This window comes from Burkholderia aenigmatica (genome assembly GCF_048627025.1).
Lineage (GTDB): Bacteria > Pseudomonadota > Gammaproteobacteria > Burkholderiales > Burkholderiaceae > Burkholderia > Burkholderia aenigmatica.
Map to the genome: position 1 here is coordinate 3496174 of NZ_CP184468.1, position 115343 is coordinate 3611516.

97 protein-coding genes, 2 tRNA genes and 1 pseudogene (1 of these 100 running past the window's edge) are annotated in these 115343 nt (G+C 67.1%); 49 read left to right on the forward strand and 51 right to left on the reverse strand.

Features of this window, described 5'->3' with window-relative positions; all coding sequences use genetic code 11:
- From ACN8ZM_RS16375 to ACN8ZM_RS16405, 7 genes are all read left to right on the forward strand, one after another.
- On the forward strand, positions 1-719 hold the 3' portion of the coding sequence (locus ACN8ZM_RS16375; RefSeq protein ID WP_011353499.1) for an endonuclease/exonuclease/phosphatase family protein. 97 nt of this gene lie to the left of the window's left edge; 719 of the gene's 816 nt are visible here — the last part of the coding sequence; its start codon lies beyond the left edge, outside the window; it ends in the stop codon at positions 717-719.
- A 113-nt stretch (positions 720-832) separates the two neighbouring features.
- Positions 833-1480: a LysE family translocator gene (locus tag ACN8ZM_RS16380; protein ID WP_043184672.1), complete on the forward strand. Its 648-nt coding sequence runs from the start codon at positions 833-835 to the stop codon at positions 1478-1480.
- Between the two features lie 234 nt (positions 1481-1714).
- Positions 1715-2485 carry a ferredoxin--NADP reductase gene (locus ACN8ZM_RS16385; RefSeq protein WP_043184673.1) on the forward strand — a complete coding sequence of 257 codons (771 nt, stop codon included), beginning with the start codon at positions 1715-1717 and terminating at the stop codon, positions 2483-2485.
- Between the two features lie 415 nt (positions 2486-2900).
- Positions 2901-3716, forward strand: coding sequence for a quorum system sensor histidine kinase RqpS (rqpS, locus tag ACN8ZM_RS16390; protein ID WP_420210302.1), 816 nt, complete (start codon positions 2901-2903; stop codon positions 3714-3716).
- Positions 3717-3723: 7 nt separating this feature from the next.
- Positions 3724-4380, forward strand: coding sequence for a response regulator transcription factor RqpR (gene rqpR, locus ACN8ZM_RS16395; RefSeq protein ID WP_420210303.1), 657 nt, complete (start codon positions 3724-3726; stop codon positions 4378-4380).
- Between the two features lie 230 nt (positions 4381-4610).
- Positions 4611-6017, forward strand: a complete 1407-nt coding sequence (locus tag ACN8ZM_RS16400) for an amino acid permease (RefSeq protein WP_089451416.1) — start codon at positions 4611-4613, stop codon at positions 6015-6017.
- 268 nt (positions 6018-6285) lie between these two features.
- Positions 6286-7311 (forward strand): XdhC family protein, encoded by a 1026-nt coding sequence (locus ACN8ZM_RS16405; RefSeq protein ID WP_043184677.1) that lies wholly within the window; start codon positions 6286-6288, stop codon positions 7309-7311.
- 112 nt (positions 7312-7423) lie between these two features.
- Here the strand turns inward: ACN8ZM_RS16405 and ACN8ZM_RS16410 are convergent, their stop codons facing one another.
- The 6 genes from ACN8ZM_RS16410 to fliE all read right to left on the reverse strand — a co-directional run bounded on the left by ACN8ZM_RS16410 (position 7424) and on the right by fliE (position 11826).
- Positions 7424-8158, reverse strand: coding sequence for a PepSY-associated TM helix domain-containing protein (locus ACN8ZM_RS16410; protein WP_420210304.1), 735 nt, complete (start codon positions 8156-8158; stop codon positions 7424-7426).
- A gap of 268 nt (positions 8159-8426) precedes the next feature.
- Positions 8427-8744, reverse strand: a complete 318-nt coding sequence (locus ACN8ZM_RS16415; RefSeq protein WP_301769699.1) for an EscU/YscU/HrcU family type III secretion system export apparatus switch protein — start codon at positions 8742-8744, stop codon at positions 8427-8429.
- Positions 8741-10102 (reverse strand): flagellar hook-length control protein FliK, encoded by a 1362-nt coding sequence (locus tag ACN8ZM_RS16420; RefSeq protein WP_420210305.1) that lies wholly within the window; start codon positions 10100-10102, stop codon positions 8741-8743. The genes ACN8ZM_RS16415 and ACN8ZM_RS16420 overlap by 4 nt, the downstream gene beginning before the upstream one ends.
- 410 nt (positions 10103-10512) lie before the next feature.
- Entirely contained in the window at positions 10513-10845 is a 333-nt protein-coding gene (locus ACN8ZM_RS16425; protein WP_043184681.1) for a flagellar protein FliT, read from the reverse strand.
- Positions 10842-11276, reverse strand: a complete 435-nt coding sequence (gene fliS / locus ACN8ZM_RS16430) for a flagellar export chaperone FliS (protein ID WP_420210306.1) — start codon at positions 11274-11276, stop codon at positions 10842-10844. The genes ACN8ZM_RS16425 and fliS overlap by 4 nt, the downstream gene beginning before the upstream one ends.
- 205 nt (positions 11277-11481) lie before the next feature.
- A complete protein-coding gene (gene fliE / locus ACN8ZM_RS16435) occupies positions 11482-11826 on the reverse strand; it encodes a flagellar hook-basal body complex protein FliE (protein WP_420210307.1) in 345 nt (114 codons plus the stop codon).
- A 249-nt stretch (positions 11827-12075) separates the two neighbouring features.
- Between fliE and fliF the strand changes: the two genes are divergently transcribed.
- The 6 genes from fliF to ACN8ZM_RS16465 are packed head-to-tail and all read left to right on the forward strand — an operon-like array spanning position 12076 to position 18882.
- On the forward strand, positions 12076-13839 hold the full coding sequence (gene fliF / locus ACN8ZM_RS16440) for a flagellar basal-body MS-ring/collar protein FliF (RefSeq protein WP_043184684.1): 1764 nt from the start codon (positions 12076-12078) through the stop codon (positions 13837-13839).
- Entirely contained in the window at positions 13829-14824 is a 996-nt protein-coding gene (gene fliG / locus ACN8ZM_RS16445; protein ID WP_043184685.1) for a flagellar motor switch protein FliG, read from the forward strand. Before fliF ends, fliG begins: the two co-directional genes overlap by 11 nt.
- Positions 14817-15500, forward strand: a complete 684-nt coding sequence (fliH, locus tag ACN8ZM_RS16450; protein ID WP_043184688.1) for a flagellar assembly protein FliH — start codon at positions 14817-14819, stop codon at positions 15498-15500. The genes fliG and fliH overlap by 8 nt, the downstream gene beginning before the upstream one ends.
- Positions 15494-17047 (forward strand): flagellar protein export ATPase FliI, encoded by a 1554-nt coding sequence (gene fliI, locus ACN8ZM_RS16455; RefSeq protein WP_089451419.1) that lies wholly within the window; start codon positions 15494-15496, stop codon positions 17045-17047. The genes fliH and fliI overlap by 7 nt, the downstream gene beginning before the upstream one ends.
- A gap of 5 nt (positions 17048-17052) precedes the next feature.
- Positions 17053-17511 (forward strand): flagellar export protein FliJ, encoded by a 459-nt coding sequence (fliJ, locus tag ACN8ZM_RS16460; protein ID WP_043184690.1) that lies wholly within the window; start codon positions 17053-17055, stop codon positions 17509-17511.
- Between the two features lie 30 nt (positions 17512-17541).
- Positions 17542-18882 (forward strand): flagellar hook-length control protein FliK, encoded by a 1341-nt coding sequence (locus tag ACN8ZM_RS16465; RefSeq protein ID WP_420210308.1) that lies wholly within the window; start codon positions 17542-17544, stop codon positions 18880-18882.
- A 27-nt stretch (positions 18883-18909) separates the two neighbouring features.
- Here the strand turns inward: ACN8ZM_RS16465 and ACN8ZM_RS16470 are convergent, their stop codons facing one another.
- Positions 18910-20550: a GMC family oxidoreductase gene (locus tag ACN8ZM_RS16470; RefSeq protein WP_420210309.1), complete on the reverse strand. Its 1641-nt coding sequence runs from the start codon at positions 20548-20550 to the stop codon at positions 18910-18912.
- 502 nt (positions 20551-21052) lie between these two features.
- Between ACN8ZM_RS16470 and ACN8ZM_RS16475 the strand changes: the two genes are divergently transcribed.
- Together ACN8ZM_RS16475 and ACN8ZM_RS16480 are read left to right on the forward strand one after the other, a co-directional pair.
- Positions 21053-21526, forward strand: a complete 474-nt coding sequence (locus tag ACN8ZM_RS16475) for a hypothetical protein (RefSeq protein ID WP_420210310.1) — start codon at positions 21053-21055, stop codon at positions 21524-21526.
- Positions 21527-21565: 39 nt separating this feature from the next.
- Positions 21566-23008 (forward strand): coniferyl aldehyde dehydrogenase, encoded by a 1443-nt coding sequence (locus ACN8ZM_RS16480; protein WP_420210311.1) that lies wholly within the window; start codon positions 21566-21568, stop codon positions 23006-23008.
- A gap of 72 nt (positions 23009-23080) precedes the next feature.
- On the opposite strand, the gene ACN8ZM_RS16485 is transcribed toward ACN8ZM_RS16480, so the two are convergent.
- Together ACN8ZM_RS16485 and ACN8ZM_RS16490 are read right to left on the reverse strand one after the other, a co-directional pair.
- The gene (locus tag ACN8ZM_RS16485) at positions 23081-24103 is read right to left on the reverse strand and encodes a serine/threonine protein kinase (RefSeq protein WP_374101850.1); all 1023 of its coding nucleotides are present in this window, start codon (positions 24101-24103) and stop codon (positions 23081-23083) included.
- A gap of 58 nt (positions 24104-24161) precedes the next feature.
- Entirely contained in the window at positions 24162-24374 is a 213-nt protein-coding gene (locus ACN8ZM_RS16490; protein ID WP_011353523.1) for a hypothetical protein, read from the reverse strand.
- 793 nt (positions 24375-25167) lie between these two features.
- On the opposite strand from ACN8ZM_RS16490, the gene ACN8ZM_RS16495 reads away from it, so the two are divergent.
- A complete protein-coding gene (locus ACN8ZM_RS16495) occupies positions 25168-26049 on the forward strand; it encodes a DMT family transporter (RefSeq protein WP_420210312.1) in 882 nt (293 codons plus the stop codon).
- 303 nt (positions 26050-26352) lie between these two features.
- A complete protein-coding gene (locus ACN8ZM_RS16500) occupies positions 26353-26538 on the forward strand; it encodes a hypothetical protein (protein WP_011353526.1) in 186 nt (61 codons plus the stop codon).
- A gap of 108 nt (positions 26539-26646) precedes the next feature.
- Here the strand turns inward: ACN8ZM_RS16500 and mgrA are convergent, their stop codons facing one another.
- A complete protein-coding gene (gene mgrA, locus ACN8ZM_RS16505; RefSeq protein WP_043184696.1) occupies positions 26647-27690 on the reverse strand; it encodes an L-glyceraldehyde 3-phosphate reductase in 1044 nt (347 codons plus the stop codon).
- Between the two features lie 193 nt (positions 27691-27883).
- Between mgrA and ACN8ZM_RS16510 the strand changes: the two genes are divergently transcribed.
- Entirely contained in the window at positions 27884-28090 is a 207-nt protein-coding gene (locus tag ACN8ZM_RS16510) for a DUF3185 family protein (protein ID WP_175928114.1), read from the forward strand.
- Positions 28091-28239: 149 nt separating this feature from the next.
- Here ACN8ZM_RS16510 and ACN8ZM_RS16515 read toward each other — a convergent pair whose 3' ends face one another.
- A complete protein-coding gene (locus ACN8ZM_RS16515) occupies positions 28240-29013 on the reverse strand; it encodes a phytanoyl-CoA dioxygenase family protein (protein ID WP_043184697.1) in 774 nt (257 codons plus the stop codon).
- Between the two features lie 352 nt (positions 29014-29365).
- Here ACN8ZM_RS16515 and ACN8ZM_RS16520 point away from each other — a divergent pair, with 352 nt between their 5' ends.
- Positions 29366-29707, forward strand: a complete 342-nt coding sequence (locus ACN8ZM_RS16520; protein ID WP_039353869.1) for a hypothetical protein — start codon at positions 29366-29368, stop codon at positions 29705-29707.
- Positions 29708-29838: 131 nt separating this feature from the next.
- On the opposite strand, the gene metK is transcribed toward ACN8ZM_RS16520, so the two are convergent.
- Entirely contained in the window at positions 29839-31026 is a 1188-nt protein-coding gene (gene metK, locus ACN8ZM_RS16525; RefSeq protein WP_043184698.1) for a methionine adenosyltransferase, read from the reverse strand.
- A 265-nt stretch (positions 31027-31291) separates the two neighbouring features.
- Here metK and lpxL point away from each other — a divergent pair, with 265 nt between their 5' ends.
- Positions 31292-32176, forward strand: coding sequence for a lauroyl acyltransferase LpxL (gene lpxL / locus ACN8ZM_RS16530; RefSeq protein ID WP_205824520.1), 885 nt, complete (start codon positions 31292-31294; stop codon positions 32174-32176).
- A 22-nt stretch (positions 32177-32198) separates the two neighbouring features.
- Here the strand turns inward: lpxL and ACN8ZM_RS16535 are convergent, their stop codons facing one another.
- Positions 32199-32501 (reverse strand): HigA family addiction module antitoxin, encoded by a 303-nt coding sequence (locus ACN8ZM_RS16535; protein ID WP_420211005.1) that lies wholly within the window; start codon positions 32499-32501, stop codon positions 32199-32201.
- 219 nt (positions 32502-32720) lie between these two features.
- Between ACN8ZM_RS16535 and dapF the strand changes: the two genes are divergently transcribed.
- From dapF to ACN8ZM_RS16580, 9 genes are all read left to right on the forward strand, one after another.
- The gene (dapF, locus tag ACN8ZM_RS16540) at positions 32721-33650 is read left to right on the forward strand and encodes a diaminopimelate epimerase (protein WP_420210313.1); all 930 of its coding nucleotides are present in this window, start codon (positions 32721-32723) and stop codon (positions 33648-33650) included.
- 37 nt (positions 33651-33687) lie between these two features.
- Positions 33688-34416, forward strand: a complete 729-nt coding sequence (locus ACN8ZM_RS16545; protein WP_420210314.1) for a DUF484 family protein — start codon at positions 33688-33690, stop codon at positions 34414-34416.
- Between the two features lie 14 nt (positions 34417-34430).
- Positions 34431-35351: a tyrosine recombinase XerC gene (gene xerC, locus ACN8ZM_RS16550; RefSeq protein ID WP_420210315.1), complete on the forward strand. Its 921-nt coding sequence runs from the start codon at positions 34431-34433 to the stop codon at positions 35349-35351.
- Positions 35352-35427: 76 nt separating this feature from the next.
- Positions 35428-36642 (forward strand): class I SAM-dependent rRNA methyltransferase, encoded by a 1215-nt coding sequence (locus tag ACN8ZM_RS16555; RefSeq protein ID WP_237432975.1) that lies wholly within the window; start codon positions 35428-35430, stop codon positions 36640-36642.
- Positions 36643-36842: 200 nt separating this feature from the next.
- Complete coding sequence (locus tag ACN8ZM_RS16560) at positions 36843-37919, forward strand: CobW family GTP-binding protein (RefSeq protein ID WP_420210316.1); 1077 nt, start codon at positions 36843-36845, stop codon at positions 37917-37919.
- Positions 37920-38415: 496 nt separating this feature from the next.
- Positions 38416-38832, forward strand: a complete 417-nt coding sequence (gene dksA, locus ACN8ZM_RS16565) for an RNA polymerase-binding protein DksA (protein ID WP_006477498.1) — start codon at positions 38416-38418, stop codon at positions 38830-38832.
- A 235-nt stretch (positions 38833-39067) separates the two neighbouring features.
- Positions 39068-39604, forward strand: a complete 537-nt coding sequence (hslV, locus tag ACN8ZM_RS16570; protein ID WP_006760749.1) for an ATP-dependent protease subunit HslV — start codon at positions 39068-39070, stop codon at positions 39602-39604.
- Positions 39605-39614: 10 nt separating this feature from the next.
- Complete coding sequence (gene hslU / locus ACN8ZM_RS16575) at positions 39615-40958, forward strand: ATP-dependent protease ATPase subunit HslU (protein WP_420210317.1); 1344 nt, start codon at positions 39615-39617, stop codon at positions 40956-40958.
- Positions 40959-41135: 177 nt separating this feature from the next.
- The gene (locus ACN8ZM_RS16580; protein ID WP_420210318.1) at positions 41136-41498 is read left to right on the forward strand and encodes a hypothetical protein; all 363 of its coding nucleotides are present in this window, start codon (positions 41136-41138) and stop codon (positions 41496-41498) included.
- A 10-nt stretch (positions 41499-41508) separates the two neighbouring features.
- Here ACN8ZM_RS16580 and ACN8ZM_RS16585 read toward each other — a convergent pair whose 3' ends face one another.
- The 3 genes from ACN8ZM_RS16585 to ACN8ZM_RS16595 all read right to left on the reverse strand — a co-directional run bounded on the left by ACN8ZM_RS16585 (position 41509) and on the right by ACN8ZM_RS16595 (position 43794).
- Entirely contained in the window at positions 41509-42051 is a 543-nt protein-coding gene (locus ACN8ZM_RS16585) for a response regulator transcription factor (RefSeq protein ID WP_420210319.1), read from the reverse strand.
- A gap of 13 nt (positions 42052-42064) precedes the next feature.
- The gene (locus tag ACN8ZM_RS16590) at positions 42065-43477 is read right to left on the reverse strand and encodes an ATP-binding protein (RefSeq protein ID WP_420210320.1); all 1413 of its coding nucleotides are present in this window, start codon (positions 43475-43477) and stop codon (positions 42065-42067) included.
- A gap of 92 nt (positions 43478-43569) precedes the next feature.
- Positions 43570-43794: a cysteine-rich CWC family protein gene (locus tag ACN8ZM_RS16595; RefSeq protein WP_043184709.1), complete on the reverse strand. Its 225-nt coding sequence runs from the start codon at positions 43792-43794 to the stop codon at positions 43570-43572.
- A 304-nt stretch (positions 43795-44098) separates the two neighbouring features.
- Between ACN8ZM_RS16595 and argB the strand changes: the two genes are divergently transcribed.
- The 3 genes from argB to slmA are packed head-to-tail and all read left to right on the forward strand — an operon-like array spanning position 44099 to position 46412.
- On the forward strand, positions 44099-44998 hold the full coding sequence (argB, locus tag ACN8ZM_RS16600; protein ID WP_420211006.1) for an acetylglutamate kinase: 900 nt from the start codon (positions 44099-44101) through the stop codon (positions 44996-44998).
- Complete coding sequence (locus ACN8ZM_RS16605; protein ID WP_420210321.1) at positions 44995-45786, forward strand: pyrimidine 5'-nucleotidase; 792 nt, start codon at positions 44995-44997, stop codon at positions 45784-45786. Before argB ends, ACN8ZM_RS16605 begins: the two co-directional genes overlap by 4 nt.
- The gene (gene slmA, locus ACN8ZM_RS16610; RefSeq protein ID WP_420210322.1) at positions 45753-46412 is read left to right on the forward strand and encodes a nucleoid occlusion factor SlmA; all 660 of its coding nucleotides are present in this window, start codon (positions 45753-45755) and stop codon (positions 46410-46412) included. The genes ACN8ZM_RS16605 and slmA overlap by 34 nt, the downstream gene beginning before the upstream one ends.
- A gap of 46 nt (positions 46413-46458) precedes the next feature.
- Here the strand turns inward: slmA and ACN8ZM_RS16615 are convergent, their stop codons facing one another.
- From ACN8ZM_RS16615 to ACN8ZM_RS16650, 8 genes and pseudogenes are all read right to left on the reverse strand, one after another.
- Entirely contained in the window at positions 46459-47064 is a 606-nt protein-coding gene (locus ACN8ZM_RS16615; RefSeq protein ID WP_420210323.1) for a hypothetical protein, read from the reverse strand.
- A gap of 269 nt (positions 47065-47333) precedes the next feature.
- Positions 47334-48809 carry a TolC family protein gene (locus tag ACN8ZM_RS16620; protein WP_420210324.1) on the reverse strand — a complete coding sequence of 492 codons (1476 nt, stop codon included), beginning with the start codon at positions 48807-48809 and terminating at the stop codon, positions 47334-47336.
- Between the two features lie 2 nt (positions 48810-48811).
- Positions 48812-50062, reverse strand: a complete 1251-nt coding sequence (locus ACN8ZM_RS16625) for an HlyD family type I secretion periplasmic adaptor subunit (protein ID WP_420210325.1) — start codon at positions 50060-50062, stop codon at positions 48812-48814.
- Positions 50059-52389, reverse strand: coding sequence for a type I secretion system permease/ATPase (locus tag ACN8ZM_RS16630; protein WP_420210326.1), 2331 nt, complete (start codon positions 52387-52389; stop codon positions 50059-50061). The genes ACN8ZM_RS16625 and ACN8ZM_RS16630 overlap by 4 nt, the downstream gene beginning before the upstream one ends.
- A 416-nt stretch (positions 52390-52805) precedes the next feature.
- Entirely contained in the window at positions 52806-55625 is a 2820-nt protein-coding gene (locus tag ACN8ZM_RS16635; protein ID WP_420210327.1) for an Ig-like domain-containing protein, read from the reverse strand.
- 157 nt (positions 55626-55782) lie between these two features.
- Positions 55783-56511, reverse strand: coding sequence for an OmpA family protein (locus tag ACN8ZM_RS16640; RefSeq protein ID WP_420210328.1), 729 nt, complete (start codon positions 56509-56511; stop codon positions 55783-55785).
- 153 nt (positions 56512-56664) lie between these two features.
- Entirely contained in the window at positions 56665-68955 is a 12291-nt protein-coding gene (locus ACN8ZM_RS16645) for a YadA-like family protein (RefSeq protein ID WP_420211007.1), read from the reverse strand.
- 60 nt (positions 68956-69015) lie between these two features.
- A pseudogene (locus ACN8ZM_RS16650) lies at positions 69016-69147 on the reverse strand (ESPR-type extended signal peptide-containing protein); the annotation flags it as partial.
- Between the two features lie 668 nt (positions 69148-69815).
- Between ACN8ZM_RS16650 and metX the strand changes: the two are divergent.
- From metX to ACN8ZM_RS16670, 4 genes are all read left to right on the forward strand, one after another.
- Complete coding sequence (gene metX, locus ACN8ZM_RS16655) at positions 69816-70961, forward strand: homoserine O-succinyltransferase MetX (protein ID WP_420210329.1); 1146 nt, start codon at positions 69816-69818, stop codon at positions 70959-70961.
- Positions 70958-71566, forward strand: a complete 609-nt coding sequence (gene metW / locus ACN8ZM_RS16660) for a methionine biosynthesis protein MetW (RefSeq protein WP_043184718.1) — start codon at positions 70958-70960, stop codon at positions 71564-71566. Before metX ends, metW begins: the two co-directional genes overlap by 4 nt.
- Positions 71567-71685: 119 nt before the next feature.
- On the forward strand, positions 71686-73107 hold the full coding sequence (locus tag ACN8ZM_RS16665) for an AmpG family muropeptide MFS transporter (RefSeq protein ID WP_043184719.1): 1422 nt from the start codon (positions 71686-71688) through the stop codon (positions 73105-73107).
- A complete protein-coding gene (locus ACN8ZM_RS16670) occupies positions 73097-74149 on the forward strand; it encodes a M48 family metallopeptidase (RefSeq protein WP_420210330.1) in 1053 nt (350 codons plus the stop codon). The genes ACN8ZM_RS16665 and ACN8ZM_RS16670 overlap by 11 nt, the downstream gene beginning before the upstream one ends.
- Before the next feature lie 30 nt (positions 74150-74179).
- Here the strand turns inward: ACN8ZM_RS16670 and ACN8ZM_RS16675 are convergent, their stop codons facing one another.
- Complete coding sequence (locus tag ACN8ZM_RS16675) at positions 74180-75124, reverse strand: AraC family transcriptional regulator N-terminal domain-containing protein (protein ID WP_420210331.1); 945 nt, start codon at positions 75122-75124, stop codon at positions 74180-74182.
- A 229-nt stretch (positions 75125-75353) separates the two neighbouring features.
- Between ACN8ZM_RS16675 and ACN8ZM_RS16680 the strand changes: the two genes are divergently transcribed.
- Positions 75354-76406 carry an NAD(P)-dependent alcohol dehydrogenase gene (locus tag ACN8ZM_RS16680; protein ID WP_420210332.1) on the forward strand — a complete coding sequence of 351 codons (1053 nt, stop codon included), beginning with the start codon at positions 75354-75356 and terminating at the stop codon, positions 76404-76406.
- 126 nt (positions 76407-76532) lie between these two features.
- Here the strand turns inward: ACN8ZM_RS16680 and ACN8ZM_RS16685 are convergent, their stop codons facing one another.
- From ACN8ZM_RS16685 to gatC, 5 genes are all read right to left on the reverse strand, one after another.
- Entirely contained in the window at positions 76533-77306 is a 774-nt protein-coding gene (locus ACN8ZM_RS16685; RefSeq protein ID WP_420210333.1) for an exodeoxyribonuclease III, read from the reverse strand.
- 40 nt (positions 77307-77346) lie between these two features.
- Positions 77347-78186 (reverse strand): polyphosphate kinase 2 family protein, encoded by an 840-nt coding sequence (locus ACN8ZM_RS16690; protein WP_420210334.1) that lies wholly within the window; start codon positions 78184-78186, stop codon positions 77347-77349.
- A 118-nt stretch (positions 78187-78304) separates the two neighbouring features.
- A complete protein-coding gene (gatB, locus tag ACN8ZM_RS16695; RefSeq protein WP_420210335.1) occupies positions 78305-79780 on the reverse strand; it encodes an Asp-tRNA(Asn)/Glu-tRNA(Gln) amidotransferase subunit GatB in 1476 nt (491 codons plus the stop codon).
- A 4-nt stretch (positions 79781-79784) separates the two neighbouring features.
- Complete coding sequence (gene gatA, locus ACN8ZM_RS16700; RefSeq protein ID WP_420210336.1) at positions 79785-81275, reverse strand: Asp-tRNA(Asn)/Glu-tRNA(Gln) amidotransferase subunit GatA; 1491 nt, start codon at positions 81273-81275, stop codon at positions 79785-79787.
- Between the two features lie 69 nt (positions 81276-81344).
- Entirely contained in the window at positions 81345-81644 is a 300-nt protein-coding gene (gene gatC, locus ACN8ZM_RS16705) for an Asp-tRNA(Asn)/Glu-tRNA(Gln) amidotransferase subunit GatC (RefSeq protein ID WP_043184729.1), read from the reverse strand.
- 367 nt (positions 81645-82011) lie between these two features.
- On the opposite strand from gatC, the gene ACN8ZM_RS16710 reads away from it, so the two are divergent.
- From ACN8ZM_RS16710 to rodA, 5 genes are all read left to right on the forward strand, one after another.
- Positions 82012-83055 (forward strand): rod shape-determining protein, encoded by a 1044-nt coding sequence (locus ACN8ZM_RS16710; protein WP_004189550.1) that lies wholly within the window; start codon positions 82012-82014, stop codon positions 83053-83055.
- 125 nt (positions 83056-83180) lie between these two features.
- On the forward strand, positions 83181-84233 hold the full coding sequence (gene mreC, locus ACN8ZM_RS16715; RefSeq protein WP_420210337.1) for a rod shape-determining protein MreC: 1053 nt from the start codon (positions 83181-83183) through the stop codon (positions 84231-84233).
- The gene (mreD, locus tag ACN8ZM_RS16720; RefSeq protein ID WP_009687274.1) at positions 84230-84742 is read left to right on the forward strand and encodes a rod shape-determining protein MreD; all 513 of its coding nucleotides are present in this window, start codon (positions 84230-84232) and stop codon (positions 84740-84742) included. The genes mreC and mreD overlap by 4 nt, the downstream gene beginning before the upstream one ends.
- 114 nt (positions 84743-84856) lie before the next feature.
- Positions 84857-87136 carry a penicillin-binding protein 2 gene (gene mrdA, locus ACN8ZM_RS16725; RefSeq protein ID WP_420210338.1) on the forward strand — a complete coding sequence of 760 codons (2280 nt, stop codon included), beginning with the start codon at positions 84857-84859 and terminating at the stop codon, positions 87134-87136.
- A gap of 11 nt (positions 87137-87147) precedes the next feature.
- Positions 87148-88296, forward strand: coding sequence for a rod shape-determining protein RodA (rodA, locus tag ACN8ZM_RS16730; protein ID WP_043184732.1), 1149 nt, complete (start codon positions 87148-87150; stop codon positions 88294-88296).
- Between the two features lie 99 nt (positions 88297-88395).
- Here the strand turns inward: rodA and ACN8ZM_RS16735 are convergent, their stop codons facing one another.
- The 14 genes from ACN8ZM_RS16735 to def form a co-directional block, all read right to left on the reverse strand.
- Complete coding sequence (locus ACN8ZM_RS16735) at positions 88396-89172, reverse strand: tetratricopeptide repeat protein (protein ID WP_205824031.1); 777 nt, start codon at positions 89170-89172, stop codon at positions 88396-88398.
- Positions 89169-89954, reverse strand: coding sequence for an HpcH/HpaI aldolase family protein (locus tag ACN8ZM_RS16740; protein ID WP_043184733.1), 786 nt, complete (start codon positions 89952-89954; stop codon positions 89169-89171). The genes ACN8ZM_RS16735 and ACN8ZM_RS16740 overlap by 4 nt, the downstream gene beginning before the upstream one ends.
- A gap of 309 nt (positions 89955-90263) precedes the next feature.
- On the reverse strand, positions 90264-90716 hold the full coding sequence (queD, locus tag ACN8ZM_RS16745) for a 6-carboxytetrahydropterin synthase QueD (RefSeq protein WP_089451443.1): 453 nt from the start codon (positions 90714-90716) through the stop codon (positions 90264-90266).
- Positions 90717-90734: 18 nt separating this feature from the next.
- Positions 90735-91367 carry a 7-carboxy-7-deazaguanine synthase gene (queE, locus tag ACN8ZM_RS16750; protein ID WP_043184735.1) on the reverse strand — a complete coding sequence of 211 codons (633 nt, stop codon included), beginning with the start codon at positions 91365-91367 and terminating at the stop codon, positions 90735-90737.
- Between the two features lie 84 nt (positions 91368-91451).
- Positions 91452-92186, reverse strand: coding sequence for a 7-cyano-7-deazaguanine synthase QueC (queC, locus tag ACN8ZM_RS16755; protein ID WP_043184736.1), 735 nt, complete (start codon positions 92184-92186; stop codon positions 91452-91454).
- Between the two features lie 369 nt (positions 92187-92555).
- Positions 92556-92631 (reverse strand) — tRNA-Phe (locus ACN8ZM_RS16760).
- A gap of 61 nt (positions 92632-92692) precedes the next feature.
- Positions 92693-93394 carry a response regulator transcription factor EsaR gene (gene esaR, locus ACN8ZM_RS16765; protein WP_043184737.1) on the reverse strand — a complete coding sequence of 234 codons (702 nt, stop codon included), beginning with the start codon at positions 93392-93394 and terminating at the stop codon, positions 92693-92695.
- Positions 93395-95809 (reverse strand): sensor histidine kinase EsaS, encoded by a 2415-nt coding sequence (esaS, locus tag ACN8ZM_RS16770; RefSeq protein WP_043184738.1) that lies wholly within the window; start codon positions 95807-95809, stop codon positions 93395-93397.
- Positions 95799-96389: a DUF4390 domain-containing protein gene (locus tag ACN8ZM_RS16775; protein ID WP_301770190.1), complete on the reverse strand. Its 591-nt coding sequence runs from the start codon at positions 96387-96389 to the stop codon at positions 95799-95801. The genes esaS and ACN8ZM_RS16775 overlap by 11 nt, the downstream gene beginning before the upstream one ends.
- Positions 96386-97777, reverse strand: a complete 1392-nt coding sequence (gene rsmB, locus ACN8ZM_RS16780) for a 16S rRNA (cytosine(967)-C(5))-methyltransferase RsmB (protein WP_420210339.1) — start codon at positions 97775-97777, stop codon at positions 96386-96388. The genes ACN8ZM_RS16775 and rsmB overlap by 4 nt, the downstream gene beginning before the upstream one ends.
- A gap of 219 nt (positions 97778-97996) precedes the next feature.
- Complete coding sequence (gene htpX, locus ACN8ZM_RS16785; protein WP_011353570.1) at positions 97997-98854, reverse strand: zinc metalloprotease HtpX; 858 nt, start codon at positions 98852-98854, stop codon at positions 97997-97999.
- Between the two features lie 100 nt (positions 98855-98954).
- On the reverse strand, positions 98955-99590 hold the full coding sequence (locus ACN8ZM_RS16790) for a LysE family translocator (protein WP_420210340.1): 636 nt from the start codon (positions 99588-99590) through the stop codon (positions 98955-98957).
- Between the two features lie 120 nt (positions 99591-99710).
- The gene (gene fmt, locus ACN8ZM_RS16795) at positions 99711-100694 is read right to left on the reverse strand and encodes a methionyl-tRNA formyltransferase (RefSeq protein ID WP_420210341.1); all 984 of its coding nucleotides are present in this window, start codon (positions 100692-100694) and stop codon (positions 99711-99713) included.
- A 34-nt stretch (positions 100695-100728) separates the two neighbouring features.
- Positions 100729-101232 carry a peptide deformylase gene (gene def, locus ACN8ZM_RS16800; protein ID WP_048244704.1) on the reverse strand — a complete coding sequence of 168 codons (504 nt, stop codon included), beginning with the start codon at positions 101230-101232 and terminating at the stop codon, positions 100729-100731.
- A 185-nt stretch (positions 101233-101417) separates the two neighbouring features.
- Here def and dprA point away from each other — a divergent pair, with 185 nt between their 5' ends.
- The 3 genes from dprA to ACN8ZM_RS16815 all read left to right on the forward strand — a co-directional run bounded on the left by dprA (position 101418) and on the right by ACN8ZM_RS16815 (position 105996).
- Entirely contained in the window at positions 101418-102764 is a 1347-nt protein-coding gene (dprA, locus tag ACN8ZM_RS16805; RefSeq protein ID WP_420210342.1) for a DNA-processing protein DprA, read from the forward strand.
- 36 nt (positions 102765-102800) lie between these two features.
- Positions 102801-103181 carry a thioredoxin family protein gene (locus ACN8ZM_RS16810; RefSeq protein ID WP_021159864.1) on the forward strand — a complete coding sequence of 127 codons (381 nt, stop codon included), beginning with the start codon at positions 102801-102803 and terminating at the stop codon, positions 103179-103181.
- A 193-nt stretch (positions 103182-103374) separates the two neighbouring features.
- A complete protein-coding gene (locus ACN8ZM_RS16815) occupies positions 103375-105996 on the forward strand; it encodes a DNA topoisomerase III (protein WP_043184744.1) in 2622 nt (873 codons plus the stop codon).
- 131 nt (positions 105997-106127) lie between these two features.
- On the opposite strand, the gene ACN8ZM_RS16820 is transcribed toward ACN8ZM_RS16815, so the two are convergent.
- Positions 106128-107177 (reverse strand): LysR family transcriptional regulator, encoded by a 1050-nt coding sequence (locus tag ACN8ZM_RS16820; protein ID WP_043184745.1) that lies wholly within the window; start codon positions 107175-107177, stop codon positions 106128-106130.
- A gap of 426 nt (positions 107178-107603) precedes the next feature.
- Here ACN8ZM_RS16820 and ACN8ZM_RS16825 point away from each other — a divergent pair, with 426 nt between their 5' ends.
- Complete coding sequence (locus tag ACN8ZM_RS16825; protein ID WP_043184746.1) at positions 107604-108617, forward strand: D-2-hydroxyacid dehydrogenase family protein; 1014 nt, start codon at positions 107604-107606, stop codon at positions 108615-108617.
- Positions 108618-108665: 48 nt separating this feature from the next.
- On the opposite strand, the gene ACN8ZM_RS16830 is transcribed toward ACN8ZM_RS16825, so the two are convergent.
- Both ACN8ZM_RS16830 and ACN8ZM_RS16835 read right to left on the reverse strand, forming a co-directional pair.
- Positions 108666-109532: a patatin-like phospholipase family protein gene (locus ACN8ZM_RS16830; RefSeq protein ID WP_043184747.1), complete on the reverse strand. Its 867-nt coding sequence runs from the start codon at positions 109530-109532 to the stop codon at positions 108666-108668.
- 8 nt (positions 109533-109540) lie between these two features.
- Complete coding sequence (locus ACN8ZM_RS16835; RefSeq protein WP_043184748.1) at positions 109541-109945, reverse strand: PaaI family thioesterase; 405 nt, start codon at positions 109943-109945, stop codon at positions 109541-109543.
- A 188-nt stretch (positions 109946-110133) separates the two neighbouring features.
- On the opposite strand from ACN8ZM_RS16835, the gene ACN8ZM_RS16840 reads away from it, so the two are divergent.
- Positions 110134-110209, forward strand: a tRNA-Lys gene (locus ACN8ZM_RS16840).
- Positions 110210-110400: 191 nt separating this feature from the next.
- On the forward strand, positions 110401-111450 hold the full coding sequence (locus tag ACN8ZM_RS16845) for a DUF3592 domain-containing protein (protein ID WP_301770186.1): 1050 nt from the start codon (positions 110401-110403) through the stop codon (positions 111448-111450).
- Between the two features lie 54 nt (positions 111451-111504).
- On the opposite strand, the gene ACN8ZM_RS16850 is transcribed toward ACN8ZM_RS16845, so the two are convergent.
- A complete protein-coding gene (locus tag ACN8ZM_RS16850) occupies positions 111505-112122 on the reverse strand; it encodes a CGNR zinc finger domain-containing protein (protein ID WP_301770185.1) in 618 nt (205 codons plus the stop codon).
- 81 nt (positions 112123-112203) lie between these two features.
- Here ACN8ZM_RS16850 and ACN8ZM_RS16855 point away from each other — a divergent pair, with 81 nt between their 5' ends.
- Entirely contained in the window at positions 112204-113019 is an 816-nt protein-coding gene (locus ACN8ZM_RS16855) for an alpha/beta fold hydrolase (RefSeq protein WP_043185187.1), read from the forward strand.
- A gap of 30 nt (positions 113020-113049) precedes the next feature.
- On the opposite strand, the gene ACN8ZM_RS16860 is transcribed toward ACN8ZM_RS16855, so the two are convergent.
- The 3 genes from ACN8ZM_RS16860 to ACN8ZM_RS16870 are packed head-to-tail and all read right to left on the reverse strand — an operon-like array spanning position 113050 to position 115282.
- Complete coding sequence (locus tag ACN8ZM_RS16860) at positions 113050-113808, reverse strand: amino acid ABC transporter ATP-binding protein (RefSeq protein ID WP_175025768.1); 759 nt, start codon at positions 113806-113808, stop codon at positions 113050-113052.
- On the reverse strand, positions 113805-114485 hold the full coding sequence (locus ACN8ZM_RS16865) for an amino acid ABC transporter permease (protein WP_043184753.1): 681 nt from the start codon (positions 114483-114485) through the stop codon (positions 113805-113807). Before ACN8ZM_RS16865 ends, ACN8ZM_RS16860 begins: the two co-directional genes overlap by 4 nt.
- A gap of 14 nt (positions 114486-114499) precedes the next feature.
- Complete coding sequence (locus ACN8ZM_RS16870; protein ID WP_420210343.1) at positions 114500-115282, reverse strand: amino acid ABC transporter substrate-binding protein; 783 nt, start codon at positions 115280-115282, stop codon at positions 114500-114502.
- Positions 115283-115343 lie beyond the last annotated feature (61 nt).

A 115343-nucleotide genomic window follows, 5' to 3' on the forward strand; every position in this document is an offset into this window, starting at 1 on the left:
CGCTCGGCTTCACCGCGTGGAACGCGATGCGCAACTGGATGCAGTCGACGCACGCCGACGTGTATTTCCTGCAGGAAGCGATGGCGCGCCGCATGCCGCGCCCCGTGCTCGCGCCCGGCTTCGGCGCGCCGATGGATGACGCGGTCGACGACGTATGGCACTGCCAGGCCACCGAGATCGCACATGCGCTCGACTGGCAGATCGCGCTCGGGCCGAACGTGTTCAAGCCGTCGTGGCGGCACGGCAATGCGATCCTGTCGCCGCATCCGCTCGACCTCGGCGGCCGCTGGGACATCTCGGCACACCGCTTCGAGCGGCGCGGGCTGCTGGTCGCACGCGCGACGCTCGCGGGTGCGCGCCCGGTCACGCTGCTGTGTGCGCACCTCGCGCTCACGCGCGCCGCGCGGCTGCGCCAGATGCACTGGATCGCGCACTGGATCGTGCGCAACGCAGGCGACGGCCCGCTGATGCTCGCCGGCGATTTCAACGACTGGCGCAACGATTCGGTCGCGCTGTTCGGCGAGATCGGGCTGTCCGAGGTCGCGACACTGCTCGGCGAATCGGGCCGCACGTTTCCCGCGTTCTCGCCGGCGCTCGCGCTCGACAAGATGTTCGTGCGCGGGCTGACGCCGCTCGAATGGCGCGCACCGTCCGGCGAGGCCGCGTGGCTGTCGGACCACCTGCCGTACATCGCGCGCCTGCGCCTCGATCCGCAATAACGTTCCCGGGCCGGATTTCAGCCCGCTTGCGCGCCGCCAAAGCGCGGCCGCGCGGCGCGCGCTACATTAACGGGTCGCCCTTTCCGCCAGCGCCCGCCATCGGGCTGCCCACCATGACCTACCTGCCGATCCTGCTGCAAATCGCCGTCGTCTATCTCGTCGCGGCGATCACGCCCGGCCCGAATTTCTTCATGATTTCGCAACTGTCGCTCGCGGGGCGGCGCAGCCTCGGTGCCGCGTCGGCGCTCGGTGTCGGCACCGCGTCGGTCGCATGGGCGACGCTCGCGATGCTCGGCCTCGCGGCCGTGCTGCACCAGGTCGAATGGCTGTACGAGGCGATCCGGATCGGCGGGGCCGTGTACCTCGTGTACTTCGGCTTCAAGCTGCTGCGCGCGGGCATCCGCCGCGACGCGGCGCCGGCCGACGCGCCCGACGAACGCGCGCCGCTGGCCGCGCCGCACGCGCGCGACTACCTGCGCGCGTATCGCAGCGGCCTGTTCACCTGCCTGACGAATCCGAAATCGTGTGCATTCTGGACCAGCGTGTTCGCGGCGATGCTGCCCGCGCACGTGCCGCTGTGGTTCAACGGCGCGGTGCTGGTGACGATCGGCGTGCTGTCGGCCGGCTGGTATTCGTGCGTCGCGTACCTGTTCGCGAGCCCGCGCGCGCAACGCGGCTACCGGCGCGTGCGGCGCCCGCTCGACGCGCTGTGCGGCGTGGCGCTCGTCGGCCTCGGCGCGAAACTCGCGGCCGAACGCTGAAAACCGAAAGCAGATTGAAATAATTCGTTGCGCCAAATCCGCGCGGCCACGGGGGTCAAGCCCGCGATCCGCGTCAACAGGGTAAAATAACGAGTTCCTCAATCGTCTGTCATCGAGAAGGCGCGTGTCCGACGCGCCGGCCGGCCGATCCGCGATCGGGCCGACGCACTCGGTTTTTTTGCCCGTTTTTGGGCCCGTTACTCGCGTTCGCTACGCGCGTCCGTTTTCAAAGCCATGAGCAAATACGACACCGCCACCGTCCAATCCGTCCATCACTGGACCGACACGCTGTTCAGCTTCACCTGCACCCGTGAGGCGAGCCTGCGCTTCAACAACGGCGAATTCACGATGGTCGGCCTCGAGGTCGACGGCAAGCCGCTCGCGCGCGCCTACTCGATCGTCAGCCCGAACTACGAAGAGCATCTCGAATTCTTCAGCATCAAGGTGCAGAACGGCCCGCTGACGTCGCGCCTGCAGCACCTGAAGGTGGGCGACACCGTGCTGATCGGCAAGAAGCCGACGGGCACGCTGGTCGCCGACAACCTGCTGCCGGGCAAGACGCTGTGGATGCTGTCGACGGGCACGGGCCTCGCGCCGTTCATGTCGATCATCCGCGATCCGGACATCTACGAACGCTTCGACAAGGTGATCCTGACGCACACGTGCCGCCTGAAGGGCGAGCTCGCGTACATGGACTTCATCAAGCACGACCTGCCGGGCCACGAGTACCTGGGCGACATCATCAAGGAAAAGCTCGTCTACTACCCGACGGTCACGCGCGAAGCGTTCGACAACGAGGGCCGGATCACCGACCTGATCTCGACGGGCAAGCTGTTCACCGATCTGGATGTGCCGCCGTTCTCGCCGGAAAACGACCGCGTGATGCTGTGCGGCAGCACCGCGATGCTGAAGGACACGACCGACCTGCTGAAGCAGGCCGGCCTCGTCGAAGGCAAGAACAGCGCGCCGGGCCACTACGTGATCGAGCGCGCCTTCGTGGATTGATCGATCCCCAAATTTGCGCGTCATCAAGAACCGGAGCGAAAGCTCCGGTTTTTTTTCATCCCTACTTGGCGAATTCGTAACAAATTGGGATGATCCCATCTCAAATAGTTACATTTGGATACGTCATCGTCCGGTGTTCGGGTGTCAGTGTTTTTCCTACAACACGTTCATTCCGATTATTCACATTTACCCTTAAATGTCCGCCCGACATGACCTTTTCAGAAATTTTGAGATATTATTCGCCGCGCGTGGTTGCCGTTCGGATGAGAGTGGAAGGGTCGGATGCAAGTGTTACAAGACGTAACTTTTGTTACCTCGGCAGGGGGCGATTCTCTGGCGGCGACCGTCATCGAAACGGCAGCCGATCCACGCAGCCAGCCGGTGTCTGAACCGCTTTCTGACAGCAGGGAGAGTCATGGATACGTCGCTTAACGCGCCCTTGGGCGCCCACGCCCCGTTCCCGTCGCAACCGCTCGTGCCGAGCTGCGTCGCGACTCCGCCCATCGCCGACGCCGCGTCGAAACGCGCCACCTCCGCCGCGCGGATCGCAGCGCTGTCCGCCCAACTGCTCGCCGCCGACGAAGCGGCCCGCCGCCACCTGGCCGGCGAATTGCACGACGGGCTCGGCGCCGAACTCACCGCCGCGCGTTTCGCGCTCGCAAACGTTCAAACGTGGCTGCCGGCCGATGCGCCGGACGGGTGCCTGCGCGCGCTGGAGCTGGCTCAGCAGGCGCTCGACGCCGCCACCGACGCGAATCGCCGGCTGATCGACGAGCGCGACACGCCGGCGCTCGACGCGGGCGTGGTCGGCGCGCTGTCGTCGTGGGTCGACACCCATGCGGCACGCACCGGCCTGCGCACCAGCTTCGTGTGCGCGGCCGACGCACGCCTGACGCAGATCGCCGGCGCCAGCGCGCTCGCGGTGTTCCGCGTCGCGCAGGAAGCGTTGTCGAACGTCGCGAAGCACGCGCGCGCGACGTCGGTCGACGTGCGGATCGCCACCGACCGCACGCATCTGTCACTGATTGTCTCCGACGATGGTACCGGTTTCTCCCGAAGCCGCCGCACCGGCTACGGCCTCGCCGGCATGCGCGCCCGCTGCGAGGCGTTCGGCGGCCGCTTCGAGACGGCCACGCCGGAAACCGGCCACGGCACGCGCGTCACCGCGCGCTTCGCTTGGGATTCGCTGCTCGCGGTGCCCGCCGCGGCCCGCCGCGCGTCGCTTTCGTGAGGTCGTCATGAGCCTGAACATCCTGCTCGTGGACGATCACGCGATCGTCCGGCAAGGGATCCGCCAGTTGCTGATCGACCGCGGCGTCGCGCGCGACGTCACCGAGGCCGAGAACGGCGGCGACGCGATGGCGGCCGTCGACAAGCAGGAATTCGACGTGATCCTGCTCGACATCTCGCTGCCGGACGCGAACGGCATCGAAGTGCTCAAGCGCGTCAAGCGCAAGCTGCCGCGTACGCCGGTGCTGATGTTCTCGATGTACCGCGAGGATCAGTACGCGGTACGCGCGCTGAAGGCCGGCGCCGCCGGCTACCTGTCGAAGACGGTCAATGCCGCGCAGATGATCGGCGCGATCCAGCAGGTCGCGGCCGGCCGCAAGTACGTGAGCCCCGCGATGGCCGAGGCGCTCGCCGAATACGTGTCGTTCGAGAACGAGCCGCTGCCGCACGAGAAGCTGTCCGACCGCGAATACCAGACGCTCTGCATGCTCGCGTCGGGCAAGCGGCTCACCGACATCGCGAACACGCTGTCGCTGTCCGTGAAGACGGTGAGCGTGTACCGGTCGCGGCTGCTCGAGAAGATGCGGCTGTCGAACAACGCGGAACTCACGTTCTACGTGATGAGCAACCGGCTCGTCGACATGGCGCCCACGGCCGGCGCCTGATCTCCCCGCCCCGATTCAACTGATTCAACCGACTCGTCCGATCCCGCGACGCGGCGCACGCCGCGCCGCGGCCCGCTGGCACCCGTCTGGCGCGCAAGCACTTGTTTTATCGGACGATTTCGCGGCGCGCCGCTGCGCCGCAGCGGGTTTTGTGCGCCAAATCGGCTAAAATTACGGGTTTTCACTCAATCAGCGCTACCGCACCCGCGCGCGCTGGCGATTCATCCGCAATGTCTCTCTTCCGCAAGAAAAACGTCGATCGCATGATCGCCGGCGCACATGCCGCCGGGCTCAAGAAAGCGCTCGGCGCGATCGACCTCACCTTCCTCGGCATCGGCGCGATCATCGGCACCGGCATCTTCGTGCTGACCGGCACCGGCGCCGTGCAGGCCGGCCCGGCACTGATGCTGTCGTTCGTGATCGCCGCGATCGCGTGCGGCCTCGCGGCGCTGTCGTACGCGGAATTCGCGTCGACGATCCCCGTCGCCGGCTCGATCTACACGTATTCGTACGCCACCCTCGGCGAACTCGTCGCGTGGATCATCGGCTGGGACCTGATGCTCGAATACGGCCTCGCGTCGTCGGCCGTGTCGGTCGGCTGGTCGGGCTACCTGCAGTCGCTGCTGCAGGGCTTCGGGCTGACGCTGCCCGCCGTGCTGACGGCCGCGCCCGGCGCGGTGCCGGGTGTCGTCACGTGGTTCAACCTGCCCGCGTTTCTCGTGATGATCGTGATCACGACGCTGCTGTCGATCGGCATCCGCGAGTCGACCCGCATCAACAACATCATGGTGTTCATCAAGGTGTCGGTCGTGCTGCTCGTGATCGCGGTCGGCGTGTTCCACGTGACGCCCGCGAACTGGAAGCCGTTCATGCCGCACGGCTGGAACGGCGTGTTCGGCGCGGCGGCCGTGATGTTCTTCGCGTTCATCGGCTTCGACGCGGTGTCGTCGGCGGCCGAGGAAGTGAAGAACCCGAAACGTGACCTGCCGATCGGCATCATCGCGTCGCTCGCAGTGTGCGCGGTGCTGTACGTGACGGTCGCCGCGGTCGCGACCGGCATCGTACCGTCGGCCCAGTACGCGAACATCTCGCACCCGATTTCGTACGCGCTGCAGGTTGCCGGCGAGAACTGGGTCGCGGGCTTCATCGATCTCGGCGCCGTGCTCGGCATGCTGACCGTGATCCTCGTGATGAGCTACGGCCAGACCCGCGTGATCTTCGCGATGTCGCGCGACGGGCTGCTGCCGGCGGCGCTGTCGCGCGTGCACCCGCGCTACGCGACGCCGTTCCTGACGACCTGGCTCGTCGGCCTGTTCTTCGGGCTGATCGCCGCGCTCGTGCCGCTCAACGTGCTCGCCGAACTGATCAACATCGGCACGCTTGCCGCGTTCTCGATGGTGTCGGTCGCGGTGCTCGTACTGCGCCGCACGCACCCCGACCTGCCGCGCGCGTTCCGCTGCCCCGGCGTGCCCGTGGTGCCGATCCTCGCGGTCGCGTCGTGCCTGTTCCTGATGCTGAACCTGAAGCCCATCACGTGGGCCGCATTCGGGGTGTGGCTCGTGATCGGCCTCGTGATCTACTTCCTGTACTCGCGCCACCACTCGAAGCTCGCGCACGGTCACCACGACGCGCACTGAGCGCCGTCATCGCGCGCGCCTGCCGCGCGCGATGCGCGACCACCCGCGGGACCACCACCGGCCCCGCGCGGCAACCGCCTCCCCCGAACCGGCCGCTGCGCCGCTCCCGCGCTCGATCGCTGTCCGATCGTCGCGATGTCTTGCCCGATCCTCCGAATCGGCCTGCACGCGCCACCGCACCGCCTGCGCGTGCGCGCCGCGCGGTTCATAATCCCGCCATCGAACGACGGTCCCGGGCAGCGGGCCGTCCGGCAACAGGAAGAAGATGATGGAAAGCGTCGATCTCGATGTATTGAAATCCAGCGCACGCTGGCTCGAAGAAGGGCGCCGCGTGCTGCTCGTGACGGTCGTGAAGACGTGGGGCTCGTCGCCGCGCCCCGAAGGCGCGATGCTCGCGGTGCGCGAGGACGGGCTCGTGGTCGGCTCCGTATCCGGCGGGTGCATCGAGGACGACCTGATCGCCCGCGTGCACGCAAGCGGGATCGCGGCCGACGCGCGCCCGGAAGCGCTCAAGTACGGCGTGACGGCCGAGGAAGCGCACCGCTTCGGGCTGCCTTGCGGCGGCACGATCCAGCTCGTGCTCGAGCCGCTCACGCGCGACAGCGGGATTGCCGCGCTGTGCGCGGAAGTCGAGGCCGGCCGCCTCGTCACGCGCACGATGACGCTCGCGACCGGCCGTGCTTCGCTGTCGCCCGCGCAGGCGGCCGACGGGCTCGCGTTCGACGGCGAGCGGCTCGTGACGATCCACGGGCCGCGCTACCGGATGCTCGTGATCGGCGCCGGCCAGTTGTCGCGCTATCTGTGCCAGATCGCGGTCGGGCTCGACTACCAGGTGACGGTGTGCGATCCGCGTGAGGAATACACGGATGCGTGGGACGTGCCGGGCACGCGCGTCGTGCATACGATGCCCGACGATACGGTGCTCGACATGAAGCTCGACGCGCGTTCGGCCGTGATCGCGCTCACGCACGATCCGAAGCTCGACGATCTCGCGCTGATGGAGGCGCTGAAGACACCCGCGTTCTACGTGGGCGCCCTCGGTTCGCGGCGCAACAACGCGGCACGGCGCGAGCGGTTGCGCGAATTCGACCTGAACGAAGCGGAACTGGGCCGGCTGCACGGGCCGGCCGGCATCTACATCGGCAGCCGGACGCCACCGGAAATCGCGATCTCGATCCTCGCCGAGATCACCGCCGCGAAGAACAACGTGTCGCTGCCGACGATCCTGCAGGTCGAGGGCGCGAAGGCCGCACGCGAGATCGCGGCGAACAGCGGCGCGGCCTGCGGCCTCTGAGCCGTGCCGACGCCGGCGCGCGGTCGCGCCGGGTACGCGTCCGCAGCGCGCAAAGCGGACAAAACCGACGAAACGGCACGCGCCGGCGCCAGGCCGGCGCGATGACCGCCGATCAGGTCAGGCCGGCGGCAAGCGCCGCGGCGACCGAACCCACCACCAGCACGACGCCGACCGTGCGGCGCTTGTTCAGCTCGGTCCACAGCAGCACGCCGGTCAGCGACAGCAGGATCAGCGAACCCGCGATCGTGTCCATCAGCAGCACCCAGCCGAGATTCATCCCGACACCGCGATGCAGGTTGTTCAGCGTCGTCAGGAACGTGTTGCCCGTGCGCTTCACCGCGACGTAGCCGTTGCCGACCCAGTATTCGGCCTGCAGGTTCTGATGCGGGCCGAACAGGCCCATCTGCCAGTGCTCCGGCTGCATCATGCGCTTATCGCCCCACGCCACGGGCTGTGCGGGCTCCTTGCGCATGCGGCCCGGCTTGCCGTCGAAATGCAGTTCGTGCTGCAGCCACTTCATCATCGCGGCAGGCGTCTTCGGCGCGGGATCCGGCAGCGCGATCTGCATCTCCTCGACCTGCGGCTCGCCGGTCGAAATCTTCAGCGGCGGCGCGCGGTGGTTGAGCAGCACGCCTGTCACGCCGAACAGCAGCCCGAGCACCGCGCCCCACAATCCGACCCAGCCGTGCACCTTGCGCAGCCACTTGATGAAGGTCGCGCGGCGCGAACGCTGGCGGCGCGCGGCCAGTTCGTCGTCGCTCAGCGGGCGGGCCGCCGGGTGCAGCACGGTGACGCCCGCGCGGGCAGTACCCGTCTTGGGCGGAGTGATCGTTTCGGGCGCGTTCACGCGAAAGTTTCCATTCGTTCAAAACAACGGGCGGCGCGCAGAGCATGCGCGCCGCCCGAGCAGCATGAAAATGAGAATGGATATCATTACACAAATCTATTGCCGGCTCAATCCGCCAGCGTACGTGGCGGCGCCCCCGAAGAGAGAGGAAATGCGGACGAAGCGCATGCGTTGCGCCACGATGCAGATCAATAGAACGAAAATGCCAGCAGAATGACCGTGAAAGGCCGAGACAGTATTTCGTAATAAATCACGCGGTGCCGGCCCGTCAGCGCAGCGGCGGCAGCGGAAAGCGCGGTGCGGCGTCGTCCGGCGCGGGCTCGGTGCGGTCGAGCGAGTAAAGCCAAGCGAGCAGATCTGCGACCGCCTGGTAGAGCTGTGGCGGAATCCGGTCGTCGAGGTCGACCTGCATCAGCAGCGACACCATCTCCGGCGCCGTATGCACGTACAACCCCGCATCGTGTGCGCGCGCGACGATCATCTCGGCGAGCGCGCCGTAGCCCTTTGCAACCACGCGCGGCGCCGTGTCGCCGCCCTTCGGATCGTAGACGAGCGCGGCCGCGCGCTTGCGGGACGTCATGCTCATTGCAGCGCCTCGTCGTCGGTATCCGGCGCCCGCGTCGCCGGGCCGCCGGCCGCGCCGCGCGCATACGCGGCGGCCGCCGCCTGGGCCGCAAACAGGTCGAAGCCGTCCGGGCCGTCGTCGACCGCGCGGATCGACAGCCCGCCCACCTTGAGCCCCGACACTTCGAGCCGCTGCCGCAGCGCCGCTTCGTGCCGCGTGAGACGGTCGGCGCCCGTCTGGTTCGCACGCAGCCGCGCAACCAGTTGCGTGCCGTTCAGCACCAGCTCCGCGTCGACCGTGCCGAGCGACGGCAACGTCAGCGTCAGGCGCGTGCGCCAGGCGATGCCGTCGCCCGCGCCGTCGTCGCCGCGCGGTGCGCGGCTGCCCGGATCGTCGGGTTCGATCGTCCAGTCGAGCCGCGCGCCGGGCCACGCCTCGCCCGTCCAGCGGAACTGGTCGGTCGCGAGCGCGTCGAGCTGCTGCCTGACGAGCGGCACGGCGGCCGGATGTACGGGTGCAAGCGTCTGCGTCTGTGTCTGCGAATCGGACGATGCAGTGGCCAGTTCGGCGCGCGCGGGCGTCCAGCGCGCATCGGGACGCTCGCCGAGCAGATCGGCCATGTCGGGCGACAGTGATGTGCCCTGCCGCCCGCCCGCCGGCAAGGCCTGCGCAGGATCGCGAGCCGGCGCACCGCCCTGGGCCGGCGTACCCGGCGGCGGCGCCGTCCGCGCGGTTGCAGGCAACGGCGGGTGCTGCGCGAGCAGCTCGTCGAGCACGTCGGTCGCGCCGTGCTGCGCGGCATCCGGGTCGGCCGGCGCGAGCGCGGCCGCGAGGCGTGCCTGCGGCTCGCGCATCAGCGCCGCGAGCGGACGCTGGCCCGCCAGCCACTGCGCCAGATGGGATTCGTAGAAAAGGCCGCTTTCGCTCACGGCCTGCGCGAGCGCTGCGCGCAGCGCCGCGACCGGCAGGGCCGCGGCTGCTTCGTGCACCGCCGCAGCGGACGACGCCGCGGCGGAAGCCGGCGAGGAAGACGCAGCCGGCGCGGACAAGGCCGGCGCGCGGGCCGGTACCGCCGTGTCGGTCAGCAGCACGGTGGGGTCGGCCAGCAGCGGCGCGCGCCCGGCGAGGGCCGGCGTCGAGTCGCCGCCCGCACGCGAGATCGCGTCGAGCACGCGCCCGACATCGGACAGTGCGGTCTGGGTGGAAGCGGGTGGCGCGGCGGGCGGGCTGCCGGCCGCAGGCGAAGACGACGCGCCGGCGCCCGGCGTGCCGACCTGCGCGGTCGCGCCGCCGCCGGCGGGCGCCGACACGGTGCCGGTCAGCAGGCTGTCGAGGCGGCTCGCCAGCAGCGCGGCCGCAACGGAGTCGATACCGGTCATGATCGGAGCCTGCTCACCTTGGGGTCTGTTTACATATGGAACGCACATGCGTTGCCACGAGAACGGCCGCTCGCGAGGCGCGCGACGCCGCGAATACTGACGTATTCGCAAGGAGCGCAACGCGGCGAGCGGCCGTTCTCGTGGCAACCCCTAATTAAAAAAATCAATCCACGGGAATGCCCGAAATCGCCCGCATGGCGGCGTCGTTCGTCGCTTGTTTGGCTCGGCCAAACGGCGCTCCTCACTCCTTGCCCTGCGAACGATTTCGGGCATTCGCATGCGCGTTCCATATGTAAACAGACCCCGCACTTCGTTGCGAATCCGGGAACGGCACGCCGCCGCCCGCGGGAACTGCGCGCCTGCCGCAACGGGCTCGTGCGCCCCCGCGCCCGTTTCCCCGGAAACGGGCCCTACCCGCGCGCGCGGTAGAGATCGGTCAATACCTTGGTCGAGCGCCGCGCCTCGAACAGCGCGGACAGCCGCGCGACGTCCGGGCTCGCGAGATCGCGGATCGCGGCGTCGTCGGCCAGGATGCGGCGGATCAGGTCGAGCTTGCGGCCGAGATCCGATTCGTCGAGCACGACGCCCGGATCGGCCTCCTTCAGCCCGTCCACCAGTTGCATGAATTCGGCCTGCAACTCCGGCAACGCGCTCCAGTCGGCGCTGCGGGCGGCGCCCAGCATCCGGCCCGACACGGCGGCGAGCGCCTCGTAACGTGCGAAGTATTCGGCCTTGCGATTCATCGTGATGCTTCCACTGCCTGTTGCGCGGCCATCCGCGCGACTTCCGGGGCGATCCCCGTCCATGCTTCCTCGAGCGTCGCGAGCAGCCCGTCGACCTCGACCAGCATCGCGTCGCTCGCCTGCGCGTTCGCTTCCAGCAAACGCCCGCTGATATACGCATACAGCGCGTCCAGCCGCGCCGCGATCTCGCCGCCCGCGTCGCGGTTCAGCGACGCCTTCAGTCCACTCTCGACGATCCGGATCGCCTTGCCGATCGCTTCACCGCGCGCGGGCACATTGCCCTGCTGCAAATGCATGCGCGCGAGCGCCACCGCCTGCCGCGCGCCCTGGTACAGCATCGCGATCAACCGGTGCGGGGAGGCGCCCATCACCCCGGTCTCGACGCCGACACGCGCGTATGCACTGGCTCCAGCGTGTCCTGGGGAAAACATGCGCTTCTCCTTGTTATGCCTTGGCTATACGGGAACCGACATCGTGCATCGCACGACGCGGCCTTCACCGGAGTTATCGGAAGGGATCGGGAAAGCTTTAGGCAAGCGGGGCCTGCCCTGCGGCGGCAGGGCCAGCCCGGAGGGGCTCACCGGATCGCAGTCCCCGGATAGCCAACCCCGGTGGCCGTCCCCGGTAGCCGTCCTGTCACACCGACATCTGCATGATGTCGTTGTAAGCGCTCACGAGCTTGTTGCGGACCTGGAGCCCGAACTGGAAGCCGATGTTGGCTTTCTGCATGTCGACCATCACGTCGTTCAGCGACACGTTCGGCGCGCCGACCTCGAACGCCTGCGCCTCGCCGAGCGCGTGCTGCTGGTCGCCGCTGATCTTGTCGAGCGACGCCTTCATCGCGCTCGCGAACGTGCCGGCCGTCGCCGCGCCCGAGCCGGCCAGCGCCGCCGCCGGGCTCGCGACGCCGCCGGAAGCCTGCGCCGCCATCGACTGCATCTGTTGCAACACCGAACCGATTCCGCTGACGTTCGCAGTCATGCTGTCCCCAAAACTGAGAGAAGAGGCCCGGACGCACCGGGGGATCCGCCGGCGCCGCACCACGCGCACCATGCCGGATCGCGAAAAAGGATAGCAGCGCGCCGCGCGTCAAAGCCGAGAAAGTACGGGGGAAACCCCGCTCTTTTCGGTCGATCGGAGTCCGGCCCGGGTCACGATAATCGCATCGTGTCATTGTCCGCCCGCTCGTCCGAGCGAGCTCAGTCGTCCCGCTCCGGAGAAACTCGACGCATGGATTCGCAGGCCAACTCGCTGATCAACCCAGACGCCCGCGCGGGCCTCGCCAGCCCGGCGCCCGGCGCCGCCGCGGCCGCCGCGTTGCCGGGCGCGGGTGGCGCAGGCGCGGACTTCGGGCTTGGCGGCTTCGCGGAACGCATTCCCGGCATCTCGCGGATGAAGGGCAACCCGAAGCTGCCGTTCCTGATCGCCGTCGCGTTCGCGATCGCCGTGATCACCGCGCTGGTGCTGTGGAGCCGCGCGCCCGACTACCGCGTGCTGTACAGCAACCTGTCGGATCGCGACGGCGGCGCGATCATTGCCGCGCTCCAGCAGGCAAACGTTCCCTACAAGTTCGCCGATGCCGGCGGCGCGATCCTCGTGCCGTCGAACCAGGTGCATGAAACGCGCCTGAAGCTCGCCGCGATGGGGCTGCCGAAGGGCGGCTCGGTCGGCTTCGAGCTGATGGACAACCAGAAATTCGGCATCAGCCAGTTCGCCGAACAGATCAACTACCAGCGCGCGCTCGAAGGCGAGCTGCAGCGCACCATCGAATCGATCAACGCCGTGCGCGGCGCGCGCGTGCATCTCGCGATCCCGAAGCCGTCGGTGTTCGTGCGCGACAAGGAAGCGCCGAGCGCGTCGGTGTTCGTCGACCTCTACCCGGGTCGCGTGCTCGACGAGGGCCAGGTTCAGGCAATCACGCGGATGGTGTCGTCCGGCGTGCCCGACATGCCCGCGAAGAACGTGACGATCGTCGACCAGGACGGCAACCTGCTGACCCAGACCGCGTCGGCATCCGGTCTCGACGCAAGCCAGCTCAAGTACGTGCAGCAGGTCGAGCACAACACGCAGAAGCGCATCGACGCGATCCTCGCGCCGATCTTCGGCGCGGGCAACGCGCGCTCGCAGGTCAGCGCGGACCTCGACTTCTCGAAGATCGAGCAGACGTCGGAAAGCTACGGCCCGAACGGCGTGCCGCAGCAGGCCGCGATCCGCAGCCAGCAGACCAGCAGCTCGACCGAACTCGCGCAGGGCGGCGCGTCGGGCGTGCCGGGCGCGCTGTCGAACACGCCGCCGCAGCCGGCATCCGCGCCGATCGTCGCCGGCAACGGCCCGAACGCGCCGCAGACGACGCCCGTGAGCGACCGCAAGGACCAGACGACCAACTACGAGGTGGACAAGACGATCCGCCATCTCGAACAGCCGATGGGCAGCGTGAAGCGGCTGTCGGTCGCGGTCGTCGTCAACTACCAGCCGGTCGCCGACGCGAAGGGCCACGTGACGATGCAGCCGCTGCCGCCCGCGAAGCTCGCGCAGGTCGAACAGCTCGTGAAGGACGCGATGGGCTACGACGAGAAGCGCGGCGACTCGGTGAACGTCGTGAACAGCGCGTTCTCGACCGTCAGCGACCCGTACGCCGACCTGCCGTGGTGGCGCCAGCCCGACATGATCGAGATGGCGAAGGAAGCCGCGAAGTGGCTCGGCATCGCGGCGGCCGCGGCGGCGCTGTATTTCATGTTCGTGCGCCCGGCGATGCGCCGCGCGTTCCCGCCGCCCGAACCGGCCGCGCCGGCGCTCGCGGCGCCGGACGATCCGGTCGCGCTCGACGGCCTGCCGGCACCGGTCAAGAACGAGGAACCCGATCCGATGCTGCTGGGCTTCGAAAACGAGAAGAACCGCTACGAACGCAACCTCGACTACGCGCGCACGATCGCCCGCCAGGATCCGAAGATCGTCGCGACCGTCGTGAAGAACTGGGTGTCCGATGAACGCTGAAGGCTTGACCAAGAGCGCGCTGCTGCTGATGTCGATCGGCGAGGAAGAGGCCGCGCAGGTATTCAAGTTCCTCGCGCCGCGCGAGGTGCAGAAGATCGGCGCCGCGATGGCCGCGCTGAAGAACGTCACGCGCGAGCAGGTCGAGGACGTGCTGCAGGAATTCGCGAAGGAAGCCGAGCAGCACACCGCGCTGTCGCTCGACTCGAGCGAGTACATCCGCTCGGTGCTGACCAAGGCGCTCGGCGAGGACAAGGCCGGCGTGCTGATCGACCGCATCCTGCAGGGCAGCGACACGAGCGGCATCGAGGGCCTGAAGTGGATGGACTCGGGCGCGGTGGCCGAACTGATCAAGAACGAGCATCCGCAGATCATCGCGACGATCCTCGTGCACCTCGACCGCGACCAGGCGTCCGAGATCGCGTCGTGCTTCGCCGAACGGCTGCGCAACGACGTGATGCTGCGGATCGCGACCCTCGACGGCATCCAGCCGGCCGCGCTGCGCGAGCTCGACGACGTGCTCACCGGCCTGCTGTCCGGCAGCGACAACCTGAAGCGCAGCCCGATGGGCGGCATCCGCACTGCGGCCGAGATCCTGAACTTCATGACGAGCGTGCATGAGGAAGGCGTGCTCGAGAGCGTGCGCCAGTACGACGCCGATCTCGCGCAGAAGATCGTCGACCAGATGTTCGTGTTCGAGAACCTGCTCGACCTCGAGGATCGCGCGATCCAGATGGTGCTCAAGGAAGTCGAGTCGGAAACGCTGATCATCGCGCTGAAGGGCGCGCCGCCCGCGCTGCGCCAGAAGTTCCTCGCGAACATGTCGCAGCGCGCGGCCGAACTGCTCGCCGAGGATCTCGACGCGCGCGGCCCGGTGCGCGTGTCCGAAGTCGAGACGCAGCAGCGCCGCATCCTGCAGATCGTGCGCAACCTGGCCGAGAGCGGCGCGATCGCGATCGGCGGCAAGGCGGAAGACGCATATGTCTGATTCGGCGAGCGATCGCGCGGGCACCCTCACCGCGTACCAGCGGTGGGAGATGGCGTCGTTCGACCCGCCGCCGCCCCCGCCGCCGCCCGACGACGCGGCCGCGGCGGCCGCCGCGCTCGCCGAGGAACTGCAGCGCGTGCGCGACGCCGCGCACGCCGAAGGCCATGCGGCCGGCCACGTCGAAGGCCAGGCACTCGGCTACCAGGCCGGTTTCGAGCAGGGCCGCGAACGCGGCTTCGAGGCCGGCCAGGCCGACGCACGCGAACAGGCCGCGGCGCTCGCGGCGCTGGCCGCGTCGTTCCGCGAGGCCGTGTCGACGGTCGAGCACGATCTCGCCGCCGACCTCGCGCAGCTCGCGCTCGACATCGCGCAGCAGGTCGTGCGCCAGCACGTGAAGCACGACCCGGCCGCGCTCGTCGCGGCCGTGCGCGACGTGCTCGCGGCCGAACCCGCGCTGTCCGGCGCGCCGCATCTCGCGGTGAATCCGGCCGACCTGCCCGTCGTCGAAGCCTATCTGCAGGACGATCTCGACACGCTCGGCTGGAACGTGCGCACCGACGCGTCGATCGAGCGCGGCGGCTGCCGCGCGCACGCCGCGACCGGCGAGGTCGACGCGACGCTGCCCACGCGCTGGCAGCGCGTCGCCGCCGCGATCGGCAAGGTGAGCACGTGGTGACGCGGCCGCCCGAGGCGCTCGCGCACGACGGCCTGACGCCGCTGGAGCGCGAACTCGCGCTCGCGTCGTTCGGCCCCGACGCCGCGCACGACACCGCACATGACACCACCCCGCACGGCGCCGCTACGGCGGCCGACGCCTCCGGCGCCACGCCGCGCGCGCCGCACAACCCGCATCTCGCGCACTGGCGCACCCACCTGAACGGGCTCGCCGCGCGCAGCCACCGCGCGCTGCCGCTGCGGCCGTGCGGGCGCCTCACGCGCGCGGCCGGCCTCGTGCTCGAGGCGATCGGGCTGCGCCTGTCGGTCGGCGCCGAATGCACGATCGAACTGCCGCCCGGCAGCACGCTGCCGCACGCGGAAGCCGAAGTCGTCGGCTTCGCCGGCGATCGCCTGTTCCTGATGCCGACCACCGACGTCGCGGGCGTGCTGCCCGGCGCGCGCGTGTGGCCGCGCGAAAGCGCGCCCGTCACCGATCCGCTGGCGGGCGCCAAGCGCCTGCCGGTCGGCTGGGAGATGCTCGGGCGCGTCGTCGATGCGTCGGGCCGCCCGCTCGACGGCCTCGGCCCGCTCGCGTCGAAGGTCGACGCGCCGCTGTCGGCGCCGTCGATCAACCCGCTCGAGCGCGAACCGATCCACCACGTGCTCGACGTCGGCGTGCGCGCGATCAACGCGCTGCTCACCGTCGGCCGCGGGCAGCGGATGGGCCTGTTCGCGGGCTCCGGCGTCGGCAAGTCGGTGCTGCTCGGCACGATGGCGCGCTACACCAGCGCGGAAGTGATCGTGATCGGGCTGATCGGCGAACGCGGCCGCGAAGTGAAGGAATTCATCGAACAGATCCTCGGCGAGGACGGGCTCGCGCGCTCGGTCGTCGTCGCGGCGCCGGCCGACGTGTCACCGCTGCTGCGGATGCAGGGCGCGGCCTACGCGACGTCGCTCGCCGAGTATTTCCGCGACCAGGGCAAGCACGTGCTGCTGCTGATGGATTCGCTGACCCGCTACGCGATGGCGCAGCGCGAGATCGCGCTCGCAATCGGCGAGCCGCCGGCGACGAAGGGCTACCCGCCGTCGGTGTTCGCGAAGCTGCCCGCGCTCGTCGAGCGCACCGGCAACGGGCCGGAAGGCGGCGGCTCGATCACCGCGTTCTACACGGTGCTGACCGAAGGCGACGACCAGCAGGACCCGATCGCCGATTCGGCACGCGCGATCCTCGACGGCCACGTCGTGCTGTCGCGCGCGCTCGCCGAGGCCGGCCACTATCCGGCGATCGACATCGAGGCGTCGATCAGCCGCGCGATGACCGCACTGATCGACGAAACGCATCTCGACCATGTCCGGCAGTTCAAGCAAATGCTGTCGCGCTACCAGCGCAATCGCGACCTGATCGCGGTCGGCGCGTACGCGCCCGGCCGCGACGCGCAGCTCGATCGCGCGATCGCACTCTACCCGCGCATCGAGGCATTCCTGCAGCAGGGCTTTCGCGAATGCGCGCCGTTCGCGTCGAGCCTCGCCGGGCTCGATGCACTGTTCGACGCTTACGGAGGCTGATCCCGATGGCTCACGGCTTTCCCCTTCAGTTGCTGCTCGACCGCGCGCAGGACGATCTCGACTCGGCCACGAAGCAGCTCGGCACCGCGCAGCGCGACCGCACCGCCGCCGCCGAGCAGCTCGACGCGCTGCTGCGCTACCGCGACGAATACCACGCGCGTTTCTCGCAATCCGCGCAGCACGGAATGCCGGCCGGCAACTGGCGCAATTTCCAGGCGTTCATCGACACGCTCGACACCGCGATCGCGCAGCAGCGCAACGTGCTGGCCGCGGCCGAAGTCCGCATCGACGAAGCGCGCCCGAACTGGCAACAGAAGAAGCGCACCGTCGGCTCGTTCGAAATCCTGCAGGCGCGCGGCGTGGCGCAGGAAGCGAAGCGCGACGCCCGGCGCGAACAGCGCGACGCCGACGAACACGCCGCGAAGATCCTGCGCATGCGGGCCGACGCGGCCCGGTCGTCGTAACCGCCCCCGTATTCGAACGAGAGAACCGTCATGCCTCCCCTGCCCCTGCTCGGCGCGCTGCTCGACACCGCCGGCACCGTCCTCAAGGCCGCCCGCAGCTCGGGTTCGTCCGGCGCCGCCGGCAACGATGCCGCGCCCGCCACGGCCGCCGTGCCGTTTGCGCAGTCGCTGAAGCAAAGCGTCATCACGCGTCGCGATGCGTTGCATTCCAGCGTGCCGGATGCGTCGACGAAACAGGCTTCGTCGAAGCCGGCCGCCGGCGCGAAGCCGTCCGCAGCCGATGACAACGACACGACCGACGATACGACCACGAACGCCGCCAGCAACCCCGATGCCGCCGCGCTTGCGGCCGCTGCGGCCGTGCAGGCGCAACTGCAGGCGCGCACGGACAACGCGACGCCGGCCGATGCCGCCGCCGCTACCACGGCGCAAAAGACGGCCATGTCCGGCCAGCCCGATGCCACGGCCACGCTGACGGATCACGCGGCCAGGGACGCGGCCGCCCAGCCGGCCACGCCGGCGTCGGGCCGCGATGCGTTGCAAACCGCGCTCGACAGGCTCACGGGCGGCTCGGGCGCGATCGCGATGCCCGCGACCGGCACGACGGCATCGGCCGCTGCATCAACCGCATCGACCGGCACCACCGCCCCGCTGGCGCCGAAGGTGCCGACCTTCGAGCACACGCTGGCCGACGCGAAGGGCGCGCTCGCCACCCAGCAAACGCCGGCGCAAGCCACCGCGCAGGCGCTGCAGGCCAACGCGAACGCGCAGTCGGGCGAGCAGCACGCGCTCGCGGCAGCCAGCGACGCGACCGATCCGGCCGCCAGCGCGACGCTCGCGGCCGGCGCCACGGCTGCGGCCGCGGCACAGGCGAACCTGCAGCTGTCGCCGGCCGCGGGGGCGATCGCCGCCGCGAACGCGCACGTGCTCGCGCCGCACATCGGCACGCCGGACTGGACGGACGCGCTGAGCCAGAAGGTCGTGTTCCTGTCGAATGCGCATCAGCAGAGCGCCGAGCTGACGCTCAACCCGGCCGATCTCGGGCCGCTGCAGGTCGTGCTGCGCGTCGCGGACAACCACGCGCACGCGCTGTTCGTGTCGCAGCACGCGCAGGTGCGCGACGCGGTCGAAGCCGCGCTGCCGAAGCTGCGCGAGGCCATGGAAGCGGGCGGGCTCGGGCTCGGCAGCGCGACCGTCAGCGACGGCGGCTTCGCGCAGCAGCAGAACCCGCAACAGACCTTCGCCGGCGGCCAGTCGTCGCGGCGCGGGAGCGGCGGATCGTCAGCCGTCGATGCACCGGTCGACGCTGCGCAATCCGCACCGGCCGCCGCGAGCGTGAGCCGCGCCGGCCTCGTCGATACGTTTGCCTGAGCATGGCTGCCGCCGTGTGCGCGCCGCTCAGCGGCCGTGCACGGCCGCGGCGGCCTCGCCGCGCGTCGCCGCGCCCTTGCGCGTCGCGACGATGAAGTCCGCCGCACGTTCGCCGATCATCACCGACGGCGCATTCGTGTTCCCGCCGACCAGCGTCGGCATCACCGACGCATCCACCACGCGCAACCCTTCGACGCCGCGCACGCGCAGTTGCGGATCGACGACCGCGCGCGCGTCCGAACCCATCCGGCAGGTGCCGACCGGGTGATAGATCGTGTCGGCATGCTCGACGATCGTCTTGCGCAGTTCCGCTTCGCTCTGGTCGGCCCGCGTGTACAGCTCGCGCCCGCCCTGCGACGCGAGCGGCGCCTGCGACAGGATCTTGCGCATCGCCTGCGTGCCGCGCACGAGCAGGTCGAGATCGCGCGCATCGCTGAAGAAGCGCGGATCGATCAGCGGGGCGTCGCGCGCATCGCCGCTCGCGAGCGCCACCGTGCCGCGGCTGAACGGCCGCAGCGCGCACACGTGCAGCGAATAGCCGAAGCCCCAGTGCATCTTGCGGTTGTGGTCGTCCACGAGCGCCGTGCAGAAATGCAGCTGCAGGTCGGGACGCTCGAGCGACGGATCGCTCTTGATGAAGCCGCCGGCCTCCGCGACGTTGCTCGTCATCATCCCCGTGCGGCTCGAGAAATAGCGCGCGAGCGCGGGCGTCATCTTCGCGATCCCGCGCAGGCACACGCCGACCAGCTCCGACGAATTCACGCGCGTATTGATGATGAAGTCGATATGGTCGATCAGGTTCGTGCCGACGTCCGGCGCATCCTGCACGAGCGCGATCCCGTGCCGGCGCAGCTGCTCCGCCGGGCCGATCCCCGAACACATCAGCAGTTGCGGCGAATTGAACGCGCCGGCCGACAGGATCACTTCCGCGCGCGCGTCGAGCGTCTCGACGCGCCCGTTGCGCGCAACCGCGACGCCGGCCGCGCGCTTGCCGTCGAACACGACGCGCAGCACCGTCGCATCGGTGATCACGTGCAGGTTCGGCCGGTTGCGGCCGTAGATATACGCGCGGGCGACGCTGCAGCGCGAGCCGTCGCGGTGCGTGACCTGATAGAAGCCGACGCCTTCCTGCGTCGCGCCGTTGAAGTCGTCGTTCAGCGGATAGCCGGCCGCGTGCGCGGCCTGGATGAATCGTTCGGAGAACGGATTGCGAAAGCGCAGATCCGACACCGACAGCGGGCCGTCCGCACCGTGCCACGCATCGGCGCCGCGCACGTTGCCTTCCGCGCGACGGAAATACGGCAGCACGTCCTGCCAGCCCCAGCCCGTCGCACCGAGCTGCGCCCACTCGTCGTAGTCGCCCGGGTGGCCGCGCGTGTAGATCATCGCGTTGATCGCGCTCGAGCCGCCCATTCCGCGCCCGCGCGGCTGGTAGCCGCGCCGCCCGCCGAGGCCCGGCTGCGGCACCGTTTCGTAGCCGTAGTTCGTGCCGAGCTTGAACGGCACCAGCGCCGCGATGCCGACCGGCATGTTGACGAGCAGGTTGCGCTCCGTATGCGAGCCGGCCTCGATCAGCGCGATCGTTGCATCGGGGCAGGCATCGGCGAGACGGCCTGCCAGGCTCGACCCGCCCGAACCGCCGCCGACGATGATGTAGTCGTATTGCATGTCACGTCTCCGTCGTGTCATGGAAGGCGCCCGGCACCGCCGCGCGACCGCGTCCCCTCTTTGGAGGGTCTGTTTGCAGATGGAACACGCATGCGAATGCCCGAAATCGCTCGTAGGGCAAGGAGCGAGGAGCGCCGTTTGGCCGAGCCAAACAAGCGACGAGCGACGCCGCCATACGGGCGATTTCGGGCATTCCCGTGACATGATTTTTTTAATTTGGGGTTGCCATGAGAACGGCCGCTCGCCGCGTTGCGCTCCTTGCGAATACGTCAGTATTCGCGGCGTCGCGCGCCTCGCGAGCGGCCGTTCTCATGGCAACGCATGCGTGTTCCATCTGCAAACAGACCCTCGTGTTCGGGCATTGTAGGAATGGCCGTCGCGCGCGCGGCGTGCGGATTCAAGAGCGATTCCTCTAAACGCCCGCGTGAACTAAATTTAAGATGTACCGATTCGCTTTGCGCGACGCGCCGGCCACGAGAAGCCGATCCGCCGCGAAACAGGTGTGACGACGATGCAGCGCCAGGTTCTGCAGGCTGCGTGCCGACCGGGTTGTCCGGACGCGATGCGCGCAGCCCGCATTTCATTTCAAACGGCTGCCCGCGCAGGGATGCGCGGCGTCATGCGCGCAGTCGATCGAAATCGAACGGCGCGTGTCGTTGCCGACCGTTTGGATGGTTTGTCACCGCGGCGGCACGATGCGCTGCGGCATGGTTTGAAAGACCTGTCGCGCTGCCCCGCTTCGGTGCACCGTCAGGCAGTCGCACCGCAGCGTCGCGCGCCCGGCAACAGTCGCATCGCGCTGCATGCAGATGCGCCGCGACACGGTTTCCGGATGCACACACCGTCGCGTGGATGCGACGCCCACGGCACGCGGCAACCGGTTTTCGAGCACACGTCGCATCCGGCCCCGCGCCGCGCGACACGCACCACCCCGATCCGCGTCGCCGCGCTCGCCGAGCGTGCGCGTGCGGCGTGACGGCCGGCCGACCAGCCAGGCCCAACTGGAGGAGACGACATGAAGAACGACCTGCCCGAACTGGCCCCGCAAGCGCTGCCGTCGGTCGATGCACTGACGGCGCTGCTGCGCGACCAGCGCGCGGCCTACCTGCGCGCGCCGTACCCGGCATGGGAAACGCGCGTGCAGCACCTGCGCGCGCTGCGCACGATGCTGATCGACCATGCGGACGCGCTCGCCGAAGCGATCAGTGCCGATTTCGGTCATCGCGCGAAGCAGGAAGTGCTGCTGTCGGAAATCTGGATGGCGAAGGAAGAGATCGACGACGCGCTCAAGCACGGCAAGCGCTGGATGAAGCCGATGCGCAAGCCGATGAACAAGTGGCTGCGCCCGGCGCGCGCGAAGGTGATTCCGCAGCCGCTCGGCGTGGTCGGCATCGTCGTGCCGTGGAACTATCCGGTGCTGCTCGCGGCCGGCCCGCTGATCTGCGCGCTCGCGGCCGGCAACCGCGCGATCATCAAGATGTCCGAACTGACGCCGCGCACGTCGGCGCTGTTCGAGCAGCTCATTGCCAAGACCTTCACGCGCGACCACGTCGCAGTCGTGAACGGCGATGCGGAAATGGGCGCCGCGTTCAGCGGGCTGCCGTTCGATCATCTGCTGTTCACCGGCTCGACGCACGTCGGCCGCCACGTGATGCGCGCGGCCGCCGACAACCTCACGCCCGTCACGCTCGAACTCGGCGGCAAGTCGCCGGCGATCGTCGGGCCGAACGCGCGCTTCGATGCGGCCGTCGACGCGATCGTCGCGGGCAAGACGCTGAACGCGGGCCAGACCTGCATCGCGCCCGACTACGTGCTGCTGCCGCGCGGGATGGAAGCCGCGTTCATCGAACGCGCGCGCGCCCGGTTCGCGAAGATGTATCCCGACCTGTCGGCCAACGGCGACTACACGACGATCGTGTCGCCGCGCCACTACGCCCGGCTGCAGCAACTCGCGAGCGACGCGCAGACGGCCGGCGCGCAACTGCATCCGCTGTCCGACGCGCAATCCGATCCCGCGTCGCGCCGCTTCGTGCCGTGCGCGGTCACGCAGGTGCCGGCCGCGTCGCAGCTGATGCAGGAGGAAATCTTCGGGCCGCTGCTGCCGCTCGTGCCGTACGAACGGCTCGATGAAGCGATCGCGTACGTGAATGCACGCCCGCGTCCGCTCGCGCTCTACCTGTTCGACGAGGACGGCGGCACGATCGACCGCGTGATGCGCGAAACGATCTCGGGCGGCGTGTCGATCAACGAAACGCTGATGCACATCGCGTGCGGCAGTTTGCCGTTCGGTGGTGTCGGGGCGAGCGGCATGGGCGCGTATCACGGCTACGACGGCTTCGTGACGTTCTCGAAGATGAAACCGGTGCTCACGCAGGCGCGCCTGAACGCGCGCAACCTGCTCGCGCCGCCGTATGGCAAGCGCTTCGCCGCGCTGATCAAGCTGATGCTGAAGTTCTGAGTGGAACGGGCCGCGCGCATCGCGCCGCGGCCCGCACCAGCATGCCGCGCGGCGAGGGTGCCGCGCGCGCCGTCACACGGGCCAGAGCGGCCCTTCCTGCATCGCGCCGATCTGCTCGCGCAACTCGAGCACGCGCGCTTCCCAGTAACGATGCGTGTTGAACCACGGGAACGCGGCCGGAAATGCGGGATCGTCCCAGCGTCGCGCGAGCCATGCCGCGTAATGGATCAGCCGCAGCGTGCGCAGCGCTTCGACAAGATGCAGCTCGCGCGGCTCGAATTCGCAGAAATCCTCGTAGCCGGCCAGCAGGTCCGCCAGCGCACGCGACGCGCCTTCGCGGTCGCCCGGCAGCAGCAGCCACAGATCCTGGATCGCGGGCGCCATCCGGCTGTCGTCGAAGTCGACGAAGTGCGGGCCGGCATCGGTCCACAGCACGTTGCTCGGATGACAGTCGCCGTGCGTGCGCAGCAGGCGGATCTCCCCCGCCCGCTCGAACGCGGCCTCGACGCCTTCGAGCGCGAGCGTCACGGCCGTCTCGTATGCGGGCCGTACATCGTCCGGAATGAAATCGTGCGCGAGCAGGTAGTCGCGCGGCTCGTAGCCGAACGTCTTGATGTCGAGCACGGGGCGCGCGACATACGGCTGCGTCGCGCCGACCGCATGGATCCGGCCGATGAAGCGGCCCAGCCATTCGAGCGTGTCGCTGCGATCGAGATCGGGCGCGCGGCCGCCGCGCCGCTCGAAGATCGAGAAGCGGAATCCGTCGAACGCGTGCAGCGTCCGGCCTTCGAATGCGCGCGCGGGCACCGCCGGAATCTCGCGCGCGGCGAGTTCGGTGACGAACGCGTGCTCTTCGAGGATCGCTTCGTCCGACCAGCGTGCCGGACGATAGAACTTCGCGACGACCGGCGGGCCATCTTCGATACCGACCTGATACACGCGATTTTCGTAGCTGTTGAGCGCAAGCAGGCGCCCGTCGGTGCGCAGGCCGGCCGGCATCAGCACGCTGTCGAGCGCGTCGAGCACGCACTCGGGCGTGAGTCCGGCGAACGGCGGGCCGGCGGGAGAAGCGGGAGCGGAAGTGACGTCTTTCATGCCCCGCATTGTGCCGCCAGCCGGGCCGAAAGACGAGCGCCCGGTGCGGTGTATACGCTTAGTGGAGCGCCGCGCCGGCCGGCAGCACGGATTCGCCGGTGTCGATCAGGTCCTCGAGAAAGAACGGTTCGGTGTTGAGTTCCTTCGACTCGCCCGGTACGCCCGCGTACCAGGTCACCATGGCCATGTCGCCCAGGACGCGCTGGACGATGCCGCGCGCGCCCTTCGGCACCGCGATATGGGTAGTGCAGACAATCGACCCGACATGCATGATGGTTCCCCACTCTTGAATCTTGAAACCCGGCCCGCTGGGGGCCGGCAAATGCACGATCCACGCGCTCTCGACGGAGCGTTGCGCGTAATCCCATTGTTCACGGTTTATCGAAGCACGAAAAGAAGAAGAAGCAGGCGAAGTGCCGCGAATTCGTCGAATGTCTCCAATCAACCACTGCGCCGGGCAGGCGCTTGCCTGCCCGGTTACCCCCATCATACCCTGTCGAATGTGACTGCCCGCCGAATCCCCTGCATCACCGCGGCGCGCACGTGACGGACGTCCCGCGCGCATCGTGGGCCCGGTGCCGGTTCGCCAGGCAATTTCGCGCGACTGGCGGCAGCGGTTGCCGAACCGCGCTTCGCCGTCATCGCCTTCCCCCCCTGCCTCGAGCGCGGCCACCGCAGCGACCGTTGCGTACGCAGCGCCCCTCATCATGCGATGCCACGCGACAGGTGTTGCGTCCGATGCCGGCCTTGCGTTACCTTTGATGCTCATTCGCGTTCAAGCGCATTCCGACACGATGCATCCGCTCACGTCCGCCCTTGCAAAATCCCGGCCGCAGTTCGACTCGCGGCCGCAGGCGTGCGCGCATCCGTCGGTTCTTCCTCCTCCTGTCGCACCGCCGCTCGTCGGCGCCGCGCCGCCCCCTCCGGCGGCACGCGCCGGCTGACCAGCCGGCTTCCGTTTCGTCTTCCATTCGCCCGCAGGCCTGCATTCGTGCGTCGTGACGCACGGCGTGTTGCTGCGCGCGCGGATGGAACGTTCCGATCCGTTCGACAGGTGGATTCACATGATTTCGTTCAAACGCGCGCTCGCCGCGCATGGCGCGACGTCGCTCTTCGTGCTGCTGTGGAGCAGCGGCGCGATCTTCGCTGAACTCGGTCTGCGTCACGCATCCGCGTTCGTCTTTCTCACCGCACGTTTCGCACTGGCATCGCTCGTGCTGCTCGGGCTGGCCTTCATGCGCAAACGCTGGCTGCCGCCGCGCGGCGAGCGGCGCATGGCCGCACTGACCGGCTTGCTGATGATGGGCGGCTACTCGATCTTCTACCTGCTCGCGCTCGAACGCGGGATCGCGCCGGGCGTGCTCGCGACGATCCTCGGCGTGCAGCCGATCCTCACGCTCGCGATCGTCGAGCGGCGCTGGCAGCCCGTGCGCATCGCGGGGCTCGCGCTGTCGCTGGCCGGCCTCGCGCTCGTCGTGTTCCGCGGTACCGGGGACGGCGGCCTGTCGCTCGCGGGCATCGCGTGCACGCTCACCGCGCTCGTCGCGCTGACCGCCGGCTCGCTGCTGCAAAAGCGCGTGCGGGCGGCGCCCGCCGACGTGCTGCCGCTGCAGAATGCGATCGGCCTTGCACTGTGCGTGGCGATCGTGCCGTTCCGGCCGGTGTCGTTCGACATGAGCTGGTCGTTCGTGATCCCGCTGCTGTGGCTCGGCATCGTGATTTCGGTGATTGCGCAACTGCTGTTCTACCGGTTGATGCAGCGCGGCGATCTCGTCAACGTGACGAGCCTGTTCTATCTCGTGCCTGTCGTCACCACGCTGATGGATGCCGCGTGGCTCGGCAACCGGCCCGAGCCGCTCGCACTTGCCGGCATGGGCGCGATCATCGCGGGGCTCGCGCTCGTGTTCCGCGCGCCGGCCGCCCGCGTGCAACCCGACCGCGCATGAGCGGGCGTGCCGCCGCGCCCACGGGTGCGGCGGCACGCATCGGACATGTACGACGATTCCGCATCAATCGAAAGGCACGGGAAAGATACGTGCAAGGCATTCGTCCAACTTGCGGGAAAAATGCGTGATTCGCGGGGCTTTCCGCTGATTTTTTAATGGTTCGGATAGCGAAAAGCACTGCGGGTTGCCTATACTCGAACTGACCGCCCTGCTCGCAATCGGGTCGGACCAATACTAGAAACACCCGGCATGGGGCCGGAGCAAGCGCGCCAGCGCCCACTCCGGTCGACCTTGGAGACACGCATGACGACCTACTTCACGATCGGCGACTTCATCCTGTTGATTCCGATGGCGCTGGCCGGAGCGCTATTTCTCGGCGCGGTGCCGTGCGCAACCGAATTCCGCCACAACCTGCTGCGCGTGCTGGGCGTCATCCTCGGCGTCGGCGTCGCGGTATTGCTCGTCGAAGGCCTGCCTGCGCTGATCTAGCGGCGCAATCCGTGCGTGGCGCGCATCGCTGCATCGCAGCGATGCGATGTGCTGCGCGCAAGCCATCGATACGGCACGCGATGTTTCGCATGCCGTAGCGTCTGCCGGTCAGATCGCCTGATCGGTGGACGGCTTTTCCCACAGATTGATGCCGCCTTCCGTCGCGTAACGATCGATCTCCGCGAGTTCGTCCGCCGAGAACTCGAGGTTCTTCAGCGCGCCGACGTTTTCACGCACCTGCTCCGCGCGGCTCGCGCCGATCAGCGCGGACGTCACGCGCCCATTGCGCAACACCCATGCGAGCGCCATCTGCGCGAGGCTCTGCCCGCGCCGTTCGGCGATCGCGTTGAGCTTGCGCACATGGTCGAGGTTGTCCGCGCTCAGGTGATCCTGCTTCAGCGAGCCGCCGCCCGGCTTGTTCACGCGCGCGTCGGCCGGCACGCCATTCAGGTACTTCGACGTGAGCAGCCCCTGCGCGAGCGGCGTGAACGCGATGCTGCCCGTGCCGATCTCGTCGAGCGTGCCGAGCAGTTCGGTTTCGACCCAGCGGTTCAGCAGGTTGTACGACGGCTGGTGGATCAGCAGCGGCACCTTGTACTGCGCGAGCAGCTCGGCCATCTCGCGCGTCTTCGCCGCCGAATAGGACGAAATGCCGATGTAGAGCGCCTTGCCCTGCTGCACGGCCGACGCGAGCGCGCCCGCCGTTTCCTCGAGCGGCGTGTGCGCGTCGAAGCGGTGCGAATAGAAGATGTCGACGTAGTCGAGCCCCATCCGCTGCAGGCTCTGGTCGAGGCTCGCGAGCACGTACTTGCGCGACCCGCCGCCGCTGCCGTACGGCCCCGGCCACATGTCCCAGCCGGCCTTCGTCGAGATCAGCAACTCGTCGCGATACGGCCGGAAATCCTCCTTCAGCAGCCGGCCGAAGTTGGTTTCGGCGCTGCCGTACGGCGGCCCGTAGTTGTTCGCGAGGTCGAAGTGGTTGATGCCGAGGTCGAACGCGGTGCGCAGGATCTCGCGCTGCGTCGAGATCGGCGTCGAGTCGCCGAAGTTGTGCCACAGGCCGAGCGACAGCGCGGGCAGTTTGAGCCCGGATTTGCCGCAGGTGCGGTATTGCATGTCGGCATAACGTTCGGAAGCTGCTTCGTAGGCCATGAGTCGGTTCCGTCAGGACATCGGGGAAAGGGACGCGCGCCGGCCGCGCACACGGCGCGGCGGCGGCGAAAGAGTCATACGACGACTATGGTAGCGAAAGCGGCCGGAACACGCACGGCGGCACGGCGATGGACGCAGCCGCGGTCGTCGCCTACACTGCGGCGTCTCGAATCATCGTTTCAGCGAGGTTGGTATGTCCCGGGTCATCTCGGTTGCGCTGCTCGTCGGCGGCGTCGTGCTGCTGTATTTCGGCGGCCAGTCGTTCCATTCGATCAACGACAACGTGTCGCGCTTCTTCACCGGTTCGCCCGCGACGAAGACGATCCTGCTGATCGCAGGCGGCGCCGTCGCATCGTTCATCGGCCTGATCGGCCTCGCGATGCCGGGCAGCAAGCGCTGAGCGCTAAGCCGCGCGACCCGCGAACGGCCCGCGTCGCACGATCGGGCCGCGCCAAACGAAACGGGCGGCCAGGCCGCCCGTTGTTCCATTCGCCCGCGATGCGCCGCATCGCGTAACCGGGGTGGTGTCGCCGGCCGTCCGCTCCGAACCTAGAACGGCACTTCCTGCTTCGACGCCGAGCGCGTGCCGGGCAGCGGCCGGTTGCTCGCGCCGTGGTAGGTGTACACGAGCGAGAACTTCACCTGGTCGGAACGGTTCTGCCCAGCCGAATGCAGCGTGTTGCTGTGGAAGAACACGACGTCGCCCGTCTGCAGCGACGGGCACGTGGCCGCATCGATCATTTTCTTGTTCGCCGGCAGGTCGCTGCGGAAGAACTTCGCATCGTCGAACGCTTCAGGCCCGAACTCGGCCGTATGCGACCCCGGTACGAGCCACAGCGCACCGTTCTCGTTCGTTTCCGGCCCGAGCGCGAGCCACACCGACACCATGTCCGGACGCTCGAACGACCAGTAGCGGAAATCGCGATGCCAGCCGGTCAGGCTGCCGTACGCGGGGTGCTTCGTCATCATGCAGTTGTGATGCGCGCGCGACAGCACCGGTTCTTCGCCGAAATACTCGCGCATCCACGCGCCGATTTCGGGGGCGATCGCCCGCTCGGCGAAAGCCGGATCGCGCGAGTACGCATCAAGCAGCCGACGCACCGTATGCCCGCCCGGTGCGTGCTTGGATTCGGGCGCGCCCGGATAGCGCAGGTCCGCCTCGAACTCGATCGGCTCGGCAGCCTCCCGCAACTGGCGCTCCGCAACCTGCCTGAGCGCCGCGCACTGTGCCTCGCCGACGAGGCCACGCGCGACGACGAAGCCGCGCTCGCGCAATTCCGCGACTTGCGCGCGGATCGATTCCGACTGCAATGGAGACGACATGGGATGCCAGACGTTTATTGTGTGAATGTGACGATTGTAAATCGGCGCCGGATGCCGCGAACAGCACCATTGTCGTGCGCAGGGGCATGCCAATCGATGATTTGATCCGGCTCAAGGGAACTGTGCGGCGCGGCGCTGGCCTCACCGACAGGCGGTATGCGGCACACGCCTTGTGGCACAAGGGTTTATCGCGACTTTTGCCCGTCATGAATCCCCTGTAGCCTGTCGCGGCCTGTCAATTCTGGCGGGCGCGGCGCGCAGCGAGTTTCGGTAAGATCCGTTGCGCCTTCCGAGGCCGTTCATACCAGTGCGCTCTTCAGGGCGCCATCCATACAAGCGAAGCATCGTTCACATGCCATTCCGTCTGACTTCCCGTCTCAGCCGCGCTGCGAAGCGCGTTGTGCCGCCCGCTCCTGCCCGCTCGCTGCGCCATCACCGCGCACGCACGCAGGCGCTGGCCGAGCGTACGCCCGCACACAGCCGGCTGGACGGTATCCGTGCGTGGTTCCACGCATTTTTCTCGATGATGAGCGCGCAGGCGTTCTCGCGCCGTGCCGGCCTGCGCTCGCTGCTGCAGAAGCCGTCGTCGCTGCGCGCGCTCGCGCTGCGACGCACGCTCGGCCCGCAGCGCCGTGTCAACCGCCCGCGCCGCCTCGCGGCCAGCAACGGCTGGTTCGGGTTCGGCGCGCGCTGAGCGCACGCCGGCGGGCACCGCGCGCGACGATCGCCGTCGCGCTGCGGCCCGCTTGTCCGATTGCCCCGGCGATCGGAACCCATAAAAAAACCCCGGCATGGCCGGGGTTTTTCATTTCAGGCGAACGACGCTTACGCGACGCGTGCCGTCGGCTCGACGCCGGCCGCTTCGGCCAGGGCGAGCGCCTTGTCGGTCGCTTCCCACGAGAATTCCGGCTCTTCGCGGCCGAAGTGGCCGTAAGCAGCGGTCTTCTCGTAGATCGGGCGCAGCAGGTCGAGCATCTTGATGATGCCCTTCGGACGCAGGTCGAAATGCTCGCGCACGAGCTTCGTGATCACCGCATCCGACACGCGGCCCGTGCCGAACGTGTTGACCATCACCGAGGTCGGCTCGGCCACGCCGATCGCGTACGACACCTGGATCAGCGCGCGCGAGGCGAGGCCCGCGGCGACGATGTTCTTCGCGACGTAGCGGCCTGCGTACGCAGCCGAACGGTCGACCTTCGACGGATCCTTGCCCGAGAACGCGCCGCCGCCGTGCGGTGCGGCACCGCCGTACGTGTCGACGATGATCTTGCGGCCGGTCAGGCCGCAATCGCCCTGCGGGCCGCCGATCACGAACCGGCCGGTCGGGTTCACCAGGAACTTGATGTCGCCCTTGATCAGGTCGGCCGGCAGCGTCGGCTTGATGATTTCCTCGATCACGGCTTCGCGCAGCGCCGGCAGCTCGATGTCCGGTGCGTGCTGCGTCGACAGCACGACGGTGTCGATCGAATCGGGCTTGCCGTCGACGTAGCGGATCGTTACCTGCGACTTCGCGTCCGGGCGCAGCCATTGCAGGCGGCCATCGCGGCGCAGGCTGGCCTGGCGCTCGACGAGACGGTGCGACAGGTGGATCGGCAGCGGCATCAGTTCCGGCGTTTCGTCGCACGCGTAACCGAACATCAGACCCTGGTCGCCCGCGCCTTGGTCGAGGTTGTCGTCGTGTGCACGATCGACGCCCTGGGCGATGTCCGGCGACTGCTTGTCGTAGGCGACGAGCACCGCGCAACCCTTGTAGTCGATGCCGTAGTCGGTGTTGTCGTAGCCGATGCGCTTGATCGTATCGCGCGCGATCTGGATGTAGTCGATGTTGGCCGTCGTGGTGATTTCACCGGCCAGCACGACGAGACCCGTGTTGCACAGCGTTTCCGCGGCGACGCGGGAATACTTGTCTTGCTCGAGGATGGCGTCGAGAATCGCGTCCGAGATTTGGTCCGCGACCTTGTCCGGATGGCCTTCGGAGACGGATTCGGACGTGAAGAGATAATCGTTTGCCACTTTTTCAGGCTCCTGTGTGGTTACGGTCGGTTTCACGTAGCCAGCTTCGTTGGGCCTGAAGCGGCGACGCTTTAGCGGATTACCAGGACCGGGCAGCACGTGTAGCGCTAGCCGGCTTCGCCCCGCAAGTTGTCAGTTAACTCGGCGAAGCCCGTATTATAGCGGCTTTCCTGAATTGTCACAGAGCGCCGCCCGTGCTGCATCTTCCGCTGTCTTACCCACCTGTTCGCAACGCGCCGGCCAACCGGTTCCACGGAGGTTTCGCATGCTAGGTCGTCTAGCCACGCACCTCGCCATTGGCTTGCTGAAACTGCTCGCCCTGTTGCCGTACGGCCTGACCGCACGGTTCGGCGATGGTCTCGGCTGGCTGCTCTACAAGATCCCCAGCCGGCGAAAGCGCATCGTACACACCAATCTGAAACTCTGCTTCCCGGACTGGAGCGAAGAGCGCCGCGAGGAAGTGGCCGGGCAGCATTTCCGCCATGCGATCCGCAGCTACGTCGAGCGCAGCGTGCAGTGGTTCGGCTCGGAGAAGAAGCTCGCGAAGCTGATCCAGGTCGACAGCGCGGTCGATCTCGACGATCCGGACCTGCCGCCGACGCTGTTCCTCGGCCTGCATTTCGTCGGCATCGAGGCCGGCTCGATCTGGTTGAATCGTTCGCTGCACCGCCGCTGCGGGTCGCTGTACCAGCCGTTCTCGAACGCGGTGCTCGAGGAAGAGGCGAAGAAGGCGCGCGGGCGTTTCGACGCCGAGATGGTCGGCCGCGCGGACAGCGCGCGCGTCGTGCTGCGCTGGCTGCGCGACCGCAAGCCGGTGATGCTCGGCGCCGACATGGACTACGGGCTGCGCAATTCGACGTTCGTCCCGTTCTTCGGCGTGCCCGCCTGCACGCTGACGGCGGTCGGCCGGCTCGCGAAGACGGGCCGCGCGCAGGTCGTGCCGTTCATCGGCGAAGTGCTGCCGAACTACAAGGGCTACCGTCTGAAGGTATTCAAGCCGTGGGATCACTACCCGACCGGCGACGACGATCTCGACGCGCGGCGGATGAACGAATTCCTCGAGGAACAGATCCCGCTGCTGCCCGAGCAATACTATTGGGTCCACAAGCGCTTCAAGACGCGCCCGGAGGGCGAGCCGAGCTTCTACTGAGCCGTGCCCGGCGGGCGCGCGGTCACGCCCGCGCCTGCGCTCTGGCTACCTTGGGCACGCCTTTCGCGCGTGCCTGCCACAAGTCGAACCCCACCTGCTGCGCGAGCCACAAGTCGGCACGCCCGCCGCTGTCTTCGCCGAGCCACGCCTCGAGGCGCAGCGCCATTTCCGGCGAGATACCGGCATGGCCGTGCAGGATCCTCGACAGCGCGCCACACGTCACGCCAAGCTGAGCGGCGGCCTCGGTGACGGTGAGGCCGAACGCCGGCAGCACGTCATCGCGCAGGGCTTCGCCCGGATGGGGCGGATTGAAGATACGAGTCATCGCTTTCCAGATCAGGTCGAGCAGCCGTTTTCGTGTGGCCAAACTATGCGAGTCGTTCGTTGCCCGGTCAATTTGACTCGTACGAAAGCGCTCGTTCGATTCATCCCATGCCTTCGCCATCCTTCTCATGCCACCCGCCCCCCGCCCGCGCAGGACGCCCCTGTCGGCTGCATGTATCATTTGCGGTTGAGATCAGCACGACGAACGACGACGCCCCGCATGGCGCGGCATCGCGCGCGCCGCGCTGACCGCCTTGTTCGCCATGGAAATCCGGACCCAGTGAAACTCTCGTTCACCAAGATGCACGGCGCGGGCAACGACTTCGTCGTGCTCGACGGCTATTCGCGCGCATTGCCGCCGCTCACCGAAGCGCAGGTGCGTGCGCTCGCCAACCGCCACTTCGGCATCGGCGCCGACCAGTTGCTGCTCGTCGAAAAACCGACCGTCGACGGCGCGGATTTCAAGTACCGGATCTTCAATTGCGACGGCGGCGAGGTCGAACACTGCGGCAACGGCGCACGTTGCTTCGTGAAGTTCGTCAGCGACCGCGGCCTGACCGACAAGCGCAGCGTGCGCGTGCAGGTGATGAAGGGCCTGATCACGCTGACGATGCAGGACAACGGCGAAGTCGTCGTCGACATGGGCGCGCCCGTGTTCGCGCCCGCGCAGGTGCCGTTCGACGCAGCGGGCCTCGACGGCCGCACCGAGGGCCGCGACACGCTGTGGCCGCTCGACGTCGGCGGCCAGACGCGCTGGATCTCGACGGTGTCGATGGGCAACCCGCACGCGGTGCAGGTCGTCGACGATGCCGAATCGTATCCGGTGCTCGACGAAGGCCCGCTGATCGAGCACCACGCGCGCTTCCCGGAGCGCGTGAACGTCGGCTTCATGCAGATCGTGTCGCGCGACGAAGTGAAGCTGCGCGTGTACGAACGCGCGGCGGGCGAGACACTCGCGTGCGGCACCGGCGCGTGCGCGGCGGTCGCGGCCGGCATCCGGCGCGGCCTGCTCGATTCGCCGGTGACCGTGCACACGCACGGCGGCACGCTGACGATCCGCTGGGACGGCGCGCGCGACGAAGCCGCCGCGCTGATGATGGCCGGGCCCGCCGCCACCGTGTTCGAAGGCGAGATCGACCTGCACGCCTGACCCTGCAACGTCCTTGATAACTGAACGCTCCAGCCACATGAACGATCGCGAAGTCGCCGACTACCTGCTCGCCAATCCCGAATTCTTCGCGCAGCACGCCGAACTGCTCGCGACGATCCGTCTCGCGAACCCGCACGGCAAGGCCGCGATCTCGCTGCAGGAGCGGCAGATGGAGATGCTGCGCGACAAGAACAAGCATCTCGAGCGCCGGCTCGCCGAACTCGTGCGCTACGGCCACGAGAACGACAGCCTGTCCGCGAAGTTCAGCCGCTGGACCGCGCGCGTGATCGCGGAACGCGATCCGTACGCGCTGCCGCGCACGATCGCCGACGGCATCGCCGACGTGTTCGATGTGCCGCAAACCGCGCTGCGCGTGTGGGACGTCGCCGACACCTACGCGCAGGCCGATTTCGCGCGCCAGGTCGGCGAGGAAGTACGCCTGTTCACGAACGGCCTGTCGACGCCGTACTGCGGCGCGAACACCGGCTTCGAAGCCGCGCAATGGCTCGCACCCGCAGTCGCCGCCCCGGCCGCGAATGCGGCGGAAGGCGCGGAAGCCGCACCGCCGGCCGGCGACGGCTCGGCCGCATCGGTCGCGCTGCTCGCGCTGCGCTCGCCGCTCGCCGGCACCGATGCGCCCGCGTTCGGCCTGCTCGTGCTCGGCTCGCCCGACCCGCGCCGCTTCCACGACGGGATGGCCACCGACTTCCTCGCGCAGATCTCGACGCTCGCGAGCGCCGCGCTCACGCGCCTGCTGCCGCACTGATTCTTCCGCCCGCGATGACCGACGATCCGATTGCCGCCTACCTGTCGAACCTGAAGCACGTCAGGCAGCTGTCGGAACACACGCTGCGCGGATACACGCACGAACTCGACGAGCTGAAGAAGCTCGCGAACGGCCGGCCGCTAGAAGCGCTGACGGCCGCCGACATGCGCGGCGCGGTCGCGCGTGCACATTCGGGCGGGCTGTCCGCCCGGTCGATCTCGCACCGGCTGTCCGCGTGGCGCGCGTTCTACCGCTGGCTCGCGCAGCGCGTCGAGATGCCCGCGAACCCGGTCGCCGCGGTGCGCGCGCCGAAACGCGCGAAGACCTTGCCGAAGGCGCTGTCGGTCGACGACGCTTCGGCGTTGATGGACGCGCCGCTCGCCGGCACGACCGAAGGCATCCGCGATCACGCGATCCTCGAGCTGTTCTATTCGTCGGGGCTGCGCCTCGCCGAGCTGATCGGGCTCGACGTCATGTACACGCAGGCCGACGGCTACCGCTCGACCGGCTGGCTCGACCTCGCCGAAGCCGAAGTCACCGTGCGCGGCAAGGGCAACAAGGAGCGCAAGGTGCCGGTCGGCCGCAAGGCGATCGACGCGCTGAACGCGTGGCTCGCGGTGCGCGGCGAATTCGTGAAGCACGATCCGCATCCGCTGTTCGTGTCCGTGCGCGGCAACCGGATGTCGCCGGGCGTCGTGCGCGAGCGCGTGAAGCGCGCGGCGCTCACCGCGGGCATCCCTGCCAACGTCCATCCGCACGTGCTGCGCCACTCGTTCGCGACGCACGTGCTGCAGTCGAGCGGCGACCTGCGCGCGGTGCAGGAACTGCTCGGCCACGCGAGCGTCTCCGCGACGCAGGTCTATACGTCGCTCGACTTCCAGCATCTCGCGAAGATTTACGACAGCGCGCATCCGCGCGCGAAGAAGCGCGACTGACGCGCGTCCCGTGTTACCCGCCGCGCGCGGCGACCGGCCACGGTCGGCTTCGCGCACGGCCCCTTTCGATCTCATCATGCAAACCGTCACCCTCAAGCCGTCCAAGGAAAAATCGCTGCTGCGCCGCCATCCGTGGATCTACGCCAATGCGATCGACCGCGTCGACGGCAAGCCCGCGCCCGGCGCGACCGTGATCGTGCGCGCGCACGACGGCCGCTTCCTCGCGCGCGGCGCGTACAGCCCGCAATCGCAGATTCGCGTGCGCGTGTGGAGCTTCGACGAGAACGAGCCGATCGACCACGCGTTCTTCAAGCGCCGCGTGCAGCGCGCAGTCGCGCACCGCACGACAATGGTGTCGAACACGGGCGCGGTGCGCCTCGTGTTCGGCGAAGCCGACGGCCTGCCGGGCCTGATCGTCGACTACTACGTCGCGGACACCGCGGACGCCGGCGCGACACCGCGCGGGCAGCTCGTCTGCCAGTTCATGGCGGCCGGCGTCGAAGCGTGGAAGGACGCGATCGTCAAGGCGCTGGTCGGCGCCACGGACTGCCCGAACGTCTACGAGCGCTCGGACGTGTCGATCCGCGACAAGGAAGGGCTCGAACAAACCACCGGCGTGCTGGCCGGCGATGCGCCGCCCGCGACGCTGATCTCGAACGAAAACGGCGTGCGCTATCACGTCGACGTACCGAACGGCCACAAGACGGGCTTCTACGTCGACCAGCGCGACAACCGCGCGCTGGTCGCGCAGTACGCGGCCGATCGCGACGTGCTGAACTGCTTCTGCTACACGGGCGGCTTCTCGCTCGCCGCGCTCAAGGGCGGGGCGAAACGCGTCGTGTCGATCGACTCGTCGGGCGATGCGCTCGCGCTCGCGCAGCAGAACGTCGTTGCCAACGGTTTCGACGCCGAACGCGCGACCTGGCTCGACGCCGACGCATTCAAGACGCTGCGTCGCCTCGTCGACGAAGGCGAGCGTTTCGACCTGATCGTGCTCGATCCGCCGAAGTTCGCGCCAACCCGCGACAGCGTCGATCGCGCGGCACGCGCGTACAAGGACATCAACCTGAGCGGCTTCAAGCTGCTGCGTCCGGGTGGCCTGCTGTTCACGTACTCGTGCTCGGGCGCGATCGACATGGACCTGTTCCAGAAGATCGTCGCGGGCGCGGCCGCCGACGCGAAGGTCGACGCCCGCATCCTGAAGCGCCTCGGCGCGGGCGTCGATCACCCGCTGCTCGCGGCCTTCCCGGAAGGTGAATATCTGAAGGGCCTGCTGTTGCAAATCGTCTGATCGCCCCGATCTACGCGCGGAACCGTCCGCCGGCCCGCGCCGTGCGCCCGGCGGATCCGCGCTCCCGCCTGTCGTTCGGACGACGGGCGAGGGCTTGACAGGTATGTTTCAATGGATGGTTGTGCGCCCCGGCTGGCAAAGCCGCGGGCGCGACGCACATCCTGGTTTTGACCCCGATTCACGAACCACAGGCGATTGACATGGCCACTCCCGTCACCATCCTCACCGGCTTCCTCGGCAGCGGCAAGACGACGCTGCTCAAGCGCATCCTGAACGAACAGCACGGCATGAAGATCGCCGTGATCGAGAACGAGTTCGGCGAAGAGAACATCGACAACGAAATCCTCATCCAGGATTCGAACGAGCAGATCATCCAGATGAGCAACGGCTGCATCTGCTGCACGATCCGCGGCGACCTCGCGCGCACGCTCGGCGATCTCGCCGCGAAGAAGCGCGAAGGCAAGCTCGACTTCGACCGCATCGTGATCGAAACCACCGGCCTCGCGAACCCGGGCCCGGTCGCGCAGACCTTCTTCATCGACAGCGAAATCGCCGACGATTTCCTGCTCGACGCGGTCATCACGCTGGTCGACGCGAAGCACGCGAACGCGCAGCTCGACGAGCACGAAGTCGTGCAGCGCCAGGTCGGCTTCGCCGATCGCCTGTTCATCACGAAGTCGGATCTGGTCGACGATCAAACGGTAGCCGGCCTCAAGCATCGCCTGATGCACATAAACCCGAAGGCTGTGATCAAGGTCGTGAACTTCGGCGAAGCCGACATCAAGGAAATCTTCGACCTGCGCGGCTTCAACCTGAACGCGAAGCTCGAGATCGACCCCGACTTCCTGGCCGAAGACGATCACGCGCACCATCACCACGATCACGACCATGATCACGATCACGCTCATTGCGACCACGATCACGGTCAATGCGCGCACGATCACGACCATGGCCACCACCATCACCACGCGCACCACGACGACAAGATCAAGTCGTTCGTGTACCGCAACGACCGCCCGTTCGACCCGAACAAGCTGGAAGACTTCCTCGGCGGCATCCTGCAGATCTACGGCGAGCGGATGCTGCGCTACAAGGGCGTGCTGTACATGAAGGGCGTCGACCGCAAGGTCGTGTTCCAGGGCGTGCACCAGATGATGGGCAGCGACCTCGCCTCGAAGTGGCTGCCGGTCGAGAAGAAGACCAACAAGATGGTGTTCATCGGCGTCGATCTGCCGCAGGACCTGATCACCGACGGCCTCGACGCCTGCCTCGCCTGACACGTACGGGCAACCGTCGCACCCCCGCCCGCACGGCCGCCTCGCGGGCGGCTGCGGCGGCCGCGAGGCGGCCTTTCCGGGCAGGGTTTCGCCGTCATCGCTTTTTCGCGATTTGCGCGTTATATTTTCTAGATATTGGCGCAGCCGACGGGGATCGACCCGATACGGCGCCCGCTTGCGATTCAGTTACAATACGTGCCCGCTGGAGTACGGCAACAAATAGGCCCGGTTCTTGCTGAACCAGTTTTCCGGGCATCGCAACCGCGCCGGATCGCCCATCCGCCTCCCGGCCGCGGCCGATGCGATGTGCCGCGCAGCACACCGGTTCGCAGCGCGCGCAACTCCGCGCCAGGCCTATCCTGGTATTTGAGAACCGGTTTTCCAGAGGCTTTCGGCCCCGCGGCGGCAAATCGCAAATGATTGCAAGGGCGGTTGCGGGTAATCCCAAAGTGCAGGCAATATCTATCGATTTGCCGCACATTGAAGAAGCAAGCAGATGACGAAGAAACTCTTGACCGAAGCCGAAATCCTGAAGATGAGCGACAAGGATTACATGAATGAGGATCAGCTCGCCTTCTTCAAAAATCGGCTCGAACAGTTGCAGGCGGACATCCTCAAGAATGCAGGCCAGACGACCGAGAACCTGCGCGAGACGGTGATCGTGCCCGATCCCGCCGATCGCGCGACGATCGAGGAAGAGCACGCGCTCGAGCTGCGTACGCGCGATCGCGAACGCAAGCTCCTCAAGAAGGTTCAGCAGTCGCTCGCCCGCATCGATTCCGGCGACTACGGCTGGTGCGAGGAAACCGGCGAGCCGATCGGCATTCCGCGCCTGCTCGCGCGTCCGACCGCCACGCTGTCGCTCGAGGCGCAGGAGCGCCGCGAGCTGCGCCAGAAGCTGTTCGGCGACTGATCGAGCGGCGTTCCGCTCAGACACGCTGCTTCCCGAAAGCGCGCGGCCTGCCGCGCGCTTTTTGTTTTTCCGGCACGGTTCCCCACCGGCTGCCGATTTGCCCCCCGCCTCTTGATATCCCGGCGCCCGCCCTAAAATGAAACGGACGCGCGCCGGGCCGCTTCCCGGCGCACTGCGAGTTACGCGGCGGCGCCTCGCGCCCCCGACTCTTCCCCGTTTTTCTCAAGGAACGCAGATGGAGCAATTTCACGGCACGACCATCGTTTCGGTCCGGCGCGGCGACAAGGTCGCGCTCGGCGGCGACGGCCAGGTAACCCTCGGCAACATCGTCATGAAGGGTGGCGCGCGGAAAGTGCGGCGGATCTACAACAACCAGGTGCTGGTCGGATTCGCGGGCGGCACCGCCGATGCGTTCTCGCTGCTCGACCGCTTCGAGGCGAAGCTCGAGAAGCACCAGGGCAACCTGACCCGCGCGGCCGTCGAGCTCGCGAAGGACTGGCGCACCGACCGGATGCTGCGCCGCCTCGAGGCGATGCTGATCACGGCCGACGCCACCACCACGCTGGTGATCACCGGCAACGGCGACGTGCTCGACCCCGAAGGCGGCATCTGCGCGATCGGCTCGGGCGGTGCGTATGCGCAGGCCGCGGCCCGCGCGCTCGCGGAGAACACCGAGCTGTCGCCGCGCGAGATCGTCGAGAAGTCGCTCGAGATCGCCGGCGACATGTGCATCTACACGAACCACAACCGCATCATCGAAACGATCGAGTAAGGACCGCACCATGAGCACCATGACCCCTGCCGAGATCGTCTCGGAACTCGACAAGCACATCATCGGCCAGGCGAAGGCCAAGAAGGCCGTCGCGGTCGCGCTGCGCAACCGCTGGCGCCGCCAGCAGGTCGCCGACCCGCTGCGCCAGGAAATCACGCCGAAGAACATCCTGATGATCGGGCCGACGGGCGTCGGCAAGACCGAAATCGCGCGCCGCCTCGCGAAGCTCGCCGATGCACCGTTCATCAAGATCGAAGCGACCAAGTTCACCGAAGTCGGCTATGTCGGCCGCGACGTCGACAGCATCGTGCGCGACCTGATCGAGATCTCGGTCAAGCAGACGCGCGAAACCGAGATGCGCAAGGTACGCAGCAAGGCGACCGACCAGGCGGAAGACCGCGTCCTCGACATCCTGCTGCCGCAGCCGCGCGCGGTGGGCTTCGGCGGCAACGCCGAGCACGCGAACGACGACAACAACGCGACGCGCCAGACCTTCCGCAAGCGCCTGCGCGAAGGCCAGCTCGACGACAAGGAAGTCGAGCTCGACCTCGAGCAGCCGTCGGCCGGCATGGACATCATGGCGCCGCCGGGGATGGAAGAGATGACCGAGCAGATCCGCTCGATGTTCTCGAACCTCGGCAGCGGCAAGAAGCAGCGCCGCAAGGTGAAGATCAAGGAAGCGCTGAAGCTGCTGACCGACGAGGAAGCGGCGAAGATGCTCAACGAAGAGGAAGTGAAGACGAAGGCCGTGCAGAACGTCGAGCAGAACGGCATCGTGTTCCTCGACGAGATCGACAAGATCACGTCGCGCAACAACGAAGGCAGCGGCGGCGAAGTGTCACGCCAGGGCGTGCAGCGCGACCTGCTGCCGCTCGTCGAAGGCACGACGGTCAACACGAAGTACGGGATGGTGAAGACCGATCACATCCTGTTCATCGCAAGCGGCGCGTTCCATCTCGCGAAGCCGAGCGACCTGATTCCCGAACTGCAGGGCCGCTTCCCGATCCGCGTCGAGCTCGACTCGCTGTCGGTGAACGATTTCGAAGCGATCCTCGTCGCGACCGACGCGAGCCTCGTCAAGCAGTACCAGGCGCTGCTCGCGACCGAAGACGTGCAGCTCGAATTCGCCGACGACGGCATCCGCCGCCTCGCGGAGATCGCGTTTGCGGTCAACGAGAAAACCGAGAACATCGGCGCGCGCCGGCTGTACACGGTGATCGAGAAGCTGCTCGAGGAAGTGTCGTTCGCGGCCGGCAACCATGCCGGCGAGCGCGTGATGATCGATGCGAAGTATGTCGACCGGGCGCTCGGCGAAGTGTCGCAGAACGAAGACCTGTCGCGCTACGTGCTGTAACGCGCGCGGCGTCGGACGAAAACGGGCGGCCCCTTCCGGGGTCGCCCGTTTTTTCATGGCGATGCGATGCGGCGCACGTGCCTGCGCCTGGAACGCGGCTGATGGCAGGCGCGCTGGTGCGTCCCTATAATCTGGATTCCTCAGACTACGCGCAGACGCATTCGTCACCGCATTCGAATGACCATCTACCCATCCATCGCCGGCCGATTCGTGCCGTCCCTGCTCGCGCTCACGCGCGCCGACATCCTGTCGCTCATGCGCCGGATCAGGCGGGAGTCGCTGCGGCGCTATAACGTCGCGTTTGCGCTCGCGTGGCTGGGCACGCTGGCGGGTATCGCACTCGCCAGCGTGGCGTTCAGCATCGGCATACAGTCCATCGCGAGTGGCGTATCGGCAAAGCCGTGGCCGATGGCCGTTCCGATCGTGATCGGCGGGTTCGCACCGTTTCTCGCGAATATCGGCTACTCGGCGCTGATTACGCTCCTGCTGAAGCGCGAGATCGTCGCCTGCCTGTCGCGAGCCCCAAACTCGCCCGGCTGACGCCCCCCGCTTACTGCCGTACCGGCTTCTTCGCGAGCTTGCGCTGCAGCGTGCGGCGGTGCATGTTCAGCGCGCGTGCCGTCGCCGAAATATTGTTGTTGTTCTCGGCCAGCACGCGCTGGATGTGCTCCCATTCGAGCCGGTCGACCGACAGCACGACCGGATTCTCGAGCGCTTCGTCGGCCTGCACTTCGGTCGCGTTGGTCTGCAGCGCGGCCAGGATCGACTCGACGTTCGCGGGTTTCGCGAGATAGTTGTCGGCGCCTTCCTTCACCGCCTGCACGGCAGTCGCGATGCTCGCGTAGCCGGTCAGCACCAGGATCCGCGCGTCGGGCTGCAGGTCGCACAGCGGCGCGATCAGGCTCAGGCCCGAATCCTCGCCGAGATGCAGGTCGACGGTAATGAACTGGAACTTGTTGCCCGCGGCGAGCCGGAGCGCCGCCTCCTTGTCGTGCGCCTGCTGGACCGCGTACCCGCGACGCTCGAGGCCGCGCGCGAGCGTGCCCGCGAACACCTCGTTGTCGTCGATCACCAGGAAATTGTTCTCGCTCATGTGGTTTCTCCGTCTACGTGTTGGTTGAGGCGGCCGGCGCCGCGACGCGCACGACCGGCAGGCGCAGCACGGCCCGCGTGCCGCGCGCGGCAGTCGTGCCGGCCTGGCCCGGCGTGCCGGTTGTCCGTTCGGCCAGGCGCTGGCCCGCGCGTTGTCCCGAGCCTGCCGCGGCGTGACCGTTCGCCGCACTGCCGGCCCGCCCGTTGCCGCCCGCCGTGCGCGGCACGACGTCGGACAGTTCGATCTCGCCGCCGAGCCGCGCGGCCGCGCTGAACGCGAGATACAGGCCGACCCCGTGCCCGCCCTGCGTACTGTCGACCGGCATCGCGCCGAGCGATTCGCGCAGCGCGGCCGGAATGCCCGGCCCGTCGTCGCATACCTCGAATTCGATCTCGTCGGCCGTGCCGGCGTGCGCGACCTTCGCGGCCAGCGTCACGCGCTGCGGGCTCGCGCGCGCGGCGTTGTCGAGCAGGATCGTCAGGATCTGGCCGGCCGCGACCGTGTCGTCGAGCGCGACGCCCGCCGGACGCGCGCCGAGCAGTTCGAACTGCACATGCGGATGGCGCAGGCGCCAGTGCTCGACGAACGTGTCGAGCCAGTCGTCCACCGGCTGGCGGCTCGCGGGCGCGCTCGCACGGCTGCGCAGGCGCGCGAGCGCCGACGTGCAGAGCGACATCTGCTCCTCGAGCACCTTCAGGTCGGCCTCGTAGCGGGCCAGCCCCGGATCGTCGCGCGCCGCGTCGCGCAGCTCTTCGGCGAGCATCGCGATCGTCGACAGCGGCGTGCCCATCTCGTGCGCGACGGTGGCGGCCTGCACGCCGAGCGCGACCGCCCGCTCGTCGCGCAGCAGGTGCTGCTGCGCTTCGCCGAGCGCCGCGTCGCGCTGGCGCAGCGCATTCGACATGCGCGCGACGAACCAGGCGATCAGCCCGACGCTGACCATGAAGTTCGCCCACATCCCGGTACGGTAGTAGTCGAACAGGTTCGCGGGATTGTCCATGTTGAGCGGCACCGAGTCGAAACCGAGCGCCGCGTAGCACGCGACCGCGAACGCCGCGAGCCAGATCATCAGGTGCCACGGCAGCACGGCCGCCGCGATCGCGAGCGAAGGCAGGTACAACGACACGAACGGATTGGTCGTGCCGCCCGACAGGAACAGCAGCGCGGACAGCGCACCGAGGTCGACCCACAGCTGGCCGAGCAGCTCGAAATTGGTCTCGGGCCGCGCGCGCAGCACGCGCACCCAGGTCAGCGCGTTGAAAACGATTTCGAGCGCGATGACCATCAGCATCGCCGGCAACGGCAGATGCACGCCGAAATAGGTCTGCACGACGCCGATCGTCACGAGCTGGCCGATGATCGCGAGATTGCGAAGCCAGAACAGGTGACTGAGGTTGACGCGCCCGGTGGTGGTGATTCGTTGCATCCGAGCAGTTTACCCGTTTAGCGGGCGACGCCTCTAGCGGGGCCGGATCGGAGCGCTGTGACCGGGACGCTCCGCGTGCATGGCCGGCGCCGTCAGCCGGCCGCGCCGGCCATCCGCTGCGCGATCTCGTCGGCCAGGCACTCGGGGCACCGGCAGCGCGCGCCGGCCGCGGGCGGCGTGCCGCCGGGCAATACCGGCATCGACGCGCACCAGCATTCGAACGGCTGCGTGCGGGCGCCGCAGTCGAAGCTGCGCCCGCAGTGCGGGCAGCGCGCGCGGCGCGGGGCGGAACGGGCGTCGGCGACGGAATCGGTCATGGCTCAAGCGCGGAAGCGGGCGTGAAGCCGCCCTACGCGACAAGCATAGCGCGGCGAACGGATTTTGCACGCCGGCCACTTGGCCGACGGCCATCGCGAACGCTCGCGAACCACCCCGCCGCCGCCGCCCGCGCCCGCTGCCCATCTCGCTGCCCGCATCGCGCCGCGCCATAGCCGGCGGGCCGCCGCGCGCGGTGCGCGGGCCGTGCCGCCGGTGTTCCAGTCCGGCCAAAAACCCGATGCTGCGCTGCGCCACTCCTGTACAATTCGCCGTGTTTCAACGTTCCCAGCCAGAGCTGCCGCCATGTCCGAGCCCATCGACCTCTCGCAGATCGCCCCCACGCTGAAAGCAGAAATCCTCGCCGAAGCGCTGCCGTACATCCGCCGTTACCACGGCAAGACCATCGTCATCAAATACGGCGGCAACGCGATGACGGAAGAGCGGCTCAAGCAAGGCTTCGCGCGCGACGTGATCCTGCTGAAGCTGGTCGGCATCAATCCGGTGATCGTCCACGGCGGCGGTCCGCAGATCGATCAGGCGCTGAAGAAGATCGGCAAGGCCGGCACCTTCATCCAGGGCATGCGCGTCACCGACGAAGAGACGATGGAAGTCGTCGAATGGGTGCTCGGCGGCGAGGTGCAGCAGGACATCGTGACGCTGATCAACCACTTCGGCGGCCACGCGGTGGGCCTGACGGGCAAGGACGGCGGCCTGATCCACGCGCGCAAGCTGCTGATGCCGGACCGCGACAACCCGGGCCAGTACATCGACATCGGCCAGGTCGGCGAAGTCGAGGCGATCAACCCGGCGGTCGTGAAGGCGCTGCAGGACGACGCGTTCATCCCGGTGATCTCGCCGATCGGCTTCGGTGAAGACGGCCTCTCGTACAACATCAACGCCGACCTCGTCGCGGGCAAGCTCGCCACCGTGCTGAACGCCGAGAAGCTGCTGATGATGACCAACATCCCGGGCGTGATGGACAAGGACGGCAACCTGCTGACCGACCTGTCCGCGCGCGAAATCGACGCGCTGTTCGAAGACGGCACGATCTCCGGCGGCATGCTGCCGAAGATCTCGTCGGCGCTCGACGCGGCGAAGAGCGGCGTGAAGTCGGTGCACATCGTCGACGGCCGGATCGAGCACTCGGTGCTGCTGGAAATCCTGACCGAGCAGCCGTTCGGCACGATGATCCGCTCGCATTGAGACCACGCAGCAAGAGCACCCCACCCGACTTGCCAGCCCCGCTGCGGCGCCGGCGCGTGTCGCGCAGCCGGCCCCGCGCCGGCGCGCCGGTGTGGCTGTTCGATCTCGACAACACCCTGCACCACGCATCGCACGCGATCTTTCCCGAGATCAACCGCGCGATGACGCAGTACATCATCGACGCGCTGCAGGTCGAGCGCGCCGAAGCCGACCGCCTGCGCAACGGCTACACCGAGCGCTACGGCGCCGCGCTCCTCGGCCTCACGCGCCATCATCCGATCGACCCGCACGACTTCCTGCGCGCGGTCCATACGTTTTCCGACCTGCCCGCGATGCTGCGTGCCGAACGCGGGCTGGCACGCATCGTCGCCGCGCTCCCCGGGCGCAAGTTCGTGCTGACCAACGCGCCGGAGAACTACGCGCGCGCGGTGCTGCGCGAACTGCGCATCGAGCGGCTGTTCGAGCGCGTGATCGCGATCGAGCACATGCGCGACCGGCGCACGTGGCGCGCGAAGCCCGATCACACGATGCTGCGCCGGACGTTGCGCGCCGCGCACGCACGCATGGCCGACGCGATCCTCGTCGAGGATACGCGCGGCCACCTGAAGCGCTACAAGCGCCTCGGTATCGGCACGGTATGGATCACCGGACACTTGCCCGGCCATTTGCCGACCACCGGGCGCCCGCACTATGTCGACCAGCGCATTCGTTCGTTAAAATCGCTGCGACTGGGCACACGATCGGGGCGACAAAAATGCAGCCGACTTACCCGCAGGACCAAGCCGTAACGGAAAGCCAGGCCACACCCACCCGCGCACGCCCGAAGCCGGGCGAGCGCCGCGTGATGATCCTGCAGACGCTCGCCGCGATGCTCGAGGCACCCAAACCCGAGAAAATCACGACCGCCGCGCTCGCGGCCCGGCTCGACGTGTCGGAAGCCGCGCTGTACCGGCACTTCACCAGCAAGGCGAAGATGTACGAAGGGCTGATCGAGTTCATCGAGCAGGCGCTGCTCGGGCTCGTCAACCAGATCGTCGCGAAAGAGCCGAACGGCGTGCAGCAGGCGCGCACGATCGCGCTGACGATGCTCAATTTCGCCGCAAAGAACCCCGGCATGACGCGCGTGCTGACCGGCGAGGCACTGGTTGGCGAGGAAGAGCGGCTCACCGAACGCGTGAACCAGTTGCTCGACCGCATCGAGGCCACCGTCAAGCAGTGCCTGCGGGTGGCGCGCGCCGAGGCCGGCGCACAGCAGAACAGCGGCCTGACACTGCCGGCCGACTACGATCCGGCCACGCGCGCCAGCCTGCTCGTCAGCTACGTGATCGGACGTTGGCACCGCTTCGCGAAAAGCGGCTTCCGGCAGTCGCCGGGCGAACAGGCGGACGCGCAATTGCAACTGATCCTGCAATAAACGGGCGCATCGCCATCGAATCACTGCGCGCGTCGCAACCGCCGGCTCACCATTCCGTCACGCGCGTGTGCTCGCCCAGGCCGAACGCAGGCCCCGCGTCGCCGCTCTCGGGCAACGCCCGACGCTGTCGCGCGGCCTCCCACTGCGCCAGTTCACGCCTCATCGATCGCAACGTCTCGCCGCATGGCCAGTCGGTATCGCATTGATCCGCCGGTGCGGCCTGCGCCCGCCGGGTTCCAGGCCGCGCAACACGCGGCGCATACGACCGCACCGTCGCCGGCGCGGACGCGGACGCAGTTCGCGCCGGCTGGGCTCGCCGCGTCTCCGGCTCGTCGACGCGTGCATGCGCCGCGTCGCGATGCACGTGATGCGGCGGCGCGACCGGCGTGGACGATTCGGTCATCCGGACCGGCTCGACCGCCGGGGGCGGCGGCAACGCGTGCACCGGCACCTCCGCCGCGGCCGTCTGCACCGGTGCAGCGGGCGGCTCGGCAGCCGGCACGCTGGCGCGCACGGTATCGATCCGTGCATTGCCGCTCCGGGTCAGCACCCCGCCGAACCATGTCGTCGCCGCACCGAACAATGCGCCACCGATCAGGGCCAGCGCCATCCGCCGCGTGTTGCGGCGCGGCGCGGGGCGGCTCCATGCCACGTTATCGTGGCCGAAGTCGGCGGCTCGCAGCGCGCCGCCCCGCACCGCCGCCGCATCGCCGAATGGGCGGCACGCCAACGCGCCGGCGTGCAGATGCAGCGCGCGCCCCGACGGCCGCGCAAACACGCCAGCGGCACCGCGCCGGACACCGTATGGCGGCGGCAGATAAGTTGCGGGCCTCAACACCACCAAGGCAAACCCGCTCACAACCCGTTCTGAACTCATGACTCTCCCCGAAGACGCGGCTGACGCCGGCTCGTCTCGACGCCTCATCCTTCGCGCAGCCAACGCACCAGCATGCCGGCGGACGCGTAGCCCCGCAGCGTGGCCGCATAGCTGTCGAAGCGATACGCCACTTCGCTGACGCGATTGTTGTAGTCGTCGCTCTCCGCAATCAGCACGTCGAGCAGCGAGCGCCGCCCAAGGTGGTACCACTGATCGAAGAACGCGTGACGCACGCGATCCGACTCCACCGTCAGATCGTGATACTGATCCGCGCGCGCGCCGAACGCATGCGCATCCTCGTCGGCACTGCGCACCTGGAATTCGAGATCCAGCCGCATCTGGTCGACCTGGCGCCATCCTGCCAGCGCGCGGTAAGCCGCCGCATCGGTCGCCGCAGTCGCCGCGCCGCCCGTGAACGCATTCCAGCTCAGGGTCAACATCGTCTGCCACGGCATCCGGCGCCCCAGTGCATCGCGCCCGGTATTCGTGCTGACGACCCAGTCGAGCTGCGGCTTGGCAGCCGCTCGCACCGCGTCGCGATTGAGGTCGGCCGCATTCGCCTCTGCGCGCGTCTGCAGCAGACGCGGATTCTCGTCGACCGCCGACATCAGGCGCTCGAGGTTGCCCGGATACAGCGGCCAGGCCGACGCGGACGGGATCGGCACCGGCCGCTCGCCCACCAGCTTGCGCAGGTTCAGCTCGGCGATCCGGCATTTCGCAAGCGCTGCGTCACGGCTCGCCTCGGCCTGCAGCAGGCGCGCTTTCGCCTGCGTCAGTTCGCTGCCGCGCCCGCGATCGACCGCGACGATTTCCTCGAGCATGCCGACGAGGCGTGCCATCCGGTCAGCGAAGCGCTGGCTCAGTGCGGCGATATTGCGCTGCTTCGCGAGTTCCACGATCGTGCCGGTGACCTGATAGGCGGAATCCTCCATCTGCGCGACGTAGCGCTCCTGCCCCGCGCTCGCGAGATCCTGCCGGCTGCCGATCGCTTTCTCCGTGCGCCCCCAGTCGAACAGCGTCGTCCTGAGATTCACGCCCAGCGCATTGCCTGGATCGTATGCGCTGCCGGCGTTCGAGCCGAACTGCGCGGCACGCGTCTGGCCGTTCAACTGCAATTGCGGCCAGCGCGCTCCTTTCGCCTGATCGACATCCGACTGCGCCGCCTGGTATTCGGCATACATGCGCCGCACCTGCGGACTGACATCGACGGCGGCCTCCGCCGCCGCATACAGCATCTGCCGCAATTCGCGCTCGGTCATCGCCTGCCCGCGGACAGGTACCGACGCGGCATCGTCATGCGTCGGCGCGAGTGCACCCGCACGTCCATCGGACCCGGTGGATGTCGCTCGCACCTCCGCCGACGCCGCCGCAACACGCGGCGGCACGATATTGGCAGCATGCGCGGCCCCGGCCGGCTGCCACATCGACAAGACAAACAGTACCGCCGATGCGGCAACACGAAACACCGCGCGAGATTCGCGCGCCTCGACGCACGCGCCGACCATTCGAACTCCGCTCATGCTCAACGCTCCCTGAAGGCCTCGCGGGCCTTGAAGATCGGCTTGAGCAGGTAATCGAGCACCGTCTTCTCACCGGTGCGGATATCGACCGTTGCCTGCATGCCCGGCAACACCGGCAGACGCTTGCCGGCCGCGACCAGCGCGTCCGCATCCGTCTCGACCATGAGCCGGTAATAGTTGGCGTCGGGTCGCCCCATCGCGGCCTTCTGGTCGTCCTTCAACGTATCCGGACCGACGCTGACGACGTGCCCGTGCAACCCGCCGTAGATCGCGAAGTCGTATGCGCTCAGCTTCACGAGCACCGGCAACCCCGGCCGCAGGAACGCGACGTCGGACGGCTTGATCCGCGCTTCGACCAGTACGCAGCCGTCGAGGGGCGCGATCTCCATGATGTGTTCGCCCGACTGCACGACGCCGCCCGCCGTACGGATGCGGATGTTCTTCACCACGCCGCGCATCGGCGCGACGACATCGGTACGCGCCAGCACGTCCGCGCGCCCGGCCAGCACCTCGTTGGTTTGCGCGAGCTCCTGTTCGAGCCGCGACAACTCGGCGCTGGCATCCGCCGTGAAACGGCTCCTGCGCTCGGCGATCTGCGCGGCGATGTCCGTCGACTGGCGCCGCATGCGCAGGATCTCGACTTCCGAGACCAGCCCCTTCGCCGCGAGCGGCTCCGACATCGCGATCTCGCGCCGGACCAGCGCCTGGCTCTTCGCCAACGCGGCGACCTGCTCGTCGAGCGCACGGCGGCGGGCGCGGTAGATTGCGGTGGTCTGCGCAACGAGGCCGGATTCGCGCTTCACGTCTTGCGGAAAGTCCAGCGGCGCGCCATAGGCTTCGGCACGCGCGCGCGACACGTTCGCCTTCAGCTCCAGCGCCTTGGTCAACGCTTCGCGATAGTTCGCTTGCGCGCGCGTCGGATCGATCTTCGCGAGCAGTTGCCCCTTTTCGACCACGTCGCCCTCGCGCACGGCCACGCTCTGGACGATGCCGCCCTCGAGGCTCTGGATCCATTGTTCGCGGCTCGGCGACACGACCGTCGCCTCGCTGCGCGTGACCTCCTCGACGTGTGCGAAGTGCGCCCACACCAGCCCGGCGCCGAGCACGACGGCGACCACATAGAGAATCAGCTGCGCACCCGCGGACGACCGCACGAGCAGCGCCTCGCGAATGTCGCTCATGTAGGCCGCATCGCACGCCCGCAGACGTGGCACCGGTTTGCGGCTCAGCATCGATCGAATGCGCCGCATCATGATGCCTCCGCAGCCGCAGTCGCCTCTGCCTCCGGCTGCCCTTCGGGCGACGCGCCAGGTTTCGCGCTCCGCTCGACCACGCGGATTTTCGGCGCACGGCTTCGCTGCGGCTCGGGCGGCGCCCGACGCTCGCCCGGCTCGGGCTGCCCCGACAGTGCCGCCAGCACATGCGCCTTTTCCCCGTCCATCACGATCTTGCCCTGATCGACGATCACGATCCGGTCGACGAGCGCCAGCAGCGACGTGCGATGCGTCACCACGACCAGCGTCTGGCCAGCGCTCGCCTGCTTCAAGTGCTCGATAAACAGCGACTCCGTCTGCGTGTCCATCGCGCTCGTCGGCTCGTCGAGCAGCAATGTCCGCGGGCACGCGATCAGGCTGCGCGCCAGCGCGACGAGCTGGCGCTGCCCGCCCGACAGATCGCGGCCGTTTTCGCCGACCTGAAGGTTCACGCCGAGCGGATGCCGGGCGACCAGCGTATCGAGCCCCGTCAGCTTGAGCACGCGCAGCAGCTCCGTGGCCGGCACGTCGGGCCGGCCAATCGTCACGTTCTCGCGCAGCGATCCGTAAAACAGTCGGCTGTCCTGGCCGACATAGCCGAAAGTCCGACGCCAGTCGGCCGGCGCGATCTGCGCGGCATCGAGCCCATCGGCGAGCAGCTTGCCCGCCGTCGGTTGATACAGCCGCGCGATCAGCCGCAGCAGCGTCGATTTCCCGCTGCCGACCCGGCCGAGTATCGCGACACGCTCGCCGGGCTTAATCTCCACCGACACCTCATCCAGCACGGGCGCGTTTTGCTGGAGGCCGGCCGACGGATACGCGAACGACACGCCGTCGAGCTTCACGTGGCCGCTGAGCGGCGGCTGCGCCAGATAATCCTGGCCCGGCTCGTGCTCGACCGGCATCGTCATCAGTTCGTTGAGCGACTGCATCGCGGTCTTCGCCTGCTGAAAACGCAGCGCGAGCCCCATGACCTGGCCGAGCGGCGCCGTCACGCGGCCGGCCAGCATCACGGAACCGATCAGCGCGCCCTGGGTGAGCTTGCCCTCGCCGATCAGGTATACGCCGACAATCACGATCGCGACGGTCTGCATCTGCTGCAGGAACGACACACAACTGGTCGCCATGCTGGAAAGTTCGCGCGACCGCATCGACGCGGCGGCCGTCTTCGCACTGAACGCGTCCCAGCGATAACGCATCGCGCCTTCGCCGCCGACGGCCTTCAGCGTCTCGAGCCCGTCGATCGACTCGATCAGCACGCCCTGCTTGAGCGACGACTCGCGCAGGTTCTCGCGCATCGCACGCGCGAGCGGCCATTGCACGATCGCGCCGAGGCCGACGATCAGCGGAATCATCATGAGCGGAATCCAGCCGAGCGGGCCACCGACTGCGAACACCACGCCGACGAACAGAAAGACGAATGGCAGGTCGGACACGACCGACAGCGTCGCCGACGTCGCGAAATCCCGCACCGACTCGAACTCGCGCAACCGGTGGGCGAAGGAGCCGGCCGACGCCGGCCGGCGCTCCATCCGGATCGCCAGCGCCTGCCGAAACAGCAGGCTGCCGAGCACCAGATCGGCTTTCTTGCCCGCGGTATCGAGCACATGGGCACGCACATGCCGCGACACCGCCTCCATCAGCATCGCGAATGCAACGCCGATCGCGAGCGACCAAAGCGTCACGTATGCCTGGTTGGGAACGACGCGGTCGTAGACGTTCATCGTGAAAAACACGCTGGCGAGGCCAAGCACGTTGATCAGGAACGCACCTACCGCCGCGCTCGCGTAATAGCTGCGGTAACGCCACAGCGTTCGCAGCAGCCAGTGCCCGGCCGATTCGGTCGGCAGGTCGTCCGGACGCGCGTCGACCTTCGCGGCCGGCTTCACGAGCAGCGCGTAGCCGGAGTAGGTCTCGGCCAGTTCCGCATCGGTGCATTCGACCGGCCCTTCGCCGAGTTCGGGCAGCACGACGCGATACCGGCGCTGCACGTCGGGCTCTGCCGAATCGTCGACGCGCCTGCCGAGCAGCACGCAAGCGCTGCCGTTGCGGCGCAACAGCACGGCCGGCAACAGATGCTCGGGCAATTGCGTCAGCGGACGCTCCACCAGCTTCGCTGCCAGGCCGGCCTGCGTCAGCGCCTCGATCGCAAGCGACGGCGTCAGCGAGCCGTATTTGGCGAGACCGGAAGTCAGGACTGCATGACTTCTGCCGAAACCGTAGTGCGCGCAAAGCCAAGCAACCGAATCGAGCAGGCTGTCATGGGTGAGGATGTCCGGCAGATTCGGCGCGTTACCGCCACCGGTATCGGGAGGTTGGGCATTCATATCGAAATCGCTATCTGGCCACTGGAATTCACGGCACCCTGGCGCGCTCCAGGACGCAGCTGTTTCGCGCGAGCGACAGGGTGGGCGCATACACCGATGCGGCTGAGTCTCCCGTCGCATGACCGGACGGGATGGCTATCGCAGGACGCCAAAGCGACTGCGACAGGAATGCAACAACTTTACGAAATGTGCCCGAGCGCCTAAATGGGACAAATCCCAAAAGGAATCCAGAATTACTAGGACAAATTCGAATGGAGGTTGAATGCACAGACATGCGTAGCCCGCCACTCGCGATGGGCCACACATCAGGAAACAAAGGAGGGGAAAAAACCGAACCGCTGGCGTCAGCGCAGCGGGAACGGCGCGGGCCGGAACCGCGTCTTGACTCGACGCGATTTCGGCCCACGCCTGCAGCGTCAGACCAGGTGGGTCGACACGGACGATTGCACGAGCAGTTCGACGTGCAGCGCCGCGTTCTCGTACAGCGTATAGGCCTGGCCATTGATCGCAACCATCCCCTGGTTCGTCCACTGACCGCCTTGCGCAAGGCCACTCATGCCCGACAACTCGACCCGATCGCCGGTGTTGCCGTTCACCATCAATTGCGTGTGGCCGTCGTTTCGGAACACGTTCTCGTGCCCGAGTTCCAGCACGTCACGCATCGACAGCTTCAGCGTGTTGTCGCCCGTCCCGGTGATGTCGATGATCTCGATCGACGAAAGCTTGTCGTGGCCGCCGACGTTCAGCAGCTTCGACACATCCAGCGTCTGACCGGCGCCCGTGAGTTTCAGCGTATCGATGCCGGCGCCGCCGTGCAGGCCAGCGTGCTCGTTCGTGAAATACGCCACGTTGTCGAGCTGGAATTCAGTCCCATGCGCCGAGCCGAAATACTCGGCATCTGCATTCGTCAGCACGTGCTGCACGTCGGCCGGCGGAACGAGTTCCGTGATCGTATCCCAGGTCGATTTGGCGAAACTGCCTCCCGAAAAACCGACGTTGTCGATCCAGAGCGCGTTCAGGCCATTCAGCGCCCCGCTGCCCGAATACCATCCGATGCCGAAAGACGAGAACTGCAAGTTATCCGGCAGGACGATCTGATACGTGTGAATCTCGCCGTTCGGCGTTATCCCGTTGATCGTCAGATCCTGTCGATAAATCAGCTTGCCGGCGTCGTCATAGAAATACGCCGTCATATGCTCATAGCTCTGCGTGACGCTGATGCCGAGGTCAACCGTCAATGCATGCGCATGCGCGCCGTTGTTGAGGTAGAACTTCGGCATCTCGGTGAGGTTGACCAGCAACCCCGTCTCCCCGCTATCCGGTACGATCTTTTTCGCCCCCAGGCCAAACCCGCTGCTGCCGCCAGTACGAATACCCTGTTCGACGCTCTTGCCGTTGACCGACACCGGTTTGCCGAGCACCGCCGTAAACGTGCCGAAGTTGATCGGCATGCTGCCATTGAAGTCTTGCGGCTGCCTATCGTTGAAGTCGACATTCACCGTATGCGACAACGTCGAGAAATCACCACCGGAAAAACCGACATTGTCGATCCAGAGCGCGTTCAGGCCATTCAGCGCCCCGCTGCCCGAATACCATCCGATGCCGAAAGACGAGAACTGCAAGTTATCCGGCAGGACGACCTGATACGTGTGAATCTCGCCGTTCGGCGTTATCCCGTTGATCGTCAGATCCTGTCGATAAATCAGCTTGCCGGCGTCGTCATAGAAATACACCGTCATATGCTCATAGCTCGCCCCGACGCTAATGCCGAGATCAAGCGTCAATGCACGTGCGTGCGCGCCGTTGTTGAGGTAAAACTTCGGCATCTCGGAGAGGTTGACCAGCAAGCCCGTCTCCCCGCTATCCGGCACGACCTGTTTCGAACCCAGGCCGAAACCGCCGCCGCTAGCCGTACGAATACCCTGTTCGACACTCTTTCCGTTAACCGACACGGGCTTGCCGAGCACTGCCGTAAACAAGCCAAAGTCGATCGGCATGCTGCCATTGAAGTCCTGCGGTTTGCGATCGTTGAAATCCACAGTACGATATTCGATACCCGCGTCGCTCCCCGTACCCGAGTTCACGTGCTCGACAAACCTTGTCACCAGATAGTCGGAGATGTTCCCGGCCCGGTCGACCAGCGCAACACCATAGCTCGTGTGCTCGTCCATCGTCGCCGCGATGCCGGACGGGATCGTCACCTTCACCCGGCCCGCCGCGATATCGGCCGCCGTCAGGTTGTACGAGATGCGCTGATCGCCGATCATCACGTTGATCGCATCGCCCACCACCATGTCCTTGCCGGCGAACGAGACGTCGATCACATTCCCCGAGCGAACCGCCGACAGCACATGGTCGGGAGACGTCGTGTCCAGTTCGACGTCGTACGCCATCACGTCACCCGCAGCGCCGGTGCCATTCACCACGCGCGTCTGGATCGTCCAGTTGCCGCCGTGCTCGCTCAGGTCGGTCACCATCCACGTGCCGTCCGGGTTCAGCAGCGCGTCAATCCACGTCCGCCCGCCATCCGTCGACACCTGCACCTTCTCACCGGCTGCCAGCGCACCCACCAGGTGGCCGGTCAGCAAGCGGCCGCCATTGCCGTCGTTCGTCAGGCGGTCGAAATTCAAATTCCCGCTGTCGTGCCCCATGTCGTCGAGCACCGCCTTCGCCAGCGGCACCGGCGGCGCCACTGGCCCCACCGTCACGTCGAAACCATCCGAGCGCGCGCTCGTATTGCCCGCGTGGTCCGTCGCCGTCACCGTCAGCGCATGCGTGCCGCTCGACAGCGGCGACGTCACCTGGAACGTCCATTTTCCGTCGATATCCGTCGTCGTCGCCCCCAGCAGCGTCGTGCCGTCGTAGACCGCGACCGTCGAAAACGCTTCCGCCTGCCCCGACAGCGTCGGCTGCGCCCCCTCCGTTGCCGCTTCGATCTCCGGCTGCGACGGCGGCGTCACGTCCACCTGAATGCCGTAAGACGTCGACGGTATGCTCATGCCGACGTCGTTGCTCGCCCGCGCCGTCAGGCGATACTCGCCGTCGTGCAGCGGCTGCGTCAGCGCGAAATTCCATGCGCCGTTTGCACCGACGATCACGGTCCCGACTTCGACGCCATCCACCAGAAGATGGATCGTCGAGCCAGGGTCGCCGCGGCCGCTCACCGTCGGCTTCGGGTCGTTGGTCAGCCCGCCGTTTTCAATCACGCCGGTGTGCGGCGGCACGTTGTCGGTCACTGCGTCGATCGTCGGACGCGACGGGCGCGTCGTTGCTTTCTGCTCTGCCATTTCTATTTTCCTGTACCAGTCCAAGATGTCCCGGGGTCATCCGGACATTTCAACCTTCGCTCCGCGGCACCGCCACCGGTGACCGCGAAGCCGTCAATCCCGTTCGTTATGCCGTCTCGAGTTCGATTTCGACTCGCCGGTTCTGCGCGCGCCCTTCGGCCGTCGCATTGCTGGCGACCGGCTCCGCCGCGCCCTTGCCGACGGTCGCGAAGTGCTCCACCTGCAACCCGCCCGTGCGCAGGTACGTGGCCACCGCACGCGCACGCGCCTCGGACAGTCGAACGTTGTGGGCATGCGCACCCTGCGAATCGGTGTAGCCCGTGACCGTCACACGACGAAATCGAGCCTCGCGATTCACGTCCAGAAAGCGATTGAGCTCCTGGCGGGCGCTCGGCGTCAGCGCCGCGCTGTCGAACGCGAAGTTCGCACTGCCTTGCAGCAGCACCTGACGCTGCGCGACGGGCGCGACAACCGGCTGCTGCACGACCGGTTGCGGTTGCGCGACAACAGGAGGCTCGACACTCGCCTGAGGTGGCACGCCGCACATGAACGTCAATTCGCGCGGATCGCCCATCGCGGCGCCACGACGAACGCGATCGACGGCCTGCAGTGGCGTCACCGGCTTGCCTGCACAGACCTTCTGCGCAGCCGCTTCACACGAACGCGTGCTGGATACCAGCCCCTCGCAGGTCACGCGAAAGACAGGCCCGGGTTGATCGGTGGCCTTGATCGCCCGAACGGTATACGTCGGGCCGGATTGTGTCGTGCATGCGCTCAGCAGGACGACGAATGCGCCGAGCAGGCTCCGGCGGACAAAGTGTTGTGGTGTTTTCATGATGATTCGGTCCGCTCGAGGCGGACGCCTGGAAATGGATCGGTGGAAACAAAGTCGTTCGTGCGTGGCGTGATGCGTGGCGCGGCGGGCGGCAAGTGCCCGCCACGCCACGCATCAGGTGATGACGCGGGCCGAATGGCCCGCATGACCGCCTTACCACTGATACGACGCGCCTACGCCGAAGGTATTGCCACCGCTGCTGAGACCAACGCCGGCACGCATCTTCAGGTTTTCCGTGATGCGCGCTTCACCGCCCATCGCGACTGCCTGATAGCCCTTGTACGACCCACCTGCGACACCGAACGACAAGGTCTTGCCCGGATCGACACCCGGAATCATCGTCAACGCCGTGGCCGCCGCGATACCCGAATAGGCGTTACGCGACATGTCGTTGATCTGACCTTGCATCCCGCCGATCGCCCGGTCGAGCTGCCCCTTGTTGACGGCATCCGTCTTGTTCACGGCATCCGCGACATTGACGAGCCGGCGCTCGTGGCCATCCGAACCGATCGACACGGTGTTGGCTTCGGTTGCCTTCGACCCGCTGCCCAGCGCAACCGAATTGGTCGCACCGGACGACACGGTTGCGCCGTGACCCAGCGCCGTACCGTCGTCGGCCTGAACCTTCGAACCGGCACCGATTGCCGTGGCGTTGTTCTTGCCATCCACGATCTGCGAGCCGGAGCCGACAGCGATGTTGCCGTTGCCGTTGCCCGGATTCGCGGCGACGATCTCGGCACTGTCCTTGCCGCTGCCGCCCGTGCCGTGAATCAGGTCGTTGCCGTTCTTGCCCGAACCGCCGTTGTTGCCGTTGTTGCCATTACCGTCGCCAGGCGTGGTCGCCACGGTCAGGCGGTCGTCGATATCCTTGACACGCCCTTCCAGCTTCGAGAACTGACCGTAGTTCACGGCGTCGTATTGGCTCTTGCCGTCCGCGACGTTGGTCAGCACCACCGGCCCCGAGGACAAGCCATTGCCCAGCGTCACCTTGTTGAAGTTCACGGTGCCGTCGCCGTTCTTGTCGTAAGCGACAGCGCCAACCAGCTTCGTGGCCTCACCCAGGTTGTCCTGGATCTGCGTGACCCGGTTGTCGATGTTGTGCAGTGCATCGCCTGCGTTGTGGAAGGTGTCTCCACCGACGTTGTAGGTCGGCGCAACGACCTTGCCTTCCTCGTCGATCTTCGCACCGCCACCGAGCGCATCGGTCACGCCACTCAACTGGCTGACGTTCACCGCATCCGTCGCAACCTTGCCGGCCGCGACGTTGTGCAGGGCGACCGGTGCCGCCGCGCCGACTCCACCGAGCGTCACCGAACCGTAGTCCGTCGTGCCGTCCGCGTTCTTGTCGTACACGACCGCCGATTGCAGCTTGCCGTCCTCACCAACCAGGCCGGCCGAGCGCAGTTGCCGCACGTTGACCGCATCGGTCTCGCCGACGCCGTCCGCGACGTTCTTCAGCGTGACGGGCGCCGCACCTGCACCACCAAACGTGACGGAGGCGTGCTTTTCATCGTCGTACTGAACCGCATTCGCGACACCCTTCTGCAGCGTCTCGATCTGCGTCGTGTGCGTCGACACGCGCTCGTCGACATGCTTGAACGCGTCGCCGACGTTGTCGTACGTGTTCTTCAAGCCATCCGCTGCGGTCAGTTCATACGTCGGCGCCGAGATATCGCCGGTCTTCGGGTCGAACGTCGCCCCGCCGCCGAGACTATCCGCGATGCTCTGAGCCAGGAAATTCACCTGACTGCCGTTGACAGCCTCGGTGCTGGTCTCGCCAAGCGAACCGTCCGCGACGTTACGAATCACCGTGCCCTTCGTACCTGCCAACGTCACCGCCGCCTTGGTTGCATCGTCATAGACGACTGCGTTCGGGTTCGTACCGTTGCCGGTGCCGCCCTCACGCTGCTCCAGGGCCTTGATGGCATCGCCGACCGACGTGTAATCCTTGCCGTCGACGTTATAGACCGGTGCGGTGACCTTGCCGTCCGAATCGATGCCAGCACCACCGCCGATGATGTCGGTCACGCCCGTCAACTGCGACACGTTGACCGCGTCCGTCGATGCCGTGCCGGCAGCAACGTTATGCAGTGCGACCGGGACGCCGGCATTCATGCCACCGAACGTCACGGAAGCGAAGTTCGTGGTGCCGTCAGGGTGCGTGTCATAGGTCACGGCCGCGAGCGCCTTGCCGTTCTCGCCGATCAGACCCGACGACTTCAGCTGCGACACGTTCACCGCGTCCGTGTCAGCCGTACCGGCCGCCACGTTCGACAGCGTCGTACCGCCAACGCCTGCCAGCGTCGCCGACTTGAAGTTCGGCGTACCGTCCTCGTTCTTGTCGTACGTCAGTGCGGCCAGCGCCTTGCCGTCCTCGCCAACCAGCCCCGACGACTTCAGTTGCGATACGTTCACCGCGTCCGTGTCCTTCGTACCGGCCGCAACGTTCGACAGCGTCGTACCGCCTTCGCCTGCCAGCGTTGCCGACTTGAAGTTCGGCGTACCGTCCTCGTTCTTGTCGTACGTCATCGCTGCCACCGCGTTGCCGTCCTTGTCGATCAGGCCCGACGACTTCAACTGCGACACGTTCACCGCGTCCGTGTCGGCCGTACCGGCGGCCACGTTCGACAGCGTCGTACCCTTCTCGCCGGCCAGCGTCACCTTGTCCTTCAGCGCGCCGTCATAGGCCACCGCATTCGGATCCGTGCCGCCGCTGCTGCCGTCACCGCCACTCTTCGCCGCAGCCTGCAGCGCGTCGTTGACGTTGTGGTACTCCTTGCCGTCGATCGTATACGTCGGTGCGGTCACGTCGCCGTTCGCGTCGAAGCCCGTACCGCCACCGACCACGTCGGCCAAGCCCTTGAGCTGGCTGAGGTTGACCGCGTCGGTGTTCTGCGTGCCGTTTGCGACATTGACGATCTGGCGCTGGAACGAAGTCGACCCGATGGAGAGCGCATTGCCACGCTCCGCGACCGAATTGGCGCCCAGTGCGATACCGCCGTTGTTGCCCGACTTCACGCTGGCGTTGGCACCCAGGGCCATCGCATCCGTGACGTTTTGCGCAACGTTCGCCGACGTGCCCAGCGCAACGCTGTTCACGGTACCCGCCGCCGTCATCGCCTTGTCGCCGATCGCGATCGAGCTCTTGCCCACGGCTGCCACGCCGTTGTTGCCGACCGCCACCGCGTTTTCGGCATTGGCCTTCGCTCGGGAACCGATTGCCAGTGCGCCTGCGCCGTTCGTCGTGACCATGCTGCCCATCGCGACCGAATACGGTTGCTCAACTCCCGTCTGGGCAATACTGCCGATCGCCACTGAATGGTCCGAATTCGCGACCGCCTGCAGACCGACCGAGATCGCATTGATCCCGCTGGCGCCACTCCCGACACCAATGGCGGCCGCCGTGCCCATCTTCGGATCGCGGCCGTTCATCGATGCAATGTTCGGCATGCTGCCGTCCGCACCCAACCCTTCGATCGCGACGAAGCTGCCCGGCGCCGAGTGGGCGTCACGCGTCATCCGCGTCATCTTCTGGTCGAACTGCGTATTGGCCGTGCTCATCGCGTCGGTCAACTGCTTCATGGTGACGGCATCCGTCTCGTCGACACCCGCGGCGAGGTGAACGATACGGCGCTCTTCACCGATGTTACCCACCGAAAGGGTGTTGTCGTCGTCGGCAACCGAGTTGAAGCCGATTGCCACCGAGTTGAGGCCGTTCGCACGCGAACCCGACCCAATTGCCATCGCTTGCGGTCTGGTTGCCCAGGCGTTCGCACCGATCGCCACGCTTTCGGGACCCATTGCAACGGCATCGCGACCTTCCGAGTTGACCTTGATGTACTTGAGATTGATCGCGCCGTTGGTGAGCTTGTCATACATGTCATCCAACTGGTCGACGTTGACGGCATCGGTGCCGGCCTGGCCCTTTGCCACGTTCGACAACGTCACCGGGCCGGTCGACTTCCCGCCGCCCAGCGTCACCGAGTTGTAGTTCGGCGTGCCGTCCGTGTTACGGTCGTACGTCACCGCAGCAATCGACTTGCCGTCGCCATCGATCAGGCCCGACGACTTCAGCTGCGACACGTTCACCGCGTCCAGGTCCGCCGTACCCGCCTTCACGTTCGACAGCGTCGTGCCCGTCTTGCCCGCCAGCGTCACCTTGTCCTTCGACGTGCTGTCGTACACCACCGCCAGCGATTCACCCGTCTTTTCGTCAATGACGCCGCCATCCGTCAGCGCGTCCTTCAGGTTGTCCAGGTTCTCGTTCGTCGCGAACAGTTGCGAGCCGTTCACTGCGTCCGTGCTCGTCGCCGACAGTTCGGCCGCCTTCACGTTCGTCAGCGTCGTGCCGCCGACACCGGCCAGCGTTGCCGACGTGTAGTTCGGCGTGCCGTCCTTGTTCTTGTCGTACGTCACCGCAGCAAGCGCCTTGCCGTCCTCGCCGATCAGGCCCGACGACTTCAGCTGCGACACGTTCACCGCGTCCTTGTCAGCCTTGCCGTCTGCCACGTTCGACAGCGTCGTGCCGCCAACACCGGCCAGCGTCGCCGACTTGAAGTTCGGCGTGCCGTCCTTGTTCTTGTCGTACGTCACCGCGGCAAGCGACTTGCCGTCGTCGCCGATCAGGCCCGACGACTTCAGCTGCGATACGTTCACCGCGTCCGCGTCGGCCGTACCGGCCTTCACGTTCGACAGCTTCGTGCCGCCTTCGCCCGCCAGCGTCGCCGACTTGAAGTTCGGCGTGCCGTCCGCGTTCTTGTCGTACGTCAGTGCGGCCAGCGCCTTGCCGTCGTCGCCGATCAGGCCCGACGATTTCAGCTGCAATACGTTCACCGCGTCCGCGTCGGCCGTACCCGCCTTCACGTTCGACAGCTTCGTGCCACCTTCGCCCGCCAGCGTCGCCGACTTGAAGTTCGGCGTGCCGTCGGCGTTCTTGTCGTACGTCACTGCGGCCAGCGCCTTGCCGTCACCATCGATCAGGCCCGACGACTTCAGCTGCGATACGTTCACCGCATCCTTGTCGGCCTTGCCGTCTGCCACGTTCGACAGCGTCGTGCCGCCAACACCCGCCAGCGTCGCCGACTTGAAGTTCGGCGTGCCGTCCGCGTTCTTGTCGTACGTCACCGCGGCCAATGCCTTGCCGTCCTCGCCGATCAGGCCCGACGACTTCAGCTGCGATACGTTCACCGCATCCTTGTCCGCCTTGCCATCTGCAACGTTCGACAGCTTCGTGCCACCTTCGCCCGCCAGCGTCGCCGACTTGAAGTTCGGCGTGCCGTCCGCGTTCTTGTCGTACGTCAGTGCGGCCAGCGCCTTACCGTCGTCGCCGATCAGGCCCGACGACTTCAGCTGCGATACGTTCACCGCATCCTTGTCGGCCTTGCCGTCTGCCACGTTCGACAGCGTCGTGCCGCCAACACCCGCCAGCGTCGCCGACTTGTAGTTCGGCGTGCCGTCCGCGTTCTTGTCGTACGTCACCGCGGCACGCGACTTACCGTCCTCGCCAACCAGGCCCGACGACTTCAGTTGCGACACGTTCACCGCATCCTTGTCCGCCTTGCCGTCTGCAACGTTCGACAGCGTCGTGCCGCCGACACCGGCCAGCGTCGCCGACTTGAAGTTCGGCGTGCCGTCCGCGTTCTTGTCGTACGTCACCGCAGCACGCGACTTGCCGTCCTCGCCAACCAGACCCGACGACTTCAGCTGCGATACGTTCACCGCGTCCGTGTCCTTCGTACCGGCCGCAACGTTCGACAACTTCGTGCCGCCCTCGCCGCCTGCGAGCGTTGCCGACTTGTAGTTCGGCGTGCCGTCCGCATTCTTGTCGTACGTCACCGCAGCAAGCGCCTTGCCGTCACCATCGATCAGGCCCGACGACTTCAGCTGCGACACGTTCACCGCATCCGTGTCCGCCTTGCCGGCCTTCACGTTCGACAGCGTCGTACCGCCGACGCCCTTCAGCGTCACCTTGTCGTGCGCCGTGCTGTCGTACGACACGGCCAGCGGGTTCATCCCGCCTTCCACGTCACGGATCGCATCCGTCAGTTGATCGACGTTCACCGCGTCCGTGCCGGCCTGCCCCTTGGCCACGTTCGACAGCGTCACCGGGCCGGCCGACTTGCCGCCGCCCAGCGTCACCGAGCTGTAGTTCGGCGTGCCGTCCTTGTTACGGTCGTACGTCACCGCGGCAATCGACTTGCCGTCCTCGCCAACCAGACCCGACGACTTCAGCTGCGATACGTTCACCGCGTCCAGGTCTGCCTTGCCGGCCGCCACGTTCGACAGCGTCGTGCCGCCGTCACCCGCCAGCGTCGCCGACTTGTAGTTCGGCGTGCCGTCCTTGTTCTTGTCGTACACGACCGCAGCACGCGTGTCGCCATCCGCATCCACCAGGCCCGTTTCCGTGAACTGGTTCTTGATGTTCGTGATGTCGCCCGTGTTGCCGGCCACTCGACCGTCAAGGTTCTCCAGCGCGTCGCCTACCGTGTGGTAATCGACCTTCTTCGTATCGTCCGCCGGATCGGCCAGCGTGTACGTCGGCGCCTTCAGCTTGCCGTTCTCGTCCACCGTCGTGCCGCCGCCCAGCGCGTCCGCCACGCTCTGCGCCGTGCCGTGCAATTGCGAGCCGTTGACCGCGTCCGTGCTGTCCGCGCTCACCTTGCCCGCCGCCACGTTCGTCAGCGTCGTGCCCTTCTCGCCCTTCAGCGTCACCTTGTCCTTCGACGCGCTGTCGTATGCAACCGCGTTCGGATCGGACCCGCCGTTCTTCGCCATCGCGTCCAGCGCGTCGCCGACGTTGTCGTACGTCGTGTCGCCGACCTTGTACGTCGGCGCCTTGACGGTGCCATCGGTGTCGATACCCGCACCGCCGCCGAGCGCATTCGTCACGCCCGTCAGCTGGCTCACGTTCACCGCGTCCGTGTTCGCCTTGCCGGCCGCCACGTTCGACAGCGTCGTGCCACCAACACCGGCCAGCGTTACCGACTTGTAGTTCGGCGTGCCGTCCGTGTTCTTGTCGTACGTCACCGCAGCACGCGACTTGCCATCCTCACCAACCAGACCCGACGACTTCAGCTGCGATACGTTCACCGCATCCAGGTCCGCCTTGCCGGCCGCCACGTTCGACAGCGTCGTGCCGCCGTCACCCGCCAGCGTCGCCGACTTGTAGTTCGGCGTGCCGTCCTTGTTCTTGTCGTACACGACCGCAGCACGCGTGTCGCCATCCGCATCCACCAGGCCCGTTTCCGTGAACTGGTTCTTGATGTTCGTGATGTCACCCGTGTTGCCGGCCACTCGACCGTCAAGGTTCTCCAGCGCGTCGCCTACCGTGTGGTAATCGACCTTCTTCGTATCGTCCGCCGGATCGGCCAGCGTGTACGTCGGCGCCTTCAGCTTGCCGTTCTCGTCCACCGTCGTGCCGCCGCCCAGCGCGTCCGCCACGCTCTGCGCCGTGCCGTGCAGTTGCGAGCCGTTGACCGCGTCCGTGCTGTCCGCGCTCACCTTGCCCGCCGCCACGTTCGTCAGCGTCGTGCCCTTCTCGCCCTTCAGCGTCACCTTGTCCTTCGCCACGCTGTCGTACGACACCGCCAGCGGGTTCATCCCGCCTTCCACGTCGCTGATCGCTTTCGTGAGTTGCTCGACGTTCACCGCGTCCGTGTTGGCCTTACCCTGTGCCACGTTCGACAGCGTCACCGGGCCCGTCGACTTCCCGCCGCCCAGCGTCACCGAGTTGTAGTTCGGCGTGCCGTCCGTGTTACGGTCGTACGTCACCGCGGCAATCGACTTGCCGTCACCATCGATCAGGCCCGACGACTTCAACTGCGACACGTTCACCGCGTCCAGGTCGGCCGTACCCGCCTTCACGTTCGACAGCGTCGTACCCGTCTTGCCCGCCAACGTCACCTTGTCCTTCGACGTGCTGTCGTACACCACCGCCAGCGATTCACCCGTCTTTTCGTCGATGACACCGCCGTCCGTCAGCGCGTCCTTCAGGTTGCCCAGGTTCTCGTTCGTCGCGAACAGTTGCGAACCGTTCACCGCGTCCGTGCTCGTCGCCGACAGTTCGGCCGCCTTCACGTTCGTCAGCTTCGTGCCCGTCTTGCCTGCCAGCGTCACCGACTCGTGGTTCGCCGTGCCGTCCGTGTTCTTGTCGTACGTCACCGCAGCAAGCGACTTGCCGTCCTCGCCAACCAGACCCGACGACTTCAGCTGCGATACGTTCACCGCATCCAGGTCCGCCTTGCCCGCCGCCACGTTCGACAGCGTCGTGCCGCCGTCACCCGCCAGCGTCGCCGACTTGTAGTTCGGCGTGCCGTCCTTGTTCTTGTCGTACACGACCGCAGCACGCGTGTCGCCATCCGCATCCACCAGGCCCGTTTCCGTGAACTGGTTCTTGATGTTCGTGATGTCACCCGTGTTGCCGGCCACTCGACCGTCAAGGTTCTCCAGCGCGTCGCCTACCGTGTGGTAATCGACCTTCTTCGTATCGTCCGCCGGATCGGCCAGCGTGTACGTCGGCGCCTTCAGCTTGCCGTTCTCGTCCACCGTCGTGCCGCCGCCCAGCGCGTCTGCCACGCTCTGCGCCGTGCCGTGCAGTTGCGAGCCGTTGACCGCGTCCGTGCTGTCCGCGCTCACCTTGCCCGCCGCCACGTTCGTCAGCGTCGTGCCCTTCTCGCCCTTCAGCGTCACCTTGTCCTTCGCCACGCTGTCGTATGACACCGCCAGCGGGTTCATCCCGCCTTCCACGTCGCTGATCGCTTTCGTGAGTTGCTCGACGTTCACCGCGTCCGTGTTCGCCTTACCCTGTGCCACGTTCGACAGCGTCACCGGGCCGGTCGATTTCCCGCCGCCCAGCGTCACCGAGTTGTAGTTCGGCGTGCCGTCCGCCTTCTTGTCGTACGTCACCGCGGCAATCGACTTGCCGTCACCATCGATCAGGCCCGACGACTTCAGCTGCGACACGTTCACCGCGTCCAGGTCGGCCGTACCCGCCTTCACGTTCGACAGCGTCGTACCCGTCTTGCCCGCCAGCGTCACCTTGTCCTTCGACGTGCTGTCGTACACCACCGCCAGCGATTCACCCGTCGTCTTGTCGATGACGCCGCCATCCGTCAGCGCGTCCTTCAGGTCGCCCAGGTTCTCGTTCGTCGCGAACAGTTGCGAACCGTTCACCGCGTCCGTGCTCGTCGCCGATAGTTCGGCCGCCTTCACGTTCGTCAGCTTCGTACCCGTCTTGCCCGCCAGCGTCACCGACTCGTGGTTCGCCGTGCCGTCCGTATTTTTGTCATACGTCACCGCGGCGATCGACTTGCCGTCTTCGCCGATCAGGCCCGACGACTTCAGTTGCGACACGTTCACCGCGTCCAGGTCAGCCGTACCGGCCTTCACGTTCGTCAGCGTCGTGCCCGTCTTGCCGCCGGCCAGCGTCACCTTGTCCTTCGACGTGCTGTCGTACACCACCGCCAGCGATTCACCCGTCGTCTTGTCGATGACGCCGCCATCCGTCAGCGCGTCCTTCAGGTTGCCCAGGTTTTCGTTCGTCGCGAACAGTTGCGAGCCGTTCACCGCGTCCGTGCTCGTCGCCGACAGTGCACCATCCTTCACGTTCGTCAGCGTCGTGCCCGTCTTACCGGCCAGCGTCACCTTGTCCTTCGTCTCGCTGTCGTACGCGACCGCGTTCGGATCGGAGCCACCGTTCTTCGCCATCGCGTCCAGCGCGTCGCCGACGTTGTTGTACGTCGTGTCGCCGACCGTGTACGTCGGTGCCTTGACGGTGCCATCCGTGTCGACGCCCGCACCGCCGCCGAGCGCATCCGTCACGCCCTTCAACTGGCTCACGTTCACCGCGTCGGTGTTCTGCGTGCCCTTTGCGACATTGACGATCTGGCGCTGGAACGAAGTCGACCCGATGGAGAGCGCATTGCCACGCTCCGCGACCGAATTGGCGCCCAGTGCGATACCGCCGTTATTGCCCGACTTCACGTTCGCGTTGGCACCCAGGGCCATCGCATCCGTGACGTTTTGCGCGACGTTCGCCGACTTGCCCAGCGCAACGCTGTTCACGGTACCCGCCGCCGTCATCGCCTTGTCGCCGATCGCGATCGAGCTCTTGCCCACGGCTGCTACGCCGTTGTTGCCGACCGCCACCGCGTTTTCGGCGTTGGCCTTCGCACGAGAACCGATTGCCAGCGCGCCCGCGCCGTTCGTCGTGACCATGCTGCCAATCGCGACCGAATACGGTTGCTCAACCCCCGTCTGGGCAATACTGCCGATCGCCACCGACTGGTCGGAACTCGCGACCGCCTGCAAACCGACTGCGACCGCGTTGAGCCCGCCGGCGCCACTCGAGACGCCAATAGCGGCAGCCGTGCCCAACTTCGGATCACGGCCGTTCATCGATGCAATGTTCGGCAAGCTGCCGTCCGCACCCAACCCTTCGATCGCGACGAAGCCGCCCGGCTCCGAGTGGGTGTCACGCGTCATCCGCGTCATCTTCTTGTCGAACTGCGTATTGGCAGTGGTCATCGCGTCGGTCAACTGCTTCATGGTGACGGCATCGGTTTCGTCAACACCATCGCTGACGTTGACGATCCGGCGCGTCGCACCCACGTCACCGATCGACACGGTATTGGCACCCTCGGCAACCGAGTTGACGCCGATCGCGATCGAGTTGATGCCCGATGCCCGGGAGCCCGAACCGATCGCCAGCGTATCGGTACCCGTCGCATTCGCCTGCGAACCGATCGCCACGCTGTTCTTGCCCAACGCATTGGCCTGCATGCCTGTGGCGTTGACCTTGATGTACTTCATGTCGAGCGTGCCGTCGCCGAGATCCTTCTTGATCTCGTCCTTGACGTCGCTCAAGCCGCCCTGGAGCTGGGCCACGTTGACGGCATCGGTGTCGGCCGTGCCCGTCGCGACGTTCTTCAGCGCGACCGGCTTCGTCGCAGTCGTGCCGCCCAGCGTCACGCTCGACTTGCCCGCACCGTCATAATGCACGGCGTTCGCATCCTCGCCGCCTGCGCCGCCCGCGGAGGCAGCAGCCTGCAGCGCGTCGCCGACGTTGTTGTAGGTCTTGTCGCCGACCTTGTAGGTCGGCTTCGAAAGAGTGCCGTCCGTATTGACGGTGGTTTCGCCGCCGAGTGCGGATGCGACGCTCGACGATACGTCGTACAACTGACCGCCGTTCACGGCGTCCTTGCTGGTCGACGTGACCTTGCCGGCCTTCACGTTCGTGACGACGGTACCGCCCGTGCCGCCCAGCGCAACGGTGCTCTTCGTCGCATCCTTGTAGACGACCGCGAGCGACTCGCCGGTCGACGGATCGATCAGGCCACTATCGGTCAGCGATTGCTCGACGTTGGTCACGCGATTGTTGGTCGCGAACAGTTGCGCGCCGTTGACGGCGTCCGTGCTGTTCGCCGACAGCGTGGCCGCACGCACGTTGGTGAGCTTGACCGCGGCCGAGCCGGTGCCGCCGAGGGTCACCGAATTCTTCGCGGTGGAGTCGTACTCGACCGCGTTTTCCGCCCCGCCGCCCGACTCAGATGCCGCCAGCAGCGCATCGCCGACGTTGTCGTAGGTCTTGCCGGCGATCGTGTAGCCCGGCTTCTTGATGTTGCCGTCCGCGCCGACGGCAGCATTGCCGCCCAGCGCGTCGGTCACGCCCTTGAGCTGTGCAACGTTGACGGCGTCGGTCGCCTGCGTGCCGCGCCCGACGTTGACGATCTGACGCTCGAAACCAGCCATACCGACCGATACCGTCTGGTCCCGGTCAGCCTCCGAATACGAACCCAGTGCCAGCGAGTCGGCGCCGCGCGCCGCCGCGTTCTGACCGATGGCGATCGCATTTTCCGCGGCAGCAGCAGCCGCGTTGCCGATCGCCGTCGTGCCTACCCGCGTCGCCTGCGCCGAATCGCCAATCGCCAGCGCGGAATCCGCCGCCGCGTTCGCCTTCCGGCCCAGCGCATAGGCACCCCAACCACTCGCCTGTGCGTCGTTGCCCAGCGCGATCGACGCCTTGCCGGACGCATTGGCTCCGCCCCCCAGCGCAATCGCCCCTTGATCGCCGAGTGCCGACGCCTTGGCGCCGAGCGCGACGTTGTTGCCGGCCGCCGACGCCGAGTTGCCGATCGCCACCGCACCGCCGCCCAAAGTAGTCGGAAGCGTGCTCGCGCCGGTGCCGATCGCGACCGAATTCTCGCCCTTCGCCGCGGCCTTGCTGCCGATCGCCAGCGCGTTCAAGCCCGACGCCGACGCGTTATCCGTGCCGTCGCCACTCGCATTGATCTTCACGTAGGCGCTGTTGTCGGTCACGACTGCCCGGGTATTGGGACCACTTCGCTTGAGCGCTTGCGGATCATCCTGCTTGGCGTCGGTCAGATGGATCGGATCGTCGAGCGCCGGGTCTGCCGCGTCGACTTCGTCCGCATAGGCGGATCCCATGGAGGCCACGACAAGCGCGGTGGCCGCCGCAATTTTCGATTTCGCGGAGCGCGACGATTTCGAGCGCCCCCGTGCAATTTCCGATGCCGCGCACCAAGTGCTGGTCGAGGCGTTCCACACGACACGATACGACTTGTTCATACGAACCTTTTCCTTTGGTAAACCTCTCCACGACGCGCATCGGCTTTGCATAGCCCTATCGATGCGACGACTCGGCGAGAGCGGTGACAAGTAGCTCAACGCTTACGGCTTTCCGGAAAGAAATGCGAAACGTGCATTCTGAGAATTCGCATGAACACGAGTGAAAAATCATGCCGACAGCGCTGCGAAATCGCACGTTTCAACCGGATACTGAAAGCTGGTTGAAACTCTATTGGCATGCCCACATCTCAAAAACAGGACGCGAACTAAATCAAATAAAATTCGATTGGAACTTGTACGAATTAGTTTTAATTTTGAATAAACGTTACAGGATTTGAAGGATTTAGCCCGTCGCACCCTTCATCAAACAATTCGATATTTTCTGTATTAAAAAATCACGGCGACAACGCGTTTCGTTGAACAATGGCGCCAGACGGCATGCGTCGGCTCCGGCTCGAACGCGGTCGCCCGGACCGCTCGCTCACCTGGAAAATCCGCTATACTTTGCCCACTGCTGCCCCCTCGGGCGGCAGGTCGGAAGCGCGCCGATTTGCTGACTCGATTGCGGGCGCGCGAACCGACCGGGGCTTTGATGCATGTCGATGCGTCGTGTGTCCCGGCGGTTCACTACAAATGCGGCTAAAGAGGTCGTCAGCCGCGCATCTCCGACTCCGCGCCTCGCCGACACCATTTAGCTGCCCAGTCATAAGGCGGAACGAATGGAATCGATCGGCATCGTCGCTCCACAGACCATGCACTTCGCCGAACCGCTGCGCTTGCAAAGCGGCAGCGTGATCGGCAACTATCAGCTCGTCGTCGAGACGTACGGCGAACTCAACGCCGCGCGCTCGAACGCGGTGCTCGTCTGCCATGCGCTCAACGCGTCGCACCACGTCGCCGGCGTCTATGCGGACGATCCGCGCAGCACCGGCTGGTGGGACAACATGGTCGGCCCGGGCAAGCCGCTCGACACCAACCGCTTCTTCGTGATCGGCGTGAACAACTTCGGCTCGTGCTTCGGCTCGACCGGCCCGATGAGCATCGACCCGTCGACCGGCAAGCCGTACGGTGCGCGCTTTCCGGTCGTCACCGTCGAGGACTGGGTGCACGCGCAGGCGCGCGTCGCCGACGCATTCGGCATCGAGCGCTTCGCCGCGGTGATGGGCGGCAGCCTCGGCGGGATGCAGGCGCTCGCATGGAGCCTGATGTATCCGGAGCGCGTCGCGCACTGCATCGACATCGCGTCGACGCCGAAGCTGTCCGCGCAGAACATCGCGTTCAACGAGGTCGCGCGCTCGGCGATCCTGTCCGATCCCGATTTCCACGGCGGCGACTACTACGCGCACGGCGTGAAGCCGAAGCGGGGCCTGCGCGTCGCGCGGATGATCGGCCACATCACGTACCTGTCCGACGACGACATGGCCGAGAAATTCGGCCGTGCGCTGCGCCGCGCCGACGGCGCGCTCGACGCGTACAACTTCAGCTTCGACGTCGAATTCGAGGTCGAGTCGTACCTGCGCTACCAGGGCGACAAGTTCGCCGACTACTTCGACGCGAACACCTACCTGCTGATCACGCGCGCGCTCGACTACTTCGACCCGGCCAAGGCGTTCGACGGCAACCTGACGGCCGCGCTCGCTCAAACGCAGGCGAAATACCTGATCGCGAGCTTCTCGACCGACTGGCGTTTCGCGCCGGCCCGCTCGCGCGAGATCGTGAAGGCGCTGCTCGACAACAAGCGCACGGTCAGCTACGCGGAAATCGATGCGCCGCACGGTCACGACGCGTTCCTGCTCGACGACGCGCGCTATCACAACCTGATCCGCGCGTATTACGAACGAATCGCCAACGAGGTGAGCGCATGAACCAGCAAGCGCTGAATTCCCTGTCCGCGCGCGCGGACTTCCGCACGATCGCGCGCTGGGTCGAACCGCGCTCGACGGTGCTCGACCTCGGTTGCGGCGACGGCTCGCTGCTGTCGCTGTTGATGGAAGAACTGGACGTCACCGGCTACGGGATCGAACTGAACGACGCCGGCGTGCTCGCCAGCACGAAGAACGGCATCAACGTGATCCAGCAGAACCTCGAAGACGGCCTGCGCCTGTTCGAGGATCACAGCTTCGACATCGCGATCCTGTCGCAGACTTTGCAGACGATTCACCAGACGGCCGCGATCCTGCGCGAAACCGCGCGGGTCGGGCGCGAATGCATCGTGTCGTTCCCGAACTTCGGCTACTGGCCGCACCGGCTGTCGGTGCTGAACGGCAGGATGCCGGTGTCGAAGTCGCTGCCTTACCAGTGGCACAACACGCCGAACGTCCGGGTGCTGACGATCGAGGATTTCGAGGCGCTCGCGCCCGAAGTCGGCGTGACGATCCTCGACCGCGTGGTGCTGCACGAAGGCCAACCGATTCGATGGGGAGCGAACTGGCGTGGTAGTCTTGCTGTCTATCGCGTCAAGCGCAGCTGAGCCGGGGGGCCGTTGACGAACGCAGACGGCCTGCACGCACGTGCGGCCGTGCCCCTGCGCGACCCGCGCCGCCGCCTGCGCTGCCGCCGCCATCAGTCAACGCTACCCAGTTTCTGTCCATGTCGAAAACGCCACACGAGGCGCCCGCACTCACCGCTCACGAGGATCACCCCGGCTGGCGAGCCTATCTGAACACGCACATGCTGATCTGCGTGTTCCTCGGCTTCACGTCCGGTCTGCCCCTCTTCACGCTCGTCTACCTCGTGCAGGCATGGCTGCGCTCCGAGGGCGTGAACCTGAAGGAAATCGGCCTGTTCGCGCTGATCCAGTTCCCGTACACGTGGAAGTTCCTGTGGGCGCCGCTGATGGACCGCTACGTCCCGCGCCTGCCTGGCTGGCGGCCGGGCCGCCGGCGCGGCTGGCTGCTGCTCACCCAGTTGCTGGTCGCAGGCGCGATCGCCGCACTCGGCTTCGTGTCGCCGCGCGACTCGATCTGGACGGTGGCCGCGCTCACCACGCTCGTCGCGTTCTTCGGCGCAAGCGCCGACATCGTGATCGACGCCTATCGCCGCGAGTTGCTGCGCGATACCGAGCAGGGCCTCGGCAACGCGATACACGTGAACGCGTACAAGCTCGCCGCGCTGATCCCCGGCTCGCTGGCGCTGATCCTGTCCGACCACATGCCGTGGGACGCCGTGTTCGCGCTCACCGGCGCATTCATGCTGCCGGGCATCCTGATGACGCTGTTCGTACGCGAGCCCGAAGTGGTCGGCGCGCCACCGCGCAACCTGCGCGACGCGATCGTGCTGCCGTTCCGCGAATTCATCCAGCGCGACGGCTGGGCCGGCGCACTGCTCGTCATCGCATTCATCTTCCTGTTCAAGATCGGCGACACGATGGCCACCACGCTGTCGACGTCGTTCTTCCTCGACATCGGCTTCTCGCGCACCGAGATCGGCATCGTCGCGAAAACCACCGCGCTCGTCGCGAGCGTCGCCGGCGGCATCATCGGCGGCGTCTGGCTCGTGAAGATCGGCATCGGCCGCGGGCTGTGGATCTTCGGCGCGCTGCAGATGGTGTCGACGCTCGGCTTCGCGTGGCTCGCGCAGCTCGGCCCCGGTTCGCCCGTGCTCGCCGTGCTCTACGATTTCACCGTGTCGACGAGCCATGCCATCGCGTCGGTGCTGTCGGTGTTCGGCATCGCCGTCACGCCGCAGTTCAGCCCGATGACGGTCGCGCTCGCGCTCGTCTACGGCGTCGAAACGTTCACCACCGGCCTGACGATGGCCGCGTTCGTCGCGTACATCGCGAGCACGACCGACCCGCGCTATACGGCCACGCAGTTCGCGCTGTTCACGAGCCTCGCGTCGGTGCCGCGCACGCTCGCATCGGCCGCGAGCGGCTTCATCGTCGCGAAGATCGGCTGGTTCGACTACTTCATCGTATGCACCGCGCTCGCGATTCCCGGCATGCTGCTGCTGTTCAAGATCGCGCCGTGGAACGGTGCCGCTCGCAACGGCGAGGCCAGCCGTGCGCAGTAACGGCCTGCACCGCCTCGCGCGCGTTGCGGCTTCGTTGAGCGTCGGTGCCGCGGCGCTCGCCGCGGGGTTCGCCCATGCGGCCGACGCCGGTGCGCCCGCCGCCACCGCCGCGCCAGCCACTGCGCCGGCTTCACCGCCGGCAACTTCGCCTTCCGCCGCCCCCGCCCAGCCGGCCGCCGCCGAACCCGCGCAGCCGACCGGCGCGGCGGCGTCGGCGAAGGCTTATGCGCAGACGCAGCAGCAGGTCCGCTACGGCAACGCCATTGCCTTCCGCACGCTGATCCCGTCGCCGCTGCTCGAGCAGCTCACCGCGAACGAATACGCGCAGATCGTGCAGGCGGCCGCCGACAGCAATCGCCTGCTGCCCGCGAACCAGCCGCGCGTGAAGCGCTTGCGCGCGATCGTCGCGAAGCTCGCGCCGTATTCGGTGAAGTGGAACGACCGCGTGAAAAACTGGGCATGGGACGTCAACGCGATCCGCTCGCGCGACATCCGGCTGACCTGCCTGCCGGGCGGCAAGGTGCTCGTCTACGGCGGCATGCTCGACCGCGTCCGCCTGAACGACGACGAGCTCGGCGTGCTGCTCGCGCACGGCATCGCGCACGCGCTGCGCGAACACGCGCGCAGCAACTTCAGCGAGACCTCGCAGACGTCGCTGCGCGCGGCCGCGCTGCCGCCGCTGTTCGGCGTCGGCGATCCGCTGCCGCAGGCACTGAATATCGGCGAACGCCTGCAGACGCTCCACTACAACGCGACCGACGAGACCGAAGCCGACGTGATCGGCGGCGATATCGCCGCACGCGCGGGCTTCGATCCGCGCGCGGCGATCACGCTGTGGGACAAGCTCGCGGTCGCGACCCGCGGGAACAAGGCGACGGGCTTCATCTACACGCATCCGTACAGCACCGCCCGCCGCCAGGATCTGCTGAACCGCCTGCCGGATCTCATGCCGCTGTACGCGAAGGCGGTGGGCAAGCGCGTCGACACGCTGCCCGACTACGCGGGCATCAGCGCGCAGCGCCGCAAGGTCGTGCGGCGCTGAGCGCCACGCACGGCCGATCGCTACGCCGCCCTACGCATCCACGTCCGCCGCGACCGGCCGGGCGCCGCTTTCGCGCATCCAGCGCACCTCGTCACCCGGGCTGCGGCCGAACAGCCGCTTGAACTCGCGACTGAACTGCGACGCGCTCGCATAGCCGACGCGCGCGGCCGCCGCGCCGGCGCCGACCCCGTCCTGCACCATCATCAGCCGCGCCTGGTGCAGCCGCGCGGCCTTCACGTACTGCATCGGCGACGTCGCCGTCACGTGCTTGAACTGCGCATGGAACACCGCGAGGCTCATCCCGGCCTCGCGCGCGAGCGTCTCGACGTCGAGGTCGGCCTTCAAGTCCGCATGGATGCGCCGCAGCGCCTTCGCGATACGGCCGAAGTGATGCTGCTGGACGAGCGCCGCGCGGATCGCGTCGCCCTGCGCGCCGGTCAGCACGCGGTACGCGATCTCGCGCATGATCGCGGGGCCCAGCACGCGCGTGTCGTGCGGCGACGCGAGCGTTTCGAGCAGCCGCAGCACGGCGTCGGCCAGCGGCGCATCGAGCGGCGTCGAATCGACGCCGAGCGGCTCGCTGACGGATGCGCCGAGCGTCTCGTCGAGCAGGATCGCGAGCTCGGCGATCACCGCGAGGTCGATGCGGATCGAGATCGCGAGAAACGGCGCGTCCATGCTCGCGAACGTCTCGCATTCGAACGGCAGCGGCACCGACAGCACCAGATACTGCTGCGCGTCGTAGACGAACGAGCGATCGCCGAGATAGCCGAGCTTGCGCCCCTGGCACACGACGACGATGCTCGGCTCGTACAGCACCGGCATGCGCGGTGCAGGACGGCTCACGCGAATGAAGCGCACGCCGTCGAGCGCCGCCGGCGTGTCGCCGTCGTTCGGCGCGAGACGCGTGTGCAGCTCGATCATGCGGCGCCGCACCCGGTCGTCCGAGTCGGCGAAAAGGGGCTGGAAGCTCATCGGCGCGGTCCTGTCCGGCAAGAGAATCTGGCTCGAAATGTAGCACCTTGAAAGCATTTTGACGGCCGTTGACGTGCAATTCGAGAGGAATAGGCAAATCTTCCAGACCTTCGTGTATTTCGCCGCGGCGCCGCGCTCCTTACGATGACGTCCTGCCTCGCCGCATCGCCACATGGTGCGACGGCAGTCTGTTTTGCCGGTTATCCATCCCGGACAAGGAGCCCCCTGCATGAGCACTACCTATGCCTACGCAGCGACCGATTCGCAGTCGCCGCTCGCCCCGTTCGAATTCCAGCGTCGCGCACTGCGCGACCTCGACGTCCAGATCGACGTCCTCTACTGCGGCGTCTGCCACTCGGACCTGCACCAGGCCCGCAACGAATGGCGCAACACGATTTACCCGGTCGTGCCGGGCCATGAAATCGTCGGCCGCGTGACCGCGACCGGCCCGCAGGTGTCACGTTTCAAGGTCGGCCAGCTGGTCGGCGTCGGCTGCCTCGTCGATTCGTGCCGCACCTGCCCGAGCTGCGCCGAAGGTCTCGAGCAGTATTGCGAGACCGGCTTCGTCGGCACCTACAACGGCCAGGATCGCGTGACGGGCGACATCACGTTCGGCGGCTATTCGACGCAACTCGTCGTCGACGAGGCGTTCGTGCTGCGCGTGCCCGAGACGCTCGACCCGGCCGGCGCCGCGCCGCTGCTGTGCGCGGGGATCACGACCTACTCGCCGCTGCGCCAGTGGAACGTCGGCCCCGGCAAGAAGGTCGGGATCGTCGGCCTCGGCGGCCTCGGTCACATGGGCGTGAAGCTGGCGCGCGCGATGGGTGCGCACGTCGTGCTGTTCACCACGTCGCCGTCGAAGATCGAGGACGGCAAGCGGCTTGGCGCGCACGAAGTCGTGATCTCGAAGGACGAAGCGCAGATGAACGCGCACCTGAACAGCTTCGACTTCATCCTGAACACGGTCGCCGCGCAACACGACCTGAACCCGTTCCTGCACCTGCTCAAGCGCGACGGCACGATGACGCTGGTCGGCGCGCCGGAGCACGACCATCCGTCGCCGCAGGTGTTCAACCTGATCTTCAAGCGCCGTCGCCTCGCGGGCTCGCTGATCGGCGGGATCGCGGAAACGCAGGAGATGCTCGACTTCTGCGCGGAGCACGGAATCACGTCGGATATCGAAACGATTCCGATGCAGCAGATCAACGCGGCCTACGAGCGGATGCTGAAGAGCGACGTGAAGTACCGCTTCGTGATCGACATGGCGTCGATCAAGCAGTAAGCGCCGCCGGGCAGCACGCACGATCGCCGCCCCAAACGAAACGGGCCGCATGTTCGACATGCGGCCCGTTTTTGCCTCCGGCGGCCGGATGATCCGGCTGCTACGCGCGCGGCGCAGCGCGGGAGGTCACTTCTTGTAGTCGTAGTCCACCGTCAGCGGCGCATGGTCGCTGAACTTGATGTCCTTGAAGATCGACGTGTTTTTCGCGGTGCCGGCCACGCCCGGCGTCGCGATCTGGTAATCGATCCGCCACCCGACGTTCTTCGCATACGCCTGGCCGCGGTTGCTCCACCACGTGTACTGCTCGGCGCGCGGGTCGAGCGTGCGGAACACGTCGACATAGCCGACATCGTCGAACAGCTTCGTGAGCCACTCGCGCTCTTCCGGCAGGCAGCCCGAGTTCTTCTGGTTGCTCTTCCAGTTCTTGATGTCGATTTCCTTGTGGACGATGTTCACGTCGCCGCACAGGATCACTTCGCGCTTCTTCTTCAGCTCGGCGAGGTGCGGCATGAACGCGTCCATGAAGCGGTACTTCGCCTGCTGGCGCTCTTCGCCGCTCGAGCCGGACGGCACGTACACCGACACGACCGACAGCTTGCCGTAGCGCGCCTCGACGTAGCGCCCTTCCGCATCGAATTCGCTGCTGCCGAAGCCGATGATCACGTCATCGGGCTCGCGGCGGCTGTACACGCCGGCACCGCTGTAGCCCTTCTTCTCGGCATGGTGGAAATAGCTCTTGAAGCCGTGCGGTTCGACGAATTCGGCCGGCAGGTCGTCGGCCGAGACCTTGATTTCCTGCACGCACACGCAATCGGCGTTCTGCTCGCCGAGCCACTCGAAGAAGCCCTTCTTCGCGGCGGAGCGGATGCCGTTCAGGTTGGCGGTAATCACTCGCATCATGTCGGATTCCGTTCAGTTCGATGTTTTACAGGGTGGCAGCTTAACGGATCTTCACGCCTTCGAGCTCGGGCTTCGGCGGCGGGAATTCCAGCTTCATGTCGGTCATCGTGCGCAGCAGCAGCTCGGCGATCATCACGTTGCGGTGCGTCTTCGAGTTCGCCGGGATCACGTACCACGGCGCATGCTCGGCGGACGTCGCCGCGAGCGCGTCGCGGTAGGCGGACTGGTATGCATCCCAGTGCTTGCGCGCGTCGAGATCGGAGATGTCGAACTTCCAGTGCTTGGTCGGATCGTCGATGCGCGCCTGCAGCCGCTCGCGCTGCTCGTCCTTCGAGATGTGCAGGAAGCACTTGATGATCGTCGTGCCGTTCTCGACCAGCATCGTCTCGAAATCGCGGATCTGCCGGTAGCGGCGCTCGCACTCCTTCGCGTCGATCAGGTCGAGCACGCGCGGCACGAGCACGTCTTCATAGTGGCTGCGGTTGAAGATCGCGAGCTCGCCCGCGGCCGGCACCTGTGCATGCACCCGCCACAGGAAGTCGTGCGCGGCCTCGATCGGCGTGGGCGCCTTGAACGGCACGACGCGCAGGCCGAGCGGATCGACCTCGCGGAACACCGCGCGCACGGTGCCGTCCTTGCCGCTGGTATCCATCCCCTGCAGCACGAGCAGCACGCGCTTCTTCTGCTGCGTGTGCAGGCGCTCCTGCTGCACGTCGAGTTCGGTCGACACGGTCGACAGCCGGGCGCGGTCGTCGTCCTTCGAACCGGACGAGAACGGCTTCGCGGCCGGGTCGAACGCGTCGAGCTTGAATGCTGCGGCTTCCTTCTCGTGCGTGCAGTACGGCACGCGGAAATCGTCGAGCGACGGTTGTTTCGCCATTCGTTCCTCCGTTGGACGCTGTGGTGCATACGATAACGCATCCACCAAACGCAACGGGCCGCCCCGAACTGGTTCGGAGCGGCCCGTCGTCAAGCGCGGTTCAGACGCGCGTGCATGCTCAGCCGAGCTTCTTCTTCAGCAGTTCGTTGACCTGCTGCGGATTGGCCTTGCCCTTCGTCGCCTTCATCGCCTGGCCGATCAGCGCGTTGAACGCCTTTTCCTTGCCTGCGCGGAATTCCTCGACCGACTTCGCGTTCGCCGCGAGCACCTCGTCGATGATCGCTTCCAGCGCGCCGGCGTCGGAGATCTGCTTCAGCCCCTTCGCGTCGATGATGCGGTCCGCCGCACCTTCGTCGTCGGCCTTCTCGTCCCAGATCGTCGCGAAGATTTCCTTCGCGATCTTGTTCGAGATCGTGCCGTCGGCGATGCGCTGCAGCACGAGCGCGAGCTGCGCGGCCGAGACCGGAATCGCGTCGATCTCGATGCCGTCGCGGTTCAGCTGCGACGATACGTCGCCCATCAGCCAGTTCGCGACGATCTTTGCGTTCGCGGTGCCGGCCTTCGCGACCACGGCCTCGAAGTACGCGGCCATCGCCTTGCTCGACGTCAGCACGCCCGCGTCGTACGCGGACACGCCGTATTCGTCGGCGAAGCGCTGCTGCATCGCGGCCGGCAGCTCGGGCATCCCGGACTGCACGCGCTCGATCCAGTCCTGGCCGATCACGAGCGGCATCAGGTCGGGGTCGGGGAAGTAGCGGTAGTCATGCGCGTCTTCCTTGCTGCGCATCGAACGCGTCTCGCGCTTGTCCGGATCGTAGAGGCGCGTTTCCTGCACGACTTCGCCGCCGTCCTCGATCAGCTCGATCTGGCGACGCACTTCGTAGTTGATCGCTTCTTCGAGGAACCGGAACGAGTTCAGGTTCTTGATTTCCGCGCGCGTGCCGAACTTCTCCTGGCCGACCGGGCGCACCGACACGTTCGCGTCGCAGCGGAACGAGCCTTCCTGCATGTTGCCGTCGCAGATGCCGAGCCACACGACGAGCCCGTGCAGCGCCTTCGCGTAGGCCACGGCCTCGGCCGCGCTGCGCATTTCCGGCTCGGTGACGATCTCGAGCAGCGGCGTGCCTGCGCGGTTCAGGTCGATCCCCGTCATCCCGGCGAAGTCTTCATGCAGCGACTTGCCCGCATCTTCCTCGAGGTGCGCGCGGGTCAGGTTGACGGTCTTCTCGTACGCTTCCTTGCCGGCCTTTTCGTTGGCGGGCACCTGGATCGTGATCTGGCCGCCCTGCACGACCGGAATCTCGTACTGGCTGATCTGATAGCCCTTCGGCAGATCGGGGTAGAAATAATTCTTGCGCGCGAAGATGCTGCGCGGCGCGATGGTCGAACCGATCGCGAGGCCGAAGCGGATCGCGCGTTCGACCGCGCCGCGGTTCAGCACCGGCAGCACGCCCGGCAGCGCCAGGTCGACCGGGCAGGCCTGCGTGTTCGGCTCGGCGCCGAACTGCGTCGACGCGCCGGAGAAAATCTTCGAGACGGTCGACAGTTGCGCGTGCGTCTCGAGACCGATGACGACTTCCCATTGAGTAGCCATATGCTTACACCCCTGCCGGAACTTGCTTGTGCCAGTCGGTCGCGCGCTGGAACGCGTCCGCGACCTGCAGCATCCGGGCTTCGTTGAAATAGTTGCCGATGATCTGCAGGCCGACCGGGCGCTTCGCGTTCGCACCCGCGCCGAAACCGCACGGCACGCTCATGCCGGGCAGGCCGGCGAGGCTCACCGACAGCGTGTAGATGTCGGCCAGATACATCTGGACCGGATCGTCGCCCTTCGCGCCGAGATCCCATGCGACCGTCGGCGAGGCCGGGCCCATGATCACGTCGCAGGACTTGAACGCTTCCTGGAAATCGTTCGCGATGATGCGGCGGATCTTTTGCGCCTGCAGGTAGTACGCGTCGTAGTAGCCGTGCGACAGCACGTAGGCGCCGACCAGAATCCGGCGCTTCACCTCGGGGCCGAAGCCTTCCGCGCGCGACTTTTTGTACATGTCGAGCAGGTCGCCGTACTGCGCGGCGCGGTGGCCGAAGCGCACGCCGTCGAAACGCGACAGGTTCGACGAGGCTTCCGCCGGCGCGATCACGTAATACACGGGGATCGACAGTTCCGTCTTCGGCAGCGACACCGGCACGAGCGTCGCGCCGAGCGCTTCATACTGCTTGAGGGCCGCGTCGATCGCCGCGCGCACGTCGTCGGCGAGGCCATCGCCGAAATATTCCTTCGGCAAGCCGATGCGCAGGCCCGCGAGCGGCTTGCCCGCGTCGTTGCCGGCCGCCCACGGCTGGCCGAGGTGGCGCGTGAAGTCTTCGTCGTCGTGCTCGAGGCTCGTCGAGTCGCGCTCGTCGAAACCGGCCATCCCGTTCAGCAGCAGCGCGCAGTCGGACGCGCTCTGCGCCATCGGGCCGCCCTGGTCGAGCGACGACGCGAACGCGATCATCCCGTAGCGCGACACGCGGCCGTAGGTCGGCTTGATGCCCGTCACGCCCGCGAACGACGCGGGCTGGCGGATCGAGCCGCCGGTGTCGGTGCCGGTCGCGGCCGGCGCGAGGCGCGCGGCGACGGCGGCCGAGCTGCCGCCCGAGCTGCCGCCCGGCACCGCGTTCGTGTCCCACGGGTTCTTCACCGCGCCGAACGCCGAATTCTCGTTCGACGAGCCCATCGCGAACTCGTCCATGTTGGTCTTGCCGAGCGTGACCATGCCGGCCGCCTGCAGGCGGGCAACGACGGTCGCGTCGAACGGGCTCTCGTAGTTCGCGAGCATCTTCGAGCCGGCGGTCGAGCGCCAGCCGCGCGTGACGAACACATCCTTGTGCGCGATCGGCAGGCCGGTGAGCGCGCCGCCCGCGCCGCGCGCGAGCTCCGCGTCGGCAGCTTTCGCCTGCGCGAGGGTCAGGTCGGCGTCGACGTGGACGAACGCGTTCAGGTCGCGCGCGGCGTCGATCCGTTTCAGGTAGAGCTGCGCGAGCTCGACGGCCGAGCATTCCTTGGCGGCGAGCGCGGCGCGCAGTTCGGTCAGGCTTTTTGCGTGCATTGAGTGGTTTTCCTGGGAATTCTGGGTGGCGCGCGGCGCGAAGACGGCGGCGCGCTTGTCATCGAATGCTTACTCGATCACCTTCGGCACAAGATAGAGGCCGTCCTGGACGGCCGGCGCCGGGCGCTGGTTGTCGTCGCGATTGACGACTTCCGTCACGGCGTCGTCGCGCAGGCGCTGCGCGACGGCCTGGATCTGCTCGATCGGGTGGGCGAGCGGCGCGATGCCGGCGGTGTCGACCGCCTGCATCTGTTCGACGAGGCCGAAGAATTCATTGAGCTGGCCGAGCATGTGCTCGGCGTCGGCGTCGGCCATTTCGAGTCGCGCCAGGTGCGCGATGCGTTTCACATCGGTCAGGGTCAGGGCCATGCGATCACCGGAAAAACAAGGCTGCGCAGCGCATCAAAAGCAGCACTGCGGCGGGGGGTTGGAGGGTGCGATCCCACCCTCAAAAATCGGGGCCGAAGCGGCAAAAATACCGCCCGTTTCGATTCAAATACCGTGAAATTATAAGGTATCATTACGCGTTCGACCCAAACCCGGCAGCCTTTTCCCGCACCGTTTCGCCCCGCTTCGGCAAGCCGTGCGTGCTTCGTGCGATCCCCGGTAGACATCACTCGCAGCTTCGTGCGCCGCGGCGGCCGCTTCCGCCACGCTTCCCGAGGCTGTTATTTTTTCCGCTGCCGCCCTCAGCGCTCGCTATGCAGGGCCGGCCCAGAGCGAAACAGGATTCTGAATGTTCGGTTTTTTGCGCAGCTACTTCTCCAACGATCTGGCGATCGACCTCGGCACCGCAAACACCCTGATCTACATGCGCGGCAAGGGCATCGTGCTCGATGAGCCGTCCGTCGTGTCGATCCGCCAGGAAGGCGGCCCCAACGGCAAGAAGACGATCCAGGCAGTCGGCAAGGAAGCCAAACAGATGCTCGGCAAGGTGCCGGGCAACATCGAGGCGATCCGCCCGATGAAGGACGGCGTGATCGCCGACTTCACCGTCACCGAGCAGATGATCAAGCAGTTCATCAAGACGGCCCACGAGTCGCGCATGTTCTCGCCGTCGCCGCGCATCATCATCTGCGTGCCGTGCGGTTCGACCCAGGTCGAGCGCCGCGCGATCAAGGAAGCCGCGCACGGCGCCGGCGCATCGCAGGTCTACCTGATCGAAGAGCCGATGGCGGCCGCGATCGGCGCGGGCCTGCCGGTGTCGGAAGCGACCGGCTCGATGGTCGTCGACATCGGCGGCGGCACGACGGAAGTCGGCGTGATCTCGCTCGGCGGCATCGTGTACAAGGGTTCGGTCCGCGTCGGCGGCGACAAGTTCGACGAGGCGATCGTCAACTACATCCGCCGCAACTACGGGATGCTGATCGGCGAGCAGACCGCCGAGGCGATCAAGAAGGAAATCGGCTCCGCGTTCCCGGGCTCCGAAGTCAAGGAAATGGAAGTGAAGGGCCGCAACCTGTCGGAAGGCATTCCGCGCAGCTTCACGATCTCCAGCAACGAAATCCTCGAAGCGCTGACCGATCCGCTGAACCAGATCGTGTCGTCGGTGAAGATCGCGCTCGAACAGACCCCGCCGGAACTCGGTGCCGACATCGCCGAACGCGGGATGATGCTGACGGGCGGCGGCGCGCTGCTGCGCGACCTCGACCGCCTGCTCGCGGAAGAAACCGGCCTGCCGGTGCTCGTCGCGGAAGATCCGCTCACCTGCGTCGTACGCGGTTCGGGCATGGCGCTCGAACGCATGGACAAGCTGGGCAGCATCTTCTCGTACGAGTGATCGTCTAGGCAGTTCGTTGATATGACGCACCCGCGGCGCGGCCGGATCGATCGTTCAGAACGAACCGCCGCGCCGTTTGCGCGTCTGAGCATCATTTAACCGATCACACGCGCCCGGCGCCGACCATGGAATACAGTCCGCCGCCCCTCTTCAAGCAAGGTCCGCCCGCGCTCGCGCGGCTCATCTTCTTCGTTGCCCTCGCCATCGCGCTCCTCGTCTCGGACGCGCGCTTCAGCACGCTCGAAATCGTCCGCGGCGTGCTCGGCACCGTGCTCTATCCGCTGCAGCGCGCCGCGCTCGTGCCGCGCGACCTGTTCATGGGCGCGGCCGACATCGCCGTCACCGGCGCGTCGCTGCGCCACGAGAACGACGATCTCCGCAAACGCAACCTGCAGCTGTCCACGCAAGCCAACCAGGCCGCCGTGCTCACGCAGGAGAACGCGCACCTGCGCGCGGTGCTCGAGCTGCGCCAGCATATCGCGACGCAATCGACGCCGGCCGAGATCCAGTACGACACGAGCGATCCGTTCACACAGAAGATCGTGATCGGCCAGGGTTCGCAGCAGGGCATCCAGAACGGTGCGCCCGTCGTCAGCGAAAACGGCGTGGTCGGCCAGGTCACGCGCGTGTTCCCGCTGCAGTCCGAAGTCACGCTGGTCACCGACCGCGATCTCGCGATTCCCGTGCAGGTGCTGCGCACCGGCCTGCGCAGCGTGATCTACGGCACGCCGAAGGGCGATTCGCTCGACCTGCGCTTCGTGCCGACCAGCGCGGACCTCGTCGTCGGCGACGAGCTCGTCACGAGCGGCCTCGACGGCGTCTATCCGCCCGGCCTGCCGGTCGCGAAGGTCGCGCGCGTCGACAAGCTCGCCGATACGGCGTTCGCGCGCGTGACCTGCGCGCCGCTCGCCGCCGTGCGTGGCGCGCGCCAGATGCTCGTGCTGCATTACCAGAACGACATCCCGCCGCGCCCGGCCGAGCCCGATCCGGCCGCCGACAAGAACGCGAAGGGCAAGAAGGGCGCGAAAGCCGCTGCGAAGGGCGAGAAGGCCGACGCGAATGCGAAGCCGGCCGCCGCGGCCCAGCCCGGCGCGAAGCCTGCGGCACCGGCCGCGCCGGCCAAGCCCGCCGCCGCGCCCGCGAAGCCCGCAACCGGGCAATCAGGAGCCCAGCGATGAATCGCCCGCAATACATCCTGCAGCCGGTCAATCCGTACTTCATCGTCTTCAGCCTCGCCGCCGCGTTCCTGCTGAACCTGATGCCGTGGGGCCGACTGCCCGGCGTGCCCGACTTCGTCGCGCTCGTGCTGCTGTTCTGGAACATCCACCAGCCGCGCAAGGTCGGGATGGGCGTCGCGTTCGCGCTCGGCATCCTGATGGACGTGCATGACGCCGGGCTGCTCGGCGAGCATGCGCTTGCCTATACGCTGCTGTCGTACGGCGCGATCACGATCCACCGCCGCGTGCTGTGGATGCCGATCGGCGTGCAGGTGCTGTACGTCACGCCGCTGCTGGTCGTCGCGCAGCTCGTACCGTTCGTGATCCGCCTCGTGATGGGCGCCGCGTTCCCGGGCTGGCGCTATCTGGTCGACGGCTTCGTCGAAGCCGCGCTGTGGCCGATCGCGAGCCACCTGCTGCTGATGCCGCAACGCCGCCCGGTCGATCCGGACGATACGCGCCCCATCTGAGCCAGGGGCCTGCCTTGAATACCCGCCGCCCCCACGCCCGCCGCGCGCCGCGCTCCGGGGCGGCACCTCGCCCGCACCGGCACGCCGTGCGCGGGCCACGTCGCACCTAATCGCATGACCGAATTCAACGACACCCAACAGCAGCTCTCGAAGTTCCGCCTGCGCGTCGCGGCGGCGGGCGTGTTCGTGTTCGTCTGCTTCGGGCTGCTCGCGAGCCGCTTCTTCTACCTGCAGCTGATGCAGCACGGCAAATACGCGCTGCAGGCCGAGGAAAACCGCATCTCGGTCGCACCGATCGTGCCGAACCGCGGGATCATCACCGACCGTAACGGCGTGATCCTCGCGAAGAACTATTCGGCGTACACGCTCGAGATCACGCCGTCGAAGCTCGACGACACGCTCGACAACACGATCGACAAGCTGTCCGAGATCATCCCGATCGACGCGCGCGACCGCCGCCGCTTCAAGAAGCTGCAGGAAGACTCGAAGAACTTCGAGAGCCTGCCGATCCGCACCCGGCTCACCGACGCCGAAGTCGCGCGCTTCACCGCGCAGCGCTTCCGCTTCCCGGGCGTGGATGTGCGCGCGCGGCTGTTCCGCCAATATCCGCTCGGCACGACGGCCGCGCACGTGATCGGCTACATCGGCCGGATCTCGAAGCGCGACCAGGATCGCATCGACGCGATGAGCGACGACAACGACAGCGACCAGGAAAACTACGATCCGCGCCGCGACGCGAACAACTACAAGGGCACCGACTACATCGGCAAGATCGGCGTCGAGCAGAGCTACGAGACCGAGCTGCACGGGCTGACGGGCTTCGAGGAAGTCGAGGTGACGGCCGGCGGCCGGCCGGTGCGCACGCTGTCGCGCACGCAGGCGACGCCCGGCAACAACCTCGTGCTGTCGCTCGACATCGGGCTGCAGCAGGTCGCCGAGCAGGCGTTCGCCGGCAAGCGCGGCGCGCTGGTCGCGATCGAGCCGAAGACGGGTGACGTGCTCGCGTTCGTGTCGTCGCCGAGCTTCGACCCGAACTCGTTCGTCGACGGCATCGACCAGCAGACCTGGGACGAGCTGAACAACTCGACCGACAAGCCGCTCTTGAACCGCCCGCTGCACGGCACCTACCCGCCCGGCTCGACGTACAAGCCGTTCATGGCGCTCGCGGGCCTGACGCTCGGCAAACGCACGCCGGGCTGGGGCTTCCAGGATCCCGGCTACTTCACGTTCGGCGGCCACACGTTCCGCAACGACGTGCGCTCGGGCCAGGGCTGGGTCGACATGAACAAGGCGATCATGGTGTCGAACGACACCTACTTCTACATGCTCGCGCGCGACCTCGGCGTGAACTCGATCGCGAACTTCATGAAGCCGTTCGGCTTCGGCCAGATCACCGGGATCGACATCCAGGGCGAGGCGCGCGGGATCCTGCCGTCGACCGACTGGAAGAAAAAGGCGTTCAAGAAGGCCGCGCAGCAGAAGTGGTTCGACGGCGAGACGATCAGCCTCGGGATCGGCCAGGGCTACAACTCGTTCACGATCCTGCAGCTCGCACACGCGACCGCGACGCTCGCGAACAACGGCGTCGTGATGAAACCCCACCTCGTGAAGGAAGTCGAGGATCCGATCACGCGCGGGCGCCACCTGACCGTGCCGAAGGAAAGCGAAGTGATCCCGCTCAAGCAGGCCGACATCGACGTCGTGAAGCGCGGGATGGAGAACGTGATCGAGAACCCGTCCGGCACCGCGTACAAGGTATTCCGCGGCGCGCCGTACCTCGCCGCCGGCAAGACCGGTACCGCGCAGGTGTTCTCGCTGCAAGGCTCCAACTACAAGGGCCACCTGCTCGCCGAGCACCTGCGCGACCACGCGCTGTTCATCGCCTACGCGCCGGTCGACCATCCGCAGATCGCCGTCGCGCTGGTCGTCGAGAACGGCGGCTGGGGTGCGCAGGCCGCCGGCCCGATCGCACGCCGCGTGCTCGACTTCTACCTCATCGACCGCCAGAACCCGCAGAACGAGGCAGCGGCCGTGGCGGCCGCGGCGTCGGCGACCGAACCCGTCAACGCACCGGTGATCGGCGACGCGAACAAGCCTGCTGCCGTCGCGGCCGGCTTCACCGCGCTGCCGCAGCCGGTCGTGCCGAGCGCGGCCAGCGCGGCGGAAGCGGCATCGGCCGCGGCGGCCTCCGAAGCGTCGGCTGCCGCCGCCGCGAGCGCCGCCCTGCCCGCCAACGCCGCGGCGCCGAGGGCCGCGAGCCTGCCGCCGATCCGGCGCCCGCACCGGCCGCACCGGCCCGCCAGCGACGCGCAGCCGCTCGTCGCCACGCCGCGCGACGACAACCACCGTGCGACGGCCCCCGCGAAGGCGGCGGACGCCGGCACCGCTCATTAACGGAGAAAGGCATGCAATTCGACAAGCGCGCCTGGCTCGACAAGATCAAGCAGATGTTCGCGGGCTTCGACCGCCCGCTCGCCCTCATCGTGTTCCTGCTGCTGTGCGTCGGCATCGTCACGCTGTACAGCGCGGCGATCGACATGCCGGGCCGCGTCGAGGACCAGTTGCGCAACATCCTGCTGACGTTCGTGCTGATGTGGGTGATCGCCAACATCCCGCCCACCACGCTGATGCGCTTCGCGGTCCCGCTCTACACGTTCGGGGTCGCGCTGCTGGTCGCGGTCGCGCTGTTCGGGATGACCAAGAAAGGCGCAAAGCGCTGGCTGAACGTCGGCGTCGTGATCCAGCCGTCGGAAATCCTCAAGATCGCGACACCGCTGATGCTCGCGTGGTACTACCAGCGCCGCGAAGGCGGGGTGCGCTGGTACGACTTCGTCGCCGCGTTCGGGATCCTGCTGGTGCCGGTCGGGCTGATCGCGAAGCAGCCCGACCTCGGCACGGGCCTGCTCGTGTTCGCGGCCGGCTTCTTCGTGATCTACCTCGCCGGCCTGTCGTTCAAGCTGATCGTGCCAGTGCTCGTCGCGGGCGTGATCGCAGTCGGCTCGATCGCCGTGTTCGAAGAACGCATCTGCCAGCCCGAAGTGCAGTGGCCGCTGATGCACGACTACCAGAAGCACCGCGTGTGTACGCTGCTCGACCCGACCTCGGACCCGCTCGGCAAGGGCTTCCACACGATCCAGGCCGTGATCGCGATCGGCTCGGGCGGCGTGCTCGGCAAGGGCTACCTGAAAGGCACGCAGGCGCACCTCGAATTCATTCCGGAAAAGCACACCGACTTCATCTTCGCGGTGTTCTCCGAGGAATGGGGGCTCGTCGGCGGGCTCGTGCTGCTGACGCTGTACATGGCGCTGATCGCGCGCGGGCTCTATATCGCCGCGCAGGGCGCGACGCTGTTCGGCCGCCTGCTCGCGGGCTCGCTCACGCTCGCGTTCTTCGTCTACGCGTTCGTCAACATCGGGATGGTGAGCGGCGTGCTGCCGGTCGTCGGTGTGCCGCTGCCGTTCATGAGTTATGGCGGCACCGCGCTCACGACGCTCGGCATCGCGATCGGGATGATCATGAGCGTCGGGCGGCAGCGGCGACTGATGAAGAGCTGACCGCGCGGCACCCATCGCAGAACAAAAAACGGCGCCTCGGCGCCGTTTTTTTTCGTCCAGGCATGTCGAACGCAGCTGCGGCGCGACGCGCGTCCCCGCTCACGGCGGCGGCGCATGCGCGCCGCCCGGCTCCGCGCCGGCACCCGATGCCGGCCCCTGCGCCTTCAGCCGCGCGCTCAGCTCCTTGAATTTCAGCCCGGCCGTCTCGTCGCCCTGCGCGGCCGCCGCCGCGTAATACGCGCGCGCGATGTTCAGGTTCTGCGCGACGCCGTCGCCGCCGCGCTCGTAGAACGACGCGGTCACGTACTGCGCGGTCGGTTCGCCCGCGTCGGCGGCCTGCTTGTACCACGCGAACGCCTGCCGGTTGTCGCGCGGCGTGCCGCGCCCGTCGAGGAACTGGTTCGCGAGCGACAGCTCGGCCTGCACATGCCCCTGCTTCGCCGCCCGCAGGAACCAGCGATGCGCTTCGGCCGGATTGCGCGCGACGAACTCGCCGTCGTCGAGCATCCGGCCATACACGTACTGCGCATGCGACATGTTCGCGTCGGCTGCGCGCTTCAGCCAGCGCAGCCCTTCGTCGACGTTCGCCGTCACGCCTTCGCCCGTCAGCAGCATCATCGCGTAGTTGAATTGCGCGAGACGGTCGCCGCGTTCGGCCGCGTCGTGGAACTGCACCAGCGCCGCACGATAGTCGCCGGCGTTGTAGTCGGCGACCGCCGATTGCGTCTCGTGCGACGGATCGGGCTTCGCTTGCGGCGCACCCTGCGCAGCGGCCGCGATACACACGGCCCACAGGCCGAGCATCGCGCCGACCTGCCCGCGCACCCCGATCGCGCCCCGTGCGCGCCCACGGCACGCGCCATCGCCACCGTTCATGACCGTACCTCCTGCAGCGCCTGCCGCGTGGCACGCAACAGCCAGGTTACGTCGGCCGACAGCGTGATCATCCGGTAGCCGGCCTCGCGATACTGGCGCGCGGCCGCCGTGTCGCCCGCGAAGATGCCGACCGCGACGCCGGCCTGCCGGCCGGCCGCGAGCACGCGCGCCATCGCGATTTCGACGTCCGGGTGGCGGATGTCGCCGAGATGCCCGAGGCTCGCCGCGAGATCGGCCGGGCCGACGAACAGGCAGTCGACACCGGGCAGCGCCGCAATCCGCTCGACTTCGTCGACGCCGCGCGCCGATTCGATCTGCACGATCACCGCGACCTGCGCGTTCGCCGTCTGCACGTAATCGCGGCGCATGCCGAACGCCGCCGCGCGTACCATGCCCGCGACGCCGCGCAGGCCGTCCGGCGATTCGGGCGACGGATAGCGCGTCAGCCGCACCGCGTGCGCGGCGTCGTCCGGCGTCTCGATACCGGGAAACATCAGCGTGCGCGCGCCCGCATCGAGCGCGCGCTTCACGAGCCACGGTTCGCGCGCCGGCACGCGCACGACCGGCTCGCTCGGCAGATGGGCGGCGGCGATCGCGCGCAACTGCGATGCGACATCGCGGCTGTCGTTCGGCGCGTGCTCCATGTCGATGCAGAGCCAGTCGTAGCCGGCATGCGCGAGCGCTTCCGCGGCCGAGTCGCTGCCGAGCGACAGCCACAGGCCGTACAGCGGCTCATCGCCGTCGCGCAGGCGTTGTTTGAGGGAATTGGTGAGCGTGCTCATCGATACGGCCTCCTGGACGGAACGGCAATCGAACGGGACAAGCAACGGGCAAAGCGGAGCGCGGCACGCCGCGCAGCGAAGCACGGCGGCGCCAGGACCGGGCCCTGGAACCTTGGTCGGCCGTGGGCGGCCGATCTGACAGCGCCGGCCGCGCGATGGCGCACGGCTGCGTTTTTCAGCGCCACGCAACGATCATAGCGCGGCGTTACGCGGAATGTGGAAACGGACGGGGAGCGAGACGGGGAAGCCGCGGGATGCGGCGTCGGCAGGCAGCCCGCGCCGGCTGGCGGGGCTGCCCGGAAGGCGGGATCAGCGGCCGGGCTGGCGCTCGACGTCGGCCCAGCAGTTCGGCGTTTCGTACAGGCGCACGCGCTCGAGCCGCAGGTTCACGCCGTAGTGCGCGTCGTACACGCTTGCGAGGATGTCGAACGCAATCGCCGCGAGGTTCTCGACGGTCGGGATCCGGTCGATCACGACCGTCTTGTGGTCGGCCATCTGCTCGAGGAACGAGCGCACGACGTCGTCGCGCGCATAGACCAGGAACGCATGGTCCCACTTGCCGACCAGGTGCTCCATCGCGAGCGCCTTCACGTCGGCGAAATCCATCACCATGCCGCGGTCGGGCGCCCCCTCGGTATCGACGAGATCGCCGCGCAGCGTGACTTCGAGCACGTAGCGATGACCATGCAGATTCCGGCACTGGCTGCGGTGATCGGGAATGCGGTGGCCCGCGTCGAATTCGAGTTTTCGGGTAATCAGCACGATGTCAAAAGCCGTGGCTCAGGGAATGTTCAGATATTTGTGGGTCTGCATCGACAGCCGCCACTGCGGATGACGCTTGCACCAGTCGATCGCGAGCTTCGTGTTGAGGTCGCGCGACGGGCCGTCCATCGGCTGGACGAGGAAATACTCGAAGTCGAGCTTCGCGTACTCGGCCAGCCGCTGGTTGTCCTGCGGGATCACGACCTTCAGTTCGTTGCCCTTCGTGACGACGAGCGGCGCGTCGGCCTTCGGGCTCACGCAGATCCAGTCGATCGATTCGAGCACCGGCAGCGAGCCGTTGGTCTCGATCGCGATCTCGAAGCCGGCCGCGTGCAGCGCGTCGACGAGCGGCTGGTCGAGCTGCAGCATCGGCTCGCCGCCCGTGCAGACGACGAAGCGGTGCGCCTCGCCCTCCGGCCACAGGCCGGCGATCGTCGCGACGAGCGCTTCGGCGTCCTTGAACTTGCCGCCGTTCTCGCCGTCGGTACCGACGAAGTCGGTATCGCAGAAGCGGCACACGGCCTCCGCACGATCCTCTTCGCGGCCCGACCACAGATTGCAGCCGGCGAACCGGCAGAACACGGCCGGCCGGCCCGCGTTCGCGCCCTCGCCCTGCAACGTGTAGAAGATTTCCTTGACCGCGTAAGTCATCGTGCTTCGTCCGGCTCGCGCCGCTCGTTATCGATCAAAATCCGGATCGGAATCCGTTGTTAATTCACCGTGCCGCGGCGCGCTTCACAGCGGCGCTTCGGTCACGCGTTCGCCCTTCAGGTAGGCCTCGTAGCCGCGCTTGCGCAGCTTGCAGGCCGGGCATTCGCCGCAGCCGAAGCCCCACTCGTGCAGTTCCGCGCGCTCGCCCACGTAGCAGGTGTGCGTCTCGACGCGGATCAGTTCGACGAGCGCCTCGCCGCCGAGCTGTTCGGCGAGCTGCCAGGTTTGCGCCTTGTCGAGCCACATCAGCGGCGTCTCGAGCACGACGCGCGTGTCCATCCCGAGGTTCAGCGCGACCTGCAGCGCCTTCATCGTATCGTCGCGGCAATCGGGATAACCCGAGAAATCGGTCTCGCACATCCCGCCGACCAGCACACGCAGCCCGCGGCGATAGGCGATCGCCGCGGCGATCGTCATGAACATCAGGTTGCGGCCCGGCACGAACGTGTTCGGCAGGCCGTTCGCCGCCGTCTCGATCTCGATCGTGCGCGTCATCGCGGTATCGCTGATCGCGCCGAGCACCGACAGGTCGATCATGTGATCGTCGCCGAGCCGGTCCGACCAGGCGGGAAAATCACGCTTCAGCGCTTCGCGCACGCCTTCGCGACATTCGAGCTCGACGCGATGGCGCTGGCCGTAATCGAACCCGAGCGTCTCGACCGTCTGGTAGCGTTCGAGGGCCCATGCCACGCACGTGGCCGAGTCCTGCCCGCCGGAAAACAACACGAGCGCGCCGTCTTTAGCGTCTGTCCGAATCACCGTGATACTCCGTGAATGTGTAGGCTCGCGTCGCGCTGCGCCCCGGGGCCGGCTGCCGCCGGGCGGCCCGACGCGTGCCGGCCTGGGCCGGCTCGACCAGTATAGGCAGCGCAATCGGCCGCGAACGCGGCGGAGCGCTTATACCGCCCATCGCGCGGCATCGTTGCCGCGCGCCACGGCGGCGCCACGCTGGCAGCCTGCCGTGCGCATGAAGCGATGCGCTAAGTTATTGAGCGGGCACGGATTTTATCATGCCCACACGAATGCTGCCGGGCAGCCGCCCCACACCACTCCGCTTGCCACTCACCACGCAAACCCCACCACAAACGAAAAACCCCAAGAACCTTCCGATTCTTGGGGTTTTAATTCTGGTGGCCTGGGACGGAATCGAACCATCGACACGCGGATTTTCAATCCGCTGCTCTACCAACTGAGCTACCGGGCCAACGAAGAAGAGAAAGTATAGCGACCCTTCTTCACTTGAGCAAGTACTTTCGCAAAATATTTTATACGGCGCCTTCGGACGGCTTCTTGCCGAGCTCGACACCGAGCTGCTTGAGCTTGCGATACAGATGCGTGCGCTCGAGGCCCGTCTTCTCTGCGACGCGCGTCATGCTGCCGTTTTCGCGTGCGAGATGATACTCGAAGTACGCACGCTCGAACGCATCGCGCGCTTCGCGCAACGGGATGTCGAACGGGATCGCGGCCGTCTGGCCCGCGAGGCCCAGTGCCGAAGCCATGTCTTCGCCGAGCGTCGGCAGCGCGGCCGCGGAAGCAACCGCCGCGGGCCCTGCCGCCTGCCCCGCGCCGACCTTCGCCGCCGCGTTCGCGGACACCGGCGCCGCACCGCGTGCGAGGCCGTGCTCGACGGACTTCAGCAGCTTCTGCAGCGCGATGGGCTTCTCGAGGAAATCGAGCGCGCCGATCTTCGTCGCCTCGACGGCCGTATCGATCGTCGCATGCCCGGACATCATGATCACGGGCATCGTCAGCAGCCCCTGCGCCGCCCACTCCTTGAGCAACGTCACGCCGTCGGTATCCGGCATCCAGATATCGAGCAGCACGAGATCGGGCGCCTGATTCAACCGGTATTCCCGCGCGGCCTGCGCGTTCTCCGCCGCCTCGACGACATGTCCTTCATCGCTGAGGATCTCCGAGAGCAATTCCCGGATGCCCATTTCATCATCTACCACCAGGATGGTTGCCATTTACGCTGCCTTTGTCTGCTCACTTGCTTTTGTCTTGGCGGGGGCCGCCCCGTCCTGCACGCCCGATTCGGCGCCTGGCGCATCGCTCGCCATCTGCAGGAACAGGATCGACACCTGCGCACCCTCGACGGTCTCGCCGTGCATGCGATTGCGCAGATCGATCCGCGCACCGTGCTCATCGACGATTTTCTTGACCGTGGCCAACCCCAGCCCCGTGCCCTTCGCCTTCGTCGTTACGTAAGGCTCGAACGCGCGGGTCAGGATGCGCGCCGGAAAACCGGGCCCGTTGTCGGACACGGTAAGACGTACCGCGACGCGCGTTTTGCCCTCGGCGTCGGGATCGCCATATTCTACTGTCTTGGTTTCGATCAACACACGCGGATGCGCCGACTCCGCGACCGAATCCTGCGCATTCTGCAGCAGGTTGTGAATCACCTGGCGCAGTTGCGTCGCGTCGCCGCGTATCACCGGCAGCGACGGCGCGAGTTCGGCGACGATCGCGCTCTTGCCTTCGCCGACACCGTACAGCCCGAGCACCTCGCTCGCCAGTTCGTTCAACTGCAGATTCGAGAGCACCGCCGGCGGCGTGCGCGCGTATTCGCGGAAATCGTCGACCATCCGCTTCATCGCGGCCACCTGGTTGACGATCATCGTCGCGCCGCGCTTGAGCACATCGGCGTCGGGCGGGTCGAGCTTATCGGACAGCTTCATCTGCAGCCGCTCCGCCGACAGCTGAATCGGCGTCAGCGGATTCTTGATCTCGTGCGCGAGCCGGCGCGCGACCTCGCCCCACGCGACCGAACGCTGCGCGGAAATCACGTCGGAGATGTCGTCGAACACGACGACGTAACCGGACGTCTGCGGATCGTCGGCCTGCCCCTCGACGGTCGACACGAGGCGCGTACCGCGCACGAGCAAAGTCAGCGGATCGGCTTCGCCCGGCACCTCGATCGCGAACTGCTGCTGCCAGTGGCCGTGATCGCCGCTGCCGCCGTCGGACGCTGCTTCGCGATCGGCGAACGCCTTGCGCACCATCGCGCCGAACCCGGCGGCCATGCCGATCCGGTCGAGCGTCGTGCCGATCAGCGCGTTGAACGGCTGTCGGAAGATCCGCTCGGCGCCGCGATTGGCCGTCGTCAGCCGGAACTGGCGGTCGAGCACGAACACGCCGGCCGTCAGGTTCGCGAGGATGCTCTCGAGATACGTCTTCGAATGCTCGAGCGCGACGCGGTTCTTCTCGACCGCGAGCCGCGCCTCGGACAACTGGCGCGTCATCGCGTTGAACGACTGCGTGAGGAAGCCAAGCTCGTCGCGTGTCTTGATCTCGCGCTTCGGCGTGTAGTCGCCTTCCGCGACCTCCTTCGTGCCCTGCGCGAGCAGGAACAGCGGCCGCGCGAGCTGCTGGCCGAGCGCGAGCGCGAGCATCATCGCGATGAAGGTCGCGAGGAACAGCGCGAGCGTCAGCGTGCCGATGTACATCTTGCGCAGCCCCGTGCGGCCGAGCGCCTTTTCCTGATACTCGCGATACGCGCGCTGCACCGCGTCCGCGTTGTGGGCAAGGGTCGGCGGCACCGGCTGCGTGAGCTGCAGGAAGCGTTCCGCCGGCTGCAGCAGCGACGTCGTTGCGTCGGGAATCGGCCGCACGACGCGCAACCGCAGCGCCCCCTTCGCGCCGTGCGCGCGCGGGTCGCCGTCGACTTCGCCCTCGATCGCCGCATACGCGCCATGTTCGCGCGCCTGGTTCAGCATCAGCGGCGTCGGCAGGTCGTCCGGAATCAGCGCCGCGAAATTGCCCGATGCCTGCGCAACGATGTGCAGGTCGGGCGCCGCACCCGAGCCGCCGCGGCTCGGCTCGACGATCGTCGCGTCCTGCACGCCGAACTGGTCGCGCAACCGCAGCAGCGTGAGCGTCGTGCCGTTCGTGTTCGCATCGACGCTCGCGAGCTGGTCGGACATCAGCCGCGCCTTCGTCTGCAGATCGGACAGCGACGCGTCGAGCATCCCGCGGCCGAGGTTCAGGCCGGCCGTCAGCGCCGTCTCGACGTTCACGTCGAACCACGACTCGATGCTGCGCGACACGAACTGGTACGACACGATGTAGATGATCCCGCCCGGCACCACGCCGACCAGCGCGAAGAACACCGCGAGCTTCGCGAGCAGCCGCGTGCCGAACTTGCCCTTCCTCAGGCGCACGACGATCATCCCGATCAGCCCGAGCACCACGAGCAGGAACACGAGGGCGACGACGATGTTCGTCGCGTACAGCCACGAGTAGTAGCGGTCGAAGAATTCGGTGTTCGCGCTCGCGGCTGCGAGCAGCACGAGCAGCAGCAGCGCGGTAAGCGCGACGGTCGAAACGATGACGCGAACGAGGAGGCTCTTCCCGCTGGCCGCGCGGCGCACTTTATTTAGCACGTTCGGTCACCGTGAAGTTGAAGCGCTTCCAGTCCGACCCGAGCGTCCAGTCGCGGTTGTTCACGGCGTCGACCTGGAACGGCTTCGGCATCAGCGCCGTATCGAGCTGCATCCGCACCGATGCCGTGTAGGTTTCGCCCGAGCGCACCTGGTTGCGATCGATCACGTGCCACGACGTGATGTGCCGGACGACCGCAAGCGCATCCTTCAGCGACGGGAAACCGAGCTGCAGGCCGCCCGTCGACACGCGATACTCGCGCGTGAGCGGCTGGAACGACAGGCGGATCGTCTGCGTCACCGCCACCGGCTGCTCGTCGAACCAGTACCAGCGCGCACGACTCAACTCGAAGTCGGTCGTGAAATACAGCGGAATGCCTTTGTTGACGGCATCCTCGAGGTTCGGGTTCAGCTCGAAGTCGAAGCGGGCGTCGAGGCTCCAGCCGCTTCCGTCGGACTGGAGCGACGCGCGCTGCACGGCGATCGACTCGGCATGCGCCGGCCGGACGACGGCCAGGCACAGCGTCAACGCGACCAGCAGGACGGCCGCGAGCCGAAGTGGAAAAAGGTGTTTGATCGTCACCGTTTCTGAAACCGCGCGTAGAAAAATCCGTCGTGATCGGTGTTGTGGTCGAGTGCGCCGGCGGCCGCCCCTCCCTGCACGCTGCCCGGCAGCAGCTGGCCGGGGGCGTCCAATCGTACCGCATCTTCACAGGCCGCTTCAAACCAGCGGGCCTGCAATTCCCCTTCTTCCGGGAAGACCGAACAGGTCACGTAAAGCAGTTCGCCGCCCGGCTTCACGAGCGGCCACAACGCCGACAGGATGCGGCGCTGTTCCGCGACGAGCGCCGGGATGTCGGCCTCGCGGCGCAGCCAGCGAATGTCGGGGTGCCGACGCACGATGCCCGACGCCGAGCACGGCACATCGGCCAGGATGCGGTCAAACGGACGCCCGTCGTACCACGCGTTGGGCGCACCCGCATCGCCGACGCGCACGTCCGCTTCGAGCGACAGCCGCACGAGGTTCTCGCCGATCCGTGCCGCACGCGCCGCGTCGCTTTCCAGCGCAACGACTTCCGCATCGGCGAGTTCGAGAATATGGCCGGTCTTGCCGCCGGGCGCCGCGCATGCGTCGAGCACGCGCATGCCGTCGCGCGCGCCGAGCCATTCGGCTGCGAGCTGCGCGCCGGCGTCCTGCACCGACACGACGCCGTCGGCAAACCCCGGAATGCGATCGACCGGCAGCGCCGACGCGAGCCGCACCGCATGCCGGCCGATCGCGGTCGCCTCGATCCCGTTCGCGCGCAGCGTATCGAGATATGCGTCGACGCTCGCGCGGCGCGCATTCACGCGCAACGTCAGCGGCCCCTGGCGCTCGCCGGCCGCGAGGATCGCCTGCCATGCGTCGGGCCATGCGCGCTTCACCGAATCGACCCACCACGCGCGGTAGTTCCAGCGCGCGACGACATCGTCCTGCAGCGCCGCGACGAGCGCGTCGCGCTCACGCAGGAAACGGCGCAACACCGCGTTGACCATGCCCTTCGCGAACGCGTATTCGCGGCGTGCGCCAATCACGGTCACGGCCTGATCGACCACCGTGAACGCCGGATACGCGGCCTCGTCCGGCGGGTCGAGCAGCAACGCGAACGCACCGGCGAGCACCGCGTGCACGTGCGCGGGCGGTGCCTTGCTGATGAGCCGGCCGATCAGCCAGTCCGCGCTGCCGAGGCGACGCATCGTCCGATACGCAACGTCCTGCGTCGCCCCGCGCCCGAGTGCCTGCGCACCGGACGGCATCTGCGCGAATACCGTCGACAGCGCTGCCGGCAGCGCGGTGCCGCGCCGCACCGCATCGACCGCCTGCGCAGCCGCGTCGAGCGCGAAGCCGAGCGAATCGGGCGCGAGATGCAGCGCGGACAGGCGCGCCGGGCGGCCGGAAGAAGACGGAGCGGTAGAACGGGTTCGTGTCATCGGAGCAAATTCGGCAAACAAGCGCGGCAAACAAATACGGCAAACAGCGGAATCGCGGCGCTCGCGTGGCCCTGCGATCCCAAACCGGGCATTGTAGCGTGCGACGCAGCAGGCCCTTTGGCCCCTTTACGGCACACACAAATGAAACACCCCGCAGCGCGAAGCGTGCGGGGTGGCATGACGGCCCCGCGCGGCAACTGCCGCACGGTGTGCCGTGGCTTAATCGAAGCGGCCGGTGCGCGCCATCTCCATCAGGCGCGCGATGCGCTCCTCGGTGGCCGGGTGCGTCGAGAACAGATTCTGCAGGCCGCCGCCGTGCAGCGGGTTCATGATCATCATCTGCGCGGTGGCCGGATGCTGCTCGGCCGCCTGGAACGGAATGCCCGCCGCATAGCGATGGATCTTGTCGAGCGCGGTCGCGAGCGATTGCGGATCGCCGGAAATCTGCGCGCCGCCGCGATCGGCCTCGAACTCGCGTGCCCGCGAAATCGCCATCTGGATCAGCGCGCCTGCGATCGGCGCGAGCAGCGCGACCGCGATACCCGCGATCGGGTTGGCCGGCCGGCCGTTCTCGTCGCGCCCGCCGAAGAACATCGCGAAGTTCGCGATTGCCGAGATCGCGCCCGCCATCGTCGCGGTGATCGTCGAGATCAGGATGTCGCGGTGCTTCACGTGCGCGAGTTCGTGCGCCATCACGCCGCGCATCTCGCGCTCCGACAGCACGCGCAGGATGCCCGTGGTCGCGGCAACCGCCGCATGCTCGGGGTTGCGGCCCGTCGCGAACGCGTTCGGCGCATCCTCGTTGATCAGGTAGACGCGCGGCATCGGCAGGTTCGCGCGCGTGGCCAGCTCGCGCACCATCCGGTAGAACTGCGGCGCCGTGTTCTCGTCGACTTCCTGCGCGTTGTACATGCGCAGCACCATCTTGTCCGAGAACCAGTAAGAGAAGAAATTCATGCCGAGCGCGAACAGCAGCGCAATCGTCATGCCGCGCGAGCCGCCGATCATCCCGCCGATCACGATGAACAGGGCCGTGATCGCGGCCATCAGCATCGCCGTTTTGACCCAATTGAACATACCCACTCCTTATCCGTCAGGGGACCCGCCGCACATCAAAGGGCGCGGCGGAAAATTGTAAGCGATTTGTTAGATAAGGTCTTGCCGGAAAAATTCAATCTCAGCGTTGCGATGCTGCAAGACGAAGGCCGAGGCCGACGAAAGCGCTGCCGACCGTGCGGTCGAGCCATTTCCTGACGCCCGGCTTGCCGGAAAAGCGCGCCGTGACACTGCCCGCGACCCAGGCGACCAGGCTGGTCCACACCGTGCTCATGGCGACGAACACGCCACCGAGGGTCAGGAACGCTAATGCCTTGTGCGGGCTGTCGGCCGCCACGAACTGCGGGAAAAACGACACGAAGAACAGCACGACCTTCGGGTTCAGCACGTTGGTCCAGAAGCCCTGCATGAACAGCTGGCGCAGCGGCTTCGCGGCTTGCGCGGCGGCCGTGCCCGACGGCTCGGCCGCCTGCTTCGCGATGATCATCCGCACGCCGAGGTAGATCAGGTAGGCGGCGCCGACCAGCTTGATCACCGTGAACGCGGCAGCCGACGCCGCGAGCAGCGCGGTCAGGCCGAATGCGCAGGCGAGCGCGTGAACGCAGCAGCCGGCCGAAATGCCGAGTGCCGACATCAGCCCCGCGCCGCGGCCCTGCGCGACGCTGCGGCCGACGATATAAGCCGTATCGGGGCCGGGCGTGACGTTCAGCAGGAAGACTGCCAGCACGAAGAAGCCGAAATGGGTGATGCCGAACATGAAAACCTCAAAACCGGAAAGCGCAGGGAAATTCTACGCGCGCCTGCCGCACCGCGCGACTCGGCCGTTCGGCCGATTGCGCATGCCCGGCAGGCCGTGTCGAATGACAGTCAGCCCGCTTCAGGCAACGTCAGTCAGCGCGAAACGCTGGCCCGCGGCGAGCGGCGAGCCGGCCAGGAATTCGCGCGCGGGCAGCCGCTTGCCGCCCGGCTTCTGCAACTGCGTGACGCGCAGCGCACCGCTGCCGCACGCGACGACCACGCCTTCCGGCGCGGCTTCGACGATCGTGCCGGGCAGCGCGTCGCCGCGCGCCTCCACGGGCTCGGCCGCCCACAGCTTGATCGCCGCACCGTCGAGCGTCGCGACGCCGCCCGGGAACGGATCGAACGCCCGCACCTGGCGCGCAAGCACGTCGGCGGGCTTGCGCCAGTCGAGCGCCGCTTCGTGCTTGCCGATCTTTTCCGCATAGGTCACGCCGTCGGCCGGCTGCGGCGTCGCCGGCAGCGCGCCGTCGCGCTCGAGCTGCACGAGCGCGTCGACGATCAGTCGCGCGCCTTCGGCAGCGAGCCGGTCGTGCAGGGTCGCGGTCGTCTCGTCGGGCGCGATCGCAACGCGCGCCTCCTCGATCATCGCGCCGGTGTCGAGGCCGATATCCATCTGCATCAACGTGACGCCCGTCTCGGCGTCGCCGGCCTCGATCGCACGGTGGATCGGCGCGGCGCCGCGCCAGCGCGGCAGCAGCGACGCGTGAATGTTGATGCAGCCGTCGCGCGGAATGTCGAGCACTTCCTGCGGCAACAGCAGGCCGTATGCGGCGACCACCATCACGTCATGCGGGGTCGTGCGCAGCAGCTCGATCGCATCGGCCGCCTCCGCCGGGTACTTGCCCGCGCGGCGCAGCGACGGCGGCTGCGCAACGGGCATCCCGTGCTCGACGGCGTAGCGCTTCACCGCGCTTGCCTGCAGTTTCATCCCGCGCCCGGCAGGACGATCGGGCTGGGTAAGCACGAGCGGCACCGGGAAACCGGCCTCGTGGATCGCGGCGAGGGCAGCCGCGGCGAATTCCGGCGTGCCGGCAAAAACTACGCGCAACGTATGGGTCATGACAGCGTTCGGGGTCGGGCAGGGTGAACGCGCGTCACATCGCGCGTTCGAGTTTCTTCATCTTCGTCTTGATGCGCGTCTGCTTGAGCGGCGACAGGTATTCGACGAACACGCGCCCCATCAGGTGATCCATCTCGTGCTGGACGCACACGGCCAGCAGGCCCTCGCAGTCGAGTTCGAAGGCCTCGCCCTGCTCGTTGAGCGCGCGCACGCGCACGTGATCGGGACGCTCGACTTCGTCGTAGATGCCGGGCACCGACAGGCAGCCCTCTTCATAGATCTGCTTTTCGTCGCTCGACCACACGATCTCGGGGTTGATGAACGCGCGCAGCTCGTTCTTCTCCTCGGAGACGTCGATCACGATCACGCGCTCATGCACGTCGACCTGCGTGGCCGCAAGGCCGATGCCCGGTGCCGCGTACATGGTCTCGGCCATGTCGGCGACGAGCTTGCGGATCCGGTCGTCGACCTTGTCGACGGGCTTCGCGACCTTGTGCAGCCGCTTGTCGGGGTAATGAAGAATGTTGAGTAAAGCCATGGCGTTCGGTATTCGGTGGAGCGGCGTGCCGCATCGGCCATCCGGCCGGCTGGCGCTGCTGCCGGGATGCAATGAAGATGAGGCGGACGCGCGGCGAATCAATGCCGCGGATCATGCCTCCTGCAATCGGCCGTGCGCCTGCGCGCGCGGCCCTGTCGAGTATTTCGGATGATGAAAATTTTATCATGGCGCCACGCGGTCCGCTGGCCACCGCATTCGAGGGGCGCCTCATGTCGCCGCAAGCGCTGACCACCTCCGCACTGCGCGCGTGGCTGCAGCTCGCGCATGCGCCCGGCCTCGCCCCCGCCGTGCTGCAGGCACTGCTCGATGCGTTCGGCTCGCCGGACGCGCTGCTGCGCGCCTCCGACCGGGCCATCGCCGCCGTCACCAGCCCCGCCGCCGCCCTGGCCGTGCGCGCGAGCGAGCGCGACGGTCTCGACGCGCGCACCGATGCCGCGCTCGCCTGGCTCGACGCACCGGGCAATACGCTCGTCACGCTCAACGATCCCACCTACCCGCCACGGCTGCGCGACCTGCACGATCCGCCGCCGCTGCTATATGTAAAGGGCCGGCTCGACCTGCTGCACGCGCGCTCGCTCGCCGTGGTCGGCAGCCGTCACGCAACGCCGCAGGGGCACGCCGACGCGACGCGCTTCGCACGCGAGCTGTCCGACGCCGGGCTGCCGATCGTGTCGGGCCTCGCGCTCGGGATCGACGGCGCCGCGCATCGCGGCGGGCTCGACGGCCGGTCGGGTACGGTCGCGGTGATCGCGACGGGCGCCGATCTCGTCTATCCGGCCCGGCACCGCGCGCTCGCCCACGAGATCGCCGCACACGGCGCGATCGTGTCGGAATGGCCGCTCGGCACGCCCGCCCGCGCGGCACACTTCCCGCAGCGCAATCGGCTGATCGCTGCGCTCGCGATCGGCGCGCTCGTCGTCGAGGCAGCCCCGCGCTCCGGCTCGCTGATCACCGCGCGGCTCGCGAACGAACTGGGGCGCGATGTATTCGCGATACCGGGCTCGATCCACGCGCCGCTCGCGCAGGGCTGCCACGCACTGATCCGCGACGGCGCGAAGCTGACGGCGGCGCCGCTCGACGTGCTCGAGGAATACGGGCTGGGCGAACCGAAAGCTGGCGTGGCGGGCGGTGCGGCGGGCTCCGGGCATCCGTGCACGGACACCGGCGACCTCCGCGAAACCGAAGCCGCCACTCGGCGCGCCGCTACCGCGGTCATCCAGGCTGGCGACCCCGTTCCAGCCATCGCGCCCATCCGGGACGAAGCACCGTCGCCGGCGCCACCGCTGCCCGCCAGCCCGTCCGAACAGGCCGTGCTGGCCGCATTGGGATACGGCCCCGTCACGTACGAATGGTTGACCGAGCACAGCGGCCTGCCCGACGACGTGCTGCATCGCGCGCTGCTTGCGCTCGAACTGGCCGGCCGCGTCGCCAGCCTCCCCGGCGGACGCTTCGCGCGGCTTGACGCGGCGCGCACCCCGCCCGTGCACGGCGTGCTACATTCCCCCGCATAGGGGCGGCCAAGCCGCCGACGATACCCAAGGAAACCCATGCCCGCGCTGAATCTCGACACCGATGCGGATCGGATCGCCGAGCGCCTCGCCGATCCCGGCACGTTGCTGGTCGCCTGCCTGTGCGCCGAGTGGTGCGGCACGTGCCGCGACTACCGGACGGCCTTCGACCAGCTCGCCGACGCGCATCCGGACGCCTGCTTCGCCTGGATCGACATCGAAACGCATGCCGACCAGCTCGACGATCTCGACGTCGAGAACTTCCCGACGATCCTGATCGAAGATACCCACACCGCGCGCTTCTTCGGCACGGTGCTGCCGCATGCGGCGATCGTCGAACGGATGCTGTCCGACCTGAGCGCGGTACCCGGTGCGCCGCACGCACCGAAATTGCGCAACGTCCTGACCGTCGAAGCCTGAATTCGCGAGCCGGCCCGGTGGTTTTGCGCGCGTTTGCGCGCCCCGCCGCGCCGGGCGCTTGCCGCCGTTGCGGCCCCCCTCTATGATGAGCCGCTTTTTGCACGCTGAGCCGCCATCGCTGCGGCGTGTGCTATAAAGCGGTCGTAAAAGGGACCCACAACCGGCGAACCCGGTCTACCAACACACACCTGTCATGTCCAAAGCACTGATCATTGCGGAAAAGCCTTCTGTCGCGAACGACATCGCACGCGCTTTGGGCGGCTTTACCAAGCATGACGAGTATTACGAAAGCGACGATTTCGTCCTTTCGTCCGCTGTCGGCCACCTGCTGGAAATCGCCGCCCCGGAAGAGTACGAGGTCAAGCGCGGGAAATGGAGCTTCGCGCATCTGCCCGTCATCCCCCCGCATTTCGACCTGAACCCGATCGCAAAAAGCGAGTCGCGCCTCAAGGTGCTCACCAAGCTGTTGAAGCGCAAGGATATCGACCGCCTGATCAACGCATGTGACGCGGGGCGCGAGGGCGAGCTGATTTTCCGCCTGATCGCGCAGCACGCGAAGGCGAAGCAGCCGGTCCAGCGCCTGTGGCTGCAGTCGATGACCCCGCAGGCGATCCGCGACGGCTTCGCGAACCTGCGCAGCGACGCGGACATGCTGCCGCTCGCCGACGCCGCACGCTGCCGCTCGGAAGCCGACTGGCTCGTCGGGATCAACGGTACCCGCGCGATGACCGCGTTCAACAGCAAAGGCGGCGGCTTCTTCCTGACGACGGTTGGTCGCGTTCAGACGCCAACATTGTCGATCGTCGTCGAACGCGAAGAGAAAATCCGCCGCTTCATCCCGCGCGACTACTGGGAAGTGAAGGCCGAATTCGCCTGTGCGGGCGGCTTCTACGAAGGCAAGTGGTTCGACCCGAAATTCAAGCGCGACGAATTCGACCCGGAAAAGCGCGACTCCCGCCTGTGGAGCCTGCCGGCTGCGGAAACGATCGTCGCCGCGTGCCGCGACCACGTCGGCACGGTCTCGGAGGAATCGAAGCCGTCGACACAACTGTCGCCGCTGCTGTTCGACCTGACGAGCCTGCAGCGCGAAGCGAACAGCCGCTTCGGCTTCTCCGCGAAGAACACGCTCGGCCTCGCGCAGGCGCTGTATGAAAAGCACAAGGTGCTGACCTACCCGCGTACCGACGCGCGCGCGCTGCCGGAAGACTACCTGTCGACGGTCCAGTCCACGCTCGAGATGCTCAAGGAAAGCCACAACTACCTGCCGCATGCGAAGCAGGTGCTCGACAAGGGCTGGGTGAAGCCGAACAAGCGGATCTTCGACAACTCGAAGATCAGCGACCACTTTGCAATCATCCCGACGCTGCAGGCGCCGAAGTCGCTGTCCGAGCCGGAGCAGAAGCTGTACGACATGGTCGTGAAGCGCTTCCTCGCCGTGTTCTTCCCGGCCGCCGAATTCCGCGTCACGACGCGGATCACCGAAGTCGCCGGCCATCACTTCAAGACCGAAGGCAAGGTGCTCGTCGAGCCGGGCTGGCTGCAGGTGTACGGCCGCGACGCCGAAGGCGCGGATGCGAACCTCGTGCCGGTGCAGAAGGACGAGAAGGTGAAGACGGACGAAATCGCCGCCGTCGCGCTCGTCACGAAACCGCCCGCACGCTACTCGGAAGCGACGCTGCTGTCCGCGATGGAAGGCGCAGGCAAGCTCGTCGAGGACGACGAGCTGCGCGAGGCGATGGCCGCGAAGGGCCTCGGCACGCCGGCCACGCGCGCGGCGATCATCGAAGGCCTGCTCGGCGAGAAATACCTCGTGCGCGAAGGCCGCGAACTGATCCCGACCGCGAAGGCATTCCAGCTGATGACGCTGCTGCGCGGGCTCGGCGTGAAGGAACTCACCGCGCCCGAGCTCACCGGCGAATGGGAATACAAGCTGTCGCAGATGGAGCGCGGCAACCTCGGGCGTGAAGCGTTCATGCAGGAAATCGCCCGCATGACGCAGCAGATCGTCAAGCGCGCGAAGGAATACGATTCCGACACGATCCCCGGCGATTACGCGACGCTCGAGACGCCGTGCCCGAACTGCGGCGGCCAGGTGAAGGAAAACTACCGCCGCTTCGCGTGCACGAAGTGCGAGTTCTCGATCTCGAAGATCCCGGGCAGCCGGCAGTTCGAGATCGCGGAAGTCGAGGAGCTGCTGCGCGAGAAGACGATCGGCCCGCTGTCCGGCTTCCGCAGCAAGATGGGCCGCCCGTTCTCGGCGATCCTCAAGCTGTCCTTCGACGACGAGACGAAGAACTACAAGCTCGAGTTCGATTTCGGCCAGGACACCGGTGGCGAGGAAGGCGAGGCGCCCGACTTCTCCGCGCAGGAGCCGGTCGGCGCGTGCCCGAAGTGCAAGGGCCGCGTGTTCGAGCACGGGATGAGCTACGTGTGCGAGCACTCGGTGGCCAACCCGAAGACCTGCGACTTCCGCTCGGGCAAGGTGATCCTGCAGCAGGAAATCACGCGCGAGCAGATGGGCAAGCTGCTGGCCGACGGCCGCACGGATCTGCTGCCGAACTTCAAGTCGTCGCGCACGGGCCGCAACTTCAAGGCCTTCCTCGTGAAGCAGCCGGACGGCAAGATCGGCTTCGAGTTCGAGAAGAAGGAACCGAAGGCCGCCGCCGCGAAGAAGACGGCAAAATCGGCGACGACGGATGCCGAAACCGTGACGGAAGGCGCCGAAGAGAAACCGGCACCGGCTCGCAAGACCGCCGCCAAGACCGCGACCAAGACGGCCGCTCGCAAAACGACGGCGCGCAAGACCGGCTCGTAACAATCCGGCCGCCGGGGCTTCCCCCGGCGCATCCGGCTCCGGCAGGCAGCCATAAAAAAAAACGCGGATCGATCGCTCGATCCGCGTTTTTTCTTTGTGCCGGCGGCAACCGCCGCCCGGCCGTCGCGCCGTTACAGCGGCGACGGCACCGCGACGCGCGTGCGCGACGAACGCGGCAGGCGCGGCGACAGGTTCGGGTCGGCCGCTTCCGGCTGCTCGGCACGCGTCTCGACACCGATCGGCGCCAGCGCAGAGCTCTGCGCGGCCCACTGCTCGCCCATCATCGCGTCGGTCGAGTGGCTGAAATGCTCGACGAGGTGGTCGATGAACGTGCGCACCTTCGCGGGCAGGTGGCGCCGGCTCGGGTAAGCGATGTTGATCTCGACCTGCGGCAGCCGGAAATCCGGCAGCAGCCGCACGAGCGCGCCACGCGCGATGTCACTGCCGATCAGGTAGCTCGGCAGGATCGCGACACCCATCCCGAGCAGTGCGAACTGGCGCAGCATCGCGGTGTTGTTCGCGACGATCACGTTGGTCGGGCGCACGCGCACTTCGCCGTCCGGCCCCGTGAACACGCGCTCGTCGCCCCAGTATTCGGTCGGCAGGCTCAGGCTCGGGTGCTCGGCGAGATGCTCCGGATGGGTCGGCACGCCGTGCTTCTCCAGATAGCTCGGCGTCGCGCACACGGTCATGCAGCCGGTAGTCAGGCGCCGCGTGACGATGCTCGCGCTGCGCATCTGGCGCGTGACGACGATGCCGACGTCGAAGCCTTCCTCGACGAGATCGACCTGCCGGTCGACCAGCGTGAGATCCGGCACCACTTTCGGGAAATTCTCCGTGTACGACTGCAACACGGGCGCGAGGTTATGCAGGCCGAACACGACCGGCGCGACGATGCGCAGCGTGCCGACCGGCTCGTGATTGCGCGCAACGACCATCTGTTCGACGTCCTCGAGCTCATCGAGGATCTGCCGGGCACGCTCCAGATAGACTTGGCCCGACTCCGTCAGGGAAAGGCTGCGCGTGGTTCGGTTCAGCAAACGCGTGCCGAGCCGGCCTTCCAGATCGGCGACGTGACGCGTCGCGACCGCGTTGGAGATATCCATTGCACTCGCGGCCCGCGCAAAACTGCCGAGATCTGCAACCTTGACGAACACGCGCATCGACTGCAAATGATCCATAAACGACTCCTGCCGCTGTTACAACTTCAAAAAGATGAAGCAAATGCGTAATTCTCCTACGACAGCGGAAATGATGCAGAGTTGCTCAACAAGGCCCCTGTTGACGATAAAAATAGTCAAAAATCCTCGCCTTCTGCGGATAGTTGATCCAATTATTCTGATTGGAGCAACAATTGGGTGAACCTCGTCGAGTAAGTGGCCGAATCAGGAAGGACGTATTTGATGCGACACAACAGCGCACCCTTCCACCCGTCTCGCAAGCGGCGTCGGGTCAGGCTGCCGCCAATTGCGGCGGAGCGTAACAACCTGTTAAAAAGACACCATGGAGGCGGCCGACGTAGCATCATGTCGGCCCCGGCCGGGCGGGACGGGTGCGCGACGTGCGCCGCCGCCACCGCCGCTTTCAACGCGCGACACCCGCTCACCATGAAAATTGCCATCCTCGACGACTACCAGGACGCCGTCCGCAAGCTGAACTGCTTCGAGATGCTTGCCGACCACGACGTAAAGGTCTTCAACAATACGGTGCGCGGATTGGGACAGCTCGCCAGCCGTCTGGCGGAAGTCGAGGCGCTCGTGCTGATTCGCGAACGGACCCCGATTTCGTCGCAACTGCTCGCCAAGCTGCCGAACCTGCGCATGATCAGCCAGACCGGCCGCGTGTCGAGCCACATCGATCTCGAAGCCTGTACCGACCGCGGCATCGCGGTGCTCGAAGGCACGGGCTCGCCGGTCGCGCCCGCCGAACTGACCTGGGCGCTCGTGATGGCCGCCCAGCGCCGCATTCCGCAGTACGTCGCGAACCTGAAGCAGGGCGCCTGGCAGCAGTCGGGCCTGAAGACGTCGGCGATGCCGCCGAACTTCGGCCTCGGCCAGGTGCTGCGCGGCCAGACGCTCGGCATCTGGGGCTACGGCAAGATCGGCCGGCTCGTCGCCGGCTACGGCAAGGCGTTCGGGATGAACGTGCTGATCTGGGGCCGCGAGCATTCGCTCGAGGCCGCGCGCGCCGACGGCTATACGGCCGCCGAAAGCCGCGAAGCGCTGTTCGAGCAGAGCGACGTGCTGTCGCTGCACCTGCGCATGCATGACGACACGCGCGGGATCGTGAAGCAGGAAGACCTGATGCGGATGAAGCCGACGTCGCTGCTCGTCAACACGAGCCGCGCCGAACTGCTCGAGGAAAATGCACTGGTCAACGCGCTGTCGCACAACCGTCCGGGGATGGTCGCGATCGACGTGTTCGAGAGCGAGCCGATCCTGCAGGGCTACAGCCTGCTGCGCATGGAAAACGTGATCTGCACGCCGCACATCGGCTACGTCGAGCGCGAAAGCTACGAGCTGTATTTCAGTGCAGCGTTCCGGAACATTCTCGCGTTCGACGACGGCGACATGTCGAGCGTCGCCAACCCGGAAGCGCTGACGCCGATCCGCAAGCGCTGACCGCACGGGCTGCGCACGCCGCGCGGCCCGCTTTTCCGATTCCCGCCATCAGGCGGCCACGCGGCCGCCCGTCATCGCGTCGACGCGCGTGAGGAAATGCTCGCCGTCGCGCCGCCCGAGGTCGTACGCATGCCGCATCTGCGACGGGCTCGTGTAATCCCAACTCGAAATCGGCACCTTGCTCGACGGCTGGACGTACAGCCGCCGCTGCTCGCCATGCGCGACCGTGAACATCTGCGGGCGCGGATACAGCCGCGTGACGAGCACCAGCACGTCGCCCGGCGTCGGGTCGAGCGCGTCGACCGGCACGTTGTCGACCATCCCGCCATCGAGCACGGGCCGGCCGCCGCGGCGCAGCACCGGCGTGAACGGCGGCGTGCAGGACGACTGCAGGATCAGGTCGGCGAGTTCGTCGACTCGCGTGCAGGCCTGCGCGCGCACGAATTCCGGACGAAAGCCGAGCGTGCGCCCGAGTGTCGGATGCAGCGTCTTGCGCACGTACTTCTCGATGTTGTACGCGACGAGGCCGGCGGCGACTGCACTGCGCGCGCCGAGCCAGCGCGGCACGTGCGACACGCCGATGCGGATCTCCGGCGCCGCGGCAAGCTGCGCGAACGGCTCCCCGTAGATGTCGAGCAGCGCCTGACGGTAAATCCGGTAATGCGGAAACACGGGCTCGCGCCCGAACAGGTTGCCCCAGTACGCGTTCTTCCGGTTGTGGCGCAGCGCCTCTTCGTAATAGCGCATCACCCAGGCGGCGTCGCGCGTATACAGCATGCACGCGGTCGCCGCGCCGGCCGAGATGCCGGTGATCACGCGCGGGCGCAAGCCGAGCGCCGGCTGGGCGACATCCCAGAAGCCGGCCTGCCACCAGCAGCGATTGCCGCCGCCCGCGAAGACGATCTGGTCGAACATCGCGCCGCTCAGCTGATGAGCGCGTAGGTCGACGTCGCGTGGACCGCCATCTTGCCGTCCTCGTCGAACAGCTCGACTTCGCCGAATACGAGATTGCGGCCCATCCGCAGCACGCGCGCGGTGACGAGCACGTCGCCCTTGCGCACGGGACGCATGAAGTTCGTGTTCAACGATACGGTCGTCATCGGCCGGAACTCGCCGAGCGCGACCGAGATCGCGACCACCATTGCGGTGTCGGCGGCCGCCGTGAACACCTGGCCGCAGATCACACCGCCCGAATGGCGGAATTCGCCGGAAAACGGCAGGCGCAGCGTGACGCTGTCGTCGCCGATCGACACAGGGACCAGACCGAGCGAGCGGACCCAGGGGGCCAGCAGGCGATCCAGCAATTCGCGGACTGCGTTTTCGTCCATCTTCGAAAGCCCAGAAAGTGTTGCGCGACCGCCGCGCAACACGGTGGCGTCATCATACCGGGAGCGCGGAAACTGCGATCGCTCGTTATCGGGCCGACAGCTGCGGTAGTCGTGACGAAATATTTGGGGAAATTTGCAGAAAGGGCTTGCAAGACCCGAAATACCCATGCATAATCTTTCTTCTGTTGGGGGCGTTAGCTCAGTTGGTAGAGCAGCGGACTCTTAATCCGTAGGTCGAGTGTTCGAGTCACTCACGCCCCACCAGGAATTCCGAAGCCCGGTTAGCGAAAGCTGACCGGGCTTTTTCCTTTTCCGCCGCCGCACTCGCGACGCGCCCCCCCCCTTTCGCAGTACGCCACCGCACGCCCGTTCCGCATCGTTTCCGCTAGAATCGTCCGACAAATATCACACGACCGGCGCAGGCACTGCCGTTTGCCCGCCGGCACTGAGAGAACATGGGACGTCACACATGGAAGCATGTAACCGAGACGCGACCATTCAGAGAGCCTGGTTGCGCCGATATCGGCGAGTCCGTCGGGACACGCCACTCCCCCGATCACGCCGGCATCCGCAGTGCGACGCACGAACCGGATCCGGTCATGCCAGGTAAGGACGCGCTCGTCGCAATCGCGCTCGGCGTCCTGCTGCTCGTGCTGGCTGGCATGCTCGCCGTCACGGCCGGCCAGGCGACCGGCCAGCTGGTTCGGGCGCCGGGCACCGTCGTGCGCATCGTGCAGGACAGCGACGCGATGCGCGCGTATCGGCCGATCGTCGCGTACCTCGCGAACGACGGCCAGCGCCGCGAAGTCGCCGGCAATACCGCATCGACCGTCCCCGCCTACGACATCGGCGAGAACGTCGAGGTATGGCTCGACCCGACCCACCCCGAACGCCCCGCACTGATCGACGATTTCGCGCAACGCTGGTTTCCAGCCGCCGTGCCGGCGCTGCTCGCCATCGCGTCGTTCGCGATCGGCGGCCTCCTGATCGTCGGCGAACGCCGCCGCCGGTCGTCCGCCCCGCCGCCGGCCCGCCCTGCCCGCAAGCACGCGCGGAGCCGCTGGGATATCGCGATCGTGCTGATTCCGATCGCGATCGGCACGGGCTTCGTCGCCGGTGCCGGCGCGGCCGGCCTGCGTCAGTGGCAGATCGTCCACCACTATGCGCGTTCGACCGGCCATGTCGTCGAGATCGCTAAAAACGCGCGCTCGACCCGCTCGCGCACGTCGCTGTATTCGGCGATCGTCGCGTTCACGACCGACAGCGGACGCCAGATCACGTTCGCCCAGGGCTCGGCGTCGTCGCATCCGGGCCTGCACGAAGGCGAAGCGGTCAACGTGCTGTACGACCCCGTCACCCCCGAGCGCGCGATCGTCGACCGCTTCTGGGATCGCTGGGGCCTCACGGCCATCCTGTTCGTGATCGGCGCGCCGTTCCTCGCCGCCGGGCTGTTCATCGCCGTGACGCTCTGGCCGGAACACCCGCCGCACGAAGCCGCTCGATGACGCTCGCGCGCCGGCCGCGCACCGCGTGGCACGGCAACCGGCTCGGCGCGCGCGTCACCGCTCCCTGAACGCCTCCACCTTCGCGCGGTTCCCGCACGTGCGCATGTCGCACCAGCGGCGCCCGACGCCGCGGCCGCGATCGACGAAGAACCACGTGCACCGGCCGCACTGCCGCACCCGCGCGAAATCGTCGCTGCGCAGCAGTTGCTCGAAGCCGAGCGCAGCTGCATCGACCCAGCGCGACGCGGCGCGCGCGTCGGGCCGCCATGCGAACCGGCCGTCGACCGCATCGAACGCGCTACGCCCGATCGCCTCGCGAATCGCGACGGCGAGCCGGTCCGCCGCGCGCGCGCCGGCCGTGCCGCCGCCGCTTCCGGCCGTCAGGTGCGCGATCGCGACGTACGCATCCTCGCGAAAACGATGCAGTGCGGCCAATGCGTCCGCACCGTCCTGCCGCGCATGACGCAGAAGCCGCGCCAGATCGGTCGGCGCCAACAGCCCCGATTGCTCCGCCCACGCATGCACGGCCGGCCAGTCGACGAGCTTGTCCGCGTCGCGCGTCTTGCCCGTGTCGGCCACCGTATTAAGGAAGTCGAGCGCCGGATGGCCGCCGACGAAATCGGCCGCACCCCATTCGTGCGCGGATCGCTCAGGCTCGTATCGAGTAACCATTTAATTTCACCTATCGGTTTCACACCCGGACGATCCGGAGTAACCTGTTAACAACCAAAACAGGTTAGCACGGAGATGCCGATGCTCGAACTCGCCAACCGCTTCATGTTCGAAGGCCACCGGATTGCCTGGGGCTCGCTCGGCGAAGGCCCGCCGCTCGTGCTCGTGCACGGCACGCCGTTTTCGTCGCAGGTGTGGCGCCGGATCGCGCCGTGGCTCGCGCGGCGTCATCGCGTGTTCTTCTACGACCTGCTCGGCTACGGTCAATCCGACATGCCGGACGCGGATGTATCGCTCGGCCGCCAGAACGGGCTGTTCGGCGCGATGCTCGATGAGTGGAAGATTTCACGCCCGCGCGTGCTCGCGCACGACTACGGCGGCGCAACCGTGCTGCGCGCGCACTTCCTCGACGGCATCGCCTACGCGGACCTCACGCTCGTGAATCCGGTCGCGATCGCGCCGCAGGGTTCGCCGTTCGTGCGCCACGTCGCGCAGCACGAAGCCGCCTTCACCGGATTGCCCGCGTATGCGCATCACGCACTCGTGACTGCCTATCTCGGCAATGCGGTCGCCCGGCCGCTGAGCGACGACGCGCTGTCGATCTACCGCGCGCCGTGGCTCACACCCGACGGTCAGGCCGCGTTCTATCGCCAGATCGCGCAGATGCGCCAGCGCTACATCGAGGAAGCCGAGGCGCGTTATGCGCCGCCGGACTTTCCGGTGCGCATCGTGTGGGGCGAGGACGATGCGTGGATTCCGCTCGAACAGGGGCAGGCGCTGGCCGATCGCATCGCGAACGGCCAGCTGATCAGGGTGCCGCGCGCGGGCCACCTGGTGCAGGAAGATGCGCCGGAGGCGATCGTCGCGGCGGTGCTCGACGGATCAGGGCAAGGTTGACGCCGCCGGTAATGCTGGTCGCGGGTCGCGTCAGAACACCGGCACGCCCTGCGCGAGCGTCGAGATGAACTTCGCGGTGCGCGGATCGCGCGGGCCGCCGAACAGGTCGCGCGACGCGCCGGCCTCGACGACGCGGCCCTCCGCGAGAAACACCGCATCGTGCGCGATCGATGCGGCCAGGCGCAGGTCGTGCGTGGCCATCAGCATCGTCGTGCCTTCGCGCGCGAGCTGGCGCAGCACCTCGACCACTTCGACCGACAACTCCGGATCGAGCGCTGACGTCGGCTCGTCGCACAACAGCACCTGCGGCGACGGCGCGAGCGCACGTGCGATCGCGACGCGTTGCTGCTGGCCGCCCGACAGCGTGCCGGGCCACGCGTCGGCCTTGTCCGCGATGCCGACCTTCTCGAGCAGCGCGAGCGCGCGTTCGCGGGCCCGTTCGCGCGGCCAGCGCTGCACGGTGACGAGCCCTTCCATCACGTTCTGCACGACACTCAGGTGCGGAAACAGCTGGAAGTTCTGGAACACCATGCCGGTCTGGCGACGCACCGCGAATACGGCGTCGCGCGCCGGCCGGTGCGCCGGCGAAAAGTCGATGCGTGCATCGCCGACCGTCAGCGCGCCCGCCTCGGGCACTTCGAGCAGGTTCACGCAACGCAGCAGCGTGCTCTTGCCGCTGCCGGACGGCCCGATCAGCGCCGTCACGCTGCCGGGCTGCAACGCGAGGTCGATCCCGTGCAGCACACGATGCGTGCCGAACGACTTGTCGATGCGTTCGAGCCGGATCATCGCCACTCCGCCTGGAACAGCGCATGACGGCCGAAGCGGATTTCGAGGCGCCGCTGCAGCGTGGACAGCACCGAGCTGAGCAGCAGATAGATCAGCGCGGCTTCCGTATAGAGAATCATCGGCTCGTAGGTCACGGCCGCGATGCGCTGCGCGGCCTGGAAGATCTCCGGCACGGTCAGCACCGCCGCGAGCGACGTGTCCTTCACGAGCGAAATGAACGCATTCGACAGCGCCGGCAGCGCGACGCGCGCGGCCTGCGGCAGAATCGCGCGGCGCAGCGCCTGCGGGCGCGTCATCGCCATCGAGTACGCGGCCTCCCACTGCCCCTTCGGAATCGATTCGATCACGCCTCGGATCACCTCGGCGTTGTACGCGCCGACGTTCAGCGAGAAACCGATCACGGCGGCCGTCAGCGGATCGAGCACGATGCCGACGCTCGGCAGGCCGTAGAAGATCACGAACAGCTGCACGAGCAGCGGCGAACCGCGAAACAGCCAGATGTAGAAACGCACGGCGGCCTGCGCCCAGCGCGGCCCGAACAGCCGCACGAGCGCCGCGCCGAAGGCGAGCAGCAGGCCGATCGCGAACGACGCGAGCGTGAGCGGAACCGTGAACACGAGCCCCGCGACGAGCAGGGGCCGCAGCGATTCCGCCATCAGGTGAAGCCAGGCCGGCATCGTTCAACCTCGCGTCACGGCTGCGACACGTCGCGGCCGAAATACTTCTGCGAGATCTTCGCGTAGGTGCCGTCTGCCTTGATGTCCGCGAGCGCCTTGTCGATCGCGGCCACCAGCGCGGGGCTGCCCTTGCGCAGCAGCACGCCCGATGCGTCGCTGGCGCCGCCCGTGTCGGTCGCCGCGATCTTCAGTTTCGCGTCCGGCTTGTGCTTGCGGAAATCGAGGTACGACAGCGAATCGTTGATCGTCGCGTCGACGCGCCCCGAGCTCAGCAGGTCGATCGATTCGTTGAAGCCCTGCACGGGCACCACATCTGCGCCGTGCGCGGCCGCGAGCTTGCCGAAATTGCTGGTCAGCGTGTTCGCGGATTTCTTGCCCTTGAGATCGTCGAACGAGCGGATCGTCGTGTTGTCCGCACGCACGATCAGCACCGCGCGCGACGTGATGTACGGCGTCGAAAAATCGTATTTCGCCTTGCGCACGTCGGTGATCGACACTTCGTTGACGACCGCGTCGTAGCGGTTCACGTCGAGACCCGCGATCAGCCCGTCCCACTTGCCTTCGACGAACTGCGGCTTCACGCCGAGACGCTGCGCGATCGCGGTCGCGATGTCGACGTCGAAGCCCGTCAGCTTGCCGGTTTCGTCGTGGTACGTGAACGGCGCGTAGGTGCCTTCGGTACCGACCCGGAACACGCCGGACGACTTGATCTGCGACAGGTCGTCGGCAGCCAGTGCGCTCGTGACCGAAACGGCCTGCAGCATGGCGACGACCAGGATGGAGCGAAGGAATTTCATGGTGCGGACCCCGAATGATTGGAGGGAATGATCCCGCGGCACATGCATGCCGTTCGAGAGG

Coding starts and splice junctions, on each gene's coding strand:
- ACN8ZM_RS16845 (WP_301770186.1), top strand. CDS start 110,401: ATGGGACGTCACACATGGAAGCATGTAACCGAGACGCGACCATTCAGA.
- ACN8ZM_RS16470 (WP_420210309.1), bottom strand. CDS start 20,550: ATGCAATACGACTACATCATCGTCGGCGGCGGTTCGGGCGGGTCGAGC.
- ACN8ZM_RS16815 (WP_043184744.1), top strand. CDS start 103,375: ATGTCCAAAGCACTGATCATTGCGGAAAAGCCTTCTGTCGCGAACGAC.
- mreD (WP_009687274.1), top strand. CDS start 84,230: ATGAATCGCCCGCAATACATCCTGCAGCCGGTCAATCCGTACTTCATC.
- ACN8ZM_RS16735 (WP_205824031.1), bottom strand. CDS start 89,172: ATGAACGGTGGCGATGGCGCGTGCCGTGGGCGCGCACGGGGCGCGATC.
- hslU (WP_420210317.1), top strand. CDS start 39,615: ATGAGCACCATGACCCCTGCCGAGATCGTCTCGGAACTCGACAAGCAC.
- ACN8ZM_RS16710 (WP_004189550.1), top strand. CDS start 82,012: ATGTTCGGTTTTTTGCGCAGCTACTTCTCCAACGATCTGGCGATCGAC.
- ACN8ZM_RS16510 (WP_175928114.1), top strand. CDS start 27,884: ATGTCCCGGGTCATCTCGGTTGCGCTGCTCGTCGGCGGCGTCGTGCTG.
- ACN8ZM_RS16555 (WP_237432975.1), top strand. CDS start 35,428: ATGCAAACCGTCACCCTCAAGCCGTCCAAGGAAAAATCGCTGCTGCGC.
- fliE (WP_420210307.1), bottom strand. CDS start 11,826: ATGACTGCGAACGTCAGCGGAATCGGTTCGGTGTTGCAACAGATGCAG.
- ACN8ZM_RS16830 (WP_043184747.1), bottom strand. CDS start 109,532: ATGTTCGACCAGATCGTCTTCGCGGGCGGCGGCAATCGCTGCTGGTGG.
- ACN8ZM_RS16380 (WP_043184672.1), top strand. CDS start 833: ATGACCTACCTGCCGATCCTGCTGCAAATCGCCGTCGTCTATCTCGTC.
- metX (WP_420210329.1), top strand. CDS start 69,816: ATGGAATCGATCGGCATCGTCGCTCCACAGACCATGCACTTCGCCGAA.
- ACN8ZM_RS16855 (WP_043185187.1), top strand. CDS start 112,204: ATGCTCGAACTCGCCAACCGCTTCATGTTCGAAGGCCACCGGATTGCC.
- fliS (WP_420210306.1), bottom strand. CDS start 11,276: ATGTTTTCCCCAGGACACGCTGGAGCCAGTGCATACGCGCGTGTCGGC.
- fliH (WP_043184688.1), top strand. CDS start 14,817: ATGTCTGATTCGGCGAGCGATCGCGCGGGCACCCTCACCGCGTACCAG.
- mrdA (WP_420210338.1), top strand. CDS start 84,857: ATGACCGAATTCAACGACACCCAACAGCAGCTCTCGAAGTTCCGCCTG.
- fmt (WP_420210341.1), bottom strand. CDS start 100,694: ATGACCCATACGTTGCGCGTAGTTTTTGCCGGCACGCCGGAATTCGCC.
- mreC (WP_420210337.1), top strand. CDS start 83,181: ATGGAATACAGTCCGCCGCCCCTCTTCAAGCAAGGTCCGCCCGCGCTC.
- rsmB (WP_420210339.1), bottom strand. CDS start 97,777: ATGACACGAACCCGTTCTACCGCTCCGTCTTCTTCCGGCCGCCCGGCG.
- gatC (WP_043184729.1), bottom strand. CDS start 81,644: ATGGCCCTGACCCTGACCGATGTGAAACGCATCGCGCACCTGGCGCGA.
- metW (WP_043184718.1), top strand. CDS start 70,958: ATGAACCAGCAAGCGCTGAATTCCCTGTCCGCGCGCGCGGACTTCCGC.
- rqpS (WP_420210302.1), top strand. CDS start 2,901: ATGGATACGTCGCTTAACGCGCCCTTGGGCGCCCACGCCCCGTTCCCG.
- slmA (WP_420210322.1), top strand. CDS start 45,753: ATGCAGCCGACTTACCCGCAGGACCAAGCCGTAACGGAAAGCCAGGCC.
- ACN8ZM_RS16585 (WP_420210319.1), bottom strand. CDS start 42,051: ATGAGCGAGAACAATTTCCTGGTGATCGACGACAACGAGGTGTTCGCG.
- gatB (WP_420210335.1), bottom strand. CDS start 79,780: ATGGCTACTCAATGGGAAGTCGTCATCGGTCTCGAGACGCACGCGCAA.
- htpX (WP_011353570.1), bottom strand. CDS start 98,854: ATGTTCAATTGGGTCAAAACGGCGATGCTGATGGCCGCGATCACGGCC.
- dprA (WP_420210342.1), top strand. CDS start 101,418: ATGGCGCCACGCGGTCCGCTGGCCACCGCATTCGAGGGGCGCCTCATG.
- ACN8ZM_RS16790 (WP_420210340.1), bottom strand. CDS start 99,590: ATGTTCGGCATCACCCATTTCGGCTTCTTCGTGCTGGCAGTCTTCCTG.
- ACN8ZM_RS16645 (WP_420211007.1), bottom strand. CDS start 68,955: ATGGGATCCGCCTATGCGGACGAAGTCGACGCGGCAGACCCGGCGCTC.
- ACN8ZM_RS16860 (WP_175025768.1), bottom strand. CDS start 113,808: ATGATCCGGCTCGAACGCATCGACAAGTCGTTCGGCACGCATCGTGTG.
- ACN8ZM_RS16625 (WP_420210325.1), bottom strand. CDS start 50,062: ATGATGCGGCGCATTCGATCGATGCTGAGCCGCAAACCGGTGCCACGT.
- ACN8ZM_RS16520 (WP_039353869.1), top strand. CDS start 29,366: ATGCCATTCCGTCTGACTTCCCGTCTCAGCCGCGCTGCGAAGCGCGTT.
- ACN8ZM_RS16820 (WP_043184745.1), bottom strand. CDS start 107,177: ATGGATCATTTGCAGTCGATGCGCGTGTTCGTCAAGGTTGCAGATCTC.
- ACN8ZM_RS16420 (WP_420210305.1), bottom strand. CDS start 10,102: ATGACCGGTATCGACTCCGTTGCGGCCGCGCTGCTGGCGAGCCGCCTC.
- ACN8ZM_RS16740 (WP_043184733.1), bottom strand. CDS start 89,954: ATGAGCACGCTCACCAATTCCCTCAAACAACGCCTGCGCGACGGCGAT.
- queE (WP_043184735.1), bottom strand. CDS start 91,367: ATGACTTACGCGGTCAAGGAAATCTTCTACACGTTGCAGGGCGAGGGC.
- rodA (WP_043184732.1), top strand. CDS start 87,148: ATGCAATTCGACAAGCGCGCCTGGCTCGACAAGATCAAGCAGATGTTC.
- ACN8ZM_RS16870 (WP_420210343.1), bottom strand. CDS start 115,282: ATGAAATTCCTTCGCTCCATCCTGGTCGTCGCCATGCTGCAGGCCGTT.
- ACN8ZM_RS16465 (WP_420210308.1), top strand. CDS start 17,542: ATGCCTCCCCTGCCCCTGCTCGGCGCGCTGCTCGACACCGCCGGCACC.
- xerC (WP_420210315.1), top strand. CDS start 34,431: ATGACCGACGATCCGATTGCCGCCTACCTGTCGAACCTGAAGCACGTC.
- esaR (WP_043184737.1), bottom strand. CDS start 93,394: ATGGCAACCATCCTGGTGGTAGATGATGAAATGGGCATCCGGGAATTG.
- fliG (WP_043184685.1), top strand. CDS start 13,829: ATGAACGCTGAAGGCTTGACCAAGAGCGCGCTGCTGCTGATGTCGATC.
- ACN8ZM_RS16825 (WP_043184746.1), top strand. CDS start 107,604: ATGAAAATTGCCATCCTCGACGACTACCAGGACGCCGTCCGCAAGCTG.
- fliJ (WP_043184690.1), top strand. CDS start 17,053: ATGGCTCACGGCTTTCCCCTTCAGTTGCTGCTCGACCGCGCGCAGGAC.
- ACN8ZM_RS16405 (WP_043184677.1), top strand. CDS start 6,286: ATGGAAAGCGTCGATCTCGATGTATTGAAATCCAGCGCACGCTGGCTC.
- ACN8ZM_RS16560 (WP_420210316.1), top strand. CDS start 36,843: ATGGCCACTCCCGTCACCATCCTCACCGGCTTCCTCGGCAGCGGCAAG.
- ACN8ZM_RS16495 (WP_420210312.1), top strand. CDS start 25,168: ATGATTTCGTTCAAACGCGCGCTCGCCGCGCATGGCGCGACGTCGCTC.
- ACN8ZM_RS16535 (WP_420211005.1), bottom strand. CDS start 32,501: ATGACTCGTATCTTCAATCCGCCCCATCCGGGCGAAGCCCTGCGCGAT.
- fliF (WP_043184684.1), top strand. CDS start 12,076: ATGGATTCGCAGGCCAACTCGCTGATCAACCCAGACGCCCGCGCGGGC.
- lpxL (WP_205824520.1), top strand. CDS start 31,292: ATGCTAGGTCGTCTAGCCACGCACCTCGCCATTGGCTTGCTGAAACTG.
- ACN8ZM_RS16400 (WP_089451416.1), top strand. CDS start 4,611: ATGTCTCTCTTCCGCAAGAAAAACGTCGATCGCATGATCGCCGGCGCA.
- ACN8ZM_RS16850 (WP_301770185.1), bottom strand. CDS start 112,122: ATGGTTACTCGATACGAGCCTGAGCGATCCGCGCACGAATGGGGTGCG.
- ACN8ZM_RS16810 (WP_021159864.1), top strand. CDS start 102,801: ATGCCCGCGCTGAATCTCGACACCGATGCGGATCGGATCGCCGAGCGC.
- ACN8ZM_RS16595 (WP_043184709.1), bottom strand. CDS start 43,794: ATGACCGATTCCGTCGCCGACGCCCGTTCCGCCCCGCGCCGCGCGCGC.
- ACN8ZM_RS16425 (WP_043184681.1), bottom strand. CDS start 10,845: ATGAATCGCAAGGCCGAATACTTCGCACGTTACGAGGCGCTCGCCGCC.
- rqpR (WP_420210303.1), top strand. CDS start 3,724: ATGAGCCTGAACATCCTGCTCGTGGACGATCACGCGATCGTCCGGCAA.
- ACN8ZM_RS16490 (WP_011353523.1), bottom strand. CDS start 24,374: ATGCATGTCGGGTCGATTGTCTGCACTACCCATATCGCGGTGCCGAAG.
- ACN8ZM_RS16640 (WP_420210328.1), bottom strand. CDS start 56,511: ATGAAAACACCACAACACTTTGTCCGCCGGAGCCTGCTCGGCGCATTC.
- ACN8ZM_RS16500 (WP_011353526.1), top strand. CDS start 26,353: ATGACGACCTACTTCACGATCGGCGACTTCATCCTGTTGATTCCGATG.
- ACN8ZM_RS16685 (WP_420210333.1), bottom strand. CDS start 77,306: ATGATGCGAGTGATTACCGCCAACCTGAACGGCATCCGCTCCGCCGCG.
- ACN8ZM_RS16485 (WP_374101850.1), bottom strand. CDS start 24,103: ATGAAAGACGTCACTTCCGCTCCCGCTTCTCCCGCCGGCCCGCCGTTC.
- ACN8ZM_RS16865 (WP_043184753.1), bottom strand. CDS start 114,485: ATGCCGGCCTGGCTTCACCTGATGGCGGAATCGCTGCGGCCCCTGCTC.
- ACN8ZM_RS16620 (WP_420210324.1), bottom strand. CDS start 48,809: ATGAGCGGAGTTCGAATGGTCGGCGCGTGCGTCGAGGCGCGCGAATCT.
- argB (WP_420211006.1), top strand. CDS start 44,099: ATGTCCGAGCCCATCGACCTCTCGCAGATCGCCCCCACGCTGAAAGCA.
- dapF (WP_420210313.1), top strand. CDS start 32,721: ATGGCGCGGCATCGCGCGCGCCGCGCTGACCGCCTTGTTCGCCATGGA.
- ACN8ZM_RS16665 (WP_043184719.1), top strand. CDS start 71,686: ATGTCGAAAACGCCACACGAGGCGCCCGCACTCACCGCTCACGAGGAT.
- ACN8ZM_RS16690 (WP_420210334.1), bottom strand. CDS start 78,186: ATGGCGAAACAACCGTCGCTCGACGATTTCCGCGTGCCGTACTGCACG.
- def (WP_048244704.1), bottom strand. CDS start 101,232: ATGGCTTTACTCAACATTCTTCATTACCCCGACAAGCGGCTGCACAAG.
- ACN8ZM_RS16675 (WP_420210331.1), bottom strand. CDS start 75,124: ATGAGCTTCCAGCCCCTTTTCGCCGACTCGGACGACCGGGTGCGGCGC.
- ACN8ZM_RS16680 (WP_420210332.1), top strand. CDS start 75,354: ATGAGCACTACCTATGCCTACGCAGCGACCGATTCGCAGTCGCCGCTC.
- ACN8ZM_RS16835 (WP_043184748.1), bottom strand. CDS start 109,945: ATGGACGAAAACGCAGTCCGCGAATTGCTGGATCGCCTGCTGGCCCCC.
- ACN8ZM_RS16630 (WP_420210326.1), bottom strand. CDS start 52,389: ATGAATGCCCAACCTCCCGATACCGGTGGCGGTAACGCGCCGAATCTG.
- ACN8ZM_RS16480 (WP_420210311.1), top strand. CDS start 21,566: ATGAAGAACGACCTGCCCGAACTGGCCCCGCAAGCGCTGCCGTCGGTC.
- ACN8ZM_RS16590 (WP_420210320.1), bottom strand. CDS start 43,477: ATGCAACGAATCACCACCACCGGGCGCGTCAACCTCAGTCACCTGTTC.
- ACN8ZM_RS16415 (WP_301769699.1), bottom strand. CDS start 8,744: ATGAGCATGACGTCCCGCAAGCGCGCGGCCGCGCTCGTCTACGATCCG.
- hslV (WP_006760749.1), top strand. CDS start 39,068: ATGGAGCAATTTCACGGCACGACCATCGTTTCGGTCCGGCGCGGCGAC.
- gatA (WP_420210336.1), bottom strand. CDS start 81,275: ATGCACGCAAAAAGCCTGACCGAACTGCGCGCCGCGCTCGCCGCCAAG.
- ACN8ZM_RS16545 (WP_420210314.1), top strand. CDS start 33,688: ATGAACGATCGCGAAGTCGCCGACTACCTGCTCGCCAATCCCGAATTC.
- ACN8ZM_RS16515 (WP_043184697.1), bottom strand. CDS start 29,013: ATGTCGTCTCCATTGCAGTCGGAATCGATCCGCGCGCAAGTCGCGGAA.
- mgrA (WP_043184696.1), bottom strand. CDS start 27,690: ATGGCCTACGAAGCAGCTTCCGAACGTTATGCCGACATGCAATACCGC.
- dksA (WP_006477498.1), top strand. CDS start 38,416: ATGACGAAGAAACTCTTGACCGAAGCCGAAATCCTGAAGATGAGCGAC.
- ACN8ZM_RS16580 (WP_420210318.1), top strand. CDS start 41,136: ATGACCATCTACCCATCCATCGCCGGCCGATTCGTGCCGTCCCTGCTC.
- ACN8ZM_RS16385 (WP_043184673.1), top strand. CDS start 1,715: ATGAGCAAATACGACACCGCCACCGTCCAATCCGTCCATCACTGGACC.